Origin of the sequence: Franzmannia qiaohouensis (assembly GCF_031451695.1) — a bacterium.
In the GTDB taxonomy this organism is placed as follows: Bacteria; Pseudomonadota; Gammaproteobacteria; order Pseudomonadales; family Halomonadaceae; genus Franzmannia; species Franzmannia qiaohouensis.
In genome coordinates, this window is the sequence record NZ_JARWAM010000010.1 from 56,848 (window position 1) to 170,400 (window position 113,553).

The window sequence follows — 113,553 nt, forward strand, 5'->3', positions numbered from 1 at the left end:
CCATGCTCTTGTAGAGCTAGGGCGCAACGAAATGGTCACGAGCCGCAGCTTTTCGCTCTACTGGCCACGCATGGCGATCGTCATTGGTGGGGGATTGATCATGTTCCAGTCGGCGGTAGTCGTTATCAAGGAAGCGGCCCTATTGATGGGTATACACGTATCCTCCGGCAGTTCGCCACCAAGCGACCCTCCGGCTCCGCGCTAAACTCACTGAGGAGAAAACCCTATGTCAACTACATCAGCAATCGGTTTCGTCGGACTTGGCAAGATGGGTGCCGGCTTCACGGCTCGGCTCCTGGAGAGTGGCTATCACGTTATTGGCTACGATATCGATGCGGATAACTGTAAAGCGGCCCAAGAGAAGGGAGTAGAGATCGCCTCCTCACCGCTCGAGATCGCCGAAAAGGCCGATATCATCGAGGTCTGTGTCACCACCACCGGCGCAGTGGAGCAGGTCGTGCTTGGCGATGATGGCCTCGCGCAAGTCACACAGGGCAAAGGCAAGATCATTGTCGACCACTCCACCACTGAACTCGAGACGACGCGCCGCCTCGCCGCCGAGGTCGAACGCCGCAATGGTATGCAGTTCGTCGATGCGCCAATCTCCGGCGGCCCCGGTGCCGCAGCTGAGGGCCGACTGGCGATCATGGCCGGCGGCAACCCAGATGCACTTGCGGCCATCACTCCGCTGATGAAAACCCTGGGCCAGTTTACCGCCATGGGAGAAGTGGGCGCCGGACAAGCGACCAAGCTGATCAATCAGGCGCTGGTTCTCTCCAACTACTGCGTGATTGCCGAGTCATGCAACCTGGGCCAGCGTTTTGGCATCGATGTCAGCAAGATCCCCGAGGCGCTGTCTTCCGGCTATGCCGGCAGCAACCTGCTCAATGATCTCTTGCCTCGCATGGTGGACAGCGATTTCGAGCCCCGCGGCTATGCTCGTCAGATTCTCAAGGATCTGCATATGCTGCAGGATGCCGCCAATGCCCTGAATGTCTCCATGCCGATGGCGGGTACTGCCAACTCGCTTTACAGCATGCTGATCGCACAGGGCAAGGGTGAGCTCGACGGCGCAGCGATCGTGTCACTGATGCAAGGTGATACCGGGGAGGCATGAGCATGCAATCACTGCCGATCATCGATGCGCACCAGCACTTCTGGGATCTCGAGCGCAACTACCTCCCCTGGCTGTGCGATGAGCCGCCGATCCCCTTTCGCTATGGCGACTACTCGGCGATACGCCGTACCTATTTGCCGAAGGATTACCGTCATGACAGCCGTGACTACCGGATCGTCGGCACGGTGTACGTAGAGACCGAGTGGGATCCTCGTACACCGGTGGATGAAACCCGCTGGGTACATGCCCTCGCCGATCGCGAGGGGCTACCCACCGTGATGGTAGCCCAGGCACGTCTGAACCAGCCCGACGTCGAGGAGGTGCTGGCACAGCACAGTGCCTTCCCGCGTGTGCGGGGCATTCGCCATAAGCCCACTTCTGCCCCTTCACCTGCCGATATCGATCCTGGCATCCCGGGTTCCATGGGAGACCCCGCTTGGCGGCGAGGCTACGCACAGCTCGCCAAGTACGGCCTCTCCTTCGACCTTCAGACCCCTTGGTGGCACTTCGAGGAAGCGGCTGAACTCGCCGCTGACTTTCCCGAGACACAGATCATCATCAACCATACCGGCTTGCCAGCGGATCGTAGCAAGGAGGGGCTCAGCGGCTGGCGCCGGGCCATGCAGTACGTGGCAGCACAGCCTAATGTGGCCATAAAGATTTCAGGTATCGGTCTACCTGGACAAGCCTGGACAGCGGACGTCAATCGAGATGTGGTACTAGAGACAATCGATATATTTGGTATTGATCGCTGCATGTTCGCCAGTAACTTTCCCGTCGACAGCCTGGTCGCAGAGTTTGGCACGATCTTCGGTGGTTTCATGACTATCACCGCGGAACTCAGTGACAGTGACCAGCGCAAGTTGTTTCACGACAATGCCGTTGCTTTCTACCGTATGCCAACCGACACGGGCATGGCTGAATAAGAGACCTCGTTCATCAATGCAATGTGCCGCGTACCGAGACAATCGGTGCGCGGTATCTTCATGCATGCTACCCAAACAGCGGTTTCAATGGTCAATCATTCCGCCATTTCTTCAAGGGCCGAGAACTCCACCTTATTCTTGAGGTGTTGTCGTAATATGCTCGAGAGCGCGTTTCCATCACGAGCCCGCAATGCATCAATCATCGCTTCGTGTTCTGCAACGGCTATTGACCAGTAATCGTTAGTCAGTTCGGCAGTAAAGCGCACGCGGCGTACCCGATGATTGAGGTTCTTGTAAACATCAATCAATACGTCATTCTGAGAGGCAATCACGATGGCTTCGTGAATCTGCTGATTAGCCAGCAGGTATTCCTGCATATTGCCATTCTTGTAATGCGCCAACATCTGATAATGCAGCGCCTCTATGTTGGTCAGTTCCTGCTCTGTGATCCGCTCACCTGCCAGCTCGCCGGCCAGCGCCTCCAGGTTCTGCATCACCTCGAAGGTATTTTTCAGCGCGGCGCGCGTGAGCTTGGCAACCCGCGCACCACGGTTTGGTAGCAGCTCGACAAATCCCTCGTATGCCAGGACCTTGAGGGCCTCACGCAAGGGAGTACGCGAGACACCGAACTGTTCGCAAAGCTGCTTCTCCGGCACGCGGCTTCCGGGAGCCAGTGTACCTTGCGCGATCATGTCACGAATGCGCTCGGCCACCTCTCCGTGCAAGGTGTTCTGCTTGATCTTCTCCATCATTGACTCCCATACGCACCGATTCCGATGCGGGATAAGTTCGCCAGCACCTAATAACAAATTATGCATTCATTTTTAAGGTTGCACAACACACTCCCCTACTCCCACCCCTCCAGACGCATCGCCGAGCGCTCCAGCCGCTGGGTCTCGACCTCGATCTCGCGCAGCCGCTCGCCGATGCTGTTGAGATGCTCCAGCGCCACCCGCTTGGCCAGCGCCGGCCTGCCCTGTACCACCGCCTCGTGAAGCTTGGCGTGCTGGCGGTTGATCATCTCGCGTGGCTCTGCGCGGTGGTAGAGGTTCTTCACCGAGGCGAATACCGAGCTCAACAGCAGGTCGGTAAGGCTCTGCAGGGTGTGCACCAGCACCGGATTGTGCGAGGCCTGGCAGATCGCCAGGTGAAAGGCGTGATCGAGGCGCGCCAGTCGCTCGACGTCGATGCTCTCAGCCTCCGCCACATAACTGGCCATCTCCTGGTAGCGACGGGTGATCAGCACCCGGTCGGCAGGCGTGCCACGACTGGCGGCGAGAAACGCCGATTCGCCCTCCAGCAGCGCGCGCACTTCGAGCAGATCGAACAGCGTGCGCGGCTGGCTCTTGAACAGGTGCATCAGCGGGCTGTCGTCTCGCGGCGGCACCAGCTGCGCCACGCTGGAGCCGCGCCCGTGGCGGGTCTCGATCACGCCCTTGCTGCGCAGTGCGCGCAGCCCCTCACGCAGCGAGGAGCGCGATACGCCCAGCTTGTCGCACAGACGCCGTTCGGAAGGCAGCAGTTGGCCGGGGTGAAACACCCCGTCGAGAATCAGCTGTTCAAGCGTTGCTGCGACGCCGTCTGCGGTGCGCATACCGGCCAGGCGCTCATCGGGCATGAAAGGCATTGCGGGCTCCTCGCATCAGCTTGGCCAGGGAACTAGCCTCATGGTCAGTCAGGATGTAGATTGGAAAGCATTTCCACAATATAGACCAATGTCTGGTCAGACCACCACACCACAGACTGGACAAGGCGACGCTCAGGGCACAGATTGACCACTGACAGATGCGCAAGCTGGGGAGTCACCATGAACATTCTTTACGACGCGGCGCTGGACGGCGAGCTGCCGCACAACGACAAGGCCGACGTGCTGGCCCGCATCAGCGAGGCGGTGCCCGGCATGACCCTGCTGCACCGCGAGGAGGACCTGCGGCCCTTCGAATGTGACGGCCTCTCCGCCTATCGGGTGCTGCCGATGCTGGTCGCGCTGCCCGATAGCCTCGATCAGGTCGAAATGCTGCTCAAGACCTGCCACGCCGCCGGCGTGCCGGTGGTGACCCGCGGCGCCGGCACCGGCCTGTCCGGCGGTGCCCTGCCGCTGGAACAGGGCGTGCTGCTGGTGATGTCGCGCTTCAAGCAGATTCTCGAGATCGACCCCGATGCACGCGTCGCCCGCATCCAACCCGGGGTGCGCAACCTGGCGATTTCCGAGGCTGCGGCGCCCTACGGCCTCTATTATGCGCCAGACCCTTCGTCGCAGATCGCCTGCTCGATCGGCGGTAACGTCGCCGAGAACGCCGGCGGCGTGCACTGCCTGAAGTATGGGCTGACCGTACACAACGTGCTCAAGGTCGAGGTGATGACCATCGAGGGCGAGCGCATGACGCTGGGCAGCGAGGCCTTCGACGCCCCCGGCTTCGACCTGCTGGCACTGTTCACCGGCTCCGAGGGCATGCTCGGCGTGGTCACCGAGGTGACCGTCAAGCTGCTGCCCAAGCCGGAGAGCGCCAAGGTGCTGATGGCCAGCTTCGACGACGTCGAAAAGGCCGGCAAGGCGGTGGGTGACATCATCGCTGCGGGCATCATCCCCGGCGGGCTGGAGATGATGGACAAGCTGGCCATCCAGGCCGCCGAGGATTTCGTCAAGGCCGGCTACCCGGTGGAGGCCGAGGCGATCCTGCTGTGCGAGCTCGACGGCGTCGAGGCCGACGTCGACGACGACTGCGAGACGGTCAAGCAGGTACTGCGCCAGGCCGGCGCCACCGATATCAGCCTGGCCCGCGACGACGCCGAACGCGCCAAGTTCTGGGCGGGGCGCAAGAACGCCTTCCCCGCCGTGGGCCGCATGTCGCCGGACTACTACTGCATGGATGGCACCATCCCCCGCCGCGAACTGCCACGGGTACTCAAGGGCATCGCTGCCCTCTCCGAACAGTCCGGCCTACGGGTGGCCAACGTCTTCCACGCCGGCGACGGCAACATGCACCCGCTGATCCTGTTCGATGCCAACCAGCCCGGCGAGCTCGAGCTGGCCGAGGATGTGGGCGGCAAGATCCTCGAGCTGTGCGTCGAGGCCGGCGGCTCGATCACCGGCGAGCACGGCGTTGGCCGCGAGAAGATCAACCAGATGTGTGCCCAGTTCCAGCCCGACGAGATCACCACCTTCCATGCGGTCAAGGCGGCCTTCGACCCGACCCGCCTGCTCAATCCGGGCAAGAACATTCCCACGCTTGCGCGGTGTGCCGAATTCGGCGCCATGCACGTGCACAACAACGAACTGCCGCACCCCGAGCTGCCGCGTTTCTGAGGAGCCACCATGGCGGATACCGTCCCCCTGACAGACCATGACATCAGCGAGGCGCTGTGCGACCAGGTGCGCCAGGCCGACCGCGACAGGACGCCGCTGCGCATCGTCGGCGGTAACACCAAGGCCTTTTACGGCCGCGACATCGACGGCCAGGAGCTGTCGACCCGCGAGCACCGCGGCATCAGCCACTACGACCCGGTGGAGCTGATCGTCTCGGTGCGCAGCGGCACCCCGCTGGCCGAGCTGGAAGCGGCCCTCGACGCCGAGGGCCAGCGCCTGCCCTGTGAACCGCCCCACTTCGGCGCCAGCGCCACGGTCGGCGGCATGATCGCCTGCGGACTGTCCGGGCCGCGCCGGCCCTGGGCCGGCAGCGTGCGCGACCTGGTGCTCGGCACCCGGGTGATCACCCATGAGGGCAAGCAGCTGCGTTTCGGCGGTGAGGTAATGAAGAACGTCGCCGGCTACGACCTGTCGCGGCTGATGGTCGGCGCCCAGGGCACCCTGGGCCTGCTCACCGAAGTCTCGCTCAAGGTGCTGCCCAAGCCCGCCGCCAGCCACAGCCTGCGCCTCGAACTGCCCCTCGATGCGGCGCTGACCAAGCTCGCCGAATGGGGCCGCCAGCCGCTGCCGCTATCGGCGGCCAGCTACCACGACGGCGCCCTGCATCTGCGCCTCGAGGGCGGCGTAAGCTCGGTGGCGGCGACCCGCGAACGCCTCGGCGGTGACAGCCTCGACGCCGGCTACTGGGAAGCGCTGCGCGAGCAGCAGCTGGCCTTCTTCTGCAACGACCAGCGCCCGCTGTGGCGGCTATCGCTGCCCAATAACACCCCGCCGCTGGCACTGGACGGCGAGGTGCTCTACGACTGGGCCGGCGCCCAGCGCTGGCTGAAGAGTGACGCCGACGCCGCCGACATCCGCGAGGCCTGCGCCCGTGCCGGCGGCCATGCCACCTGCTATACGCCGGGGGCTGCCGAGCCGTTCACGCCGCTGGCAGCGGTGGTGGCCAAGTACCATCGCAACCTCAAGGCCGAGCTCGACCCCAACGGGATCTTCAACCCCGGCCGACTCTACGCGGAGGTCTGAATGCAGACGCACTTTACCCCTGAAGACCTCGAGAAACCGCATATCAAGGAAGCCGACCGCGTGCTGCGCAGCTGCGTGCACTGCGGCTTCTGCAACGCCACCTGCCCCACCTACCAGCTGCTGGGCGACGAGCGCGACGGCCCTCGCGGGCGCATCTACCTGATCAAGGAGCTGCTCGAGAGCCGCGACGATGACGACCAGGTCACCGCCGAGACCCGACTGCACCTCGACCGCTGCCTGACCTGTCGCAACTGCGAGACCACCTGTCCCTCCGGCGTCGAGTACCACAAGCTGCTCGACATCGGCCGCGCCGAGATCGAGCGCCGGGTGCCGCGCAGCACCGGCGAGCGCGCCCAGCGCTACGCCCTGCGCAAGATGCTGGTGGAGCCCAAGCGCTTCCAGGCGCTGCTCAAGCTCGGCCAGACCTTCAAGCCGCTGGTACCCGGCGCGCTGAGGAGCAAGATGCCGCCAGCGCCGGTGGACGCCGGCAAGCGCCCCGACCATCGCCACCAGCCGCGTCAGATGCTGATCCTCGAAGGCTGTGTCCAGCCAGGGCTGTCGCCCAATACCAATGCCGCCACCGCGCGAGTGCTGGATCGCCTCGGCATCGGCCTGACCCCGGCCAGCGAGGCCGGTTGCTGTGGCGCCATCGACTTTCACCTCAACGCCCAGGACGACGGCCGCACTCGGGCGCGCGCCAATATCGACGCCTGGTGGCCACACATCGAGGCCGGCTGCGAAGCCATCGTCCAGACCGCCAGCGGCTGCGGCGCCTTCGTCAAGGAGTACGCCGACATCCTCGCCGACGACCCGGCCTACGCCGAAAAGGCCAAGCGCATCAGTGCCCTGGCCAAGGACCTGGTAGAGGTGCTGCGCGACGAGAACCTCGACGAATTGCACATCCCCGAGACCCGCAGGCTGGCCTTCCACTGCCCCTGCACCCTGCAGCATGCGCAGAAGCTCGGCGGTGCGGTGGAGGGCGTGCTCACCCGGCTCGGCTTCGCGCTGACGCCGGTGGCCGACGCTCACCTGTGCTGCGGCTCGGCGGGCACCTACTCGATCACCCAGCCCGAGCTTGCTACCGAACTGCGCGACAACAAGCTCGACGCCCTGGAAGCCGGCAAGCCTGAGACTATCGTGACGGCCAATATCGGCTGCCAGACCCACCTCGCCGGCGCCGGACGCACCCCGGTCCGTCACTGGATCGAGATTGTCGATGAGGCGTTACAACCCGCCGAGGGAAGCGCTTAAATAGCATTTCCGAATACCCATGAGATGAGCGCCGAGGGCAAGGTGGAATGAGGGTCTTTTGCCATGGATGGCAAAAGTAGCACCCAGGGACGGGTTTACAGCGCCCTCGTGAAGGCTTGCCCTCGGTGAAGCTCATCGCCAGCATCAACCGCTCACCAAGGAGCCCAACATGAAAACCAAATCCGTACTCACCCTGTCAGACGTCAACGCCATCCTCGATGCCGCACAGAAAGAAGCCGAAGCTAATAGTTGGGCAGTGACCATTGCCGTGGCCGACGACGGCGGCCACCTGCTCGGCCTGCGCCGCCTCGACGGTGCCGCCCCAATGACCCCCGGGGTCGCCAGCGAAAAGGCGCGCAGCGCCGCTCTGGGCTGCAAGGAGACGCAAGTCTTCGAAGAGATGATCAACGGCGGCCGCAACGCCTTCCTGTCGGCGCCGATGCAGGGCCTGCTGTCCGGCGGCGTGCCGGTACTGGTCGACGGCCAGGTAGCTGGCACCGTGGGCGTGTCCGGGGTCAAGCCCGACCAGGACGTCCAGGTCGCCAAGGCCGGCATCGCAGCTGTTAGCTAAGTTTCACCGCTGCCCGCCTGGATGGCGGGCAGCGCCCCTTACTTCGTACTCTCCAGCAGCCAGTCGCGAAACAGCTGCCTTGCGCTGCCGCCACCGCCGCGTCCGTCGATCAGGCCATAGCCTCCCCCGGTACTCAGCGTCATGCCCTCGAGACCTACCAGGACGCCACTGGCGAGTTGATCATCGATCAACCCCCGCCAGCCCAGGCCAATACCCTGACCGGCAATCACCGCCTGGATCAGCAGCGTGTAGTTGTTGAAGGTCAGCTCCGCCGGCTGCACGTAGGTCATATCGGCCAAGGCCTTGAAGTACGCCGGCCAGTCGAGCCAGTGCTGGCCCGGCTCGCTCAGCAGCGCCATCAGCGGCAGTTCACTGAGCCTCGCCAAGCTGTCGATCGGGCCATGCTGGTCGAGGAACGCCGGGCTGCATACCGGCATCACCGTCTCACCGAACAGCCTGGGTACGCCGCTCAGGGTGCGCGCATCGCAGAACAGCAGCGCCACGTCGACCTCCTGGTCGTGCCAGTCGCGGCCGCCCTGATGGGTCATGATGCGCACGTCGATATCCGCATGCCGCTGGCGGAACTGCGGCAGTCGCGGCAGCAGCCAGTAGGCGGCGAACGAAAAGTCGGTGAGGATATTGACCTGCGGATGGCAATGCTGGCGCTGCAGGCGGTCGAGTGTCTGCTCGATGGTGGCAAAGCCCTCCTGCACGCTGACGAACAGCGCCTGGCCGGCCTCGGTGAGGCGCACCCCGCGATAGATGCGCTCGAACAGCGCCATGCCCAGCTGCTCCTCCAGCGCTCGCACCTGCTGGCTCACCGCCGACTGCGTCGAGTGCAGCTCGCCGGCGGCAGCCGTAAAGCTCAGATGCCGCGCCGCCGTCTCGAACACCCTCAGGCCATGGGGCGATACCCTCCTGCCAATCAATGACATTAGCCCACCTAATGATTGGGATTAATATTCAGTGAGTTTACAGCATCTGACATAAGCCATGAGACTAGCGGCAAGCCCATCCGCCCGCCACCGTCGACGCGAGGTAGCCGCCATGCCAGCCAAGCAACCGCACATCCTGTTCCTGATGGCCGATCAGATGACCGCCAGCAAGCTGCCGTTCTACGGCCACCCGCTGGTCAAGACACCGCACCTGTCGCGACTCGCCGCCGAGGGGGTGGTGTTCGACTCGGCCTACTGCAACAGCCCGCTGTGTGCGCCTTCGCGCTTCACGCTGATGGCCGGCCAGCTGCCGTCGCGGATCGGCGGTTACGACAACGCCGCCGAGTTCGCCGCCGATACCCCCACCTATGCCCACTACCTGCGCGACGCCGGCTACTTCACTGCACTCACCGGCAAGATGCACTTCTGCGGCCCCGACCAGCTGCACGGCTTCGAGGAGCGCCTGACCACCGACATCTACCCCGCCGACTTCGGCTGGTTCGTCGACTGGGAGAACTTCCACGAACGGCCCAGCTACTATCACAACATGGCGTCGGTCACCCAGGCCGGGCCCTGCGTTCGCTCCAACCAGATCGACTTCGACGACGAGGTGGCCTTCCGCGCCCAGCGTTTCCTCTACGACTATGCCCGCAACGGTGAGACGCGGCCGTTCTGCCTGACGGTGTCGCTGACTCACCCCCACGACCCCTACACCATTGCCCAGGAGTACTGGGACCGCTACCAGCATGACGCCATCGACATGCCCCGCGTGCCCTACAGCCGCACGCTGATGGATCCCCACTCCCAGCGCCTGCGCCACGTCTACCAGCTGGAGGAAGGCGGCGTCAGCGATGCGCAGATTCGCAATGCCCGCCACGCCTACTACGGGGCGCTGAGCTACGTCGACGACCAGATCGGTGCAGTGCTCAAGGCGCTGGAAGAGACCGGCCTGGCCGACGACACCATCATCGTGTTCTCCGGCGACCACGGCGACATGCTCGGCGAGCGTGGCCTGTGGTACAAGATGAGCTGGTTCGAGGATTCGGCGCGGGTGCCGATGCTGGTCCACGCCCCCGGCCGCTTTGCACCGGGCCGGGTCAGCCAGTCGGTCTCGACCATGGACCTGCTGCCAACCTTCGCCGAGCTGGCAAACCACGGCCAGGCTCCCGAGTATGCGGTGCCGGTGGACGGCCGCAGCCTGCTGCCGCACCTCACCGGCCAGGCCGGCCATGACGAGGCGATCGGCGAGTACCTTGGCGAGGGCGCGATCGCCCCGCTGCTGATGATTCGCCGCGGCCGCTACAAGTTCGTGCACAGCGCCCCCGATCCCGACCAGCTGTTCGACCTCGAGGCCGACCCGCTGGAGCTGACCAACCTGGCCGAGTCGCCGGAGCACCTCGATCGCTGCAAGCAATTCCGCAACGAAATCGACAGCCGCTGGGACTATGCCCGCCTGCATGACGAGGTGATCGCCAGCCAGCGGCGGCGCAAGCTGGTATCGCGGGCGTTAAAACAGGGCAGGGTCACCCCCTGGGATCACCAGCCGCTTTTCGATGCCAGCCAGCAGTACATGCGCAATACCATCGACCTCGACGACCTGGAGCGCCGCGCGCGTTTTCCGGAGGTCAGCCATTGAGATGCCCAGGCCCGCCATTATACGGCGGGCTAATAACTCTTAACTGCCAGCCCCTGTCACTCACGAGCAAAACCCCTCACCATCCATAAACCTAACAATATAAGGAGAGATGTCTCATGAGCTCCCCAAGCGACCCCTCGTCGCATGCCGAGTCCAGCGACATGCAGACGGATTACGTCGTTGGCCAGGACAACGTCGAAGGGAGCCTCGGCCCCATCGGCTTCGATATCCACAACCGCGTCTTCGCCGTATCGGCTCTCGCCTCGGTGGTCTTCATTCTCCTCACCCTGCTGTTCCCCGAGCGAGCAGGCGGCATCTTCCAGTCTATCGTCGCCTTTTCGACCGGCACGTTAGACTGGTATTTCATGCTGGTCGTGGATTTCTTCATCCTGTTCTGTATCGCGCTGGTGGTGCTGCCCTATGGGTCGATCCGGCTAGGCGGCCCGGACGCTCGGCCGGACTACAACTACCTGTCTTGGTTCTCGATGCTGTTCGCCGCCGGTATCGGTATCGGGCTGCTGTTCTTCGGGGTGCTGGAGCCGGTCTATCATGCCAACGTCTCCTTGCCGCTGGGTATTCCCTCGCCGTTTGGCGACGGCGGCGCACTCGACCCGGAGGCGATTCCCGGCGCCACCGCCATGGGCCTTGCCGGCACCTACCTGCACTGGGGCATCCACGGCTGGGCCGTCTACGTAGTGATGGCACTGGCCCTGGCCATCTTCACCTACAACAAGGGCCTGCCGTTCTCGATTCGCTCGGCTTTCTTTCCCATCCTCGGCGACCGCGTGTGGGGCTGGTGGGGACACGCCATCGATATTCTGGCGGTGTTTTCCACCCTGTTCGGCCTGGCGACGTCGCTGGGGCTGGGTGCCCAGCAGGCCAATGCGGGGATGAATTTCGTATTTGGCCTCGAGGTCACGACCACCACCCAGGTCATCATCATCCTGCTGGTGACCGCCGCAGCGCTGGTCTCGGTGTGGCGAGGGCTCGAAGGCGGCGTCAAGAAGCTCTCCGAAATCAACATGGTGCTGGCAGTGCTGTTCTTCTTCTTCGTACTGTTTGCCGGGCCCACGCTGGTCGCCCTGAGCGGCTTCTTTACCGGCCTCACCACCTACGTAAGGGAGTTCGCCCCGCTATCGGCCCCCTTCGGCCGTGACGACGACGCCTATCGCCAGGCCTGGACCATCTTCTACTGGGCCTGGTGGATCAGCTGGGCGCCGTTCGTCGGCATGTTCATCGCCCGGGTCTCGCGGGGACGCACGATTCGTGAATTCGTGACCTGCGTGCTGCTGATTCCCAGCCTGTTCATCTTTGTCTGGATGGGGGTGTTCGGGGCGACAGCGCTGGATCAGCTCTACGCCAGCCCCGACACCAGCCTGGTCAAGGAGTACGTGATCGACACCTACAGCCCCGAGCTGTCGCTGTTCGGCATGCTCAACGAGCTGCCGCTGACCGGCCTGATGTCGACCCTGGCCATCGTGCTGGCGCTGATCTTCTTCATCACCTCGTCGGACTCCGGCTCGCTGGTGATCGATACCATCACCGCCGGCGGCAAGATCGATGCGCCGCGTCCCCAGCGCATGTTCTGGGCCGCGGTGGAGGGCTTCATCGCCATCGTGCTGCTGATCGGCGGCGGGCTATCGGCGCTACAGGCCGGCGTGACGGCGACGGCGATTCCGTTCTCCGTGGTGATGCTGCTGATGTGCTATACCATTATCAAGGCGCTGAATGGCGAGCTTCGCCAACTGCGCCAAAAACCCTCTTGAGGGCTAGATAAGCCAACGAGCACGGAAGGAGGCGATCCATGGCAGGCGGCTGGTCACGCGATGGTGCCGAGCAGGAGCAGATCGAGAGTACGGTGGAAGATGCGCTGCAGCGGGTACGCAGCCAGCTTCCTACCGGCGAGAGCCTGCGCCACTGTGAGGAGTGCGGCGACGAGATTCCCCAGGCGCGCCGCGAGGCGATCAAGGGCGTGCGCCTGTGCATCGCCTGCCAGAGCGAACGCGACAAGCAGCAGACGTCCTACAGTGGCTACAACCGTCGCGGCAGCAAGGACAGTCAGCTGCGCTGACGCCGGTGTAGGTATCTGTTACGCAGTGGCTATCACAGATCCTCAGGGTGATCGCAGTTGCCTCTAAGCGAAGGAGGCCGGGGACAGGCCGAAGAGGAGGTTTGCGCCATGGGTGAGGAGCATTGCTCCGAACGGGCTGGCCATGGATGGCCAGCACTGGTCCTGCAAGCGAAGCAGGATGCGAGAGCGCAGCAGGGCGCAAGATAGCGCCCAGGGATGGGTTCACAGCGCCTCCTCGCAGGCCTGTCGACGGATCAGTCCCGAGCGGTGCGATAGCCCTACACCGATTCTGCCATGGCTTGCAGCCACCTCTCAGCACGATATGATGACACCCCTCAGAGCCCCGTTCCCAGCGGGGCTCTGCTTTGTCCAAGAGGTCGCCATGCCGCTGCTCTATTTTCTCGCCCCGCTGGGTGCCGTGCTGATCTGGTCGGGCAACATGACAATCAACCAGCTCACCGTGGGCGCCATTGCGCCGAGCAGCATCGCCTTTCTGCGCTGGGTGCTGGCGCTGGCGGTGTTGACGCCCTTTGTGCTGCCGGCGGTGTGGCGCCATCGCCAGGCCCTCAAGCGCGAATGGCCCAAGCTGGCCTTCCTCGGCCTGCTGGGCATGGCGATGTGGCAGGGGCTGGCCTACGTCGCCGCCGAAACCACCTCGGCCACCAACATGGGCATTCTGGCCGCCACCGTACCGCTGCTCACGGTCCTGCTCAGCGCGCTGATTCTGCGCGAGCCGCCGAGCCTCGGCGGCGTGGCAGGCGGGCTGGTGGCGCTATGCGGGGTCGCGGTGCTGCTCGGCCGCGGCGACCCACTGTCGCTGCTGGCCCTCGACGTCTCGCCGGGCGATGCGCTGATGGTGGTGGCCGCCAGCTGCTACGCCACCTACGGCGTGATGCTAAAGCGCTGGCCGATGAACCTGCCGCCCTGGGTGATGCTCTACGTGCAGGCGGTCTTCGCCACCCTGCTGCTACTGCCCGGCTACCTGCTCGGGCCGATGACACCGGTGGATGGCGGCAACGTCTGGCTGATCGCCTATGCCGGCATCCCCGCCTCGATCATCACCACCTTCCTGTGGATGCGTGCGGTACGCCAGATCGGCGCCAGCAAGGCCAGCATCTTCCTCAACCTGATGCCGCTGTTCAGCGCCATCATCGCCATGCTGTTCCTTGGCGAGCGCCTGGCCAGCTGGCACCTGCTCGGCGGCGGCCTGACCCTGATCGGCGTGATCATGGCCCAGACCCTCACCCAGCCGCTGCTGCGTGGCAACCAGCGCAACCATCCGAGCCAGCCATGAGCCTCGACACCACCCTGATCAACCGCCAGCGCATGCCCGTCGACGACGACGCCGAGCTATGGCTGTTCGGCTACGGCTCGCTGATCTGGAAGGCTGAATTTGCCTACCTCGAGCGCCGTCCCGCGCATATCGAGGGCTGGGCACGACGCTTCTGGCAGGGCTCCCACGACCATCGCGGCACGCCCGAGGCCCCTGGACGGGTAGCCACGCTGGTACGCCAGCCCGGCGCCCTCTGCCATGGCATGGCCTACCGGGTAAGCGGCGAGGTTCTGCACGGCTTGGATATCCGCGAGAAGAACGGCTACCTGCGCGAGACCACCCTGATGCACTTCGCCGACGGCAGCCACGCCGAAGGCCTGCTCTACCTCGCCACCGAGGACAACGCCGCCTTTCTCGGCGACGCACCACTCGAGTCCATGGCTCGCCAGATCGCCGCCGCCCACGGCCCCAGCGGCGCCAACCGCGACTACCTGCTCAACCTCGCCACCGCGTTGGAAGATCTCGGTGCCGACGATCCGCATGTATTTGCGCTCGCGGAGAGCGTGCGTTCGAATAAATCGTAAAGTTAACGCCGTGTAAGCCGATAGCCCCAGTAGAGCACAGTGCCTGAGAAACCGGTGCCATCTATATGAGGGGAAACCGCTATGCCACAGGCCTTGCTCCCCAAGGTCGAATCGGAGTTGATCAAGCCCTGGTATCGCCTGCGCTTCAGCCCAGCGGTGGAGTCACGCTTCGAGGAGGATACCTCTGCGCGACGTAGTCGACATCTTGTCCTGACGGGCATCGTGACGCTGAGCATCTACGATCTTTTCCTCATCAATGACAATATTTTTCGCCCTGAGACCCTGGCCATTTCCGCCTGGGTACGCTTAGGAGTGATGACGCCATTGGCCCTGGCGGCCCTCTACTGCGTGAGCCGCAACCTGACACCGGCCATGCGTGAAGCAACGATGGCCGCCACGGTCATTTTGGCGATGCTGCTCTCCAATGTGATCTTCTTCGCATCAAAGGCGCCCTATTCGTTTCTCGACACCTTTGCCTTCGGGCTGATTCCGCTGGTGAGTAACGTCATCTTTTCACTACGCTTCGCGTTTGCTGCTGCCACCTCGCTAATCTGCACCCTCATCATGGCGGTCTTCGTGGTGCTCTACCAACCCATGGCGTTCGAAATCAAGGTCTACACCCTGGTCCTCTTCACTGCCAATGTCGTCTTCACCCTGCTCGCCAATTTCCGCCTGGAGTCCAGCGAGCGAAAATCCTACTTGCTGCTGCTGCGCGAACGTCTGAGGAACCAGGTCGCTTTAGAGGACAACCAGACTCTGACCAAGATATCGGCCACCGATCCGCTAACCGGTGTCGCGAACCGCCGCCATTTCGACAGCGTGCTTGCACAGCGCTGGGAAGAAGCCATCGCCAGACAGACGATGCTCGGCATACTGGTCATCGATATTGACTACTTCAAGAACTATAACGACCGCTACGGACATCTTCAGGGGGACCACTGCCTTCGACATGTTGCGCTGGAAATACAGCAACATGTGCGACATGAAGACGATCTGGTGGTGCGCTTTGGCGGTGAAGAGTTCGTCGTGCTGTTGCCCCACGTTTCTGTTGCGTCGGCCTACCGGGCCGCCGAGCATATCCGCCAAGGCATCGAGGCGCTGGGTCTGCCCAACGAAGGTGCCCCGCACAAACCGATGGTGACAGTCAGCATCGGGGCGGCGGTAACACAACCGGCCGAAGGCATGGCGCCCTCCGCCCTGCTCCGGCATGCCGATGAAGCCCTGTACCAAGCCAAGGGCGCAGGTCGCAATCGCAGCGTACTGGCGCCGCTGGAGGGGGGGCCGGTGTGCGCCTAGCATTGCCAGCAAGAGCCATGCGGTTTCAGCGTATCCCCGCCCTGAGGAACGACTGCACGAACTGGCGCTGGAAGAGCAGGAAGGCGATCAGCAGCGGGGCGATGCTGAGCAGGGTGGCGGCGCTGACGGTGGCCCAGTTGACGCCGGTTTCCGGGGCCGAGAACACGCCCAGCCCGACGGTCAGCGGGCGGCTCTCCACCGAGTTGGTGACCACCAGCGGCCACAGGAAGTTGTTCCAGTGGTGGCTGATCGAGACCAGGCCGTAGGCCAGGTAGGTGGGCTTGGCCAGCGGCACATAGACCTTGAGCAGGATCGCCAGCCAGCCGCAGCCCTCAATGCGGGCGGCATCCTCCAGCTCGCGGGGAATGGTCTTGAAGGTCTGGCGCAGCAGGAAGATGCCGAAGGCGCTGGCCACGTAGGGCAGCCCGATGCCGGTGATGGTATCGACCAGCCCCAGTGAACTGGCGATGCGGTAGTTCTCGACGATCAGCACCTCGGGGAACACGAACAGCTGGATCAGCACCAGCATGAACAGCAGGTCCTTGCCGGGAATCGGGAAGCGCGCGAAGGCAAAGCCGGCCAGGGTGCAGACCACGAACTGTGCCAGCACCACCCCGCTGACCAGCAGGAAGGTGTTGAGGTAGTAGCGGGCGAACGGCGCCTGGGACCAGGCGTTGGCGAAGTTGTCCAGGGTCAGCGGCGCGAACAGGTCGAAGCGCACCATGAACGCCGGCGGATGAAAGGCCGCCCATACCGCGTAGAGCAGCGGAAAGATCCAGATGATCGCCAGCAGCCAGGCGGCGGTGGTCTCGAGGCTCGGCACGCGCAGCGCCAGTCCCCTGGCAACTGAGAGAGTGGCTTGGCTCATGATCTCGCCCCTTGCAGTGGTGATGCGCTCATTGGTAGTGCGTCCGACGGTCGAGAATGGCGAACTTGACGGTGGCCACCACCGCCAGCACCAGCAGGATCACCACCGTGATGGTGGCGGCGTAGGTGCGGTCGAAGAACGAGAAGGCGTTCTCGTAGACGTAGTAAAGCAGCAGGTTGGTGGCATTGTTGGGGCCGCCCTTGGTGAGGATGAACAGGTGGTCCACCACCCGCACCGCGTTGATCAGCGCATTGATCAGCACGAACAGCGTGGTCGGCATCAGCAGCGGGAAGGTCACCCGCCAGAAGAAGCTCCAGCGGCTGGTGCCCTCCAGGTCCGAGGCCTCCTTGAGCTCCGGCGGGATGCTCTGCAGCGCCGCCAGGTAGAAGATCATGAAGAACCCGGCCTCCTTCCAGACGGTCATCACGATCACCGAGGTCAGTGCCACACTGGGGTCGCCCAGCCAATTGACCCCGGACAACCCAAAGGCGCCGAGCAGCTTGTTGAACAGGCCGATCTGCGGCGCGTAGAAGAACATCCAGATATTGGCCGCGGCGATCATCGGCAGGATGGTCGGCGTGAAATAGGCCATGCGCACGAAGCCGCGCCCCGGCAGTCGGGCGTTGACGAACAGCGCCATGCCCAGGGCAATGGCAATCGAGGTGGGTATGGTGCCCAGCGCATAGATCAGGTTGTTGCGCGCCACCCGCCAGAAGGTGCTGTCCTCGATCAGCAGCTGGTAGTTCTCGAGGCCGACGAACTGCGTCGGCTCGCCGCGAAAGCCGGGCAGGAACAGGCTGTTGATCAGCGTGGCAATCGTCGGCAGGTAGGCGAAAGTCGCCAGCAGCACCGCGGCGGGCAACAGCAGCAGGGCGCCGTAGAGCTGCATGCGTCGGTGGGCATTTTGTATCACTCGGATAGGCCTCCTGCGCCATGGCGGCACCGGTGGCAAAGCCTGCGAGGAGGCGCCATGAATCCCTCCCTGGACGCTACATTCGACATTCCTGTCGAATGACCTCCTCTTCGGCCTTGCCCCCGGCACCTGTCTACGTCGGTTCGAAATCTCGACGTTATCTCTGCGAAGCCTCTGCGCTATCGCGCGTAGCGGCGCAGCGCCGTCTCGGCTTCGGCCTGGGCCTGGTTGAGCGCTTCCTCGGCGGACATCTGACCGGTCAGTGCCGCCTGCACGGCGTTGTCCAGCGCGCGGCGCACGCGCCCGCCCTGGTAGGTGGAGAGCTCGGCGGTGCCGTGCTCGAGCTGGTCGCGGGCCACCGCCGCCGGGGCAAAGGTCTCGACGTAGTCGCGCAGCAGCTCGGTCTCGTAGGCGTCCGGGCTGACGCCCATGTAGCCGGTCTCGATCGACCAGGCCGCGGCGCGCTCGGGGTCGGTCATCCAGCGGATGAAGGTCATCGCCGCGCGCTGCTCCTCCTCGGTGGTGTCGTTGAAGATGTAGAAGTTGCCGCCACCGGTGGGGCTGCCGCGCTGGGTCTTCATCGGCAGCATGGCCACGCCGAACTCGAAGTCGGCCTCGTTGCGCACCGCGGTGAGGTTGCCGGTGGTGTGCCACATCATCGCCGTGGACTGCTCGATGAAGTTCTGGCGCAGGGTGCCCCACTCGATGGTGCCGTCGGGCATCGCCTCGTGCTCCTGGGACAGCGATACCCAGTACTCCAGCGCCTCGACGGCAGCAGGATCGTCGAAATAGACCTCGGTGCCGTCATCGCTCATCAGCCGATGGCCGTTCTGGAAGGCGAAGGCCTGGAACATCCAGTAGGGGTAGCCGGTGGAGGGCACCATCACGCCCCACTGGTCGCCGCCAGAGGCCTCGCGCACTGCGGCGGCCATCTCGGCCATGTCGTCCCAGGTTTCCGGCGGCGTCTCGGGGTCGAGCCCCGCGGCCTCGAAGGCGTCCTTGTTCCAGTAGAGCACGATGGTCGAGCGCTGGAAGGGGATACCGTAGGTCTGGCCATCCACCTGGCCGTTCTCCATCAGGCCCGGGTAGAAGCTGTCGAGCCACTCGCGCTCCTCGTCGCTCTCGAGCAGGTCGTCGAAGGCGACGATGGCGTCCTGCTCGAGCAGCTCATAGAGGTCGATGGAGAACAGCACCGAGAGCTGCGGCGCATCGCCGGCCTCAATGGCCGACATGGCGCGCACCCGGGTGTCGTCGTAGTTGCCGGCGTAGATCGCCTCGACGCTGATCTCGGGATGCTCGGCCTGGAAATCGTCGACCAGCTCATCGATGACATCGGTCAGCGAGCCGCCTACCGCGATGGGATAGTACATGGTCAGCTCGACGGGATCGTCGGCCAGCACCGGGCTGGCGCCCAGCACGGCGGCGGCCAGCGCCGTCAAGGGGAAAGAGAGACGTGCACGCATGGGGTGGCTCCTGTAGTTCACGGATGAGACGCTCGCGAATGAGCGGTTATCGGGTCAGTCGTGCCGGGATTCGCGGCAAATGCCACGGCGGTGAGATCGTCGCGACGCAGCCCGTCGGCATCGAACAGATGGGCCGCACTCGGCGCCCAGGCCAGCCGGCAGCGGGTGCCGGGCGGCATCGGTCGCTTGCCGGGCAGCCGCGCACGCAGCCGCTGGCTACCTACGCCGAGCTGGAGGATGGTGTCGGCGCCAAGGTACTCCTCGTCGATCACCTCGGCGGGCACGCCGCTGGCGTCGCTGGGAAGCACCTCGATATCCTCGGGACGAATGCCCAGCTGGCCGCCCGCAGCGGCGGCAGGCGCCACCGCTACCGCGGACTCGCCGTCGATGGCCGCGGCGCCATCGTGGGCGGTCAACTGCACCAGGTTCATTGCCGGGCTGCCGATAAAGCTCGCCGCGAAGGCGCTGGCCGGGCGGTTGTAGAGCTCGGCGGGCGAGCCGTCCTGCACGATGCGGCCGTTCTGCATCAGGATCACCCGGTCGCCCATGCTCATCGCCTCGACCTGGTCATGGGTGACGTAGATCACCGTCATGCCGAGGCGCGCCTGGAGCGACTTGATCTCACGACGCATCTCGCCGCGCAGGCGGGCATCGAGGTTGGAGAGCGGCTCATCCATCAGGCAGATGGGATGTTCGGAGATGATCGAGCGCGCCAGCGCTACACGCTGGCGCTGGCCGCCGGAGAGCTGGGCAGGCTTGCGCTCGAGATAGGCCTCGAGATCGACAAGCTCGGCGACTCGGGCCAGGCGCTCGCGGCGCTCGGCCTTGGGCACCTTGCGACTGCGCAGGCCGAACACGATGTTGTCGGCCACGCTGAGGTGGGGGAACAGCGCGTAGGACTGGAACACCATGCTCAGCCCGCGGTCCCCCGGCGGCAGGAAGGTCACGTCGCGATCGCCGATGGCGATGCGCCCTTCGGTGGCCTGCTCGAGGCCGGCGATCATGCGCAGCGTGGTGGACTTGCCGCAGCCCGAAGGGCCGAGCAGGATGACGAACTGGCCCGGTGTGACGTCGAACGAGATGGCGTCCACGGCAGTGGTATCGTCCCAGCGCTTGGTCACCGCCTCCAGGCGGATGCGCTGGTGATTGTTATGGGTCATGGCGTGCCTGCTGTCGAATGGCGGCGAAAGGGCATTACAGCCCCCATGAAAATCAGCGTAGTCGCTGGCATCGACTTGTCATCCACGCATTGTCCGTACGCCGGGTTACCGTTGCCTGACAGTGCGATGACCGCTGGGTGACCGACGCTGACGCCAGTGCATGCTAGAATTCAGGCTCTTTTTTTCGTTCAGGAATTCGCTGCCCATGTCCCTCGACGATCTGCACCTCAACCTGCGCAACCTGACCGCAGACGACTACCCCCAGCTCAAGTCGCTGATGGACAAGGTCTACGACGATATCGGCGGTGCCTGGCCCAAGCTGACCATCGACAAGCTGGTCAGCGAGTTTCCCGACGGCCAGATCGTCATCGAGGACGACCAGACCATCGTCGGCGTGGCGCTTACCGCACTGGTGGACTACGACGAGTTCTCCAACCCGCACCAGTACGACGACCTGATCGGCCACCGCGAGGTCATCCTCAACCAGCCCGACGGCGACGCCATGTACGGTCTCGACGTGCTGATCGACCCGAACTACCGCGGCTATCGCCTCGGCCGGCGCCTGTATGAAGCGCGCAAGGAGCTGTGCCGCTCGATGAACCTGCGCGCCATCCTCGCCGGCGGTCGTATTCCCGAGTACCACCAGCACGCCGACGAGCTCTCACCGGCCGAGTACATCGAGAAGGTATCGCGCAAGGAGATCCACGACCCGATCCTCTCCTTCCAGCTGGCCAACGACTTCCTGGTCAAGCGCCTGCTGCGCAAGTACCTGCCGGAGGACGAGAAGTCCCAGGGCTTCGCCACCCTGCTGGAGTGGAACAACATCCTCTATGAACCCGCCGAGCGCGTGCTGGAGTCGCGCCGCACCCAGGTCCGGGTGGGCGCGGTGCAGTGGCAGATGCGCGAGTTCGACTCGGTGGAGACGGTACTCCAGCAGATCGAGTACTTCGTCGACGCGCTGTCCGGCTACCAGAGCGACTTCGCGGTCTTCCCCGAGCTGTTCAACGCGCCGCTGATGGGCCTGCAGGACCGCGCCGCCCAGCGCGACCAGCTGGCCGCGATCCGCTTCCTGTCGGGCTTTACCGAGCGCTTCAAGACCGAGCTGTCGCGCATGGCGGTGTCCTACAACATCAATATCGTGGCCGGCTCGATGATCGAGGAGGCCGATGACGGCAAGCTCTACAACATCGCCTACCTGTGCCACCGCGACGGCACCCTGGAGCGCCAGGCCAAGCTGCACATCACTCCCCAGGAGCGCCGCGACTGGGTGATCGAAGGCGGCGACGACCTGCGCGTGTTCGACACCGATGCCGGCCGCGTGGGCATCCAGATCTGCTACGACGTCGAGTTCCCCGAGCTTTCGCGCCTGCTCGCCGAGCAGGACATGGACATCCTGTTCGTACCGTTCTGGACCGACACCAAGAACGGCTACCTGCGGGTGCGCCACTGCGCCCAGGCCCGCGCCATCGAGAACGAGTGCTACGTGGTGCTGTGCGGCAGCGTCGGCAACGTGCCGTCGATCGAGAACCTCGACATCCAGTACGCCCAGTCGTCGGTGTTCTCGCCCTCGGACTTCGCCTTCCCCCACGACGCGGTGCTCGCCGAGACCACCCCCAACACCGAGATGATCATGTTCTCGGATCTCGACCTGACGCGTCTCACCGTGGTGCGCAGCGAAGGCTCGGTGACCAACCTCAAGGATCGCCGCAAGGATCTGTTCGACCTGCGCTGGCGCGACTGGTCGTGGAAGTCCGGCGCCAACCTCGAGGACAACTGAGGCCATGCTGGGGCGGCTCAAGCGCTGGCGCAGCAGGCAGTTCGAGCAGCGCCACCCGTTTCCCGACGACGCCTGGGCCGAGGCCCGGGCGCGTATCCCGCTGCTCGCTGCGCTCGACGCCGACGACGCCAGCCGCCTCGCTCAGCGCGCCTGGCGCTTCGCCCACGCCAAGCGCCTGACCCTGCACCCCGAGCTCGCCGCGACCACCGATTTCGACCTGCCGGCGCGGCTGGCGCTGGCCGCCCAGGCCTGCCTGCTGACCCTGGGCTGGAACGACGACGAGCACGCCGAGGCCTTCGCCAACGTCCACGAGGTGCTGGTGCTGCCCGAGGCCTTCCAGCGTCAGGTCGAGGAGATGGACGAGTTCGGTGTGATGCACGAGTACGTCGACGAGCGCGCCGGCGAGACCTCCTACCAGGGCCCGGTGGTCGTCGCCTTCCCCGACCTGATGGAGAGCGGCGAGTGGAGCGGTTTCAACGTGCTAATCCACGAGTTCGCCCACAAGCTCGACATGGGCAACGCCAGCGATATCGACGGCTTCCCGCCGCTGCCGCGGGACATGGACCCGCGCGAGTGGCACCGCCTGTTCAGCGCGGTGTGGGACGACCTGCAGGCGCGCCTCGAACGCGGCGAAGAGACGCCCATCGACGACTATGCGGCGAGTCACCCAGGCGAGTGCTATGCGGTATGCTGCGAATACTTCTTCAGCGCCCCGGACGTGCTCGACCAGGCCTACCCCTCGCTGTACGCACTGCTGGTACGCTATTTCCGCCAGGATCCGCTCGCCCGCCAGCCTGCCGACGCCCGCGGCGCTGCCCATGACAATGACCGATACCGCCACGAGGACACCGATGATCGATCTGCGCAGTGATACCGTGACCCGCCCTACCCCGGCGATGCTAGCCGCCATGGCCGAGGCCCCGGTGGGCGACGACGTATGGGGCGACGACCCCAGCGTGAAGCGCTTCGAGGAGGCCGTCGCCGAGCGCGCCGGCAAGGCCGCGGCGCTGTTCTTTCCCTCCGGCACCCAGAGCAACCTGGCCGCACTGCTGGCGCACTGCCAGCGCGGCGATGAGTACATCGCCGGCCAGCAGGCCCACACCTACAAGTACGAAGGCGGCGGTGCCGCGGTGTTCGGCAGCATCCAGCCCCAGCCGCTGGAGAATGCCGCCGACGGCTCGCTGCCGCTGGACAAGATCCGCGCCGCCATCAAGCCCCGCGACGTCCACTTCGCCCGCACCCGGCTGCTGGCGCTGGAGAACACCATCGGTGGCAAGGTGCTCGACCCCGACTACGTGCAGGCGGCCACCGACCTGGCCCGCGAGCACGGCCTGGCCACCCACCTCGACGGCGCGCGGCTGTTCAACGCCGCGGTGGCCAGCGACACACCGCTGGCCACGCTGTGCGCGCCCTTCGACAGCGTCTCGCTGTGCTTCTCCAAGGGGCTAGGCGCGCCGGTGGGCTCGGTGCTGGCAGGCCCGCAGCCGCTGATCGACGAGGCACTGCACTGGCGCAAGGTACTCGGCGGCGGCATGCGCCAGTCGGGCCTGCTGGCCGCCGCCTGCCACCACGCCCTGGAGCACCACGTCGCTGACCTGGCCCTCGACCACGCCAAGGCGGCACGGCTCGGCGAGGCGATCGCTGCGCTGCCTGGGGTCGAGGTGGCCTCGGTGGCCACCAATATGCTCTTTGCGCACTTCCCGGACGCCCATCGCCAGCCGCTGGTCGACCACCTCAAGGCGCGTGGCATCCTCGCCGAGCTGCTCTACGCGACCCGCTTCGTGGTCCATCGCGACATCAGCGACGCCGATATCGACGCGGTGATCGAAGCCTTCCGCGACTATTTCGCTAGTCACTGACATCGCGCTCAGCGGCCAGCCAGTGCCATAGCCGTGCGGCATCCTCGCCGACGTCACGGCGGCTGGATCGCACCAGCCAGAAGCTCTCCTCGGAGGCGATGTCGAGGGCAAAGGGGGCGACCAGGTCGTCGCGCTGCTGGATGAGACGCCGATGGGCCAGCGCCACTCCCGCTCCCTGGCTGGCCAGTGCCAGGGTCATCACCTGGTTGTCGCAGGTCAGCGCCGGACAGTCGCGCTCCAGCGCGGCAACCCCGGCCCGCTCCAGCCAGGTCGCCCAGCCCACCGCGAATCCCAGCGCATGCAGCAGGGTGTTGCCGCTCAGGTCCGCGGGTGACGCCAGGTTGGCGGCCACGCCGGGGGCACACACCGGCAGCAGCGTCTCGGCACCCAGTGACAGCGCCTCGACCCCCGACCACTCGCCGCGACCATAGCGAATCTCGATATCCGCGCCCTCGGGGCCGAAGTCGTCCTGCCAGATGGCACTCACCAGACGTATCGCAATGCCCGGGTGGTCGCGATGAAACCGCGCCAGTCTTGGCGCCAGCCAGTTCTGCTGGATCACCGGCGTGGTACGCACCGTTACCGGGTTGTCGGGCGAGGTACCAAACACCTCCGAGGTGCCTTCGCTGATCCGCGCAAAGGCGTCGTGGATGCTCGGCAACCACGCCTGCCCCGCGGGAGTCAGCGACAGGCTGCGCGGGTAGCGCACAAACAGCTTCTGGCCCAGGCGATCCTCGAGCAGCCGAATGCGCTGACTGATCGCCGCCTGGGTCACGCCCAGCTCGCGGCCTGCCGCGGTAAAGCTCAGCGTGCGGGCTGCCGCCTCGAAGGCCTGCAGCCACAGCAGGGGGGGTAAATCACTCATGAGAAAGTCAGCTATAAGCTCAGCTTGGCCAAAGGGGCCAGATTAATCGTTTGTCAGTCCATCGGCCAGCCTCCATTCTGGCGTTCGCCATCCACGCCAGGAACAGGAGAGCCATCATCACGATGCACAGCACCATCTCTCAAGCCGATACGCTGATCACGCCTACCACCGACCGCCCGGACCCTCAGGCCGCCCCGCCCATGGCTGAACTGAGGCCCTACCCCGCCACGCCACTGCTGCGTGGCGCGAGCGCTCGCGACGAGGAGATCGAGCTGGTCTGGGACGATGGCGAACGAGCTAGCATCCCACTGCTCTGGCTGCGCGATCACTGCCCCTGCGAGGCATGCCGCCACCACCAGACCCGCGAGCGACTGATCGCTCCCCTCAATGAGGCACCCGAGAGCGCCGAGGTGGGCCTCGAGGCCGGCCACCTGCGGCTGCGCTGGGCCGATGGCCATCTCAGTCAGTTCGCCGCAGGCTGGCTCTATCAGCGCCGCCCAGCGGCTGTGGACGCGAGCGCACTCCCTGCGCGTCAGGCCTGGTGCGAGGCGTTCACGCCGACTCGCGTCGCCCACGCCGATATTTTCACCCCGGGTGGCGAAGCCACTTGGCTCGAGGCCCTGCTGCGCGACGGCCTGGTACTGCTCGACGGCGGCCCGCTGGCCGACGAGGAGGTCAGCCGCATCGCCGAACGCATCGGCCCCCAGCGCCCCACCAACTTCGGTGCGCGCTTCGACGTGCGCTCCAAACCCAATCCCAACAACGCCGCCTATACGGCCATCGGCCTGGCGCTGCACACCGACCTGCCCAACTGGCGCCAGCCGCCGGACATTCAGCTGCTCTACTGCCTGCAGAACGAAGCGCAAGGTGGTGAATCGCTGTTCGCCGACGGCTTCCAGGTTGCCGAAGCGCTACGCGAACAGGCCCCCGAGCACTTCCGCCTGCTCAGCGAACTGGCCATCGATTTTCGTTTCCAGGACGAGACCCAGGACATCGCCACCCGCGCGCCGGTGATCGAATGCGACGCCAGCGGCCAGGTGGTGGAGATCCGTTTCAACAACTGGATTCGCGACACCCTGCGCCTGCCCGCCGCACAGATGACGGCCTGGTACCGCGCCTATCACCACTTCTGGACCCTGCTCCACTCGCCGCGCTACCAGCTCGACTTCGCACTGGCGCCGGGGCAGATGGTGGCCTTCGACAACCGCCGCGTGCTGCACGGTCGTCGCGCCTTCGACCCCAACACCGGCGCCCGCCACCTGCAGGGCACCTACCTCGACCGCGACATGCTCGAATCGCGGCTGCGCGTGCTGGCGCGCGATAGCTAACGCCGCTCACACGTGATCCCGCCGGCCACTACTACGCCATACCCCGGCGGCGTCACCCCACCATCACAACAGGAGAAACTCCATGACTGCACCCCTGACCTCGCCGCGCATGCTGCTTGCCGGCGGCCTGCTGGCCGGCCTGGCGCTGCCCGCTCACGCCGATGATGCAACCCTCGACTTCGGCGTTCCGGCCTGGCCCGGCATCACCGTCAAGACCGAGATCGCCGAGCAGCTGCTGGCGCCGCTGGGCTATGAGACCCGCACCCATGAGCTGGGTCTGCAGGTGGTCTACCAGGGTATGGACAGCACCGATATCGACGTCTTCCTGGGCGGCTGGATGCCCGCCCAGAACGCGATGTTCAGACCGCGCGAGGAGAACGGCAGCATCGTCTCCCTGGCCAATAACGTCGACGGTGCCCAGATGACGCTGGCAGTGCCCGAGTACCTCTACGAACAAGGCATCCAGAGCTTCGCCGACCTCGACGCCAACCGCGAGATGTTCGACAGCGAGATCTACGGCTTCGGTGCCGGCTCGGCGGCCAGCGAGATCCTCGAGGCGGCGATCGCCGACGACGTCTGGGGGCTCGGCGGCTGGCGCCTGATCGATACCAGCGAGGTCGCCATGCTCAGCGCCGCGCGCGATGCCATCTCCCGCGAGGAGCCCATCGTCTGGGTCGGCTGGACGCCGCACTGGATGAACCTGGAACTGCCGATGCGCTATCTCGACGACCCCCAGGACCTGTTCGGCGAGAACAACGGCGAGAGCGACGTGCTGACCCTGATGCGCAGCGACTACGCCGAGGCCAACCCCGAGCTGGTCAGCTTCTTCGAAGCCTTCACCTTCAGTGCCGAAGAGCAGAGCTGGATGATCCAGGAGTACGGCCAGCAGGAGCGTGACCTCAGCGAGGTGGCCGCCGAGTGGATTCGCGACAACGCCGAGCGCGTCGAGGCGATGTTCGCCGACGTCAACAACCGCGACGGCGAGCCGGCCTGGCCCCAGGTCGCGGCAGCCCTCGAGCTCTGATCAGAGCACGGTCACACTCACGCCACCGATGCCATCGAATTGGGCCGTGGCCTGCAGTGGATGACTTACCGGCAGCTTGCCGGTGCAGGAACCGCAGGTGATGACCTCGCCGGCTCTCAGCCACTGGCCTCGTATGGGCAAATTGTTGGCCAACCACACCAGCAGGGCCAGTGGGTCGCCGGCGGGGTTGCCGCCCACGGCGGTGATCCGTGACTCACCGTCCAGTGTTAGAGTCACTGCCACCTCATCGAGGGCCATCTCTCGCCAGCGCGTGGTGCCCTCGCCGACCACCAGGCAGCCAAAGTTCTGAAGGTCCGCCAGTTGGCTGAATGCGTCGACCCCATCGGGCCAGTCGCGGTAGCGTGAATCGACGATCTCGATGACAGCATGCAGTGACGCCACCGCCGCCACCACCTCGCGGCTCGTGTAAGGGGCATCCTTGGGCGGCAGGTCGTCGGCCAGCGTGAACGCCAACTCCGCCTCCAGCACTACCCTGGAGAAGTCCGATAGCCGGCATCTACTCGCCTGGCGGTGCAGAGCACTCGCTGGCAAGGGCGCATAGTGCGGCGCTGCATGGGGCGCCGGCGCGCCGACCTTCCACCCACCGGAGGGCCCTAGCCGCTCAGCCAGCGCCTGCTGGATGCGATACGCCTGGGCCCGATCCTTGGGCCGACAGGTGTCCGGCAGCGCAGCCAGCCGCTCGCCACTCAGCCAAGCCCTCTCGAGCAGGTTCGCCGCCTGCTCAATCGCATCGTTATGCAGTGCCATGCGTCAGCGCGTCCCGTTAGTCGATAGCGGCTTGCTCTGCCAATCAGAAGCCTGCTGTGCGGGGCCACCGCCGCGGCCGAACTGCAGGCTTCGCTGCAACTGCACCGCGGCCACGGTGGCATCGATCACCGGCAGCGGCAGCGAAGGCGCCAGGCGCAACGCCAACCCCGCCAGCGGTCCGCCGCCAAGGATAATGCTGCGGCACTCGTTCCGTGCCGCCACCTCCCTGCAGCGTTCCCGTAGCGGCCCCTCCAGTGCCGACTGGATCTCACCGGGGTCCTCGGGCAGCGGCAAATCGACCACATGGATACCGCTGAGCCACGCCTGCATGCCATAGCTCTCCACCAACTGCTGCATGGCGGGCACCACCGCGGTGGCAAAGGAGACCACAGCGAAGGGGCCACCCAGAGCGCTGGCGGTGAGCAAGGAGGCGTGGCCAATGCCCACCACCGGACAGTCGACGACCCGTCGCAGTGCCGCTGCCCCGGTGTCACCAAAGGAGGCCACGATAATGCCGTCGAACCCGTCTCCCATCGCCAGCACCGTATCCACCACGGCCTGCTCGGCCAGCCGTGCATCGCCGTCATCGACAATCAGCGGCGGCGCGCCATCGGCTTGAGTGACGACGATCTCATCCCCCGGCAGCGCAGCAAGCCTGGCGGCCGCACCGATATGACGGGTCACGCCGGACGAGGAGTTGGGGTTGATGACCAGTAGTCGCATAGACGTATCCGTGTCTGGTTAAAGAATGATCGACGGCAGCCACAGCGACAGCGCCGGGAACACGTTGATCAGCGCTAGTACCACCAGCATGGCGAGCAGAAACCAGGCCAGCGACGGGATGATTGCGCCGATGCTGATGCGCGCAATCGAGCAGGTGACAAGCACCACCGAGGCCACCGGCGGCGTCTGCTGGCCAATGCCCAGATTGATGGTCACGATCAGCCCGAAGTGCACCCGGTCGATGCCCAGCTGGTCGGCGAGCGGCAGGAAAATCGGCACCAGCATCAGAATCGCCGGCGTACCGTGGACGATGGTGCCCGCCAGCAGGAAGAAGATATTGATCGCCAGCAGCACGACCCAGTAGTTGTCGGAGATACCCAGAATCCCCTGGGCAATGTCCTGGGGAATGCCCTTGTTGGTCAGGTACCAGCCCAGCAGCGTCGAGGTGGCAACGATGAACATCAGCATGGCGCTACGTTTGCCGGCGATACGCAGGGTATCGAGGAGCGCGCGGAAGGTCAGTGACCGATAGTAGAGGGTCGCCAGGATGATCGCCCACAGGGCCGCCACCGCCCCAGCCTCGGTGGGCGTGAAGATGCCGCCCAGAATACCGCCCAGGATCAGGATCGGCAGGGTGATGGGGATGATGGCCTCGCGCCCGGTATCGATCATGTTCTTGAACACGAACTTACCCTCGATGGGATAGCCCTGACGCACCGAGATCACGTAGGCAGTGAACATCAGTGCAAAGCAGACCACGAAGCCAGGCACGATACCCGCCGCGAAGAGCTGGGCAATGGAGGTGTCGGAGACATAGGCGTAGAGGATCAGATTGAGGCTCGGCGGCACGATGATCGCCATGGTCGCCGAGGTCGCGGTGACTGCCGCTGCGAAGGCCACGGAGTAGCCGCGCTTTTTCATCTGCGGGATCATCACCGAGCCAATCGCCGCAGCGTCCGATGTCGCGGTGCCGGAAATCTCGGAGAAGAACAGCGAAGTAAGAATATTGACGTGGGCCAGCCCGCCGCGAATATGCCCAACCAGGGAGCTCGCGAAGTTGATCAGGCGCTCGGCGATGCGCCCCTGATTCATCACCTCGCCGGCGACCATGAACAGCAGCGCCGCCACCAGCAGATAGTTGTTGGCCCCACCGAAGGGCACCATACCCATAATCTGGGGCATCACGTTGGGGTCGAGCAGGATCATGACCATCGCGGTCACGCCCAGCACGAAGGCGATGGGCATGCCGGTGAGCAGGAAGATCACCAGCATCGTCAGAATCAGGTAGCCAGGGTCCAGAGGCATCAGTCGGTCTCCGGGTAGAGTTCATTGGGGGCAATCTTGCCGGTGGCCAGTCCGAACAACCGGGTCGCGCAGATGATGGCGATCAGGCCGCAGCCGAGCGGCATCGCCCAGCGGAACAATGCCATGGGTAGGTCGATGGAGATCAGCGAGCGTCCGTGGAAGCCCAGACTGGCGTGCATGCCGTAGTAAGCGACCACCAGGGCAAAGACCAGCATCAAGGCCTGATTGATGCACAATAGTACCCGCTGCACGGCCAGCGGCATGAGGCGCAGCACGCTGTCGAAGCCGAGATGTTCGTTGATCTTGGTCAGGTAGGCAGCACCGATGAAGGTGAGAACTGCCAGCAGGTTGGCCGGCAGTTCCTCCCCCCATGACACCGAGGCGTTCAGTACGAAACGCGAGAACACCGCGTAGTTGAGCAGTACCAGCAGCAGGCCGGCCAACGCGACCACCATGCTGTCGAGAAGGCGCACGGTAGCGCGCTCAATTCCCTGAAACACGTTCGGTGTCATAAGACTTCTCCTAGCGCTGGCTCATGACATCGAGCGTGACATCGATCATGTCCTGGCCGATGGCTTCGACGAAGATGGGGTCCTCGTAGAGGCCGGCAGCGGCTTCTTGAAACGCGGCGAAATCGATCTGGCTGATCTCGATGCTGTCTTCCAGCTCGGACAGCACCGCCGCATCGGTCTCTTCGCCCCAGGTAAAGGTCCAGGACGCCATGTCCTGGGCTACCTGCTCGAGTATCTCGACATCCTGATCATCCAGGCGGTTGAGGAAGGGCTCGCCGAACAGCAGAAAAGTGGGCAGGTAGACGTGGTTGGAAACCGAGAGATAGTCCTGTACCTCGTCGAGGCGCGCCGTCTGCACCACGTGGGCAGGATTTTCCTGGCCATCGATCACGCCCTGATCCAGGGCCGAGTAGACCTCGCCGAAGGCCAGCGGCGTGGCGTTGGCACCCAGATGGTTGAACATGGTCACCCGCTGGCGATTGTTAGGGGTGCGGATACGCAGGCCGTCGAGGTCCTCAGGCACCACGACTGGCCTGACGTTGTTGGTGATATTGCGAAAGCCGTTGTCCCACATCGCCAGCAGACGCATGCCGGTGCCCTCGAAGCCCTCGCGCAGCATGTCACCCGCTTCGCTGTCGACGAAATAGGCCACGTCGTCGCGATCCTCGAACAGGTAGGGCAGATCGAAGATGCCGGTTCTGGCATTGAACTGCGACGTCGCCGAGGCCGCCAGGGAAGCATGGTGAGTGCCCATCCCCAGCCCTTGCAGTACATCATCCTCGCCACCCAGCGTACCGCCCATGAACAGACGCACGTCGAAGCGTCCCGGTGCCTCTTCCTCCAGCCGCTCGCTGAACTCCTCCAGGAAGGTGTGGGCAAAGGAACCCGACGAGTGTGTGCTGTTGATCTGGATCTCGATGGGACTGGCAAAGGCCGTTGGCACGGCGGCAAGCGCTGCCAGAGAGGTAGCAGCCGCCAGGTGTGTCGGACTGAAACGCGGGAAATGCAGACGAGTGATCATGGTAGAACCTCTGGTGTTGTCGTTAGGGATACCAGCAACGGACACCAAAGGAAATCCAATTTTCATACCAAGACTTGCAGAAAATTTATTTTCATGTTGCTCGGCAATTAGTTATGCCGGAAAAGCGCCTGAACAGGGTAGATGAAAATGCCGCCACGGGTGGCAAAAATGCACAACAGGCGTGCATTTTTGCCACAGTGTGCACCGGCCTGGCTCACTGCAACTCGTCGAGCGCCTCGTGAATGGCCTCGATCTCACTCATTCGCTGGCGTCCTGCGGCGCCAGAGAGCTCGAGAACCCGAGTGGCCAGGTAGTGGCTGAGGGCCAGCACTGACACGTGGTTGAACAGCGGACCTGGTGCGGCCGTGCGGCAGCGGAAATGCCAGGTGAAATGAGGCTCTCGAGAGGCGCTCTCGTCGGTGATGTAGAGCACGCGAGCTCCGCTGCGCACCAGCTGCTCGGCCACGCCGCTCAACTGAGCCGCACGCCGTTTCATGCCATACAGCACGACGCAGTCCTCGGCGGTAATGCTGACAAGACTCTCGGCCAGGGTCTCCGCAGCCTTGGGCAGCAGTGCCGTGTGCTCGAGCACCTGAAGGATCTGCCAGTTGAGGTATTCGGCGAAGGCGTGGCTGCTGCGAAAGCCGATGATCCACACCCGCCGCGACGCGAGCATGGCCTGTGCCACCTCATCCACCTCTCGCTGGCAGACACTCGTCCCGACCTGCTGCAGGTTGGCAATGGCCTGGCCGACGTGCTGCAGAAACCGGCTGTTCTCGGAGTCGACCTGCTTGCCTTCCACCAGCAGCAGCGCTGCGCCCTCTTCACGATTAGCCCGCACGTGCTGACGTGCCTCTTCATACGACCGGTAGCCCAGCTTCTTGATGAAGCGGGTCACGGTGGCATTAGAGACCTTGGCGAGTCCCGCCAGCTCCGAGGCATTGTAGCTGGCCAACTCGCCGGGAAAGTCGAGGATGAACTCGGCCAGGCGGCGCTCCGTCGGGTGCAAGGTGGGCAGGGCCGACCGGATCAGAGTGACGAAGGAAGGTTTCTTGGTGGTCATGCAGGAGGCATCCTCGCATTAGCCTCGGCGGGCGAAAACGTCACTTACCATAGCAGAAATGCTACTCATCGGGCGGCGCCGGCACCCTGCCGGCCATCTCGCCTTCGAGATGCTCGATAAAGGCGCGAATCCGCGCCGGCACCTGCCGGCGCTGCTCGTACACCGCATAGAAGTCCGCGCGCACGCCTCGCCACCCGGGCAGCAGCGCCACCAGCGCGCCGCTGGCCAGGTGGTCGTGGACGTCCCACCATGAGCGCAGCATCACCCCGTGACCGTCCAGCGCCAGCCGGGTGATTACCTCGCCATCATTGCTCGCCAGCCGCCCGCTGACCTTTACCGACTGTACGACCTGGGGGTCGTCATCGCGCTCGAAGCGCCATAGCGGAAAGTCGCTGTCGTTCTCGCGAATCACCAGGCAGGGGTGGCCCACCAGGTCGGCGGGAGAGTCGAGTGCCGGCATACTGGCCACATAGTCGGGGGCGGCACACAGCACGCGGCGGTTGGCGAGGATACGCCGTGCCACCAGCCGCGAATCGGGGGGCTCGCCAACGCGAATGCCGACATCGAAACCGTGGTCGCCAAGATTGAGCGGAAAGTTGGTCAGCTCCAGCCAGCCGTCGAGCCGCGGGTGGCTGGCGCAGAAATTCGATAGCAGCGGCGCCACATGGCGGCGCCCGAAGCCGAAGGTGGCATTGACCCGCAGCCGGCCCGAGAGCTGGCCCTGGCTGTTTCCGCTGCGTGTCTCGAGCAGCGCACCCTCGAGGGCCTCCAGTTCGTCGAGGATCAGCGCGCCGCGAGCCAGGTAGAGCTCCCCCTCAGCGGTCAGCGTCAGGCGTCGGGTAGTGCGGTGGGCAAGCGGTACACCGAGGCGCGCCTCGAGCAGCTTGAGCCGTTTGCTCACCGCCGACAGCGACAGCCCTGTGGCACGCGATGTGGCGGTCAGGCTGCCGGCCCGGGCCAGCTGCTGGAAGAAGGCTAGATCGTCGAGCTGGGCCACGACACTCTCTACTTTAATTCAACAATGGTTTTCCATTTAGCCCGATTATCTCCATGAAGCCAAGGACTAGACTGGGGGTATTCAAGATCGGGAGGCAGTAGCCATGTTCGAGGGATTCCGCTCATTCGACATCGCCCATGGCGACGTCGACATCCATGGCCGCATCGGCGGCTCAGGCCCACCCCTGCTGCTGCTCCACGGCCATCCCCAGACGCATGTGATCTGGCATCGTCTAGCAGCGACGCTGGCCAACCACTTCACCGTCGTGGTCACCGACCTGCGCGGCTACGGCGACTCGTCGAAGCCGCCCGGCGAACCCGACCATGCCAACTACAGCAAGCGCGCCATGGCCGACGATCAGCTCGCGGTGATGCGCGAGCTTGGCTTCGAACGCTTCTTCCTTTGCGGCCACGACCGCGGCGGCCGCGTCGCCCACCGCCTGGTCATGGATCACCCAGAAGCAGTGGAAAAGCTGATGCTACTGGATATCGCCCCGACCCTGGCCATGTACGAACAGACCGACCGCACCTTCGCCACGGCCTACTTCCACTGGTTCTTCCTGATCCAGCCGGCGCCGCTGCCGGAAACCCTGATCGAGGCCTCGCCTGCCGACTACATCACCCGCACCATGGGCGGGCGGCATGCCAGTCTGGAGGCCTTCGACCCCGCGGCCATCGCCGAGTACCAGCGCTGCCTGGCCCAGCCCGGTGCGGCCCACGCCCTGTGCGAAGACTACCGCGCCAGCAACGGCATCGACCTGGAGCACGATCGTGCCGACCGCGAGGCCGGGCGGCGCATCACTTGCCCTGTCAGCGTACTGTGGGGCAAGCACGGCATCATCGAGCGCTGTTTCGAGCCGCTGGCGGAGTGGCGCGCCGTGGCAGAGAGGGTCGAGGGCGAGGCCCTGCCCTGCGGCCACTACATCCCCGAGGAGGCGCCGCAAGCACTGCTCGAGCGCCTGCTGCGCTTCATGACGCCCAACCACTGACCCGAGGACCCGACCATGACCCATCGTATCGCCGTGATCGCCGGTGACGGCATCGGCACCGAAGTGATTCCCGAGGGCCTGCGCGCCCTCGAAGCCGCCGCCAAGCGTTTCAATATCGACCTCGACTGCCAGACCTTCGAGTTCGGCAGCTGCGATTACTATCTCGAGCACGGCAAGATGCTGCCCGACGACTGGTTCGAGCAGCTCAAGGACTTCGATGCGCTGTTCTACGGCGCGGTGGGCTGGCCGGAGAAGGTGCCCGACCATATCTCGCTGTGGGGCTCGCTGCTGCAGTTCCGCCGCCAGTTCGACCAGTACATCAACCTGCGCCCGTGCAAGCTAATGCCCGGCATCAAGAGTCCGCTGGCCGGCCGCCAGCCCGGCGATATCGACTTCTACGTGGTGCGCGAAAACACCGAGGGCGAGTACTCCAGCGTCGGCGGCAAGATGTTCGAAGGCACCGACCGCGAAGTGGTGATCCAGGACACCGTGATGACCCGCACCGGCATCGACCGGGTGCTCAAGTACGCCTTCGACCTGGCCCAGACCCGGCCGCGGAAGAAACTCACCTCGGCCACCAAGTCCAACGGCATCTCGATCACCATGCCCTACTGGGACGAGCGCGTGGAGGCCATGGCCAAGGGCTATCCGGAAATCGCCGTGGACAAGTTCCACATTGATATCCTCACCGCCAACTTCGTGCTGCACCCGGACTGGTTCGATGTGGTGGTGGGCAGCAACCTGTTCGGCGACATCCTCTCCGACCTCGGCCCGGCCTGCACCGGCACCATCGGTATCGCCCCCTCGGCCAACATCAACCCCGAGGGCAAGTTCCCCAGCCTGTTCGAGCCGGTTCACGGCAGCGCCCCGGATATCGCCGGCAAGGGCATCGCCAACCCCATCGGCCAGATCTGGTCAGGCGCCATGATGCTCGAGCACCTCGGCCATCAGGAGGCCGCCGACGCCATGCTCAAGGCCATCGAAGCGGTGCTCGCCAGCGGTGACCAGGGTGTGCTGACGCCGGACGTCGGCGGCCAGGGCACCACCGAGAGCCTGGGTCGCGCCATCGCCGAGAAGATCGCCGGCTAAGGCAGCACGCCAACGCCAAGCCCAGCACCAGACAGCCCCCACCGGCTCACGCCGGTGGGGGCTGTACGTCTGCAACTTCCAGATTCGCTGCGTGGGTCTGGATCAGCCCTTGAGCTTGGCGGCGATGCCGGCCACGTGCTCGCCCTGGAAACGAGCGATCTTCAGCTCGCGCTCGTCGGGCTGGCGCGAGCCATCGCCGCCGGCGATGGTGGCGGCGCCGTAGGGGGTGCCACCGCTGACCTTGGAAATATCGAACTGTTCTTCGATACCGTAGCCGATCGGCACGATGACCATGCCGTGGTGGGCCAGGGTGGTCCAGGTCGAGGTAATGGTCATCTCGTCGCCGCCGCCGGTACCGGTAGAGGTGAACACACTAGCCACCTTGCCGCGCAGCGCGCCCTTGGCCCACAGGCCGCCGGTCTGGTCGAGGAAGGTACGCAGCTGGCCGGCCATGTTGCCGAAGCGCGTCGGCGTGCCGAAGATCACCGCATCATAGTCGGCAAGCTCGGCGGGAGACGCTTCCGGGGTGTCGTAGCCCTGCTTGCCACCGGCGTTGGCCAGCGCTTCGGCGCTCATGGTTTCCGGTACGCGCTTGACGGTCACCTCGACGCCCGCGACCTTGGCTGCGCCTTCAGCAACGGCCTTGGCCATGGTGTCAATGTGGCCATACATGGAGTAGTAAAGTACCAGTACCTTGGTCATCGCGGTAAACCTCGCATCGTCGGTTGATGTATGGCCATACAATAGCGCAGCCGTGAATGAGAAAAAGCGAATGATTTCGACAGCTCGGTGCGATTTTATCGACACGTCCACCCCGGGAACCCCGCCTGGCCGGCGCTGTCCCTGAAAGTGGCACAACGACAATCAGCCACGAGAAGGAATTCATCAGCAGCTATCGGCGCTGCTGCACGTTTCGACCTACGCAAGGAGCTCGACTGTGACAATCTTCGAAGCGCTACGCCACGACCACGACACCCAACGCGATCTGCTCGAGCAGCTGGTGGCCACCCACGGCGATACCCAGGCGCGCCGTGACCTCTACCGCCAGGTACGCGCCGAGCTGACGCATCACGCTGCCGCCGAGGAGCGTGCGCTGTACATCCCGATGATGGCCATCGATCTGACCCAGGAGAAGGCGCGCCACAGTGTGGCCGAGCACCATGAGATCGACGAGCTGATCGAGACCCTGGACGCCACCGAGTTCGACTCTCCCGCCTGGCTGACCCATGCCAAGTCGCTGCAGCACCTGGTGACCCACCACCTCGACGAGGAGGAGCAGGAGGTGTTCCAGCTGGCAGGCCGCGGCCTGGAAGCGCAGCAGAAGACCGACCTGGCCGACGACTACCGCCAGGAAATGGCGCGGCTGCGCCAGGCATGAGGCAGCCGAGTTCTCGCAGCCGCATTCGTGACGGGGTGCCTCGCCGGCACACCATTGCTCTGCCCGTCGCCATGGCACTGCTCTTGGCGGGCTGTACCGGCATCCCTAGCGGCACCCAGCCTGTGACCGGCTTCGAGCTCGAGCGCTATCTCGGCCAATGGTACGAGATTGCCCGTCTCGACCACTCCTTCGAGCGCGGCCTGGACTGCGTGACCGCCGACTACTCGCTGCGCGACGATGACGGCGTACGCGTCATCAACCGCGGCTACAACCTCGAGGATCAGGCGTGGGACGAGGCCGAGGGTCGCGCCTACTTCATCGGCGAGGAGGACGTCGGGCGCCTCAAGGTAAGCTTCTTCGGCCCCTTCTTCGGCGGCTACAACATCCTCGAGCTAGACGATGACTACCAGTATGCCCTTGTCACCGGCCCCAACCGCGACTACCTGTGGATCCTGGCCCGCGACCCCGAGCTCGACGACGCCACCTACCGGCAGCTGCGCGACACCGCTGAAGACCTCGACTTCGCCGTCGACGAGCTGATCGAGGTGGAGCAGGGCGAGGCCTGCCCCGCTCGCTGAGGCAGCGCCGGGGTTTTCATTCTGGCACCCGGCTTTTTCATCAGCTCGACGTGGACGCTTGCCGCCGCGGGCGGCGACTCGGATGGTGGGGCACACTCTGACCATCCACACGAGATCACCGCATGCTGAGCGACTGGCTCGACCTGACCCTGGACGGCAACGCAGGCGCCATCCGCACCGGGCGTCTCACGACCGGCAGCTTCGATTGCCACGGCCCCGGCATCCTCGAGCTGACCCCCGAGACGCCGGCCAGCGGCGCCCACGCCTGCGTGATCTCCGCCGGTATTCACGGTAATGAGACAGCCCCCATCGAGCTGGTCGGTGAACTCCTGGCGCGCCTCGAGGCCGGTCAACTGCGACTCGGCGCCCCACTGCTGGTGCTGCTTGGCAATATCCCGGCAATTCGCCACTCGAAGCGCTTTATCACCACCAACCTCAACCGGCTGTTTCGCCGTGATCTCAGCCTCGAAGGCGACGAGCCGGAGCGCGCACGCGAGCTGATGGCCAGCGTCGATGACTTTTACCAGCGCCACGCCGAGCTGCCACGGCTGCATTACGATATGCACACCGCGATCCGCGACAGCCGCTATCCGCGCTTCGCCGTCGAACCCTATGCCGATTCGCCTACCGCCCCCTTGCAGTGGCAGTGGCTGGCCGCCGCCGAGATGCAGGCGGTACTCCACCAGCACCAGCACAGTTGGACCTTCTCGCACTACTCGAAGCACTACCACGGCGCCCAGGCCTTCACTCTCGAGCTGGGCCGGGTCGCCCCCTTCGGGCACAATGACATGGCCGCCCTGCGCCCGCTGCGCCACCTCCTCGAAGCCCTATTGGAGGGTCGCGAGCCCCAGCGGGGCGACCCGACACGCATGGCCTTCTTCCGCGTCGAGCAGGAGCTGATGCGCCACGCTGAAGATTTCCGCTTATGCTTCGCCGACAACGTGGCCAACTTCACAGAATTCTCGCCCGGCAGCTGCCTGGCCCGTGACGCCGTGGCCGGCGACTGCGTGGTCGGAGAGCAGCCGTTGGCGGTGGTCTTCCCCAACGCCGAGGTCGAACTCGGTGCCCGCGCGGCACTGCTGGTCAGAGCCAGCGAGACACCGTCAGGAGAGCCCCGCCGCTAGCGGATTCACGCACCAATCCACCCATTGGCAAGACGATTTTCCACATTACAACAACAGCTTGGAGATTTATGATGATTCCACCCTCTTACGACCTAGACCAAAGTCGAACGGCGTTCCTTGCGATCGGTCCTGCCCAGGCTTAGCTGGCCTGATAGAATCGCCCCCTTTTCGCGCCAGCCACGCTGACTCAGGGGCCGCCTCACGAGCGGCATCCCATGTACTGGAGCTTACTATAATGGCCGCAACGCCAATGCCCCTCGAAGCGCGCAATATCAAGAAGCGCTTCGGCGACACCGAGGTACTCAAAGGCCTCTCTCTGCAAGCCCACAAGGGTGATGTCATCACGCTGATCGGCGCCTCCGGCTCCGGCAAGAGTACCTTCCTGCGCTGCATGAACCTGCTCGAGCAGCCCGACGAAGGCGACCTGCTGATGCATGGCGAAGAGATCCGCTTCAAGCAGACCCGGCGCGGCCGCGAGCCGGCCGACTGGAAGCAGGTGGTGCGCATGCGTGCCAAGCTGTCGATGGTCTTCCAGAGCTTCAACCTGTGGGCGCACATGACGCTGCTCGAGAACATCATCGAGGCGCCGATTCACGTGCTAGGCAAGCCCAAGAAGGAAGCCCTTGAACACGCCCATGCGCTGCTCGAGCGGGTCGGCCTGACGGCCCGCGCCAACGCCTATCCGGCACAGATGTCGGGGGGCCAGCAGCAGCGCGGCGCGATCGCCCGGGCGCTGGCCATGGACCCGGAAGTGATGCTGTTCGACGAGCCCACCTCGGCGCTCGACCCGGAACTGGTCGGCGACGTGCTCAAGGTGATGCGCGACCTGGCCAATGAAGGCCGCACCATGATCGTGGTAACCCACGAAATGGGCTTCGCCCGGGATGTCTCCAGCCAGGTGATCTACCTGCACCAAGGCGTGATCGAGGAAGCCGGCCCGCCTCAGGAGATCCTGGCCAATCCAAGTTCACCGCGCCTCCAGCAGTTCCTGGCGCCCAAGTACTGACCGCGGGAGACTCCCATGCTTGACCTGCAAGGCTACGGCCCGCGGCTGATCGAAGGCGCCGGGGTGACCATCCAGCTGGCGCTGCTGTCGCTGGTCCTGGCCATCGTGCTGGGGCTGCTCACCGCCAGCGCCAAGATGTCGCGCAACTGGCTGCTGCACAAGATCGCCACCCTCTACACCACGGTGATTCGCGGCGTGCCCGACCTGGTGCTGATGATGCTGCTGTTCTTCGGCGGCCAGATGGCGCTCAACGTGGCGACCGACGCGCTCTACGACCGCTTCGGAGTGGACTGGTACGTCAACCTCAACGCCTTTGCCGCCGGGGTGCTGACCATCGGCTTCATCTTCGGCGCCTACATGGGCGAAACCTTCCGCGGCGCCTTCCTGGCCGTCGACGAGGGCCAGATCGAGGCGGGGCGTGCCTACGGCATGAGCAACTGGCTGGTGTTTCGCCGCATCCGCTTCCCGCTGATGATGCGCCACGCCCTGCCCGGCCTCTCCAACAACTGGATGGTGCTGCTCAAGACCACCGCACTGGTCTCGGTAATCGGCCTGTCGGACATGGTACGGGTAGCCGCCGAGGCATCCCGCGCCACCCACGAGCCGTTCGTGTTCCTGATTCCCGTGGCGCTGGTCTACCTGGCCATCGCAAGCGTCTCGGAGTTGATCTTCGTGCGCCTGCAGAAGCGCTATAACGTCGGCTTCGGAGGGCACTGACATGGAACTCACGACCTGGTTCACCGACCTGCTCGACGGCAACCTGATCTTCACTCCCCAGACCCTGGGCTACTACTGGGACGGCCTGGTGACCACCAGCCAGCTGGTGTTCCTGTCGCTGCTCGCCGGCCTGGTGCTGGCGGTACCGCTGGCCATCGGCCGCAGCTCGCGACACCGCTGGATCAGCCTGCCGATCTACTTGTATACCTACGTCTTCCGCGGCACGCCGCTACTGATCCAGCTCTACATCATCTACTACGGGGTGGTGTTCGTGGACGGTATTCAGGAGTCGATTTTCTGGCCGCTGCTGCGCGAGGCCTTCTACCCGGCACTGATCGCCTTCACCCTCAACACCGCGGCCTACACCACCGAGATCTTTCGCGGTGCGATCAAGGCCACCTCCCGCGGCGAGATCGAGGCGGCGCGCGCCTACGGCATGTCCAATGCCCTGACCATGCGGCGAATCGTGCTGCCCAGCGCCTTTCGTCGCGCGCTGCCGGCCTACGGTAACGAGGTGATCTTCATGCTGCATGCCAGTGCCATCGCCAGCGTGGTCACGCTGATGGACCTGACCGGCGCGGCACGCTTCGTCTACGCGCGCTTCTACGCCCCCTTCGAGGCCTTCCTGTTCGTGGCGGCGATCTATCTGTGCCTGACCTTCGCCATCCTCTACTTCTTCCGCTTCCTCGAGAAGCGGCTGCTGGCGCATCTCAAGCCGGCATGACGACAGCCGTCAAACGAGCGTTGGGAATTTGGCCCCACAAGGCCAAATTCCCTCTTCCGGCCAACCGCGAGCTGCGCTAATGTGGCCGAGTTCTCACCTTCGAGTGACCCCGACAACAACACGGAAATGCATCATGAAAAAACTGCTGACTGTCTCGATTCTCGGCGCCGCGCTGGTCGCCGGCAGCGCCCAGGCCCGCGACTACGACCACGTGCGTTTCGGCGTCGACGTACCCTACGAGCCGATGGAATATCGCACCCCTGACGGTGAACTGACCGGCTTCGATATCGACCTCGGCAACGCCCTGTGCGAAGAGATCGGCATTACCTGCGAGTGGATCGTCCAGGAGTGGGACGGCATCATCCCCGGCCTGATGTCGCGCAACTACGACGCCATCATGTCGTCGATGACCATCAACGACGAGCGCCGCCAGACGGTGCTGTTCTCCGACCCCTACTTCACCCCGCCGTCGGCCTGGTTCGCCCCTGCCGACAGCGAGCTCGACGACGCCACCGAGGAGAGCCTCGACGGCAAGACCATCGGCGTGCAGCGCGGCACCCTGCAGGACAACTTCGCCACCGACATGTTCGGCAGCGTAGCAAACGTCAGCCGCTACTCCACCGCCGACGACATGGTGCTGGACATGCAGGCCGGCCGCCTGGATATCGTGTTCCTCGACTACCCGGTGGGCAAGTCGACCCTGCTCGACAGCGAGAGCCGCGACTACAAGGTGGTCGGCGAGATGATCACCGAGCCCAAGGAGTACTTCGGCGACGGCTTCGGCATCGCCTTCCGCCAGCGTGACGAGGCACTCGCCGAGCGCTTCAACGAGGCCCTGGCCACCCTCCAGGACGACGGCACCTACGACGAGATCTACGAGCGCTACTTCGGCGACGACGAGTAATCTCGATCTGCGCTCCCGGCTGCGCCGGGAGCGTTTTCCAGCCTACCCATTGCCGAACTTGCCCCCGCAAGCTCGGCAGTATTTTGCTTTTTTCACAACAATAAGGACGTTCTCATGTACCGCTATCTTGGCATCACCCTGCTCGGCGCCGCCCTGGTGGCCGGCAGTGCCCAGGCCCGCGACAGCTATGACCACGTGCGCTTCGGCGTCGACGTGCCCTACGAGCCGATGGAGTACCGCACCCCGGACGGCGAGCTGACCGGCTTCGATATCGATCTCGGCAACGCCCTGTGCGAGCAGATGGGCATCACCTGCGAGTGGATCGAGCAGCAGTGGGACGGCATCATTCCCGGCCTGATGGCGCGCAACTACGACGCCATCATGTCGTCGATGACCATCAACGAGGAGCGCCGCGAGCAAGTGCTGTTCTCGGATGCCTACCTGACGGTGCCCTCGGCGTGGTTCGCCCCGGCGCAGAGCGAGATCGAAACACCGGACGAGCAGACCCTCGACGGCCTGACCCTGGGCGTACAGCGCGGCACGCTGCAGGACAGCTACGCCACCGACTTCTACGGTGACGTGGCCAATGTGCGCCGCTATGCCACCGCCGACGACATGCTGCTCGACATGGAGTCGGGGCGTCTCGACCTGGTGTTCGTCAACTACCCGGTGGGCAAGACTACCCTGCTCGACAGCGAGCGCGGCGACTACCGCGTGGTCGGCGAGATGATTCGCGAGCCCTACGAGTATTTCGGTGACGGCATTGCCATCGCCTTCCGGCCCCGCGACGAGGCACTCGCCGAGCGCTTCAACACGGCCCTCGCCGAGCTCCAGGAGAGCGGCGTCTACGACGAGATCCACGACCGCTACTTCAGCGAATAAGGCAGCTTACTGCGCCTGTGTTTCAGGCCCCTCCCACCGGCGGGGCCGCTTGACACATCCCGTGCAATCGCGCATGTTTTCCAGGTGGCATCGACACCCCAAGAGGTCCACTTCCATGACTTTCCACCCCAGGATCGTCCAGGCGAGTTTCGTTGAGAGCTTCTATCTCAGCGAATGGTTCGACGAATAGCCCTCCCCCGGCCAGCCCTGGCCACTCGGCACTTGCGTGCCCGATATCACCGCTGACACCGCGATGAACCCTGCCCGGCCCAATGCCCAGGTGTGACCCATCGGCTGCCTCAGCGGCAACGTCCTACGTACCAACAATCACAAGCTGCCACCGCGCGGCGACCTAGGCTCTATCTGAAAAGACTAGACCCATGGAGATTCCCATGCATTATTCCACGCTACTGCTGAGCGCTGCGCTCGGCGCCACCTTGATCACCGGCACCGCCCAGGCCCGCGACTACGACGAAATCCGCCTCGGCGTCGACATTCCCTACGAGCCCTTCATGTATCGCCAGGCCGACGGCGAACTGACCGGCTTCGAGATCGAACTGGGCGAAGCGGTCTGCGACTATCTCGAGATCAGCTGCACCTGGGTCGAGCAGGACTGGGACGGCATCATCCCCGGCCTGATGGCGCGCAACTACGACGCCATCATGTCGTCGATGGCGATCACCGAGGAGCGCGCCCAGCGAGTGCTGTTCTCCGAGCCCTACTACACCACCCCCAGCGCCTGGATCACCACCCACGAGCACGACATCGACATTGACGACCGCGACAGCCTTGCCGGCCTGACGGTGGGCGTGCAGCGCGCCACCCTGCAGGACAACTACGTCACCGAGCTGTACGGCGACGTGCTCGACATTCGCCGCTACACCGGCGTCGACGACGTGGTCACCGACCTGCGCGCCGGGCGCCTCGACCTGAGCTTCATGGACTACCCGATCGCCGAAGCGGCCATCGAGATCGATACCGAAGGCAGCGACTTCCAGCGCATCAGCGACTTCATCAAGGAGCCCGAGCACATCTTCGGCCAGGGCGTCGGCGTCGCCTTCCGCCCCCGCGACGAAGCACTCGCCGAGCGCTTCAACGAGGCCCTGGCGGCGCTCAAGGAGGACGGCACCTATGATGAGATCATGCAGCGTTACTTCAGCTACGACGTAAAACTGTAACGTCACTTGAGCCCCACGACGCCGGCCGCAGGGCCGCGTCGTGGGTTACCCGCCCCCCAGAGAACGACCATGCTGACACTGCTCAAGAATGCACGCCTCTACGCCCCAGAGCCGCTGGGGCTCTGCCACCTGCTGATCGCCGATCGCCGCATCGCCGCGATCACTGCTGCACAGGATACGCCCCCCGTTGAGGGGAGCGCCGTCGAGGTAATCGACCTCGGTGGACGCCGGGTGATCCCCGGCCTGGTCGACCCGCTGGTGCATATCACCGGCGGCGGCGGCGAAGGCGGTTTCGGCACCCGCACCGCGGAGCTGACCAGCGCCGATGCCCTCGCCTCCGGCGTTACCACCCTGGTGGCGGCGCTGGGTACCGATGCCCTGACCCGCACCCCGTCCAACCTGATCGGCAAGGCGCGGGAGCTCACCGCCGCCGGCCTGAGCGTCTACGCCTACACCGGCTCCTACCAGCTGCCGCCGGTGACCCTGACCGGTTCGGTGGCCAGCGATATTCTCTATATTCCCGAGTTCATCGGCGTCGGTGAAGTCGCCATCAGCGACCACCGCGGCTCGCAGCCCAGCGCCCAGGAGCTGACCCGGCTGGCTTCGGAGGCGCGCACCGCCGGGCTGCTGGCCGGCAAGGCGGGGATCGTCTTCATCCATACCGGCGATGCCGAGAGCCACCTCGAGCCGCTGCGCGAGGTAGCCCGCAGCAGCGCCATCCCGCTGTCGCAGTTCTACCCCACGCATATCAACCGCACCGCGACGCTGTTCGAGGACGGCCTGCGCTTCGCCCGCGAGGGCGGTCGCATCGACTTCACCACCAGCACCACCGACGCCCTGCTGGCCGGCGGCGAGGTGGCCGCCTCGGAGGCCGTGGCCCGTGCCCGCCACGCCCGCGTCGACATGGCCCGGGTCAGCCTCTCCTCGGACGCCAACGCCTCGCTGCCGCAGTTCGACGCCGAGCGCCGCTTCGTGGGCCTCGAGCCCGGCCGCCTGGCCAGCCTGTTCGAGGTGCTCGGCGAGTGCGTCACCCACCACGATATTCCGCTGGAGCAGGCGCTGCCGTGCGCCGCCGGCAATGCCGCCGAGGCGCTCAAGCTGCCGCACAAGGGGCGTTTGACGGTGGGCGCCGACGCCGACCTGCTGGTGCTGTCGGACACCGGCTGGGCCATCGACGAGGTGTGGGCACTGGGCCGGCGGGTACACTGATGCAGCGGGCGGGCTGAATCAGCGCAGCACGCGGCGTATCAAAAACGGACCGATCACTTCGAAGACCACGGTGGAGGCCACCACCGCTGAGAGCAGCAGCGAGCGGTGCTCGGGAAAGCGCTCCACCACCAGCAGCGCCATGCCCATGGCGATACCGGCCTGGGGCGTCAGCGCCAGGCCGATGTCCCGCGGCAGATCGCCGCCCCGCCCAACCAGCTGCACGCCTAGCGCCCCGCCCATGAAACGCCCCGTCAGGCGCAGCGCGATGTAGGCCAGTGTCAGCCACAGCGCCGCGCCCATATAGCTGAGATCGATGTGGGCCCCGGAGAGCACGAAGAAGAACACCAGGAATGGCCACTCGATATGCTCGACCTGGCGGAACGAGCGGGTGTGGTGGGAAGAGAGATTGGCCACCAGGGCGCCGGCAAACATCGCCGCCAGCAGCCCCGACACCTCGAGCCAGGTGGAGAAGCCGGTCAGCAGCAGGATCAGCGCAAACGCCTCGACCTGGGTCGGCTCCCCGGGCCGCAGGCGGCCGGTGAGCCAGGCCGCCGGCAGGCCGATGGCCGCGCCCAGCGCCAGCGCGCCGCCCAGCTCCCAGCCGGCGTAGGCCAGCGCCAGGCTGCCGTCGCCGGTCAGCTGCCAGCCGAGCAGCGCCATGGCCAACCCGAACAGCAGGATCCCCCAGGCATCGTCGATGGCCACCATGCCCATCAGCAGTCGTGAGCGCAGGCGGGCATCGCCGCGGGCGTAGACCTCGTCGCTGATCTCGGCCGGCTCGGTGGCCACCGAGATCGCCGCCAGGGCGACCACCACCACCAGCGGAAAGCCCAGCAGCCACAGCCCCACGCCGACGAACAGCGCACCGCTGAGCACGATTGACAGCGAGATCACTACCAGCAGCCAGCCGTTGCGGCGCAGCCGCGAGAGAGTCAGCTCGCCGCCGAGCAGGAACGACACCAGCACCAGCGCCATGTGGATCAGCGGCTCGCTCATGCCCCCCAGCGGCGCGCTGCCGTCGCGCCCCAGCAGCAACTGCTGGACCAGCGCCAAGGCCACGCCAACCAGCACCAGCAGCGAGATGCGCGGCAGGCGCCAGCGCCTGGCCAGCGCGTCCACCCCGATGCTGACGCTCAGGATTATCCCCAGCAGGATCAGGTTGGCCGACCCCACGCTGAGTTCGGCCATCGGCCACTGCCAGGTTTCGCTCGCGGTCATGCCTCGACTCTAGCGAGCCTGCTGCATGAAGTTCAATATCCAGCGCACCGTCAGCTCGGCATTCAGCGGAGCGTCCAGCGAATCGAGTCCCTCGACGACCCGCGTCTCGCCGATCAGCTCACGGCGCAGTTGCATCAGGTCATGCGAATAGGGCTTGGCAAATTCCGGATGCCCCTGCACGCCGAGGAAGTGCTCGCCGACCTGCATCAGGTAGTAGGGGCAGAAGTCGCTGCCGGCCAGCACCCGCGCCTCCGGCGGCAGGCGTTCGACCTGGTCCTGGTGGCTGACCAGCAGATCGAGATGGGGCTGCCACGGCTGCATCCACTCGGTGCGCGCGTTGACGCAGTTGAACGACATGCCCACCCCCCAGCCCCGCGGGCTCTTGACCACCTCGCCGCCCAGCGCCTTGGCAATCAGCTGGTGGCCGAAGCACACCCCTACCAGCGGCTTGCCGGCGTCCCACAGCTGGCGCACGAACTCGCACAGCGCATCGACCCACGCCAGGCCGTCGTTGACGCCGAACTTGGAGCCGGTAGTCAGCCAGGCGTCGGCGGCCTCGACGTCGTCGGGGATCTCGCCGTCGAGGCAGCGCCAGACGCGAAATTCGAGGCTCGGGTCAACGCGCTTGAACAGCGCCTCGAACATCGCCGGGTAGTTGCCGTGAGTCGCGATCAACTCCGGCGCCACATCGTCGCACTGCAGCAGCCCTATGCGCATCGCCCGGCCTCCTCTTTGCAAGTCTTGCTCGACATTGTGTGCCACGCTTGGCAGCTATCGCTCAAAGACGCCCCTCCACCGCCGCGACGAAGATGTCGCGATACTGATTGGCGTCGAAGGCGATCGGGTTGGTACCCGACGAGGGGTCGGCCACCGCCATCTGCCCGACCTTGTCGGCCTGCTGGGCATCGATCTTTAGCGCTGCCAGGGTATGCGGGATCGCCAGCCGCTCGCGCAGCTCCAGCACCCAGTCGATCACCGCCGCGGTACCCGGCTGGCGCAGGTCGAGATAGCGCCCCAGGCGCACCATCGGCTCGCCGATCGCCTGCTGATTGGCGCGCAGTACATAGGGCATCAGGATCGCATTGAGGGTGCCGTGGTGGGCGTCATACAGCGCCCCCAGCGGATGCGCCAGAGCATGCATCGCGCCCAGGCCGCGCTGGAAAGCGGTGGCGCCCATGCTCGAGGCCACTAGCATGTTCATGCGCGCCTCGAGGTCGCTGCCGTCGGCGTAGGCCCGCGGCAGGTACTGGCAGACCCGGCGCATGCCCTCCACGGCGATGCCCTCGGCCATGGGATGGTAGAGCGGCGAGCACCACGCCTCGAGGCAGTGCGACAGCGCATCCATGCCGGTGGCGGCGGTCAGCGTGGGCGGCAGGCCGGCGCTCAGCTCGGGGTCGAGGATCACCGTGGCCGGCACCATGCCGGGATGGAAGATGATGCGCTTGACGTGCTCGACCTCGTCGGTGATCACCGAGGCGCGGCCCACCTCCGAGCCGGTACCGGCGGTGGTCGGCACCGCCACGATGGGGGCGATGGCGTCAGCGTCGGCGTTCTTCCAGTTGTCGCCGACGTCCTCCAGCGACCACAGCGACAGCCCGTCGCGCTGGTTGGCCATCAGCGCCACCGCCTTGGCGGCGTCGAGCCCCGAGCCGCCGCCGAAGGCGATCACCCCGTCGTGGCCGCCGTCGCGGAAGGCGGCCATGCCGTCGAGGACGTTCTTGCCGGTGGGGTTGCCCTTGATCTCGCTGAACACGGCGATGCCCAGGCCGCTGTCGTGGCAGGCCAGCACGATGTCGCGCACCATCGGCAGGTTGGCGAGCCCCGGGTCGGTGATCAGCAGCGGGGCCTGCATGCCCAGCGCCTGGCATACCGCAGGCAGCTCGCGGATGCGCCCGACGCCGGTAAGGATATTGGCGGGGTAGTTCCAGCCCATGCTGAACTGGCTCATGTCCTGGCTCATTGGCGACTCCTAGGCGTGCTTGAGATGGAAAGATTTGGGCCGGGTCAGGGTCTCGTAGCCTAGCCGCGACAGCGAGCAGCCGCGCCCCGACTGCTTGACACCGGTCCAGGCCAGCTCGGGGTCGAGGTAGTCGCAGCGGTTGGTGAACACCGTCCCCGCCTCGAGGCGCTGGGCCAGCCGCTCGCCGGCCGCCATGTCGCGGGTGAAGACCGCGGCGGTGAGGCCAAAGGCGCTGTCGTTCATCAGCGCCACCGCCTCATCGTCGGACGCCACCGGCATGATACCCACCACCGGGCCGAAACTCTCCTCGTGCATGACCCGCATCGAGTGATCGACCCCGGTGAGAAGCTGCGGCGCCAGGTAGGCGCTGCCCGGCACCGACAGTGGATAGTCGCCGGGATCGATCCACGCCTTGGCCCCGCCGCTCACCGCCTCCTCGATCTGGCCGCGCACGAAGTCCGCCGCCGCCGGCCGCACCAGCGGGCCGAGGGTGGTGGCCGGGTCACTGGGGTTGCCCAGCCGCAGCTGCTTGACCCAGGCCACCGCGCGCTCGACGAAGGCGTCGAAGATCGCCTGGTCGACGTAGATACGCTCGATGCCGCAGCAGCTCTGGCCGGAGTTGAAGAAGGCGCCGTCCATCACGCCTTCCACCGCGGCGTCGAGGTCCACGTCGCCACGAATATAGGCCGGATCCTTGCCGCCCAGTTCCAGGCCGCTGGCGATGAAGCGCCCCGCCGCGTTGCGCTCGACCATCTCGCCGCCGGCCACCGAGCCGGTGAAGGAGACGTGGTCGATGCGCCGGTCGCGGATCAGCTGCTCGGTGGCGTCATGCGACAGGTGCAGGTGCTGGAACACGCCCTCGGGCAGGCCCGCGGCATCGAAGGCCTGCTGGATGCGCTCGGCGCACAGCGGGGTCTGGGCAGAGTGCTTGAGGATCACCGTGTTGCCGGCCATGATCGCCGGCACGATGGCGTTCACCGCGGTCATGAAGGGGAAATTCCACGGCGCGACGATAAATGACACGCCCAGCGGTTCGCGGGTGATATAGCGGGTGAAGCCCGGCTTGTCGGCGAGCTGGATCGGCGCCAGCGCCGCCTCGGCGAGGCCGATCATGCCCCTGGCGCGCTCCTCGAAGCCGCCGATCTCGCCACCCGCGGCGGCGATCGGGCGGCCCATCTGCCAGGTCAGCTCATTGGCGAGCTCATCGCGCCGGGCGACGAAGGCATCGACCATCGCCGAGCAGTAGCGTGCGCGCTCGGCGATCGGCACCTCGCGCCAGCTGCGCTGGGCGCTGGCCGCCCGCGACAGCGTGGCGTCGATCTGCGCCGGATCGGCCTGTTCCCGTTCGACATAGACCGTGCCGTCGACGGGGGAAATTGTCTTCTGTATGGCCATACGCTTCCCTTTCCTTCCAGTAACAAGTGACACGGCTCAGTTCGCTTCTATCCGGCACTCGGCTCGCGGCTACCCCGGCGACAGGCCGCCGCGGGGGCGCTGTGAATCCCTCCCTGGACGCTACTTCTTCCTTCCCTGGAAGAAGACCCCCGCTTTGCCCTGTCCCAGGTGCCGCTTGGCGCTTGGCGCTTAAATGATTTCAAAGTAGCGATCCAGCTCCCAATCGGTGATATGCCGACGGAACTCCCGCTCCTCCCACTCCCGGGTCGCCGCGAAGTGCTCGACGAAGTCGTCGCCGAACAGCGCTCGGGCCGGCTGCGACGCCTTGAGCCGCTGGGCGGCCTCCCATAGCGTGCGCGGCAGCGCCTGATGCTCGGGGTGATCGAGTTCGTAGGCGTTGCCGCGCACCTGCTCGTCGGGTTCGAGGCGCTGCTGGATGCCGTACAGGCCCGCGCCGATGGCGGCCGCGAGGGCGAGATAGGGGTTGGCATCGGCACTGCCGAGCCGGTACTCGACGCGCTGCGACTTGGCGCTGCCAGGAATCACGCGCAGCGCGGTGGTGCGATTCTCGACGCCCCAGGTGGCGTCGGTGGGCGCCCAGAAACCGGGAATCAACCGCGTGTAGCTGTTGATGGTGGGCGCGAACATGGCCAGGAACTCGGGCATCAGCTGCTGCTGGCCGGCCACGAAGTGACGCTGGATATCGCTCATGCAGTAGGGCTTGTCGGCATCGAAGAAGGCCGACTCGCCGCTGTCGGCATGGCACAGCGAGAGGTGGATATGGCCGCTCTGGCCCGGGTAGTCCGGCGACCACTTGGCCATGAAGGTGGCCATCAGGCCGCGACGCTGCGCCCACACCTTGGTGAAGGTCTTGAACAGCGCGCCCTTGTCGCCGGCAGCCAATGCGCCGTCGACGCCGATCGCCGCCTCGAGCACCCCGGGGCCGGTCTCGGTATGCAGCCCCTCGATGGGAAAGTCCATGGCTTCGGAGAGCGCCAGCAGCTCATGGTAGAGCTCGGCGTGCACCGAGCTTCTGAGCATCGAGTAGCCCATCATGTCCGGGGTCAGCGGGGTCAGGTTGCGGTAGCCTTTCTCGCGGATCGACTCCGGCGTCTCGCGGAACATGAAGAATTCGTACTCCAGCGAGCCGTGGGCGCTGAAGCCCATCCCAGCGGCCTGGTCGAGCACTCGCCGCAGCAGCCCGCGCGGGCAGATCGCTTCGGCGCGGCCACTGAACTCGGCGAGAAACAGCAGCATGTCGCCCTCCGCCGGCACCTCGCGGCAGCTCTCGGGGACGATGCGCAGCTGGGCATCTGGGTAGCCGGTGTGCCAGCCGGTGTATTTGACGTTGTCGTAGAGCACGTCCTTGCTGTCCCAGCCCAGCACCACATCGCAGAACGCGAAGCCCTCGTCCAGGGCGTGGAAGAACTTGTCGCGACGCATGTACTTGCCGAGCATCACGCCGTCCATGTCGAACATGCCGACCTTGACGTGGGTCAGGCCGCGCTCCTCGACCAGGCGTCGGGCATCGTCGGCGTTGGTGATGTGGCGGGGTAATAGTTGACTCATGGCAGCTTCCTAGATTGGCCAAAGGTCATTGGAGGGCATACGGGAGGCGGGCCAATAGCCCGCCTCCTGAGGTTCCTCAACTGTAGCGGTAAGGAGGACCCGCCTGCTGCATGGTCTCGCGGTAGTCCTTGAGGATCTGCACGACCTTGGCACTACGCTCGCTCTGCTCGGCAATCTCGTCCCAGAATTCCAGCGCCGCGTCCTCCAGGGTCTGCCACTCCTCCTCGGGGATCGAGGTCAGCTCGAGCTTGCCGCCGGTGGTGCGGTAGTGGGCCTCGCCCCACCAGTACCAGTGCTGCCGGTAGTAGTGCGAGTTGTCCATGCACAGCTTGAACAGCGTCTGCAGGTGCTCGGGCACCTCGTTCCAGCGGTCGGAGTTGGCGAAGTAGGAGCCGGCCCAGGCCCCGGAAATGTTGTTGGTAAGGTAGTAGCTGGCGACATCGGCCCAGCCCACGGTATAGGCCTCGGTAATACCCGCCCAGGCGATCCCGTCGAGCTCGCGGGTCTGCATGGCGACTTCGATGTCTTCCCACGGCAGGGTCACCGGCACCACGCCGAAGCGGCTCAGGAAGCGCCCGGCGGTGGGGAAGGTGAAGACGCGCTTGCCGCGCAGGTCCTCGAGGCTGCGGATCGGCTCGCGGGTCACGAAGTTGCAGGGGTCCCAGGCGCCGGCACCCAGCCAGGTCACGCCGTCGACCTCGGCGTAGGCCTCCTCCCAGATCTCCTTGAGGCCGTAGTGGTTGAACAGCGTCGGCACGTCGAGGCTGTAGCGCGAGGCGAAGGGAAAGTAGCCGCCGAACACGGAGACATCCACCGGCGCGGCGATGGAGTCATCGTCGCTCTGCACCGCATCGATGGTGCCGCGCTGCATGGCACGGAACAGCTCGCCGGTGGGCACCAGCTGGTCGGCGTAGTAGAGCTCGATCTCCATCTCGCCGTTGGCGGCCTTGTTGAAGGCGTCGATGGAGGGCTTGATGACGTGGGCCGCCAGCGCCGGGCCGGCGTAGGTCTGCATGCGCCAGCGGATCGGGCTGCGCGACTGGGCATGTACGTAGGGCGCGCCGACGCTGGCTGCGCCTACCGTGGCGGCGGTGGCCACCCCGGCCTTCTTGAGGAAATTACGCCTGTTGTGATCGGTCATGATACTTCTCCATGGATTGTTGTTGTTACCACTCGTCACGCCGCATGCTCGCGGCTCTTGTGCCTGCCCGTCGCCGGGCATGCTCGCGCCTTATCCGTAGTAGAGTTCCGGCAGCCACAGCGCCAGCTGCGGAAAGGCGGTTATCAAACCCAGCCCCAGCAGCATGATCATCACGAACGGCCAGACGCTGCGGTAGATGTCGCCAAGCGTCACCTCGGGGGGCGCCATGGCGCGCATCAGGAACAGGTTGTAGCCGAACGGCGGGGTCATGTAGGCGATCTGCACGGTGATGGTGTAGAGCACCCCGTACCACACCGGGTCGAAGCCCAGGCTGACCACCAGCGGCACGTAGAGCGGGGCGACGATCACCAGCATCGCGGTGTCGTCGAGGAACATGCCCATCAGGATGTAGGAGAGCTGCATCATCAGCAGGATCTCCCAGGGGCCGAGGCCCATGCGGTCGAGGAAGACGTTCTCGATGGCGCGCACCGCGCCCAGGCCGTCGAACACCGCGCCGAAGCACAGTGCGGCGAGAATGATCCACATGAACATGCAGCTGATGCCCAGGGTGCGGCGCACCGTGACCTCGATCACCGCGCGGGTAAGGCGGCCCTTGACCAGCGCCGCCAGGGTCGCCGCGAAGGCGCCATAGGCGGCGCTCTCGACCAGGCTGGTGACGCCCATCAGGAACAGCCCGGTCATCGAGAAGAAGATCAGCAGCGGCAGGATGCCGGCACTGAGCAGCTTGAGCTTGGCGCCCAGCTGCATGGTGCGCTCCTCGACGGGCAGCGCCGGCCCCAGGCTCGGCTGCAGCCGGCAGCGCACCACGATGTAGATCACGAACATCGCCGCCAGGATCAGCCCCGGGAACACCCCGGCCAGCCACAGCTTGCCCACCGGCTGACGCGCGATCATGCCGTAGAGCACCAGCACCACGCTGGGCGGCACCAGGATGCCCAGCGAACTGCCGGCCTGGATCACCCCAGTGACCATGATCTTGTCGTAGCCGCGACGCAGCAGCTCGGGCAGGGCGATGCTGGCGCCGATCGCCATGCCCGCCACGCTCAGGCCGTTCATCGCCGAGACCACCACCATCAGGCCGATGGTGCCCACCGCCAGGCCGCCCTTCAGCGAGCCCATCCATACGTGAAACATCTCGTAGAGGTCGCCGGCGATGCCCGACTCGGAGAGCATGTAGCCCATGAACACGAACAGCGGCAGGGTCAACAGCGGGTACCAGTTCATCAGCACGAAGCTGGCGTTGAACGGCATCTCCACCCCGCCGTCGCCCCACAGCAGCAGCGCCGCGGCGGCGCCGACGAAGCCGATCACCCCGAACACCCGCTGGCCGGTCAACAGCAGCAGCATCATGGTCGAGAACATCAGCAGCGCGATCATCTCATAGCTCATGCCTCGCCCTCCTCGTCGATGGGGCGACCCAGCGCCGCGCCCAGATCACGGAAGAAGGTGGCGAAGGCCTGCAGCAGCATCAGCACGATGCCAAGGCACATGATCAGCTTGATCGGCGCCAGCGGCGGCGCCCAGGAGGAGTGGTTGCGCTGGCCGTACTCCAGCGCGTACTGGGTGCTGGAGATACCGCCCAGCAGCAGGGTGACCAGAAAGGTGATCAGAAACAGGATGGTGACGGCATCCACCGCCGCCTGGGTGCGCGGCGACCAGCGGCTGTAGAACAGGTCCATGCGCACATGGGCGCCCATCTGCATGGCGTAGGCGCCGCCCAGCAGGTAGTAGCTGGCGAGCATGAACTGTGACATCTCCACGCCCCACAGCAGCGGCGCATTGAGCACTGAGCGCGAGAAGGAGGCGTACAGCAGCAGCCCCATCATCAGGAAGATCATGTACATCACCAGCCGCCCCACCCCGCGGTTGAGGCGCTCTACCCAGCGTACATAGGCGCTTATTGTTGTTGGCATTGGGTTGCAGTTCCCGCGTCGCACATCGAATGTCTTTCAGTCTTGGACGCGGATTCGGCATCTGGCAAAGAGCATCGGTCGCACCGACGCCGCTGCTATAGGAAAAATCGATAGTGCACGCCGAAGGCGCATTCGTGACGCTGAAATGCCCACACTCAGGGCTGGGTGGAGACCTCGGAGGAGAGCCACGGCAGGCCGCGGTCGAGCTCCTGGCGAAAGCGTATCTCCAGCAGGCGGCGGGCATCGCGGGCCAGCTGGGCGGGCAGGTCGCCGAGTTCGTCACGCCGCGAAACCAGCGTCAACTCGCGCTGCAGCGGTGCCACCGGCAGCGCTGCGACGCGCACCTGGAGGGTCTCCAGGCCGGCCTGGTAGAGGCACAGCGGGGTGGTGATGGTCCAGCCGGCGCCGGCACTGACCAGACGCAGCACGGCGAAGGTGTTGTCGAGGTGCAGGCGCGCCGGCAACTCGAGCCGGTTGAGGCGCAGGTGGCGCTCGATGGCCTGGCCGATCAGCGACTGCGGCGTGTAGCGTACGAAGTCGAGCTGGCGGGCCAGCCAGCGCAGGTTGTCGAGGGGCCCCGACCAGCTGGCCGGCGCCACCAGCACGAAGGGCTCGCGCAGCACCGCGTGGCGCTCGAGGCCGTCATAGTTCTCGAGGCGGTCGTCGGAGACGATGATGTCGACATGGCGGGTCAGCAGGGCATGGCTGTGCATGTGCGACAGCCCGGTGGTCAGGGTGTAGTCGCGGGTATGGCGCTTGATCAGCTCGATCAGCGGCTGGCCCACCGCCGTGGCCAGCGAGTCGACCAGCGCCAGGCGCACCTGATGCAGTTGGCCGAAGGCGCCAGAGACCAGCTCGCGGCGGGTGCTGCGCGCCTCGTCGAGCAGGCGCCGGGCGCGGTCGTAGAAGAAGCGTCCGGCACTGGTTGGCTCCAGCGGCCGGGCGTTGCGCTTGAACAGGCTGACGCCAAGCCCCTCCTCGAGGGTGGCCAGGCTCTGGGATACCGACGACTGCTTGAGCCCCAGGCGCCGTGCGGCGGCGCTCTGGCTGCCCTGCTCCAGGGTCTCGACGAAGATTTCCATGCTGCGTAGATCGAACCCGAAACCGCTGCGCATCCCAGTGTCCTTGAGTGGCCCACACTTGACCCTGTATCTCTAGCATCAGACTATCCTGTCAGGACGACCAGGCCCAGCCTGACCGGGAGGATCCCATGCCCCATCTGCTGTTCGTGTACGGCACCCTCAAGCGCGGCTTCGCCAACCACGCAGGCTACCTCGGTGAGGCCGAATTCCTCGACCTGGCGGTGACCTGCGAGCCCTTTCCGCTGGTGCTCAACGGTCCGCGTTACTCGCCGGTGCTGGTCGACGCCCAGGGCCAGGGACTCAAGGTCCAGGGCGAGCTGTTCCGGGTCGACGCCCCGACCCTGGATGAACTCGACCGCCTCGAGCGGGTCAATGACCGCGACGGTTATCGCCGCCGACGACTGGCCATCGCCGATCCGCACGGCCAGGTGCAGGCCGCCTGGAGCTATCTCAAGCCACCGAGTTGGGTGGAAGATGTCAGGAGCGAGCCCATGGCGGTCTATGATGATCGCCGCTACCGTCCCAGGCCCGACGCCTGAGCCGACGTTTCATTCATGGCCGACCCCATCGCTACAATCCGGAGGTAACGATGAGCGCTACGGCAAGCGCCGCACCCGATGCATTTCGCCCCGCCTCGACCTGGACCGCCTGGGGCCAGTGGCTGGCCCTGGCCACCATGACCATCGATCACCTGACCCGCTACGTGCTGCCCGAAAGCTGGCAGCTCGACTGGGCCGGCTCCTCGATCGGGCGCATCGCCTTCCCGCTGTTTGCCGCCATGGTCGCCTGGCACGGGTTGTTCAACACTCGCAACCCGCAGCGCTACGCGCGGCGCATCCTGATCATCGGCCTCGTCGCGCAGCTGCCCTACATGATGATGCCGCGGGCCTCGGACGCCTTTATCCTGAATGTCTGCTTCACGCTGGCGGCGGGGCTTTGCGGCGGCGCCTGGCTGCGTGAACTGGCGGCCCGTCAGGGGCGCGGCGAGCTGGCCGCGCACTGGGCAGCACTCGGCGCCGCGGCAACGCTGGTCGCCTGGTACCTGCTCGGCAACTGGGTCGAATACGGCCACAACGGCCTGCTGCTGATCCCGCTGCTGATGTTCGCCATGCACCACCTGAGCCAGGCCGGAACCCACTTTTCGGCACGCCTGCTGGCCGCCGCCGCGGCATTCCCGGCGCTGTGGGTGGCGGGCCAGATGAACGCCTCGGACATGGCCAAGTCGTTCACCGTGGCCACCTGCCTGGCGGTGCTGCTGCTCGCTGCCGGCGCCGCCCAGCGCGTGCCCCAGGTCGGCATGGCGATGCCGCGGCGGCTGTGGCTGGCCTGGTACCCCGGCCACTTCGCGCTGATCGCCGCATGGCTGTGGGTTATCGGCGCCGCGAACTGGCCACTGGGCTAGGCTCTATACGAAAACTGCCTGCGCTCGCCGATTTTTCGTACCAGCCTAACGCGCCCTCACGGCCAGCTGTAGACACCGCGGTTGAGGCCGTCGCGCATCGCCGAGATCACCTTGGCGCCGCGCAGGGTGGCGCCGCTGAAGCCGTCTACCTCGTCGACCACGCGCGCCGGCTCGTAGAGCGCGAATATAGCAGTCAACGGCTCGCCCTCCAGCCACTCGGTGATCCGGCGGTGCTGGACCATCACCGGGTAGAGGTCATCACCCTCCTCAAGGGTCAGGTAGTCGACGCCGCGATAGGCGAGATGGCGGAAGTTGACGTCGGTCAGGTGGCCATCGCGCAGGTCGAAGGTGATATTGACCTGTATCTCTCCACGATCAGTGAACACGCCCCGGTAGTGGCCATCCATGGGCTGGCCCAGCATGGCCTGGTGCAGGCGCTGGTCCTCGGCGGGCGATACCGACGCCGCTGGCCTGGCATCCTGCCGCTCAGCGTCTGCGCTGGTTTCCTCGACGTCGCCGCTGAGCGGCTCGCCCTGATCATCGACCAGGCGCCCGATACGGTAGTTCTCGAGCTGGCGCTCGGCACCCGGGCTATGCGGTCTCCCGGGGCTCTTGTTGTCCCACGCTTCGCTGGATTCGCGACCGCACCACTCGAGGATGACCTCTTCCTCGGTGGGGTGGTCAGGCACATAGTCGGTGATGTCGTAGACGCCGCCGTGAATGGCCTTCCAGCAGCTCTCGGCACTGGCGTGCTCGGCCAGCTCGTCGAGCGTAATGTCGCGCGTCTCGGACGCCCCGTCGGTCTCATCGTCCGAAGACAGCGCATGCACCGACACCAGGGTACCGATACTGGCCAGGAAGGCAATGAAGGCACTATAGGCAAACTTGTTCATAGGAAATCGAAGACCTCGCAGTGGATGCGCGCGGCCGGCACGCCTTGGGCGTCAAGCAGGTCACGCAGGTGGCCAATCATCCCGGGCGGGCCGCACAGGTAGATCTCTCGGTCGGCGTAGTCCGGGCAGTGGTGTCGCAGGAAGGATTCGGTCAGCGGGCCCAGCTCGCGATAGAAGTGGGCCGTCACCGTGAAGCACTCGTTCTCCCCGGCGCAGCGGGTAAGCTCATCGAGGTAGTAGGCGCGGTCAGGGCCATTGGCCAGGTAGAACAGCTGCACGCCGCGCCCCTCGTCCAGGTCGGCCATGCCCCGCGCCGCGCTGACGAACGGCGTGATACCGATGCCACCGCCCAGCCATAGCGCATCGCGATCAGGATGGTGCGCGGCGAAGAAGTCGCCGTAGGGGCCCTCCAACATTACCCGGCTACCCACACTGACCGTCTGCAGCGCATGACTGGCGTCGCCGAGATCCTTGATGCCGACCCGCAGCAGCGGGTCATGCGGTGCCGAGGCGATGGTGTAGGGATGCTCTTCACCCCGCCCCGCCGTCAACGACTCGTCGAGCGGCGTGAGATAGACGAACTGGCCGGGGCGATAGCCAAGCCCGCGGGCCTCTGGGCGCAGCGCAATTTCCACCACCCCGCGGGCCAGCGGCGCGACGCACTCCACCCGGTAGGGGTGGCGAGCAAGCGATGGCGACAGCAGCTTGCGCCACACCATGGCACCAGCGCCAAGGGCGCCGAGCAGCCACCACGGCCAGGTCTCCCCCGCCAGCGGTAACGCGTGGCCCAGCGCCAGCAGCAGCGCCGCTGCCGAGAGCATGTGTAGCCCCTTCCAGCGCTGGTAGTCGAGCCGCCCGAAGAACTGGAAGGTCGGCGCCAGGAAGATCACCATCGCCAGCCAGGCCAGCCAGCCGCTCCACAGTGCCAGCTGCGACGGCGGCGGAAACAGCGTCAGCACCGCCACGTCAAGACCCGCCGGCACCCGCGCCAGGCCCAGGGCCAGCACGTGCAGCATGATCAGGATAAAGGCGCTGAAACCGAGCAGCCGGTGCAGCTGCCAGAGCCGGTCGAGCCCACCGAACCAGCGGTCGAATCCCGGCAGCCGGATACTCAAGGCCGCGGTCACCAGCAGCATGGCAAGCCCCACAATGCCGCTGACGCGCCCCACCCAGCCGAGCAGCGCCGCCGCCTCCCCCGGCGGCCAGCCCAGCCTCGGCGCGGCCACCACCAGCGGCACCAGCAGCGCGACGATCAGCAGCAAGTCGCCGCGGTAGAGACGCAATGCCATACGCCCTCCTCATCAGTTAGCTCTACAGTGTCGACGAGGCGCGAGCTGGCGCAAGGCAAGACACGGCGTTACTTGATCCATATCAACTCATGTCACCCAAACGACGCCATTAGGTCATGCTAATGTCATCTAGGCTGCCAACAATGGCGTCTCGTTCCACATGAGGAGACATGGCCATGAAACACCCGCAGCGACCCGGCGCGGTCGATCCGATTCTCGCCGACGGCGACGAGCCGCTCAGCAATACGTCCGGTAACCCCTATTTCGGCGATATCCTGGAGACGCGTCTCAGTCGGCGCAGCGTGCTGCGCGGCAGCCTGGCCACTTTCGTCGCCGGCGCCATGGCCACGCACCTGCCGTTCTCCTCTGCTTTCGCCGCCGAGGGAAGCGCTGCGGCGGCACCCAGCCTCGGCTTCTCGGCCATTCCCACCAGCGCCGCCGACGCCGTGATCGTGCCCGACGGTTACCGGGTACAAGCCATGCTGCCCATGGGCACCCCGATCAGCGGCGCGATGCCCGCCTACTCGCTCGCCGCCAGCGGTGAGGACCAGGCCCACCAGGTCGGCAGCCACCACGACGGCATGCACTTCTTCCCGCTGCAGGGCAGTTCCCGCGACGGCCTGCTGGTGATGAATCATGAGTACATCGAGCCGCGCTTCCTGCACGCCGCGGCGGCAGGGCTAGCCCTCGACCGCAGCGGCTTCCCGCAGAACGAGGACGGCAGCCGCGACGACGACCAGGTGCTCAAGGAGCTCAACGCCCACGGCGTGACCGTGGTGCGCGTGCGAGCGGACAACCAGGGCCAGTGGCAGGTGGTCGAGGACGCTCACAACCGCCGCATCACCGGCCTGACGCCGATGCGTCTGGCCGGGCCGGTAGCCGGCACCGAGCACGTGGTGACCAAGTACAGCCCGGACGGCAGCATGACCCGCGGCACCCTCAACAACTGCGCCCACGGCGTCACCCCGTGGAACACCTACCTGGCCGCCGAGGAGAACTGGGCCGGCTACTTCGCCAACAGCGACACCGAGATCGACCGTCGCCAGGCGCGCTACGGCATCGAGACCCGCGACAGCGGTCGCTACCAATGGCACCGTGCGACCAGTGGCGCCGACGAGTATCTGCGCTTCGACGCCAGCGCCCGCGGCGCCTCCGCCAGCGAGGACTACCGCAACGAGCCCCACGCCTTCGGCTGGATGGTCGAGATCGACCCCATGGACCCGGCCTCCACGCCGATCAAGCGCACCCACCTGGGCCGCTTCGCCCACGAAGGGGTGATCTTCGCCCCGGCGGTGGAGGGCCAGCCGGTGGTCGCCTACTCCGGCGACGACGCGCGCTTCGAATACATCTACAAGTTCGTCTCGGCGCGCCCCTTCGAGGCCGCCACGGCCGACGGTTCCCTGCTCGACGAAGGCACGCTGTATGTGGCGAAATTCAACGATGACGGCAGCGGCGAGTGGCTAGCGCTGGCCCCGGGTGAGAACGGCCTGACCCCGGAAAACGGCTTCGCCGACCTGGCCGATATCCTGGTCAACACCCGCAGCGCCGCCGACCACGCCGGGGCCACCAAGATGGACCGCCCCGAGTGGGGCGCGGTGGATCCGGCCACCGGCCAGGTCTACTTCACCCTGACCAACAATACCCAGCGCCAGGAGAGCCAGACCGATGCCGTCAACCCTCGCGCCGACAACAGCTTTGGCCAGATCGTGCGCTGGCAGGAAGAGGGCAGCCATGCCGGCACCCGCTTCGCCTGGGACCTGTTCGTACTGGCCGGCGACCAGGACGACAGCCGCGACCTGGCCGGCGAGCCGCTGGACCAGGAGGCTATCTTCGCCAACCCCGACGGCCTGTGGATCGACCCGGATCGCCGCGTCTGGATTCAGACCGATATCAGCGAATCGGTGATGAACAGCGGTATTTATGAGGTGTTCGGCAACAACCAGATGCTCGCCGCCAATCCCGAGACCGGTGAGATCAAGCGCTTCCTCACCGGCCCGGTGGGCCAGGAGATCACCGGCGTGATCACCACCCCGGACCAGCGCACCATGTTCGTCAACGTCCAGCACCCGGGCGCCACCACCGAGGCCGAGGCCTTCGCGGCGGGCGACCTGGTCAGCCACTGGCCGGACGGCGGCAGCGCCATCCCGCGCTCGGCCACTCTGGTGATCACCCGCGAGGACGGCGGCATCATCGGCGCCTGAGCGGGAGCGGTCTCCTCGATCGCAAGCGCCCCCGTCATCTGACGGGGCCGCTTACATTGGGTGGCGGGCGGTTATTCGAAGCTGAAATGCGGCGCCGGTGCATCCGGCAGCAGTGCGGCGCAGGCGCGCACCTTGTCGAGCAGCTCGGCGTGGCTCGGCGCCAGCAGGTTGACGTGGGCCAGCTTGCGCCCGGGGCGCTCGCGCTTGTCGTAGCGGTGCAGGTGGGCGTCGGCGATCGCCAGGATCTCGGAGGGCACGCCCTCGCGGCCGATCACGTTGACCATGCAGGTCGGCATGCGCGCCGCGGTGTCGCCCAGCGGCAGTCCCTGGATCGCCCGCAGGTGGTTCTCGAACTGGCTGGTCACCGCACCGTCCATGCTCCAGTGGCCGGAGTTGTGCACGCGCGGCGCCATCTCGTTGGCCAGCAGGCTGCCGTCGCGAGCCTGGAACAGCTCCAGGGTCAGCACCCCGACATAGTCGAGCTCGTCGAGCAGCGCACGGATATAGCCGTCGGCGGTCTGCTGCACGCTGGCATCGAGGTCGGGTAGCGGTGCAACCGAGTAGCGCAGGATACCGTCGACGTGCTGGTTCTCGGCCATCGGATAGAACACCACCTGGCCGTCTCGGCCGCGCACGGCGATGATCGACACTTCGCGTACGAAGTCGACGAAAGCCTCGACGATCAGCCGCGGGTGGTTGATGGCACGCCAGGCAGCCTCGGCCTCGGCGGGATCCTTGAGCACCGCCTGACCCTTGCCGTCGTAGCCCTCGGTCACCGACTTGGCGACCACCGGAGTGCCCAGTTCACGGGCCGCGGCTTCGAGCTCGGCGGCGCTCTCCACCAGCCGATAGGCTGGGGTGGGGATGCCCAGGCGGTCGAGCAGCGCTTTCTCCTCAGCGCGGTTCTGGCACACGCGGATCGCTTCGCTGGACGGATAGACCGGCTTGACCTCCTCGATGGCCTGCACCAGCGACACTGGCAGGTGCTCGAATTCGTAGGTCACCAGATCGACCTTCTCCAGGAAGGTGTCGAGGTGCCTGCGATCGGTATCTATCATCACGTCGCCGATACCGGCGCTGGGGTGGCCGGTGGTATCGAGGAAGGTGAAGCGGTTGGCCAGGGGGTAGCCGGCCAGGGCCAGCATGCGGCCCAGCTGGCCGGCACCGAGTACACCGATGTTCATCTGGGTCACCTCACTGCGCTTGCGGTCGGGGATCGGGGTTGTCGAGCACCGCCTGGGTCTGCTCGGCGCGGAAGGCCTCCACCGCCTCGCGCACCCTGGCATCCTGCAGACCGACGATCTGTGCCGCCAGCAGGCCTGCATTGGTGGCGCCGGCCTTGCCGATGGCCAGCGTCCCCACGGCAATGCCACCGGGCATCTGGGCGATCGACAGCAGCGAGTCGAGCCCCTTGAGCGACTTGGACTCCACCGGCACGCCGAGCACCGGCAGCGGCGTCTGGGACGCCACCATCCCCGGCAAGTGCGCCGCACCACCGGCGCCAGCGACGATCACCTGCAGCCCGCGTTCAGCGGCACCCTTGGCATAGTCGAACAGCAGGTCCGGGGTGCGGTGGGCAGAGACCACCTTGGTCTCGCAGGCCACGCCGAGGCGCTCCAGCATCGCTACCGCATGCTCCATCACCGGCCAGTCGGACTTCGACCCCATGATCACGCCGACGCGTGGCTGCTCGTTGGATGGCATCTATGGCTCCCGAAAATGACGCTGGAATGCGAAGGGCAAACATTCTAACGGCGCCCGCAGGCGCCGTCATCTTGACCAGGCGGGCAAGCCTGCCACGTTGGTAGGCCGCACCGCTCAGGACTGATCCGGGGGCAGGCCTGCGCTACGCGCGACTCTGATCACCTTGAGCAGTCAATGCCGCCTCGCGGCGGCTCGCCAGCCAGTTGCCGCCAATTGCCAGCGCCATCACCACCACGCCGACGATCTCGGCCAGCAGGTTGGGGTAGAACACCGCCACGATGGACGGCACGATGGCCAGCCGCGGCAACCACGACATGCGCGTGAACAGGTAGCCCTCCAGCGCCGCGGCGAAGGCACAGAGCGCGAAGATCGCGATCACCCCGTTCCATATCACCACCGGTACCGGGCCGCCGACGATGATCTCCGGATTGAAGACCATGAACATTGGGATCAGGTAGAGACCCTTGGCAAACTTCCAGGCCTGGAAGCCGGTCTCCATCGGCTTGGAGCCGGCAATCGCCGCCCCGGCAAAGCCGGCCAAGGCTATCGGTGGCGTAACGTTGGAGTCCTGGGAGTACCAGAACACCACCAGGTGGGCGATCAGCAGCGGCACGCCGAACTCGGCGGTCAGTGCCGGGCCGACCAGCACGATCAGCACGATATAGCTGGCGGTGACCGGCAGGCCCATGCCCAGGATCAGGCTGGCCAGCAGTACCATGACCAGTGCCAGCACCAGGTTGCCGCCGGAGAAGGCCATCATCATCGACGAGAACTTCAGGCCCAGGCCGGTGAGACCGACCACGCCGACGATGATACCGGCCACGGCACAGGCCATGGACACCGCCACGGCATTGCGCGCGCCCAGCTCGAGGCCCTCGACCAGCTTGACAAAGCCGGCGATCACCACCCGCTTGATGCTCTCGAAGGTCACCTTCTGGCCCTGGCGCGGTGCCACGAACAGGAACCAGATCGTATAGCGCAGCACCGCTACGGCGACCATGGTGACCACCGCGTAGAAGCCCACCCGCATCGGCGAGAGGTTCATCACCAGCAGCCATACCAGTACCCCCAGCGGCAGCAGGAAGTGCCAGCCGTCGCGCATCACGTCGCGCATCTTGGGCAGCTCGCTGCGCGCCATGCCCTGCATGCCCTGCTTGAGGGCGATGATATGCACGAACAGGTAGACGGTGGCGAAGTACATGATCGCCGGCAGGATGCTGACCTTGACGACGTCGAGGTACGGGGTGTTGGTGTACTCGGCGATAAGGAAGGCACCGGCGCCCATCAACGGCGGCATGATCTGCCCGCCGGTGGAGGCCGCGGCCTCGATGCCGCCGGCCTGATGGGGCTTGTAGCCGAGGCGCTTCATCAGCGGAATGGTGAAGGCACCGGTAGTCACCACGTTGGCGATGGCGCTGCCGGAGATCGAGCCCATGCCCGCCGAGGCGATGACCGCTGCCTTGGCCGGACCGCCACGCTGGCGGCCGGTGGCCGCATAGGCCATGTCGATGAAGAACTTGCCGGCGCCGGTGCTTTCGAGAAAGGCGCCAAACAGCACGAAGATGAAGATATAGGTCGCCGCCACGCCCAGCGGCAAGCCGAAGATGCCCTCCTGGCCGAGATACAGCTGGCCGGCGACGCGATCCAGGTTGTAGCCACGGTGCTCGAGGATCCCGGGCAACCATTGGCCGAGCCACGGCAGCTCACCGCGCGGCCCGGCGAAGGCGTAGACGATGGCCAGCACGCCGATCAGCGTCATGCCGAAGCCCACCGCACGACGGCTGGCCTCGAGGACGGTGACGGTGGCGATGCAGGCGATCAGGATATCCGTCTCGCTCCAGAACCCGGCCCGCGAGATGATCTCGTCAAGGAAGAACAAAATATAGCCACCGGTAATCAGCGCACCGGTGAAGAACACCAAATCGATCAGCCCGCCGAGGACGCCGCGCTTGCGGTGGGGGCCGAACACCGGAAAGATCAGGAAGGCCAGCATCATGATCAGCGCCAGGTGGATCCCGCGCTGGTAGAACAGCCCCAGCGGCTGGATACCCGCCGAGTAGAGCTGGAACAGGGACAGCCCTACCGCCACGATGGTGATCAACCACAGTATCGCGCGCGGCTGGATGGCGTTGCCGCCCGGCATCTGCACCGGTGGGCTCGTCGAGTCGCTCATGGATTCCTCGTCAGACGTCGTCTGGATCGCTCAATGCTCGAGCGTGATAAGTTGAAAAATGACCCGTTCACCGCTGGCCTGTTCGCTGAGACTCAACGTGTGCGTTTCACCACCCTCCTCCCAGATCAGGCGGTGGTCGACCTCGCGAGACCCCACTCTCAACGCATAGCGGTTATCGGCGACGGGCTCATGAATATCATTGATCCAATAGCCGCCCTGGCCATCGGAGACCTGCTCGCCGCGCCCCGGGGAATGCCCAAGGCCAGCGGCAAAATCGGGCTGGTGACTGCGTTCCAGCTGCATCTCACCGGCCACGTTGCGGTAGCAGTCGAGCACCCTGAAATGGCGTACCGAGTGATTCCACGCCAGGCACCAGCCCTCGCCGGGCGCCCGCGCCAGCTCGGCGTAAATCTCGCCGTGCGTGCCCAGCGCCTGCAGGGTATCAGGCTGCGAGACATCATCTGCTACCGCTAATATGGGGATGGCACCACACGACAGCAGGGCGGACACCAGTGTCCGCCCTGCCAGGTTACCGAATCGCACGATGTCCATCTCAGGTCACATCAGTGGATGTCGTGGCGCCGTGATTACGGGCGCAGACGATCCGGGATATCGGCCTCGACTTCCTCGAAGTAGCGAATCGCGCCCGGGTGCAGCGGCACCGGGGTGGATTCCATGGTGAACTCGATGGTGGTGTCGTTGGCCGCCGGGTGCACGGCGATCAGCTCGTCGGTATGTTCGAACAGCAGCTTGGTCAACTCGTAGGCCAGCTCTTCGTCCATGTCGGAATTGACCACCAGGACGTTGGGGATACCGATGGTCTGCACCGCCTCGTCCATGCCGTCGTACATGCCGGCTGCCAGCTCATAGGGGGCGAACACCGGCTCGTCCTCCTGAGCGTTGGCGATCTCCTCGTCGGAGAAGCCGATCAGGCGAATGTCACGGGTTGCCGCCAGGTTGAGGATCGAGCTGGTGGGCGGACCCACGCTCCAGAAACCGGCGTCGATATCGCCGTCGCGGATGGCGTCGGCGGTCTCGTTGAAGTTGAGACGCTGGGGGTTGAAGTCGTCGTAGCTCATGCCGTTGGACTCGAGCAGGGCGCGAGCGTTGAGCTCGGTACCGCTACCCGGAGCACCCACGGACACCCGCTTGCCTTCGAGATCGGCCAGCGACTCGATACCGGAGTCGGCCAGGGTCACCAGCTGCACGGCATTGGGATACACCGATGCCAGGGCGCGAATGTTCTCGATCTGGCGCTGTTCGAAATCGCCGGTGCCGTTATAGGCCTGATAGACGGTGTCGGCCAGGGCCAGGGCCAGGTCGGCATCGCCGCGCATGATCAGGCCCATGTTCTCCACCGAGGCGCCGGTCACTTCGGCAGTGGCGTCGGCGCCTTCGATATGGTCGTTGATCATCTCGGCGAAACCGCCGCCGATCGGGTAGTAGACCCCGCCGGTGCCACCGGTGGCGATGGACAGCTGCTGCGCCGCAGCTAGCGGGGCGGTAGCCAGCAGTGAAGCGGCAACCGCGTATTTGATAGTGCGCATGGACTTCCTCCGGTCGTGAAACCTGACGTTCGTTATGATTATTGGCGATCACGCGAATAGTAGCGGTCGCACTCCTGAAAAACCTAGCACGTCAGTAGCCTGAGTGACTACAACGACAATTTCACCATTGCCGTGCGAGGTTGAATATGCCATGCATTCAACGCTCGCCGCTGAGCCAGGTCGGGGTCAGCTCGTGCTGCCCTTGAGCGTCGGTCACGTAGAGCGTGCCCTCGCTGATCATTACCGCCCAGTCGATGCTGCGCGGCAGGTCCTCGGCCAGCGCCGCTAGCGCCGCCTCGGGCAGGCTGGCAACGTGCACATTGGCCAGCGCCTCGGCCGACCCCAGCACCCTTGAGGCCCAGGCGTCGACCTTGCCGTAGGCCAGCAACGAGACCCGCTCGGCGCGGCGTGAGCACCAGGTCAGGCGGTCGGCGTCGGGCAGGCCGACCTCGATCCAGTGCAGCACCCGGCCGTCGAGGCTCTTCTGCCACAGCGCCGGTTCATCGACGTCCGACAGCCCGCGGCCGAAGGCCAGCGCCTCGTCGTACCACAGCGCATGCGCCAGCAGCCTCACCGTCATGCGCGTCTCGGTCTCCGAGGGGTGACGGGCCACGGTAAAGCGCTCGGTGGCATAGACGCCGCGGTCCAGATCGGTGAGTGACAGGGTCACTTTATAGGGAGTTGCGCTAAGCGCCATTGCAAGATCCTGATGTCCAAGGCAATAAAACAGGCAATTGAGCGCAGTCTACGCGCTCTCGGCGAGCAGGTCTGCGCGGGGCAAAAAAATCTCCGTGAAGCGCTGGAAGATTGCCGCAAAACCTTGCATCCTGAGCGGGTCGCAAGCCAAGCCAACGGAGCCACATGAGCACGGCACGATTAACGACCGGTTGGGACCTGCGCGAGCCTTCGCCAGCGACACCCGACCTGGACGTCCGGGAACTCGAGAAACGTTCCCGCCTGATGCGCGTCGTCACTCGCCGCATCGCCCTATCCGACCTGCCCAACCGCGAGATCGCTCAGCGCGCCGGCATACCCACGCAGCGCCTCAGCGACCTGCTGGCCGGCAAGATCGAGCATTTTTCCGTCGAAGAACTGGAAACCCTGCGCCATAGCGTCGAAGACGAGGGCTAGATGGCCCGTGAGCTGCTGCTCGTCGGTGGCGGTCACAGTCACGTCGAGGTCCTGCGTCGCTTTGCGCTGGACCCCGTCCCCGACGTACGCCTTACGCTGATCAGCCGCGACCGCTTCACGCCCTACGCCGGCATGCTGCCCGGCTATCTCGCCGGGCACTACGACTTCGACGATGCGCATATCGACCTGGCACCGCTGGCCGAGGCAGCCGGCGCGCGCTTCCTGCGCGACACTATCGACGGCCTCGACCTCGCCGCCCAGCGGGTGATTCCCCACGATCACTCGCCGCTCACCTATGACCGCCTGTCGCTGAATATCGGTGCCGCACCGCGCCTGGCGGCAGTACCCGGTGCCGCCGACCACGCCACGCCACTCAAGCCCATCGACGGGCTCAATGCACGCTGGCTGGCGCTGCTCGAGCGGCTGCAGCACGACCCGGTCAGCAAGACCATCATGGTGGTGGGTGGCGGCGCCGGCGGCGTCGAGATGCTGCTGGCCATACAGCAGCGTCTGCAGCGCCTGTGCCGTGAGCGCGGCCTGGACGCGTCGCTGTTGCGCTTCTGCCTGGTGACCCGCGGCCCGCGGCTGCTGGCCAGCCACAATGCGCGGGTGAGGCGACGCTTTACCCGCCTGCTGACAAGCCGCGGCGTGGCGCTGCACAGCGATGCCGACGTCGTCAGCGTCGGCGCCGGGCATATACACATCGCCGACGGCCGCCGGCTGGCCTTCGATGAGCTGCTGTGGGCGACCCAGGCCGGTGCCGCGCCGTGGCTGACTGCCACTGGCCTCGACCTGGATGCTGATGGTTTCATCCGCATCGACGACCACCTGGCCAGCGTCAGCCATCCCCACGTATTCGCCGCTGGCGACACCGCCTCGATGGTCAACTACCGGCGCGACAAGGCCGGGGTTCACGCCGTGCGCCAGGGCCCGCCCCTGGCCGCCAACCTGCGCGCCAGCCTTCACGACCGCCCCCTGACCCGCTACCGCCCCCAGCGCCGCCACCTGGCGCTGATCAGTACCGGCGACCGCTACGCCGTGGCCTCTCGCGGCCCCTGGAGCTGGTCAGGCGCCTGGGTGTGGCGCTGGAAGGATCGTATCGACCGTCGCTTCATGGCCCGCTACCGCCCGCCGCTGGCGACACCATGAAAGACGTCCGGCCATAGGCGAGCTAGTCGTTGGACAGATAGTGCACGCTGAACAGGCCCTCGGCGTCGCTCCAGACCGCGCTCGGACAATACCCGGCTCGCCGGGCCAACGCCTGGAAGCCCGCCACGCTGTATTTACAGGAGTTCTCGGTGTGCAGCGTCTCACCCGGTTCGAACTCGAAGCGGTACTCGTCGATGACGAGCGTCTGCCGGCCCTCGCTGACCAGGTGCATCTCGATGCGCGAGGCCGCCTCGTTGAAGAAGGCCCGATGGCGGAAGCCGCCAGGCTCCACCGTGGCCCCCAGTTCCCGGCGCATGCGCTCCAGCAGGTTGAGGTTGAAGGCCGCCGTCACACCGGCGGCATCGTTGTAGGCCGCCTCGAGGATGTCGATATCCTTGACCAGGTCGACGCCGATCAGCACCCCGCTGCCGGGGGGCAGGGCCCGGCGCAGCCCGGCGAGAAAGGCCTCGGCCTCGGCCGGCGCGAAGTTGCCGATGCTCGACCCGGGAAAGAAGGCCACCACCCGTCGCCCCTCGACACCCGACGGCAAGCGCAGGCGCTCGGAAAAGTCCGCCCAGGCGGCATGCACCTCCAGCCAGGGGTAGTCGGCCGCCAGGCGGCGGGTGCTCTGCAGCAGGAAATCCCGGGAGATATCCACCCCCAGGTAGCGAGTCGGGCGCATCGCCTCGAGCAGGAGGCGCACCTTGCGGCTGGCGCCGCTGCCCAGTTCGACCAGCAGCGACTCCGGCCCGACCAGCGCCGCGATCTCCTCGGCGGCCTCGGCGAGGATACCCTCCTCGGTGCGGGTCAGGTAGTACTCGGGCTGGCGGCAGATCGATTCGAACAGCAGGGAACCCTGCTCATCGTAGAAATACTTGGGCGACAAGGCCTTGGGAGAGCGGCCCAGCCCGGCGATCACGTCGTCGCGAAACGACGGCCCCGTCTCGTCGACATGCTGGTCGTGAAAACGCACTGCAGTGGACATCGCTTGGCCTCGCTGGCGAACGGTTCTGGCAGGGTTCGACAATACGTCGATCTGCGGGATGGCGTCGTACCATCGATTTGCCTTTAGACTGTTGCGGCAACGTCGACGTCTCATCAATCTAGAGCGAGCCTGACCATGCAGCAACCGCAGCAGCCCCTGGGGTTACAAGCGTTACGGGATATCGTCCTCGTTGGAGGCGGACACACCCACGTGGGGGTGTTGAAGCGCTTCGCCATGAAGCCCGAACCCGGCGTCAGGCTCACCGTGATCTGCCGCGACACCCATACCCCCTACTCGGGCATGCTGCCGGGCTATGTGGCCGGGCACTACACCTACGACGACGTGCATATCGACCTGCGCCGCCTGGCGGAGTACGCTGGGGCACGCTTCTTCCGCGACGAGGCCATCGGCATCGACCACGATGCGCAGACCGTCCTCTGCCGCTCGCGCCCGCCGGTTCCCTATGACTGGATGTCGATCAACATCGGCTCGACCCCCAGCGTGAATTCGGTCAACGGTGCCGGCGAGCATGCGGTGCCGGTCAAGCCGATCCATCAGTTCAACGACCGCTGGCAGAGGCTGCTCGAGCGTCTCTCGCACCCACACACCGGGCACCACCCCGGCCAGACCCGCGTCGCGGTAGTCGGCGGCGGCGCCGGCGGCGTCGAGCTGCTGCTGGCCATGCAGTACCGGCTGAGCAACGAACTCAGCGCCCAGGCCCGCGACCCGAGTGAGCTGCGCTTCTCCCTCTTCACCCGTGGCGCGCAGATCCTGCCGACCCACAACCCGCGGGTGCGCGCCCACTTCCAGGCCACCCTCAAGCAGCGCGGCGTCGAGGTGCACACCGCCACCGACGTGGTCGGTGTCGAGGCGGGCCGGCTGCAGGCCGCCAACGGCAGCTGGCACGCCGCCGACGAGATCGTCTGGGTCACCAATGCCGGTGGGGCCGCCTGGCTGCGCGACACCCGCCTGGCACTCGACGACGACGGCTTTATCCAGGTCGGCGACACCCTGCAGTCGCTCTCCGACCCGCGCATCTTCGCCGCCGGCGATATCGCCAGCCAGGTCGACCATCCCCGCGAGAAGGCCGGGGTCTTCGCCGTGCGGCAGGGGCGCCCGCTGGCCGACAACCTGCGCGCCGCCGTGACCGGCCGCACCCTGTCGCCCTACCGCCCCCAGGCGCAATGGCTGGCGCTGATCAGCACCGGCGACCGTCACGCCGTGGCCTCCCGCGGCGGCCTCTTTCTCGCCGGCGACTGGGTGTGGCGCTGGAAGGACGGCATCGATCGGCGTTTCATGTCCAAGTTCAACGACTTGCCGCCGATGGAAGAAGGCGCCATGCGGGCGCCCCGGGCCAGCCGCGTGGCGCTGAACGAGGAGGAGAACGCCCAGGCGATCTCGGCCATCGCCATGCGCTGCGGCGGCTGTGGCGCCAAGGTCGGCGCCTCGGTGCTCTCCCGGGCCCTCTCGACCCTGCAGCCGGTGGAGCGGGACGAGGTGCTGGTGGGCCTTCACGCCCCGGACGATGCCGCCGTGGTACGGGTACCGCCGGGCAAGGACGTGGTGCATACCGTCGACTTCTTCCGCGCCTTCATCGACGACCCCTATGTGTTCGGCAAGGTCGCCGCCAATCACGCCCTGGGCGATATCTTCGCCATGGGCGCCGAGGCCCAGACCGCCACCGCCGTGGCCACGGTGCCCCAGGGGCTCGAGGCCAAGGTCGAGGACACCGTCTACCAGATGATGCGAGGTGCCGTTGAGGTGCTCAACGAGGCCGGCTGCGCCCTGGTCGGCGGGCACACCGGCGAGGGCAGCGAGCTGGCCCTGGGGTTTGCCGTCAACGGCCTGATCGACGCCGGTGGAGCGAGCGACAGCCCCAAGGGAAAAGCGATCCTGACGAAAGGCGGCCTGCGCCCGGACCAGGTGCTGATCCTGACCAAGCCCATCGGCACCGGCACCCTGTTTGCCGCCCATGCCCGGCTCGGCGCCCGGGGGCGCTGGATCGACGCCGCCCTGGAGAGCATGTGCCAGTCCAACCGGCAGGGGGCGAGCTGCCTGCGCGAACACGGCGCCACCGCCTGTACCGACCTCACCGGTTTCGGCCTGCTGGGGCACCTGGTGGAGATGACGCGCCCTTCCGGGGTGGATGCCGAACTCGACCTGACGGCGCTGCCGCTGCTCGAAGGCGCCGAGGAGACCGTCGCCGCCGGTATCCTGAGCTCGCTGCAGCCCGCCAACGTGCGCCTGCGCCGTGCCATCCACGACCAGGCGGCCTGGGTCGACCACCCCCGCTATCCGCTGCTGTTCGACCCCCAGACCGCCGGCGGCCTGCTGGCCAGCGTGCCCGCCGAGCGCGCCGAGGCCTGCCTCGCGGCCCTGCACGCCCTGGGCTACGCCCGGGCCGCCATCATCGGCCGCGTCCTCGAGGCTGGCGAAGCGCTGGAGCCCATCCACCTGAAGGGTTGAGGGCGAGATTAAACCGTCAGCCCACAGGCGGCGATAACTCGCACCAGCGCCTCCCGCTCGGCCGCGGGGCTGAACAGCGGCGCCCGCGCCAGCACCTGCCGGCGGAGACGGTCGACGAAGGCCGGTTCGGCCTCTGCTCGGCACAACAGGGCCCTCAGGGCCGCGGTGTCGGCCACCGGGAAGTAGCCGGCGTAGTCCTCGCCCAGCAGCCCGCGGTTTCCGGGGATATCGGAGGCCACCACCGGCAGGCCGGCCACGCAGGCCTCGCTGACCACATTGGCGCCCCCTTCCATGCGCGAGCTGATCACCATCAGCCGTGCCCGGGCCATCCACTGACGCACCCGCCAACGGGGCAGGTCGCCGAGCCAGCGGTAACGCGCGTTGCCGGCCATCTCCTCGCGGGCGGCCTCGGCCCACTCCGGGCGGTGGGCGCCGCCGAGTTGCACCACGCACAACCGCGACGTCGATGGCAGATCGCGCACGGCCAGGGCCGCACGCAGCGAGTCCTTCTCCTCGCGCAGGTGGCCGGCGACCAGCACCTCGAAACTGCGACGGATGGGTCCCGGGGCACGGGGCGGCAGTGGCAGGGCCGACTGGTGGACGACATGCAGGCGCGACAGGCAGCGCGGCGGCAGATCCTCGGCCAAGCAGTCATGCAGGCCGATCAAGGCATCGCTGGCGGCGAGGCTGTCGAGAAACGCCTCCGGGTCGCTGTGCTGGAAGCGGTAGACATCGGTTCCGGTCAGCACCACCACCAGCGGGCATGCCGGAAAGGCGGCGCGACAGGCGCGAATGGCGGCGTGGCTGCGCACCGCATGCAGCGCCAGCACCAGGTCGGGAGGCTGGCCGTCCAGGCGGCAGCCATCGGCGTCCCCGTCGGATTGTGCAACGCGCACGCGACAGCCCAGGTCGTGCAGCAGCCCCGCCCAGCGGGTGGCCGTGGTCCGGTTGCCGGCATGAGAGCCTCGACGCGCCGGCGTGATCAGCGCTACCTTCAACACTATCTCGACTCCCTATCTCGACTACTTAGCTCGACTCCTATCATTGCTCCCTGAGCGCTCCACTGCGACGAGGTCGGCATGCTCTCCACACCACTCAGCACACCGCCTACGCCACCCCGGCCCGCCGTCGAGCTGGCGGCAATGCTCACCGATGCGCGGACGCGCAGCCTGGCGCTGATGCAGGACACCCTGGAGGCCCGCGAACTCGGCCCGCGGCTGGCCATCGTCAATCCACCGCTGTGGGAGCTGGGCCACCTGGGCTACTTCCACGACCATTTCGCCCTGCGCGGCCTGTTTGGCCTGCCCGACTACCAGATCGCCGAGGCCGAGCGGCTGTTCGATTCCAGCAGCATCGCCCATGACGACCGTTGGTCGCTACCGCTTCCGTCACGGGAGCAGACCCTGGCGTACCTGTCACGGGTCCAGCAGGCCATGCTCGAGCGCCTGCCCGACGGCGAGGCCAGCTCGGCCCAGAGCTATGTCTACCAGCTCACCACCCTGCACGAGGACATGCATGGCGAGGCCTTCCTCTACACCCGCCAGACCCTTGGCGACCCGCCCCCCGACCTGGGCACGCCACCGCCGGGGTTCGCCCCTGGCGAGCCCGCTGCCGGTGCGCTGCCCGGCGACGTCGCCATCCCCGGCGGCCGCCATCTGCTGGGCTCCGACGCAAGCGTTCCCTTCCGGTTCGACAATGAGAAGGCGCCCATGGAAGTCCATGTGGCGCCCTTCTCGATCGCCAAGGCGCCGGTGACCAACGCCGAGTTCGCCGCCTTCGTCGACGACGGCGGCTATACACGACGCCAACTGTGGAGCGAGGCCGGCTGGCGCTGGTGCGAGAAACAGGGCCTGCGGGCACCCGTTTACTGGCGCAAGGGCGCCAACGGCCGCTGGGAGGAGCGACGCTTCGACCGCTGGTTGCCGCTGGCCCCCCATCAGCCGGTGGTGCATGTGAGCTGGTTCGAGGCCGAGGCCTGGTGTCGCTGGGCCGGTCGTCGCCTGCCCAGCGAAGCCGAATGGGAGGTCGCCGCCAGCCGCGAGCCAACACCCGACGGGGCGTCACTCGCCCCCGGCAAGCGTCGCTTCCCCTGGGGCGACACGCCGCCGGTTGCCCGCCTGGCCAACCTGGACGGCTGGCGCCTGGCAGCGCTGGACGTGGCGGCACTGCCCGACGGCGACAGCGCCTTCGGCTGCCGACAGATGCTCGGCAACGTCTGGGAGTGGACGGCCTCGCCCTTCGGCCCCTTCCCGGGCTTCGAGCCCGAGCTCTATCGCGACTACTCGGCGCCCTGGTTCAAGGAGGGCCGCTACGTGCTGCGCGGCGGGGCCTGGGCCACCCGGGGGCGGCTGATCCACAACGGCTACCGTAATTTCTTCACCCCGGAGCGCCGCGACATCCTGGCGGGGTTTCGTACCTGCGCGCTCTCGGGGGGATAGACCTGGGATGAGAGGGGATAGAGCGCACATTTTCGGTATCATGCTCTCTCCGGTTCCCCAGACGCTATTCTGAGTCGACCGTTTCATCCTCAATTGGCCACGTTCGCTTGCCACTTCGTTGAAAGGACTTCGCACCCATGTTCCAACGCCTGTTGCCTGCTCTTGCGCTTGTCACGCTCATCACGCCGTCCCTGGCCGCCGCCCAGACCCTGGTGTTCACCGCCATCCCCGACGAGGATGAGACACGCCTGCAGCAGCGCTTCCAGGCCGTCGCCGACTACTTCGCCGAGACGCTGGAGGTGGAGGTCCGCTTCATTCCGGTCACCTCCTACGCCGCCTCGGTCACCGCCTTTCGCAACAACCAGGTGCAGCTGGCCTGGTTCGGCGGCTTCACCGGCGTGCAGGCACGCCAGCTGGTGCCGGGCTCCCGCGCCATCGCCCAGGGCGTGGAGGACCCCGAGTACAAGAGCTACGTCATTGCCAATCACTCCACCGGCCTTTCACCCGATGACGGCGACACCGCCCCCGAGGGGCTGCGTGACCTGACCTTCAGCTTCGGCTCCCAGAGCTCGACCTCCGGGCGGCTGATGCCGGAGTACTTCCTGCGCGAGCACCTCGGCGCCTCGCCCGACGAGCTGTTTACCCGGGTCGGCTTCAGCGGCAACCACAGCCGCACCATCTCGGTGGTGCAGTCCGGCGCCTACCAGGCCGGCGTGGTCAGCTACAAGGCGTGGGAGAACGAGCTCGAAGCGGGCAACATCGACCTCGACCGGGTTCAGGTGATCTGGGAGACGCCGCCCTACCCCGACTACCAGTGGACGGTGCGTGGCGACGTCGATGAGCGCTTCGGCGAGGGCTTCACCGAGCGCCTCCAGCAGGCGCTGCTCGACATGGATGACCCCGACCTGCTGGCCAGCTTTCCCCGCGCAGGCTTCATCCCCGCCGTGAACGACGACTACCAGGAAATCCTCGAGGTCGCGCAGTCCCTGGGGCTGCTCGACTGATGAGCGTGCTGGCGCTGCAGGATGCCGTCGCCACCTATGGCGAGTTGCGCGTGCTCGGCCCGCTGAGCCTGACGCTGGCCCCCGGCGAACGCGTGGCGCTGGTGGGTCGCAGCGGTGCCGGCAAGTCGACGCTGCTGTCGGTGATGTATGACCGTTGGCGCGACCAGGGGGCCGCCCTGATGCCCCAGGACCTGGGGCTGGTGACGACACTCTCGGTATTCCACAACGTCTACATGGGCCGGCTCGACCGCCACCCCTGGTGGCGCAACCTGCTGACCCTGGTGCGCCCGCGGCCAGCCGACGTGACCGAGATCGACACCCTGCTCGGCCGGCTCGGCCTGGACGACAAGCGCTGGACACCCTGCGGCGAACTCTCCGGCGGGCAGAGGCAGCGCGTTGCCGCGGCTCGGGTGATCCATCAGGGCGGCGGCATGCTGCTCGCCGATGAGCCCGTCTCGGCACTCGACGGCCCCCTCTCCGAGGTGACCCTGACCGCGCTGACCGACGCCTACCCCACGGCGGTGCTGGCCATGCACGACGTGGACCTGGCGCTGCGCTACTGCACCCGGGTGATCGGCATCCAGGATGGCGCCATCGCCATCGACCAGCCCAGCCAGCGCCTCTCCGCCACCGACCTGCTGCCGCTCTACTGATGCCGTTGACCGCCACGCGTCGCGTTACCCTGGGGCTTGTCCTGCTGGCGGCGGTGTGCCTGCTGTTCGGCGACTTCGAGATCAGCACCCACGACCCCTGGCACGCGCTGGGCCGCCTGTTCATGGGGCTGATCCAGCCCGACCTCTCCCGCGTCGACTTCCTCGGCGAGGCCCTGCTGCGAACCGTGGCCTTCGCCTTCGTCGGCGTGGGGCTCGGCTCGGCGGCGGGCATGCTGCTGGCCCTGCTCTTCCGGCATGTCTGGGTGCGCACCTTCTGCGCCTTCATCCGCGCCATCCACGAACTGTTCTGGGCGCTGATCTTCCTGCAGAGCTTCGGCCTGCACCCGATCACCGGGGTGCTGGCCATCGCCATTCCCTACGCCGGCACCTTCGCCAAGGTCTATGCCGAGATCCTCGACGAGTGCGACCCGCAGCCGGAACGCAGCCTGCCACAGCGCGCCGGGCGGCTATCGGCGCTGGTCTATACCCGCATCAGCCAGGCCTGGCCGCACCTGGTCAGCTATACCGCCTACCGCCTCGAGTGCGGCCTGCGCTCCAGCGCGGTGATCGGCTTCGTCGGCATGCCGACCCTGGGGTTTCACCTGGCAGGCCCCTTCGCCCAGGGCCACTACGGCACCGTGGGCGCACTGCTGCTGCTCTTCTACGCCCTGATCGCCAGCCTGCGGCTATGGGCGCGGCCACGGCTGCTGCCCTTCTACCTGGTGGCCTCCCCCTTCCTGCTGGGTACCGGGCTGCCGATCATGTGGAGCAATGTCTCGCGCTTCTTCACCGAGGACATCGTGCCCGCCCCGCTGCGCAACGGCGAGGGCCTGGAGGGCCTCTGGCCCTGGTTCGGCGACCTCCTGCTCGGCCAGGCCCTGCCCGGCATATGGCACACCCTGCTGCTGACCCAGATCGCCCTGGTGCTCACCGGGGTGCTGGCGATGACGCTGTTCCCGCTGATCTCCCATCATTTCACGGGGCGCCACCTCACCGGCCGGGTGCGCGGCGCCCTGGGACATGGCGTACTGGTGGTGATGCGCTCCACCCCCGAGTACCTGCTGGCCTTCATCCTGCTGCAGCTGTGGGGGCCCTCGATGCTGCCGGCGGTGGTCGCCCTGGCGCTGCACAACGGCGGCATCATCGGCCACCTGGTCGGGCGCCGCAGCAACGAGATCCAGCTGCGCCAGGACGCACCGGGCGGCATCAACCGCTACGCCTACGAGGTGGCGCCGCGGGTCTACGGCCCCTTCCTGGCGCTGCTCTTCTACCGCTGGGAGATCATCATGCGCGAGACGGCGATCCTGGGGATTCTCGGCATCGCCACCCTGGGCTTCTACGTCGACAGCGCCATCCAGGAGCTGCGCTTCGACCGCGCCATGCTGCTGATCGTGATCACCGCGCTGCTCAACATCGCGGTGGACATCCTCGCCCGCCGACTGCGCGCCCACTTGCGTCTGAGCCACACCGCTCGCAGCGAGCCGTAATGGGCCTGCCGCCCCGAAGGACAAGCGCCCCCGCCGGAAGACCGGCGGGGGCGCTGTCGGATGATACCTTCCAGCAGGCGCGCGTTCACTCCGCCAGGTCGGTCACCGCACCGCGCGAGGCCGAGCTCACCGTTTTGGCATACTTGGCCAGCACGCCGCGGGTGTAGCGCGGGGCCGGCTGCTGCCAGGCACTGCGGCGCCGCGCCAGCTCCTCATCGGCGAGGTCGATCTCGATGGTATCGGCCTCGGCGTCGATGGTGATGGTGTCGCCGTCCTCGACCAGTGCCAGCGGACCGCCCTCAAAGGCCTCCGGCGAGACATGGCCGACCACGAAGCCGTGACTGCCGCCGGAGAAGCGACCGTCGGTGATCAGTGCCACCTGGCTGCCCAGGCCGCGGCCCATGATCGCCGAGGTAGGGGTAAGCATCTCGCGCATGCCGGGGCCGCCGCGGGGGCCCTCGTAGCGGATCACCACCACGTCACCGGCCACCACGGTGCCGTCGTTGATGCGCGCCTGGGCCTCCTCCTCTGAGCCGAACACCCGAGCACTGCCCGAGAAGCGCGTGCCCTCCTTGCCGGTGATCTTGGCCACCGCGCCCTGGGGCGCCAGGTTGCCGTAGAGAATCCGCAGGTGGCTCTCGGGCTTCTGCGGCGCGTCCAGCGGCGCGATGATCCGCTGATCGGCGGGATAAGGCGCCACCTCGGCGAGGTTCTCGGCCAGCGTCTTGCCGGTCACCGTCAGGCAGTCGCCGTGCAGCAGGCCGGCATCGAGCAGCATCTTCATCAGCGGCTGGATACCGCCGATCGCCACCAGCTCGCTCATCATGTAGTGGCCGCTGGGGCGCAGGTCGGCCAGCACCGGCACGCGGCGGCCCAGTTCGGTGAAGTCCTCCAGCGACAGCTCGACGCCGATGGTGCTGGCCATGGCGATCAGGTGCAGTACCGCATTGGTGGAGCCGCCCAGCGCGATTACCACCGTGATGGCGTTCTCGAAGGCCTCGCGGGTCATGATGTCGGAGGGCTTGATGTCGCGGGCCAGTAGCTCCAGCACCGCGGCACCCGCGGCCTCACAGTCGGCGCGCTTGGCCTCGGAGACGGCGTTTTGCGCCGAACTGCCCGGCAGGCTCATGCCCAGCGCCTCGATGGCCGAGGCCATGGTGTTGGCGGTGTACATGCCGCCGCAGGAGCCCGGCCCGGGGATCGCCGTCTCCTCGATCTGCTTGAGCTCGATGAGGTCCAGATCGCCCCGCGAGTGGGCGCCCATGGCCTCGAATACCGAGACGATGTCGGTGTGGCCCTCGCCGGGCATGATGGTACCGCCGTAGACGAACACGCTGGGCCGGTCGAGCCGCGCCAGCCCCATCATGCAGCCCGGCATGTTCTTGTCGCAGCCGCCGATGGCCACCAGGCCGTCGAAGCCTTCGCAGCCGGCCACGGTCTCGATGGAGTCGGCGATCACCTCCCGCGACACCAGCGAGTACTTCATGCCCTCGGTGCCGTTGGCGATGCCGTCGGAGATGGTGATGGTATTGAAGATCACCCCCTTGCCGCCGGCCGCATCGGCACCGTCGCTGGCGCGCCAGGCCAGTTCGTCGATATGGCTGTTGCACGGTGTGAGGTTGCTCCAGGTCGAGGCGATGCCCACCTGGGGCTTGGTGAAGTCGCTGTCGGTGAAGCCCACCGCGCGTAGCATGGCGCGGCTGGCCGCCTTGCCTGGGCCGTCCACCACCGAGGCGGAGTGGCGGCGGCGGGAATCCTTCGGCGTATCGCTCATGGGGCGCTCCTGACGGGTTCGATGCATCCTTTAGAGCATAGAGAGTGCCCCCCATGAGCGCATCTGGCAACCGGCCAGGCCGACGTCACTCGAATCGCGCCCAGACCGCATCGTGGAACGCGCGCTCCTTGGCCACCGTGTCGCGGAAGCACTCGGCCATGGCGGCGAAAGCGGCCGCGTCGAGCTGCGCCGCTTGTTCATCGAGGCGCTGGCGCAGCCAAGCAACGAATTCCTGAAAGGCCGGATTGTCGTGCAGATCGATCCACTCCCCCATCAAGGGGTGCAGCCCGTCGACGCGAGTCACCCGCAGCGCCCACTCGAGATAGACCCACTCGGTCACCACCAGCGCCGCCAGCAGCTCGGCGTAGCCGCCGCTCTGGCCCGTATCGCGCAGCAGCCGCTGGAAGGCCTGGGTCTCGGGCAGGTAGTCGGGGGCCTGGCCGGCCACACCGAAGGTCTCGAAGGTGCGCTGGAAGGTGCTGTTCTCGTCACTGGTCAGCATGCCCATGAACTGGCCCAGCACTACCCGGTCCGCCATGCTCGGAGCATGGCCGATGGCGTGGCCGATCAGGGCGGTAAAGGGGTCGACGAAGCCGTAGTCCTGCACCATGTAAGCGGCGAAGTCGTCTCCCGCCAGCCGCCCCTCGGCCAGGGCATCGAACAGCGGGTGGTTCACCGTGGCCGACCAGTCGGGCTCGCTGATCTCGCGCAGCCAGTCGCTGATGCGCGGGGCGCTGCGCGAGGCGGCCCAGTCGCGGTACTGCTCGAGCGTGCTCATGATGCACTCCTTGTCATGGAGGATGAGTGAGAGGGGCGCCGCCAGGCGATCAGCAGGCTAACCAGGGTCGACGCCAGCAGTGCGCCGAGGAACGGCGCCAGGGTGGGAATGCTGTCGGGGAAGCTCGCCGCCAGCAGGCCGGCGGCCAGGCTGCCGGAGGTGATCCAGCCCGGCACCACGGCACCGAGCATGCCGGCGACGCCGCCGGCCACCGCGGCCAGCGGGCTCATGCGCCGCCATAGCCCCAGCAGTACCGGCACCACGATGGCGGCGCACAGCAGGTCGGCGATCAGGAACAGGCGTAGCACCGAGTAGCCCTGCAGCGCCACCGCTACCACCGGCACCATCAGCGCCACCGTGGCCAGTCTTGCCCCACCGATCGACAGCCCCGGCTTGCCGGCATCCGCCACCACCAGCGAGGCGATGCCGTTCTGCAGGGTATCGACGCTGGAGGCCACCAGGGTCACCGCCAGCACCAGCGCCGGCAGCGCCAACCAGGCCGGCGCCTCGGCCAGCAGGGCGAAGAACGGGATCGGCGGCTCCCCCAGGGCGATGCCGCTCATCGCCGCCAGCATGCCCAGGCCGCCGATCAGCATCACCACCACCACGCAGATGCCGGCGCCCAGCCAGGCGCCCTGCCCCAGGGCACGGTCGTCGCGGGCCGACCACACCCGCTGCCAGTAGCCCTGATGGAAGAGGTTGGCGGCGGTAACTGCGATTACCAGGGTCAGTGCCACCGACAGCGAATTGCCCAGCGGCGCCGACGGCAGGGCCACACCGGCCGGCATCTCCGGCAGGCGCCACAGCGCCACGCCGCCCACCAGCAGCAATAGCACCAGCAGCAGCCAGGCCTGCCAGCGATCGGTGGCGAGGCTGGCGCGTAGCCCGCCAAGCGCGGTATAGAGCAAGGTAACCAGGGCTACGCCGATCACCACCAGCGCCGGCGGCACGTCCGAGAGCAGCGCGGCAATCGCACCGATGGCGGTGAGCTCGGCGGCCAGGAAACAGGCCATGTAGGCCACCGAGACCAGCGACACCCAGCGCCGCACACCGACCCCGTAGCACGCCTCGGCGAACTCGCCGATGCTGCGCCCGCGCGGCAGGCGGCGGCGAATCGCCGGGCCATACAGCCCCAGCACGATGAACGGCAGCGACGAGCCGATGGCGTAGCCGGCCAGCGCCAGCGGGCCGACGAAGGCGCCGATTTCCGGCGGTGCGAAGAGAATCCAGGCGCCCATGCTCGAGGCCAGGAACGATAGCCCCAGGGTCTGGGCGCCCTGGGAGTTGCGCGCGGTCACGTAGTCGTCGAGGGGGCCGTCGGCGCGACGCGCACGCAGGCCAAGGTAGGCAAAGCACAACAGCGCCGCGCCGAGCACGGCAGACGTCAGATAGGGCATGTCGCACTTCCTCCGCCGGTATTAACCGGATCAGGTTCCAGGGTCGGCGCATGGCCCTCTCAGCCCCCGCGATGGCGGCGGGACTCCCCTGGCGACAGTGAATCATTGGGTTGTGTGCCCGGCGCTAGGCCGGGACGCTCATCATCGGCCGCGCCCCCTTGGAAGTCAAAGTGCCGCCAGCCGATTCAAGTCGACGCCTCCAGCGGCCGATACTAATGTGATGGACTACCGATGCTGCCGCACCCGCTTGTGCGCCGCCGACAACAAGACCCACGCCACCGAGATCGCACCATGCCCTACACCGAAGCTAAGGAACACATCCCAGGTCGCTTGCATGCGCTTTTCGCCGAGCCCTACAGCGCCTTCGACAATCAAGCCATGGAGCGGCAACTGCATCTGGTCGTGGCGCTCAAGGTGTTGCTCGAGGCACCGCTGCGCCAGGAGCGGTTGATGCTGCGGGTAATTCACGGCTGGGAGAACGGCAGTGCCGAGCCGGCGGCACTCGCGCACAGCGAGCATCGCGTGGGGAGCATGGCAGACGTAGCGGCAGTGGCCGACCGCTACCGCCAGGCAACCGAGCAGGGTGACGAATTTCCCGGTTCGGCCGGATCACTGCTGGCCGCGCCGCTGGCAGAGGCGATCGCCGCCGCCGAACGCCAGGGGCAAAGCATCGACGACGAGACGCGCAACAACCCCGTTCACTGGCCGGCGTTCCCTCACGGCCTATCGCTGTACACCTTCTTCAAGGTCTACCATCGGCTGACCTACGGTGAGGACGACCCCTATCGCGTCAGCCGCTGTAATACGCCACAGGGCATGCGCGAGATCCACGAATTCCATCTCGAAGAGGGCGAATTCGTGGTCGCTACCCCACCGCTCGACGCCGAGGAGGGCGACACCCTGGTGATCCTCCATGAGAGCCAGCTGGCACCGGTGCTGGCGCTGATGGAGGAGTGCCTGGTCGCGGCACGCAGGTGGGGGCTGGTGGGCTAGGTGCCGCAGAAGGTGCGAAAGACCCGCGCGGAAGGCGGCGCCGGCTGGGCATAGTCGGCGTCCGCGACGCGCTCCTCGAAGGGCCTTGCCAGCACCTGCATCAGTCGCTCGAAGGGAGCGAAGTCGTCCTCGTCGATGGCCGCGGCCAGCGCCTCCTCGACGCGATGGTTGCGCGGGATATAGGCCGGATTGGCCAGCCGCATGCGCCGCGCGATCTCGCTCCCCTCGACATCTTCCTGCGCCAGGCGTCGACGCCACTCGGCAAGCCAGGCCTGAATCGGCTCGGCGCGTTCGAACAGCGCCACCAGCTCCTGCTCCTCCCCCTCGGCGGCGTCGCATAGCCGCCGAAACGCCAGGGTAAAGTCGGCACGCCCCGCCTGCAGCGCCTCGAGCAGCGCATCGACCAGTTCGCGATCGGCCTGATCGCTGCTTGCCAGCGCTTCGCCAAGCCCCAGCTTGGCACGCATGACCGCGAGCCATTCGGCCTCGTAGCGCCCCGGGTAAGCCTCGAGTATCTCGCTGGCGCGGGCGATGGCCCGCTGCTGGTCGTCATCTATCAGCGGCAGCAGGGTCTCTGCAAAACGCGCCAGGTTCCACTGCACGATCCGCGGCTGATTGGCGTAGGCGTAACGGCCGCCCTCATCGATGGAGCTGAATAGCGTGGCCGGGTCATAGCGCTCCATGAAGGCGCAGGGGCCGTAGTCGATGGTTTCGCCGGAGATGGATGTGTTATCGGTGTTCATCACCCCGTGAATGAAGCCAAGTCCCATCCACCTGGCCACCAGCGCCGCCTGGCGCGCCTGCACCGCCTCGAACAGCGCCAGATAGCGCGCCCCCGGCGGCTCGATGTCGGCAAGCTCGGGATAGTGACGCTCGATGGCGTGATCGGCGAGCTGCAGGACCGCCTCGCTGTCGCCGCGAGCAGCGAAATACTGGAAGGTGCCGATGCGCAGGTGGCTCGATGCCACACGGGTCAGCACAGCGCCGGGCTCCGGTACGCCACGGACGACCCGCTCACCGGTGGTCACCGCCGCCAGCGCCCGGGCAGTGGGCACGCCCAGCACCTGCATGGCCTCACTGATCAGGTACTCGCGCAGCACCGGTCCCAGCGGCGCGCGACCGTCGCCGCCGCGCGAGAACGGCGTACAGCCGGCCCCCTTGAGCTGGATATCGCGCAGCCGCCCGTCGCGGTCGGTGACCTCGCCGAGCAGCACCGCCCGGCCATCGCCAAGGCGCGGATTGAAGTGGCCGAACTGGTGCCCGGCATAGGCCTGGGCCAGCGGTGCCGCCCCATCCGGCACGCGATTACCGGAGAACCACTCGGCTGCCGCTGTCTCGTCGTAGGCGTCAAGATCCAGGCCCAGCGCCTCGGCCAGCGGCCGGTTGAAGGCCACCAGTCGCGGCGCCTTGACCGGCACCGGGTCGAAGCGGGCATAGAAGCGCTCGGGAAAGTTCGCGTAGCGCAGGGTGAACTCGGGAAACATGGCGACTCCGGTCGATCACGTGAGGCATTGACGCCCAAAGCCTGAGTGTAACGCTCAGGATTGTGACTTTCGAGCCATTGTCCCGCAGCCACCCCCTCGCCGGCCATCTCAGCCCGCCTCGCTGGGCGATAGCTCCTCGCGGATCAGCTCGGCCAGGCGCCGGGCGGGCTCGGTTGGGCGGCGGGCGGCGCGATGCAGTGCCAGCTCGATGGTGGGTAGCGGCGGCAAGCCACTCGCCTCGTCCAGGGCACGCAGCTGGGGGCCGAGCATGCTGCGGGTCACCACCACGATTGCCAGCCCCGCCTGCACCACCGGCCCCAGCCCGGCCATCGACTGGCTGGTGTAGGCCACCCGCCAGTCGCGCCCCGCCTCGGCCAGCGCCTGCTCGGCCACCTCGCGGAAAAGGTCGGCCCCCGGCGAGTAGAGGGCCAGCGGCAGCGGGTCGGAGAGCGGCGGCTGGCGCTCCAGCCCCACCGCCCAGGCCAGCGGCTCGCGGCGGATCACTTCGCCGCCAGGCGAGCGGCGCTGGCGAGTCACCAGCGCCAGGTCCAGCTCACCGTCGCGAACCCGTTCAACCAGGTCGACGCTGGTGCCGCAGATCACCTGCAGGCTCACGTCGGGATAGAGCTGGTAGAACCACGAGAACACCGACGTCAGCAGGCTGGCGTAGTCCTCGGGAATTCCCAGGTTCAGCTCGCCGGTGACGCGCTTCGAGCGCATGTCGGTCAGGGCCTCATCGTTAAGCGCCAGCAGCCGCCGGGCGTGCCCCAGCAGCCGCTCTCCTTCCGCTGAAAAGCGGATCCGCCGCCCCTCCTTCTCGTGCAGCACCACGCCCAGCGAGGCCTCGAGCCGGCTCAGCTGCATGCTGACGGTTGACTGGGTATAGGCCAGGCGCCGTGCCGCCGCGGTGACGCTGCCGGTATCGGCGATCGCTACCAGGGTGCGCAGCAGGCTCAGGTCGAGGGTCTGGGCACGCATCGATTCATCACGCTCCTTGATGGGTTCGTTCAAGAAAGATCGTTATTGTGATGATTGTGCAGCGGATAGCATAGCGGCGTCACCCCTTGATAATCCTCGACGCCTGACCCGGAGACCACGACCATGCTGCTGAACACCTCTCGCCTCCTTCACTTGCCCTGGCTTGGCGGCGGTGCCGCGGCGCTCGCGGTGGTGCTGTGGGCGCTGGTGCCACTGCTGGTCACCCAGGCCGGGGCCCTGCCGCCGCTGCGCCTATCGGCCCTGGCCCTGCTCGCCGGGGCCCTGGGCACCCTGCCCATGGCTCGACGGCGGCGCAACCCCAGCGCCGCGGGCCGCAGCGCCAAGGAGGCACTGGTCTATCTGGGCGTGGCGCTGCTTATCGCCGGCGCGGTGGGCGCCAGCTTTACCGCCTTCACCCTGGCGCCGGCGGCGGAGGCGTCGTTGATCCTCTACGCCTGGCCGGTGCTGTTCCTGCTGGCCAGCCGGCGGCTGGCGCTGGGACGGTTGCCGGCCACCACCCTGGCCGGGGCGCTGCTGGCGTTCAGCGGCGCCGCTCTGCTGGTGGCCCCCCAGGCGCTGTCCGGCGGCATGTCGGGTGCCTGGAGCGGCTACCTGCTGGCGGCGGTAGCGGCGCTATGCTGGGCGCTCTATTCGCTGGCCTGCCAGGTGCCCGCCTGGCGCCTGGGCAAGCGGATGCCCCACCTGCTGCTGATCGCCAGCGTGCTGACCGGCATCGCCAGCCTGGCCCTGGAGGGCACCGCCTCCTTGCCCTCGCAGGAGACCCTGCTGGTGACCGCCGCACTGGGGCTTGGCCCCTACGGGCTCGCCATGCTGGCCTGGGACCGCGCCATGCGCGACTCACTGGCACATCAGGTCGGCCAGCTGGCCCATGCGGTGCCCGTGCTGGCCACGCTGATACTGGTGGTAGCGGGGGTCGCCGCCCCCGACTGGCGGCTGCCGGTGGCAGCGCTGCTGGTGGTGGCGGGCAGCGTCACCGCCGCCCGCCGGCCGACCGACCACCCCACCCTCAGAGGGGGCATGGCCGACTGAAGGACATCCTCGCCGCTCGTTGCCAGCAGCACCCGGCAACCGGCTGGCCAAGAAGCCATTGCGTGCGCCAAAGTACAGTTCGGCGCATCTGGAGGCATTTAGCCCCTAGATCAGGACAGATTGGACTTTCACGCTTCGTGTGCGTAGGGTAATGCTCGCTCGGATCGATCCATAATAACGCCAACAACCGATCCCCGACTGGCCTGGCCTCCGGCCTTGGCCACCCTGGTCTCGCCTCCCTGCAGACTGGACCACCGGTGCTAGCGACGCTTCGTCGTCCGCACCATCAATAGAGAAGACATCCATGTCGCGCCACTATGCCGATGAAGGCCGGTGCATGCCGCGCCGCCCGCCGCCCGACCGCCCCTCCGTGGGGTAATGCCTGACTGACGGCAGCGTCTTGCCGTGCCCAATCGATAGCATCTGATGCTGCGCCACGCCTGGCGCCCGCACGTCTGTGCCTGCGCGACAGTCAGCCACAGGCCGCCTTCCGGCCTGGCCACCCTGCACCACCACCGCCACTGCGTCCGGTATGTCGACCCGATCGTCATGCCCTGGGCGTATCCGTTCCACCCGCAGAGAGACTGCCCTTGAACAGCGAATCGCTCTATCAGTTTTCGACCCTGACCGTCATCTTGCTGCTGCTCGCCTTCTACGGCGGCACCTACCTGATGACACTCGGCATCCGCAAGAAGAACGAAGACGCCGACGCCTTCATGGTTTCCAACCACCGCGTGGGCTTCGGCATGGGCGCTGCCAGCATGACCGCCACCTGGATCTGGGCCGCATCTTTCTACGCCGCCGCCACCTCCGGCTATACCTACGGCGTCTCCGGACCTATCCACTACGGCCTGTGGGGGGCACTGATGATCCTGTTCATCTACCCCTTCGGCCGGCGCTTTCGCAAGCTCGCCCCCAATGCCCACACCCTGGGTGAGCTGATCCACGCCCGCCACGGCTCCTCCAGCCAGCTGATCCTGGCCCTCTCCAACGTGCTGGGCAGCGTGATCAGCCTGATGGTCAACTTCACCGCCGCCGGCGCCCTGGTCTCGGTGCTCTCGCCGCTGTCGTTCCAGGCCGGGGTGATCATTGCCGGCTTCGGCGTACTGCTCTATACGCTGTGGTCAGGCTTCCGCGCCTCGGTGATGACCGACTTCGCTCAACTGGTGGCGCTGATGGCGATTGCCATCGTGATCATTCCCGCGGTGTTCTTCGCCATGGGCGGCCCCAGCGAGCTGGTGGCAGGCCTGGACAACCTGACGGTCGAGCAGGCCAACCTGTTCTCGATGGATGCCATCCTCTACCAGGGCGCCCCCTTCTTCGTCGCCGTGCTGGCCTATGCCATCGGTAACCAGACGATTTCCCAGCGCCTGTTCGCGGTCAACGAAAGCCATATCAAGCCAACCTTCATCACCGCGACCATCGGCTACGGTGCCATCGTCATCGGGCTGGGCATGATCGGCCTGATGGCGCTGACGCTGGGCGTCGAGCCCATGGGCGGCGACATGAACAACCTGATCCCGCAGATGGTCTCCGGCTACCTGCCGCCGCTGTTCATTGCGCTGTTCTTCATCCTGGTAATCGGCTCGCTCTCGTCTACCGCCGACTCCGATCTCTCGGCGCTGTCGGCGATCATGATGGCCGACGTCTATGGCAAGAACATCGCCCGCGGCAAGGCCGACCCCAAGCGCATGCTGCTGGTCGGGCGCCTGACCATGATCATCGCCACCGCGGTGGGCATCGTGTTTGCCAGCTTCTCGCTGGATATCCTGGTGATGCTGGTATTCGTCGGCGCGCTGTGGGGGGCCATCGTCTTCCCGGTCATCGCCAGCTGTTTCTGGAATCGGGTCACCAACCAGGCCTTCACCACCTCGGTACTGGTGGCCATGGTGCTGTTCTGCCTGGCGCGCTTCGAGCTGCTGCCCATGACCGGCGTCAGCGGCCTGTTCTTCGAGGTACTGGCCAGCATCGGCGGTGGCGTGATCGTCGGCCTGATGGTGTTCGGCTTCCTCGGCCGCATCGCCGGGTTCATCGCCGCCGCCCTGGCGCTGGCCGCGATGCTGGTGTTCGCCACCGACTTCCTGCGCGACTACACCGTACTGCTGGCCTCGCTGACCGCCTATGGCGCCAGCACCGTGGTCTGCGTGGTGATGAGCCTGATGAGCCGCCAGGAAGACTTCGACTTCGCCACCATCGGCGAGCGGGTCGGCGACTACGACTCTCAAAAGCCCAGCGTGCAGCCGGGCGGTGCCGCGCCGGCCGGTCCGGCCGTCCAGCACTGATCATCCCCTTGAGCTTAACGCGATGCCGCCGGCCGGCATCGCTATAATGGAGAACACGACATGACTGCACTCTATGGTTTCTACGTGCTGATCTGGCCCGCCATCACCCTGGGGGTGCTGGTGGTGATCTGCCGCGCGGTGCTCCGCGACCGCCGCAAGGCGAAGGAGGAGCAGCGCGAGCTGGTATGAACCGCACTGCATGACCACAACGGGCCCTGATATCAGGGCCCGTTGTGTTTCTGGGGACGACTATGCCGGGATGCAGTTCAGCGCCCGATCAGCCCGGTGGTCAGCCACGGCTGCCAGGCCAGCAGCACCAAGGTCGCCAGGGTCGCGAGCAGGAACGGGATCAGCGCGCGGAAGATGCGCAGCGTCGAGGCCCCGGTCATCGATGACGCGATGAATAGCCCCGCCCCCACCGGTGGCGTCAGCAGGCCGAGCACCAGGGTCAAGCACACCACCACGCCAAACTGGTAGGGGCTGATGCCGAACTGCTGGGTGGCAATCGGCAGCAGGATCGGCACCACCAGGATCAGCGCGGCGATGCCGTCGATGACCATGCCCACCAGCAGCAGCGAGCCGATCACCAGCAGCAGGAACAGGAAGGGGTCGGTGGTCAGTGCCGAGATCGCCGCGGCGGCCATTTGCGGCAGGCGCTCGTAGGTCACCACCCAGCCGAATACCCCGGCGGCGGCGATCAGCATGATCACCAGCCCGGCGTTGACCGCGGTGCGGGTCAGCACCCGCGGCAGCTGGCCGAGGGTCAGCTCGCCATACAGCAAGCGCCCCAGCAGCAGTGCCGCCAGCGAGGCCAGCGCCGCCGACTCGGTGGGCGTCGCCACCCCGAGCAGAATGCCACCGATGATGATCAGCGGGATCGACAGCGCTGGCACGCCCATGATCAGCGCCCGGCGCGCCTCGTCGCGGGTCGGCCAGTTGCCCTTGGGGTACTGCTGGCGCAGCCCGACCACGGCAATCGCCAGGAAGAAGCTGAAGCCCAACAGCAGGCCGGGAAGGATACCGGCGATGAACATCTCGGCGATCGGTACCTGGGCGATCACCCCGAACAGCACGAACAGCATCGACGGCGGAATGATCGGCGACAGCAGGCCGCCGGCGGCGGTGATCGCCGCGCTGTAGGGCTTGTCGTAGCCCTCGCGCTCCATGGCCGGCACCATGGCCCGCGACATGATCGCGATCTGCGACGCCGCCGAGCCGATGATCGCCGCCATCATCATGTTGGCGACCAGGTTGATATAGGCCAGGCCGCCGCGGAAGCCGCCCACCAGCAGCCGCGCCAGGTCGATCAGGCGGCGGGTCACGCCGCCCTCGTTCATCAGTTCGCCAGCCAGCATGAACAGCGGGATCGCCAGCAGCCCATAGCTCTCGATGGCACCAAACAGCTGCTGCGGGTAGGACTCGAACAGCACCGTATTGCCCGAATCGGCGATATACCACGCCGCGGTGAGCGCCAGCACCAGGGCGATGGGCACCGCGGCGATCAGCAAGATGGCAAACACCACCACGGTCATGGGCTGGGCTCCTCGGCCGGCGCTCTCAGGTCGCGCAGCGCCTGGCACAGATTGCTGACGCCGTGCAGCGTCAGCGACACGGCGAACAGCGGCATGATCAGCCACACCCAGAACTTCCTGATGCCCAGGGTCGAGGTGTTCTCGGCGTAGATGAAGTTGAAGGTCTGGCCCTGGAAGGCCTGGACATCGAAGCCGGCGCGCCATAGCGCCAGCGGCTGATACCAGCGCCAGCACAGCCACAGCATGAGCAGCGCGAAGGTCAGCACGGTGAGGTCGACGAACAGCGACAGCCAGCGCCGCGGGCGACCCGGCAGCGCATCGCTGAGCAGCGTCACGGCGATGCCCTGGCGGCGCTTGAGCACCGCCGAGGCGATCAGGAAGGTCATCCAGATCATCGCGTAGATGGCCAGCTCGCTGATCCAGTACAGCGGGCTACCGGCGGCGCGAAAGGCGATATTGATCAGGATCAGCAAGGTCACCGAGGCGGCCAGCGCCGCCGCGGCGATCTCTTCGAGCCTGGCCAACCCCAGCGAAAGGCGTGACAGCATGGCGCGTTCGTTCACTCCTCGCGCAGGCGGTCGGCTTCCTCGCGCAGCGCCTCGAGGGACGGTGCCTTGTCGGCCCAGATACCCTCCCACTCGGCGATGGCGTCGCTGAAGAACTCGGCGTCGGCCTCGACGATATTGAGGTCAAGCTCGCGGATCTCCTGCTCCTGCTCGGCGTCCTGCTGCTGGAAGCCGGTGATCACGTTGTCGAGGTGCTCGGCCATGGCGGTGCGGATCAGCTCCTGATCGCCCTCGTCCAGCTCGTTCCATACCCGGCCCGAGACCACGCCCACCATGGGGAACATCATATGGTTGGAGATCAGCAGGTTATCGGCCTGCTCGTGGAATTTGAGAATCAGGATCGAGTCGAAATCCATGTCGATGGCATCGACCTGGCCGTTGGCCAGGGCATCGTAGACCTCGAGCAGCGGCAGCGGCGCCGGCGCCGCACCGGTGGCGGTATAGAAGTCGCGGATCGGGTCGAACGGGGTGATGCGCAGGCGCTGGCCGCGCATGTCGTCGACGCTCTCGATGGGCGAGCGCGACAGCACCTGGCGCATGCCCACCATGCCATAGCCCATGCCGACCAGACCCACCCCGCCGGGCAGCTGGTCGAGCAGCGCATTGGCGGCGTCGGACTGCAGCAAGCGCGCGGCGTGGTCGACGCCATCCACCAGGTAGGGCGCGTAGAGCGCACCGAAGTCCGGCACCCGATTGGAGATCTCGGCGATGGTCAGAAAGGCCATGTCCAGCGCGCCGGTCTGCAGCTGCTGCACCATCTGCGCTTCGTTGCCGAGCTGCTGGGCCGGGTAGACGCTGACGCTGTGCTCGCCGCCGGAACGCTCGGCGAGGGTCTCGGCGAAGGCCTCGGCCTCCTGGGACCACATGTGCTGGGGCGGGGTGATCAATCCCAGGCGAAACTCCCTCGCCTGGGCGGAGAGCGAAGCAGCAGCGAAGGTGGCGGCCGCAACGGCCAGTGTCAGCGTCTTGAGGGGGCGCATGTAAGCCTCGTCGTTATCGGAATAGTAAGAGCACGACAAGGTTACCTCAGCGCCTGCGTTGATGGCACCCACCCGCTGCGCCAGGCGCTGGCTGGCCGATGGGTGCCGCTCGGCGTCAGAACAGCAGCGAGGGGGGCAAGGTGATACCGATCATCTGGATGAACAGCACCCATACCGCCGCCGCCACCAGCACCGGTACCAGCAGGATGCTCTTGAGCCGCGCCCCGGGGGCTAGCACGGCGATCAGCACGGCATTGTAGAGGTAGGTCGAGACGATCAAGCCGAGATTGAGCACCATCCAGAAATAGACCACGGCACCGCCCAGCATCAGCCCCGAAGCCAGGCCAATCGCTAGCAGGTCCTGTGCCGGGCCCTCATCGGCCCCCTGCCCCTGACGGCGCCGCCTGGCCTCCAGGCCCAGCATGGCCAGCACCCAGACCCCGGAGGCGATCAGGAAGTAGTAGGCGGTCTGCGGCATGATGTAGGACGGCACCAGCGGCGCAACCCGCCAGTTGCCATACTGGATATGCAGCAGGCCGGCCACCCCGAGCGATAGCATCAGGGCCACCGACAGCAACTCTCTCACCATGGTGCGGTTCATTTCTTGGCCCTCAGCGCAAAGGTGAATAGCAGGATCAGCACCACCGCCGCCACATAGAAGCCGATGGCAATCGGGCTGCTGACCAGCACCCACCAGTCACCGCCGCCCATGATCATCGACTGCCGCAGGGCACGCTCGGCCCCCGGGCCGATGATGAAGCCCAGCACCAGCGGCGCCAGCGGGAACTTGAGCAGGCGCAGCGTGACCCCCAGCACCCCGGCGAACAGCAGCACCCAGACGTCCACCACCGAGTTGTTGGCGGCGTAGGTGCCGACGATGGCCAGGATGAACACGGCGGGTATCAGGTAGCCCGGCTGGATCATGGCGATCCGCGAATAGTAGGGCAGCAGCACCTTGCCCAGCACCAGGTTCACCAGGTTGGCGAAGATCAGCGTGAAGAACAGCGCGTAGATGATCTCGGTATTGTCGTTGAGCAGGCTCGGCCCAGGGGTCATGCCCATCAGGATGAAGGCCGCGCCAAACAGCGCCGCGGTGGCACTGCCGGGGATGCCGAAGGCGAACAGCGGAATGAAGGTCGAACCGGCGGTGGCGCTGTTGCCCGACTCGGCGCTGGCGATACCCTCCAGCGAGCCCTTGCCGAACTCCTCCGGCTTGCGTGAGAAGCGCTGCGCCAGGCCGTAGCTCATGAAGGCCGCCAGCGACTGCCCAGCGCCGGGCAGCGCCCCGATGAAGGTGCCTACCGCCGCGCCGATGTAGGTGGCCTTGAGGGTCGACTTGAACTCCACCCACGACAGCTGATCCTTGCGGATATCGTAGCCCTGCAGCAGGCTGGCCTGCTCGGCCACGTCGTCCATCAGCTTGTCGACCTTGCGCCGCCACAGCTTGGCGCCCTGCACCACCACTTCGGAGATCGCAAAGATCCCGATCAGCACCGGGATCAGGCTCAAGCCTCCCGACAGGCCCGGCATGCCGAAGGTCAGCCGCGCCGAGCCGGTGATCGGATCGCGCCCGATCATCGCCAGCAGGATGCCGATGGCCGCCACGGCGAGCCCCTTGGCCACCATGCCCTGGCTGAGGGCGGCGATCAGCATCAGCGAGAAGGCGTAGAGGGCGAAGAATTCGATGGGCCCGAAGCTCAGCGCCACCGCCGCCAGCGGCACGGCAATGAAGATCAGCACCAGGTCACTGGTGGTGTCGCCGATCACCGAGGAGTAGAGCGCGGTATGCAGCGCCTTGCTCGGCTTGCCCTTGAGCTTGGCCTGGTAGCCATCGATGCTGGTGGCCGCCGCCCCCGGCGTACCCGGCACGCCGAACGATATGGCAGCAATCGAGCCACCGAACAGCCCGCCCTTGTAGATCCCCACCAGCAGGCCCATGGCCATGGCCGGCTCCAGGAAAAACACGAACGGCAGCAGCAGGGCGATGGCCATATCCCCCGACAGGCCAGGAATGGCGCCGAGGGTGATGCCCAGCAGCACTCCCAGCATCACATACATCAACACATAAGGATGAAAGGCCAGCGCACTGGCCTCAATGACAAGATCAAGCATCGGTGCTCTCCGAGGAGCCAGAAAGGATCACGCACACAGAGGAAGCCGGCAGGACCGGCTTCCTCGGCGCCCGGCGTCAGTCTTGCTCGATGGCGGCAAGCACTTCCTGTACCCGCTCGGTGGTCTCGCGGTAGATCTGCTGTGCGCTCTCGCGGCCCTGAACGTTGTTCAGCCCGGCGGAGGCCTGGTTGGACATGGTTTGCGCGGTCTCGGTCTCGAGGCCCTGCATGATGCAGTCGGCGAGTGCCTGCTGAATCTCGTCGGAGACCGAGGAGAAGGTGTAGACCAGCAGCGGCGCCTCGAAGGAGACGTCATAGCCGGCTTCCTGGAAGGTCGGCACGTCGGGCAGCACGTCGGAGCGCTCGTCGGCAAATACGCCGATGGCGGTGACTTCGCCCTCTTCCACGTTGGAGACGATCGACGGCGGCAGCGTCATGCCCAGGTGGGCGTGGCCGCCAAGGATCATGGTGCGGGTCTCGCCGCCACCGGTGGTCGGCAGGTGCACGTTCTGGATACCGGTTTCCATCTCCAGCAGCACCAGCGGTAGGTGCACCAGGCTCAGCGGATCGGCGTGGCCGAAGATCAGGGTATTGGGCTCAGCTTCTGCCAGTTCGATCCAGTCTTCGATGCTCTGGATGGGGTGGTCGGCCTTGACGTAGACGGTGGGCTTCCAATCGGTGAGGTGAACGATCGGCGCCCAGTCCTCCACCTCCCAGTCGGTGTCTTCGGTAAGGGTCTGGGTAATGGTCGCGGAGTAGTCCGCCATCAGGATGGTATGGCCGTTAGGTTCAGCATCGGCAACGAACTGCAGCCCCTCCATGCCGCCGGCCCCCGGCATGCTGACCACATCGATACGCGTGCCGCAATATTCCGCGGCGTTGGCGGCAATAATTCGCGCGGTAATGTCGGTACTCCCCCCTGCACCATAGGGCATCACAATACGGATCGGATCGCTTCCCAGCAGTGACTCTGCGTCTGATGCGGCAGCAGAGGTAGACAGCATGGCGGTGGAGATCATGGCGGCACTGATCGCCACGCTGATTTTCGACATTTTAGGCGTCATCATTAATTCCTCGATACTCTTCATGTTTTTGTCAAGAAAGGGGAAAAACAACCGTCCGACGCGACAGTCACCCTACTTCCCAGGAGCCCTTGGCGGATATTTGGCGAACTGATTCACGGGCATTTCTGTGATTATCTTTGCCTGCTAAAGGTATGCCGTTTAATCGTATCGCCATGGCTTTCGGCTCCTGTTAAGAGCCTAGTGAGCTGACACGAAAGACACTTGCCGATTTCCCGGAAATCTTTGTCAATTACCCGGTGATGCCCCCTAAACACAGGATTGTTACTAATAAAGAAGAGATGAACATCTTCAAATTGCGCAGGCATCTCGGGCTACACTGGCGCAAACGATTCACTCCACTGGTGCCCCTGATGATGAATGACGCTCGCGGCTACGCCGGCGAACCTGCTGTATCGCAGCGTATTGAGCTCGCCTACCGCCCGCCCTATGCCTGGCAGACGCTGCGCGACTTCCATGCCAAGCGCGCCATTCATGGCCTGGAGTGGGTCGAGGAAGACCGCTATGGCCGGACCATTCAGTGGGGCCAGGCCCGCGGCCGCTTCAGCGCTGTTCACCGCCCAGATCGACACGCCTTCGAGGTTCATCTGCAGCTCGACGCCCCCGCGGTGCTCGACCCGGTAATAGGTAATATCCGCCGCGTGCTCGACCTTGACGCCGATACGGCACTGATAGAGTCGCACCTGGCCAAGGCGCTGCCTGGGCTGGCCCTGGTGGAGGGGCTGCGCCTGCCTGGCACCTGGACGGCATTCGAAGCCGGGGTGCGAGCGATCCTCGGCCAGCAGGTCTCGGTGGCGGCGGCCCGGCGCCTGGTCACCATCCTGGTCAGCGAGCTGGGCGACGCCGAGGCCGACGGCCAGCGCCACTTCCCCAGCGCCGAGCAGATCGCCGCGAGTGAGCTGGCCTTTCTCGGCATGCCCGATGCCCGGCGCCAGACGCTGCGCCGCTTCGCTGCCTGGCATGCCGGCGGAGAGGCCAGCGAGGATCCGCGTGCCTGGACCACTCTCAAGGGCATCGGCCCGTGGAGCGCCGACTACGCCACCCTGCGCGGCACCTCGCACCCGGATATCTGGCTAGGCGGCGACCTGGGTATTCGCAAGGCGTTGCCAGCCCTTCAAGACGCCGACCCGCAGCACGCCGCGCCGTGGCGCAGCTATCTCACCCTGCAGCTCTGGAGCCGCTGACGCCGCGTGCTCGTCTGCCTGGGCACATCACGGCAGCCTTGATCAGGAGCGCCCTCCCCCCAGCGCAGCTACACTCATCCCACCTTGCGCTGACTCAGCGCATCCACTCCAGGGACATCACCATGCCCAAGCACATCACCTACTACTTCAGCCAGGTATCCCCCTGGTCCTACCTTGGCCACGCCAAGATTGGCGAGATCGCCTCTCGATACGGCGCGACCATCGACTACGTGCCGATTACCCTGAGTGCCGTCTTCCCGCGAACCGGCGGCGTCCCCCTGCCCAAGCGGGCTCCGGAGCGCCAGGCCTATCGCATGGCGGAGCTGAAACGCTGGCCACAGCTGCGCGGCGTGCCGCTCAACGTGGCGCCCAAGCACTTCCCCACCGATGATCGCCCGGCGGCACGCATGGTATTGACGGCCAAGGCGCAGGGGCACGATGTCGCCCAGCTGTCGCTGGCCATCCTGCGTGCCTGCTGGCACGAAGAGCGCGACGTCGCCGATCTCGCCACCCTGAGCGAGCTCGCCGCGGCCTTCGGCCTGGATGGCAAGGCCCTGCTGGAGGCATCAGAAGCGGAAAAGGGTCAGCGGCGCCTCGATGACGCCTGCGAGCAGGCCATCGCCGCCGGCTGCTTCGGCGCCCCCTGGTACGACGTGGATGGCGAACCCTTCTGGGGCCAGGACCGCCTCGAGCTGGTGAAAAAGAAACTGGCCGGCGAGCTGTGAGCCGAGCTAGGCCACGAACGGATCTACCGGTGTGCAGGGACCAAACGCAGACTCGATGACCCCGGCAGCCTCCAGCACCAGGTCGTCGCGAAAGCGATCGGCGTAGAGCTGGACGGTCATCGGTGCGCTGTCGATCGGCCGTGTCGGCACGACGACCGCCGGAATGCCGAGCAGATTGCCGGGGGTCACGAACCACTGCATGCCCAGCATCAGGTCAGCGCCGGCGGTCGATGCCACGTCGGCATCGTGCTCGAAGGGTGCCGACGGCCAGACGGGCCCCAGCACGAGCGGATAGTCCGCAAAGAACCCCAGCCAGGCGCGGCCGATGCGCGAACGCTCCTGATGGAGCGCGGCATGCGTTACCGCCGGATCGATCTTGGCAATCAGGGCATCCATCAGCATGGCGGCCTCCGCACTGAGCATCGGGCGTATTGACGCGGCGGTGAGGTTCAGGTCGGACATCTGGAACTGTGTCCAGAGGTGATTGATCAGCTCGATTTCCGGCGGTATCGCCTCCTCTACCTGATAGCCGGCAGCGGCAAGCGCCTCGCCTGCCGCCCGCACGCTGGCGACAATGCTCTGGTCAACGACACTGCCGGGCAGCGATGTCACCATGGCCACGCGGCGTGGCACTCGCGGCCCCTCCAGCGCTACCGTCACCGAGCGAGGATCACGCATGTGCTGGCCGTGAATCTGCTCCAGTGCAAGCCTGAGATCGCTGACGCTGCGGGCGATGGGGCCATCGGTCAGCATTACCTGGGCACTCAGGAAGCCATCGCCGGCACTCCCAAAAGGAACGCGCCCCTGGGTCGGCTTCAATGCCGCCACACCGCAGCAGAACGCAGGGTTTCTCAGCGATCCACCGATGTCGTTGCCGATGCCGAGTGGCGACATGCCGGACGCCACCGCCGAGCCTTCGCCGCCGCTGCTGCCTCCGGCGGTCAGCTGCGCGTTCCACGGATTGCGCGTCAGCCCCCTGAACGGGTTGCTGGTCGATATACGCAGGCCCATTTCAGGCATGTTGGTGCGCCCAATGGGAATCGCGCCGGCGGCGCGCATCCGCTCAATCACCGGCGCATCCCGCTCAGGCAGCGCATCGGCGTTCGCCGCCAGGCCGAAGGTGGTCGGGGTACCGACGCAGTCGATGTTCTCTTTCACGGTAATTGGCACCCCGTGCAGCGCCGGCAGATGGCGTTTCCCATGTTTCTTGCGAAACGCATCTGCCGCGTCTGCCGCCTCACGAGATTGGGTTTGCAACATCACGGTGACGGCATTGAGCAGCGGGTTGACCGCCTCGATCCTCACCAGATGCGCATCGATCACCTCACGGCTCGATACATCCCCGGCTCTGATGAGCGCTGCCAATGTCGTGGCGGACTGGCGCCACAGTTCCTGAGCACGGCCCGGGGCCGCGGAAGCACGCTTTATCATGGTGTCAGTTCCTTTGTGGCCGTGCTGCTCGCTAACCGGGGCGGCACGGAGATGCGATCCTGCATCAGATGGCCTCACTGCGGCGTGAGGCCTACCCAGTAGGATAGTCGCTCATGGCGAAATAACCTCGGGCGGCGAAAGGGCATGCCGGACCGATCCGCCGATTGCCAGAGGCGGCTGTGCCAGCGCTGGCGATTGGCGCTGGTTATCGGCATCCATAGAGCAAAGCAATCATGATCATCCGTAAAATCTATCTCTCATGGAAATATATCCCGACAAATAGCGAAAAAATGCGAAGTTGACAGTATCGAGCAATTCTTAGCGACAAATACGCCTACTGACCATCGCCGCCCACCGCTACTATTTCTCTCACGGTCACAGCGACCGATATGCCGCCCCCCGGGGCATCCCTCGCGACACATTGCGCTTACGCGACGCGAGCGGGAAACGCCTCGGTAGCGCGGATATCACTCAATGAGAGGAGTAGATGCCATGAAATACGCCACTATCATCATGCAAGCCGTCACCGCTGGCGTCCTGGTCATGGGCCTGGCCGCCCAAGCCACCGCCGCCGACGCTACCCAGACTCGCTTCGAGGTCGGCAGCCCGGCACTCGGCGGCACGCGGGAAGGCGTCCATGAGTATCGTGTAGAGGCAGCGGGCGACCAAGCCAGCGAAAGCCAGGGCGCTCAGTCCTACCGCACCACCTTCGAAGTCGGCAGCCCGGCCCTGGGCGGTACACGTGAAGGCGTCTATCGTGAGCGCGTTGAGGCCGATGGCAACCAGCGTGCTGATCAGCAGATTGACCAGCACGAGTATGCCGGCCCCGCGGTTGGCAACCCGACCCAAGGCACAAGCGGCTGAGTTCAGCGCCAGCATAGCGTACCGCCAACACGGCCAGCGCAGTGCCCACACCTCGGGCCACCCCATGCGGGTGGCCCGTTTGCGTGTTGCGGTGCCAGCGCCTTGCAGCCCTATCGCCCCCTCAATGCGGCTGCGCCAGGCCCATCGCCTGAGCAGGCGGCAGAAGTGCCAGGCTCGCCCTCATCTCACGTACTTCCTCGCCGGGTGGGCGACCGAAGAAGCGCTTGAACTCACGGCTGAACTGCGACGCGCTCTCGTATCCCACCCTAGCCGCGGCCCCCGCCGCCGTCAGGCCATCGCGGATCATCATCAAGCGGGCCTGATGCAGCCGCGTCGACTTGATGTACTGCAGAGGGGTGGTTTGCGTCACCGCCTTGAAGTGCACATGAAAGGCCGGGGTGCTCATACCCACGTCACTGGCCAGGCGGCCGACCTCGAGGGCGTCAGCATAATCCGCGTGGATACGCTGCAGCGCCTTGGCAATCCGGCCGAACTGGCCCTGCTGGACCAGCGCCGCGCGCACGCTGCCGCCCTGCTCACCGACCAGCACCCGGTAGTAGATCTCCCGTACGATCCCCGGCGCCAGCACCTGCGCCTCGGTAGGTGAAGAGAGTGCCTCGAGCAGCCTGAGCGTAGCATCCGCCATGGACTCCCCAAGCGGCGTCGAGAGCATGCCCCGTGGTGTCGACTCTGAACGTGCGTGCGCCTGATCCAGCATGAAGGCCAACTCTGCTACCACCGCCATGTCCAGCCGAATCGACATGGCCAGCAGCGGCTCCTCGGGGTTGGCCTCGGTATCCGAGGCAAAGGGCAGCGGCACCGACAGCACGAGATAGTGCAAGGCATCGTAGAGATAGACGTCATCGCCCAGGTAACCCCACTTGCGCCCTTGGCAGACGATCACGATGCTCGGCTCGTACAACACCGGGGTGAGTTTCAGCGGGCGGTCCGAGCGCATGAAGCGCACCTCGTTCAACAGCGACTGGGTATACCCCTCCTGCGGCGCTAGCCGATACAGCAGTTCGATCATTCGCTCTTGGGCATCCAAGGCAGGTCGTGTCGCCAAGCGGTGATCCTCTTTTTCGCTTCACCTAGCATTTTAGGCAAACCTATCCCGCGAATGACACCTTAAAAGCCCACTATCAATAGGATCAGGCAACACCGCGATAGGAATGGCTCTGTCGGCGTGCAATGCACCGCCGTAGGCTTATCACAACGACGCTCTTGCTCGTTATCCGAGCCCCGCAAGAGGGTCGTCCCAAGCCACCCATACGGAGTCATTCTCATGAGTAAAGTCATTCTTCTCACCGGCGCCAGCAGCGGCATTGGCGAAGCCACCGCACAACTGCTGGCCAAACAAGGCCATCGGCTGGTCATCGGCGCACGCCGTACCGAGCGCCTGGAAGCGTTGGCTCAGGCCCTTCGTTCCGAAGGCGGCAACGTAGAGTATCGCGCGTTGGACGTGACCCGGCGCGAGGACGTCCAGGCCTTTGCCGATGCCGCACTGAAGCTCCATGGACGTATCGACGTGATCATCAACAATGCCGGCGTCATGCCGCTCTCGCCCTTGGCCTCGCTCAAGGTCGAGGAGTGGGACCGCATGATCGACGTCAACATCCGCGGTGTGATGTACGGCATCGCCGCCGTACTGCCCACTATGCAGGCCCAAGGCAGCGGGCAAGTGATCAACATCTCCTCTATCGGCGGCCTCTTTGTGGTGCCCACCGGCGCCATCTACTGCGCCACCAAGTATGCCGTGCGGGCCATTTCCGACGGGTTGCGCCAGGAGCATGACAATCTGCGCGTCACTTGCGTCTATCCCGGCGTCGTGGAATCGGAACTGGCCGACACCATCACCGATGCCAGCGCTGCCGAAGCGATGAAGAGCTTCCGCCAGATCGCCCTCAAGCCCGACGCCATCGCCGCGGCCATCGCTCACGTCATCGCCCAGCCCGACGACGTCGACACCAGCGATATTGTGGTTCGCCCTACCGCAAGCGCATAACGCCATTGAGGACAATCCCATGCTGTCATTACCCAGGCTACGCCCCTCTCTGCTCACCAAGCTTACCCTTGTCGCCGCGCTAGTCATGCCCTGCATGGCACAGGCGGCAACGACCGAAGAACGCAGCGCGCGGGGTGCCGAGATGATTCGTCATCTCAATAACGGCGAGGCCCAAGCGAATCTCGAGGCCATGCGTGAGGAATTCCCCTTCCTCGCCGAAGCGACTGAAGCCTATGCGCTGGGGGATGTCTGGGGACGGGATGTACTCGACGATCGCACGCGACAGCTCGCAGCTGTCGCCGCCATGGCAGCCATGGGCGAAACCGGCATCATGCGAGTCCATGCCGGCTATGCGCTCAATGTCGGGGTCTCGGAAGAGGAGTTGAAGGAGGTCATTTACATGATCACCGTCCCCGCCGGGTTCACTCGAGCAATTACCGCCTCCCAAGCGCTTTCAGAAGTATTCGCTGAGCACCGATCCACCTCCCGGATGGAAAGCTCGCAGTGACCACCAGACATCGCTTATCTCACCTCAGGGTGCTGCTTCACGCGGCACTCATCACGCTCTCAACGAGCAGCAGCAGCGTGCTTGCTGAGAATGCATCCGGAGACGTCAGCATGGCAGACCACCCCTATGTCGGCATGTGGGTCACCGACGACGGTTATATTCGCCACGAGCTACTGCCCACCAATCGCTACGACGAAGCCCGCGGCGAGCGCGAGAGCGCCTATGAAGGGCGCTATCGCGTGACCGGCAATTACATCGAGTACTGGGATGACACCGGCTTCACTGCCGACGGCGAATTCATCGACGGCGTGCTCTATCACGCGGGGATGGTACTAAGACGCCGGGAGTGACGCCCCAACGTTACAGCATCGCACCGCCTTCGACGGCGTAGACCGCATCCGTGGTATAAATCGTTCGACCCAATGCCCTATCTAAAGCCATTATCAAGCACCTGACCTTCCATACGGCAGGACGGTAATGCGATCCCGAATCGGCAAGATAGCAGACGCTGTCATAGCCCGATCCAACACAGATCGCACGCGCAAGGATAGAGAGTAGGACGATGAAAACGATACAAGCGGCTTGCGCGGTCATTCAGCGCGAGGATGGCGCCATCCTGATGGTGAAGCGCCTTAACCCGCCCGAAGCAGGCTTATGGTCCGTACCCGGCGGCAAAGTCGAGCCTGGGGAAAGCTTGCCCGCCGCCGCCGCCCGCGAGGCGTTCGAGGAGACGGGCCTGCAGGTCGAGGTTGGCCAGCGGCTCTGGACGACACAGCTGGCCTGGGACGATGACATCGTCTACGAACTGCACGATTTTGCCGCCACTCCCATCGGCGGTGACCTGCAAGCCGGCGACGACGCCGCCGAGGTACGCTGGGTACCTGCCAGCCAATTAGGCAGCCTGCCGCTGGTCGCAGAACTGCTCGATCACCTGCGCGCTGCAGGGCTGGCTCCCTGCCTCTAGCCCACTCATTCAATCGATACGGCGCATAAAGAGACAACCTCAGATAGAGAAGCTCAACCAGATGCGGGAAGCCTCGGTGCGCTATCGTAAAAGGAACGCCACTATTCATGGCACCATGAGAGCGTGCCCGTGTTTTGAAAAGGATGCCTATGTCACTTGCCGATATGTCCGTGACGCTTGGTTCAACGGTGGATTACTACCGCCCTCCCTGTGCCGATGCCCTAGGCCTGATCCGCCTCCGCGCCAATCACGATGGGCTCACCGAGGTCGCGTTCGTCGCCAGCGAGGACGATGCGCCCCGACCGGGCGAGCTGACCGCACAGGCCAAGGCGCAGCTCGAGGAGTACTTCGCCGGTACCCGCCGGGCCTTCGACCTGCCGCTGGCGCCGCGGGGCACCGACTTCCAGCGTCGGGTCTGGGAGGCGCTGGCCGGCATCCCCTTCGGCGAAACCCGTTGCTACGCCGAGATTGCCGAACAGCTGCGCTGCAAGGGCGGCCAGCGCGCCGTGGGCGCGGCCAACGGCAAGAACCCGATTGCCATCGTGGTGCCCTGCCACCGAGTGATCGGCAGCGATGGGCGGCTGACCGGCTACGCCGGTGGGCTGGGGCGCAAGCAGTGGCTGCTGGCCCACGAGGCGGGCGAGGTGCCTCTCGGTCTGCTCTGACCCATCAACGGGTCACGATCAACAGCCCCACCAGCAGCGCCACACCCCCCACCACGAAGTTGATTGTCAACGGTTCGCCGAGCAGCAGGGCACCGAATAGCACGCCGAATACCGGCGACAGCAGCGAAAAGACGCCGAGTTGCGAAGCTAAGTAACGCCGTAGCAGGGCGAACCAGAGCAGCAGTGCGGCAAACGATATGGCCAGGGTCTGGAAAGCCAGGCTGGCGACCGCCTCCCCACTCAGCTGGATGCGGCCCAGGTCGCCCAGCATCGCACTCAGCGGCAACAGCAGTAGCGCGGCAATGGCGAGCTGGTAGTACAGCGTTTGCACCGGCGGCGCTTCGGAAAGGGAGGAGCGACGTATCACCAGCGTGGTGGCGGCCCAGGAAAGGCCGGCCAGCAAGCCGAGGAGATCGCCGCGCAGGATATCGGCGGCATGCTCGATCTCGGTGTCGGGTGCCATGGCGAACGCCATCCCCCCGAAGGCCAGCCCAACGCCCCACCATTGGCGCCGTTTGAGCTGCTCTCCCGGCACCAGCAGGTGCAGCCCCAGGGCTGCGAACACCGGTGCCGTATAGAGAAACACCGACATATGCGATGCCAGGGTGTAGGTCAGCCCCCATGCCACGAACACGAACTCTGCGCTAAACCCCAGCCCTACCAGGATGCCAGGCCCCAGGTGGGCGCGCATATCGGCAACTCGGATCCCTTGCCAATGCACCAGGGCCGCCACCAGCAATGCCGCAAAAGCAGAACGCAGGGCAACCTGCGCCAGCGGCGAGATATCCGTGGCGACTATCTTGATCGCCACCTGCTGAAATCCCAGCGCCAGACAGAACAGCACCATCAGCATACTGGCCTGCAGATCCAAGTGGCAACGCATCGGCGCGAAGCCCTCAATAGCCGCAGTATTACTCAACCGTTTGGTATCTCGCATGGCACCCCCTCGACGACAGTTAATGCTCAGTTGAGCATTTGCCATAGGAGGCACCAACCGATTAACGTGACGGCCTAGGATCAGGAAAACTCACCCTATGAAAATCGAACGCCTACCCCTGAACGCCTTGCGAGCCTTCGCCGAGGCGGCGCGAACGGAGAGTTTCAAGAGCGCCGCCAGCCGCTTGAACGTGACCCCAGGCGCGGTCAGCCGTCAGATCAAGCAGCTCGAAGAGCGCCTCGGCATCAGCCTCTTCGCGCGCCACGCCAATGGTGTGCAACTGAATGAGGCCGGGCGGCAACTGGCGAAGGATATCGACAGCGGCCTGGAAAGGATTGCCGCGGGAGTGATGGCCGCACGCCAGCATGCCCACCAAGCGCCGCTACTGACGCTAAGCGCACCGCCATCCTTTATGCAGCTGTGGCTACTTCCTCGTTTGGCGGAGTTCGACGCCACGCTGGGTGGCCTCGATATCTCCCTGGATGCCAGCCAGTCGCTCACCACCCCCGCGTGGCAAGGCGATGGCGCTCGCTTGGCGATTCGCTACGGCCGCGGCCCCTGGCCGGAGGTGCAAAGCCACCGGATGTTTGACGATGAGCTGTTTCCGGTCTGCGCTCCGTCTCTGCTGGCGCAATACGAGCGCCCCATGCAACCGGCGGATATGGCCAACCACCGGTTGCTCGAAGTCGCCTGGGAGTCGCAGCAGGGAATCAGCTTCCCCGGCTGGCGGGCATGGATCGATGCCGCTGGCGTCGGCGACAAGGTAGCGCCACCGCAACACCGCCACTCACTGTTCAGCATGGCCCTGGACCAGACCATCGCCGGGCTGGGCATCATGCTGGCCAACCATCCTATCGCGATGGATCGGCTCGATAGCGGCGTTCTCGTGCGCCCCTTCGGCGAGCGCCATGTGCTCGCCTCACCGCTGACCTACGACCTGCTGACGCCCCCTACCGGCGAGGCGCCGCCTGCGGTGGCACGCTTTATCGACTGGCTGCTGGCCGAGGCAACCACGTTCGACCGAGATACGCATGGCCAAGCACGCCCACCATGAATGCCCCCTCACCAGCACTCCTGCTATCAGGCAGGTTCTGACGCTCAATAAAAAACACAGGAAAGTGCATCTACGCCTCTCTACGGGCCGTACATGGTAGTGACAAGCGGTTTTAACGGCCGACATGTCGCAGGTTTTGGATCAAGCGACATGGCAATACCACGTAACGTAGAGAGGTAAGCGTCATGAAATACACCACGATCATCGCACAAAGCATTGCTGCCAGCGTTCTTGCTCTGGGCCTGGCTGCTCAAGCCTCTGCTGTTGAAGAGACCCACACTCGCGTCGAGGTTGGCAGCCCTGCGCATGGTGGTACTATGGAAGGCTACCGGATTGTTCAGGTAGAAAAGGAGCCGGGCACGAGCTATCAAGGCGCCTCGAATGACCAGCTCCCATCCAAGGTGGGCAACCCGATGCTTGGCGGCAACAGTGAAGGGCTGCATCGCCACAACATTGAGTTCGTTGGTGCGGTAGACAATACCGATCACTCTGCAAGCAGCGATCAGAACAGCCTCAAGATGGACCTCGAACTTAGAAGCGGTACACGTGGCTGATTACGGCATGGCGTAGCGTCGACGCCACAAGAAATCATCATGCAACGGGCCTCACTCTGGAGGCCCGTTTTTTATGCATCATCGTATCTTGTCGGCAACGCTTGAAATTCAACCGAACTCTTCTTCGACTCGGCGAACGCCTGCCGACGGCAGCGCGGTGGGGCGCCATGGTGCAGCCTCTCTGGCGGCACCGGCCAGGGTGAAGGTTCCCACCGCCTCGGCCAAACGCAGCGACTGCTCTTCGAGCCGCTCGGCGGCGGCGCTCGACTGTTCGACCAGCGCGGCATTTTCCTGGGTCATGCGGTCCAGATCGGCGACCGCCACATTGACCTGGCCAATGCCGTCGCTCTGCTCGCCGGTGGCCGCCGTGATCTGCTGGAGCACGCTACTAACCCGGGACACGCTGGCCACGATCTCATCCATGGTGGCGCCGGCCTGGCCCACCAGTTCGGTTCCGTCCGTCACCTTGCCCGACGATGCCTCGATCAGCGCCTTAATCTCATGCGCGGCCGCTGCCGAACGACTGGCAAGCTCGCGCACTTCGCCGGCTACCACGGCGAAGCCGCGTCCCTGCTCACCGGCACGGGCCGCCTCCACCGAGGCGTTCAACGCCAGCAGGTTGGTCTGGAAGGCGATACCATCGATCACCGTGACGATATCGGCGATCTTGCGCGAGGCCGCGGCTATCTCATCCATGGTCACCACCACCCGGGACACCACCTCGCCACCACGCGCAGCAACATCGGAGGCCTGCTGCGACAGGTCATTGGCCTCACGCGCGGATTCGGCGGTGTGCTCCACGGTGCTGGTGATCTCCTCCATCGACGCCGAGGTTTGCTGCAGACTGGCGGCGGCAGTATCGGTGCGCCGCGACAGGTCCTGTCCTCCGCTAGCGATCTCGGTGGCGGCGACACGTACGGCCTCGCTACTCATGCGCACCTCGAGCAGCACGTCGTGGATCTTGTCGGCAAAGGCATTGAACTGGATGGCCAGCTCGGCGCTCTCGTCACGCCCATCGACCGGCAGGCGCTGGGTCAGATCGCCGTCGCCGGAAGCGATCTCGCGCATGCGCCCGGCCAGCTCCCGCAGCGGCCTGGCGATGCCGCCACCCACCAGCCAGATCGCTATCAGCCCCAGGCCGGCGACAATCAGCCCGACCAGCACCATGCCCAGCAGATGCTGGTGTCGCTGGTCGTCCAAAGTGCGCTGCAGGGCGCCCAGCTCAGCCAGCACCACCTCCCGCGGCAAGCGAGTGAGCAGCACCCAGGGCGCCTGGTCGTCGTTGATGCTGAAGGGCAAGTAGAGTTCGAGCATGCCGTCGGCATCCTCTATGCGCTGCATTTCACCGCTGCGCTGGGCCTCGTGAATGCGCTGCTGTACCTCATCGCCCATCACCTGCCCGGCCGCGTCGCCCAGGGAGCCGTCATCGGCGGTATAGGCCGCCACGCTGCCCAGCGAGGCGATCAGCGCCATCTCGCCGGCTCCGTCATAGAGCCCCTGGTTGGCCTCTGTCAGAATCTCCTGGGTGAAATCCACCGACAGGTCGACGCCGGCGATCCCGCGAAACTCGCTCTCCACGATGATCGGCACGTTGAAGGATGTGACCATGCGCATGACCCCCGCATAGTCGTAGGCCGCTGGGTCAATGATGCAGGGCGCCAGCGTATCCCGCGGGCAGAGATAGTATTCGCCGCGGCGCATGCCGTTGCCCAGCGGCGCCTCGCTCTCCATGTTCTCCTCGTTGAGAACGCCCAGCCGCATGCTGCCGTCCGCCTCACGGACCCACCAGGGCCGAAAGCGTCCGCTGCCCTCGGCAAAGCCAGTGTCGCGTCCGGCATATCGAGAATCCGCACCGAAAGCGTCCGGCTCCCAGCCGATATAGGCATCCAGCAGCTCGGGGTTCTCGACCACCATATGACGCACCAGACGGGAAAGCTCCTCACGGCTTAGGCGCAGCTGGGGGCGGCCGTCGTCGCCCGGCGTTCCCATCAGGGCATTGGTCTGGGCCAGCTGGCTGGCAAGTGTCAGGGCACGGTCCAGCTCGTTGCGGATGCGCTCGCTCTGGGCATGAGCCAGCGAAGAGAGTCGCTCTTCGATACCACTCTCGAGCAGTGACTAGGTATGCTCGGCCACCACGTCCTGGGTGCGCGCAGCGGACACCAGCGAATAGCCCACCAGGGCGGACGTTACGGCCAGGAGACACGCACCTGCCAGGGTGACGACGAGCAGTCGAAGAGAGCGGAATCGTAAGCGCATGAGAGAGACTCGTTGTAGTTTTAAAGGCTGACGAATCGACGGAATCTACTACTTCTATACGAGTAGCCGCGTCATCAAACCGACCTAGTACCCCGTATTTGCGACACGCCTGGCGATCACACCTCGACAGCCTGAACGGGTCGGTTGCCGAGCGGCCACGGCGGCCATCGCTGATGCTCAAGGCAGGGTTGCCAGGGGGGGTGCTCCGGTAAAACTGCAAGCCGGTATTTATGGCAATATGGCCAGGTTCACGTATGCCGCAAGGACCCACCATGCCGTTCGCCACCACCGCCCTACCGCCCGGCTTCATGGTCGTTCACGGCAATCGCCTGGAAGATCTGCGCGGCCTGGCGGTGGAGTGGATGAAGCGCCATCCGCTCAGCCCCCTCGAGTACGAGACGATCCTGGTGCAGAGCAACGGCATCGGCCAGTGGATGAAGCTGGCGCTGGCCGCCGACGAGGCCGACGGCGGCAGCGGCATCGCCGCCGCGCTGGACGTCACCCTGCCGGCGCGCTTCCTGTGGCAGGCCTACCGCGCGGTGCTCAACCATGTGGAAGGCGACCCCAACGCGGTGCCGGCCACCTCGCCCTTCGACAAGTCGCACCTGATCTGGCGGCTGCTGCGCCTGCTGCCGGAGCTGATGCCGCGCGAGGAATTCGCCCCGCTGCGCCGCTTCCTCGAAGGCGACAACGACCTGCGCAAGCACCACCAGCTCGCCGAGCGCCTGGCCGACCTGTTCGACCAGTACCAGGTCTACCGCGCCGACTGGCTCGACGCCTGGGGCCGCGGCGAGGACGTGCTGATCTCCGCCCGCGGCCAGGCCCAGGCGCTTCCCGACACCCAGCGTTGGCAGCCCGCCCTGTGGCGCGCGCTGATCGAAGACGTAGGCGACGACGGCGTGGCCTCCAGCCGCGCCATGGTGCACCGGCGATTCCTCGAGGCGGCGCGCCAGCTCGACGGCGACAATCGCCCCGCCGGCTTGCCACGGCGGGTGATGGTGTTCGGCATCTCGTCACTGCCCCAGCAGTCGCTGGAAGCCCTGGCCGCCATCGCCCGCTGCAGCCAGGTGGTACTGTGCGTGCACAACCCCTGCCAGCACTACTGGGCCGACATCATCGAGCACAAGGACCTGCTCCGTGCCCAGCGCTACCGGCAGCAGCGCAAGGCCGGCATGCCGGCACGGCTCGACGTGCTCGGCCTTGGCGCCGCTGACGCTAATGGCGACGGCGAGGAGAGCCTGCACCTGCACGCCCAGCCGCTGCTGGCCGCCTGGGGCAAGCAGGGCCGCGACTACCTGCGCCTGCTCGACGAGCACGACGACGCCCAGCAGTACGAGGCACTGTTCAAGGCCGACTCGCTGCGCATCGACCTGTTCGAGCCCTTCGTGGGCGAAGGGGACGGCCGGCTGCTGCAGCAGTTGCAGGACGACATCCGCGAGCTGCGCCCGCTGCACGAAACCCGCGAGACCTGGCCGGCGGTGGACCCCAGCCGCGACGACTCCATCGTCTTCCACGCCGCCCACAGCCCCCAGCGCGAGGTGGAGATCCTCCACGACCAGCTGCTCGCCGCCTTCAGCGCCGACCCCAGCCTCAAGCCCCGCGACGTGATCGTGATGGTGCCGGACATCGACCACTACGCCCCCCATGTGCAGGCGGTCTTTGGTCAGATCGAGCGCGACGACCCGCGCTACATCCCCTTCACGCTCTCCGACCAGGGCAGCCGCCACCGCCTGCCGCTGCTGATCGCGCTGGAGAAGCTGCTGCGCCTGCCGGAGCTGCGCCTCTCGGTGAGCGACCTGCTCGACATGATCGACGTGCCCGCCCTGCGCGCACGCTTCGGCATCGAGGAAGACGACGTACCCACCCTGCGCCGCTGGATTGAGGGCGCCGGCATCCGCTGGGGGCTCAACGCCGGCCAGCGCGGCAGCCTCGACCTGCCACAGGGCATGGAGCAGAACACCTGGGCCTTCGGCCTGCGCCGGCTGCTGCTGGGCTACGCCGTGGGTGAAGCCGCCAGCGGCCCGTGGCAGGGTATCGAGCCCTTCGACGACATCGGCGGGCTGGAGGCGGCGCTGGCCGGCCCCCTCGCCGCGCTGCTGGAAACCCTGGAACAACAGTGGCGCAGCCTGCGTGAGCCCACCGACGTGGCCGGCTGGGTGCAGCGCCTGCGCGCCCTGCTGGAGGCGAGCTTTCTTGCCGACACACCCGACGACAGCCTGATGCTGGCCCAGCTCGAACAGACGCTGCAGGAGTGGCAGGAGAGCGCCGAAGAGGCCGGGCTGACCCGCGACCTTCCGCTCTCCGTGGTGCGCGAGCACTGGCTGGGCCAGATCGACGAGTCGAGCCTGTCGCAGCGCTTCATGGCCGGCGCGGTGAACTTCGCCACCCTGATGCCGATGCGCGCCATCCCCTTCAAGCGCGTCTGCCTGCTGGGCATGAACGACGGCGACTACCCGCGCAGCCAGCCGCCGATGGACTTCGACCTGATGAACGGCGACTACCGCCCCGGCGACCGCTCGCGCCGCGAAGACGACCGCTACCTGTTCCTGGAAGCGCTGCTCTCCGCCCGCGAGCAGCTCTACGTGAGCTGGGTGGGCCGCAGCATCGTCGACAACAACGAAAAACCGCCCTCGGTGCTGGTCGGCCAGCTGCGCGACCACCTCCAGGCCGGCTGGAACACGACGGACGGCGTTGATCTGCTCGATTCGCTCACCACCGCACACCCGCTGCAACCGTTCAGCCGCAGCTACTTCCCCAGCGAAGCGCAGCAGGCCGAGCGCAACGTCTCGACCCGGCGGCTGTTTACCTATGCCCACGAGTGGCGCGACATTCACGGACAAGCGCACGGAGAAGCGACGTCGGAAGCCGCGCCCCTCGACCTGGGTGAATTCAAGCATGAGAACCCGCTGACACTGCACCAACTGGGTAATTTTTTGCGCGACCCGGCGAAGGCCTTCTTTACCACCCGGCTCAAGGTCTCCCTGGAGCGCGAAGACATCGTCAGCCTCGACCACGAGCCCTTCGCCCTGGACGGCCTCGGCAACTGGCAGCTCCAGGACCTGCTGATCCGCGAGCAGCGCCGCGCCGTGGACGAGCACCAACCCCGCGAGCCGGCCATGCTGGCCACCCTCGACCGCCTGCAGGGCCAAGGCGTGCTGGCCATGGGCGCCTTCGGCGAGCGCATGCGCGGGCAGCTCACCGAACCGATGCAGGAACTGTTCGACGCCTATGAAGCCGCGCTGGACGCATGGCCCCACGCCATCGAGGAACCCGAGCCGGTGCAGCTCAACGTGCCCGGTGCCCCGCCTCTAGAGGATTGGCTCGACGAACTGCGCAGCGACGCAAGCGGCAACCGCTGCCGCCTGGTGCTGGTCAGCAGCAGCCTGATCAAGAAGGGCAAGTACCACTGGCAACACATCCTGCGCCACTGGGTGGCGCACTTGGCCGGTCATCTGGAAGGCCAAGCCATGACGACGAGACTGCTCTCCAAGGCCGGCCACGTGACACTGCCGCCGCTCGACCCGGAACTCGCCCGCGACCACCTGCGCGAGATCGTCAAAGCCTGGCAGGCCGGCATGCGCGAGCCGCTGCCGCTGGCCTGCGATACCGCCTTCGTCTGGCTGAGCAAACTGGGCACGCCGGAGAGTGAGCGCGACAGCGACGCCTGGCACGCTGCCCGCAAGACCTACGAGGGAGACGACTACAACGCCGGCGAAGTGGGCCGCAACGCCTACCTCGCCCACCGCTGGGCAACCTTCACCCGGCTCTACGAAGCCCGCCAGGACGCCCTCGGTTTTGCCGAACTCACCGACCGGCTGCTCGCCCCGGTGCACCTGGCCGTCAAGGGGGACAAGAAGAAGGAAGAGCGGAGAGGAAAGGGTGAAGAAGGAAGAGGGAAGACGACATGAGCGACGTGACGCAGTTAAATCCGCTCGACTTTCCCCTGCACGGCAGTCGCCTCATCGAAGCCAGCGCGGGCACCGGCAAGACCTTCACCATCGCCCTGCTCTACGTGCGCCTGGTGCTCGGCGCCCGCTCGGAGGCCGACGAGGCTGCCTTCGAACGCCCGCTCACGCCACCCGAGATTCTGGTGGTCACCTTCACCAACGCCGCCACCCAGGAGCTGCGCGAGCGGATTCGTGCACGGCTGGTGGAAGCCGCGGGAGTCTTTCTTGAAGGGCATGAATCGAACCTGAACCTCACCGAGACTTCGGGAGCAGGTCGTAGCGAGGGTCTTGATCCACTCCTCCTAGCCCTCCGCGACCAATACGATCCCGCCACCTGGCCCGCCTGCGCCCGGCGCCTGCAGCTCGCCGCCGAATGGATGGACGAGGCCGCCGTCTCCACCATCCACAGCTGGTGCTACCGCATGCTGCGCGAGCACGCCTTCGACAGCGGCAGCCTCTTCTCCCTCGATCTGGAAAACGACCAGACCGAGCTCGAGCTCGAGGTGGTGCGCGACTACTGGCGCAGCTTCTACTACCCGCTCAACACCGACGAACTGGCCAGCGTCGTGCGCCACTGGAGCACGCCCGAGCAGCTGCACCAGGCGGTGCGCGGCCTGATGCCCGAATGCGATGCGCTCGACAAGGGCGCCCCGCCCCCGGCCGACACCGTGGCCAATGCTCAGCGCGAGACCGCCGAGCGCCTGGCAGAGCTCAAGGCGCCGTGGGCCAAGTGGGTCGAGCAATTGCGCAATGTGTTCGAAGAGGCCGCCCAGCAGAAGGCCTTCAAGGGCCAGAGCTTCAATGCCCGAAGCCGCGTCAACTGGCTCGGCGCGCTACACGACTGGTCCCAGGGCGATGCCACCTGGCCCAGCCTGACCGATGCCGCCTGGAAGCGCCTCACGCCCCAGGGCATGGCAGAGATCTGGCTCAAGGGCGAGCCGCCGGACCACCCCGCCCTGGCCGCGCTGGAAGCGTTGCAGGATGAGCTCAACGCCCTGCCCGATCCCTACGCCGACCTGCTCACCCACGCCGTGCACTGGTGCCGCGCGCGGCTCGACCGCGAGCAGGAGCGCCGTGCCGAGATGGGCCCCAACGAGCTGCTCGTCCATCTCGACAGGGCGCTGGCCGGCCCCAATTGCGAGGCGCTGGGCGCGCAGA

Annotated in this window: 106 protein-coding genes and 1 riboswitch (2 of these 107 cut by a window edge); of the genes, 56 read left to right on the forward strand and 50 right to left on the reverse strand. The window is 66.0% G+C overall.

Annotation, left to right across the window (positions count from 1 at the left end; all coding sequences use genetic code 11):
- The 3 genes in view from QC821_RS14560 to QC821_RS14570 are tightly spaced (at most 21 nt apart) and all read left to right on the forward strand, a layout consistent with a single transcriptional unit that may run on beyond the window.
- Positions 1-205: the final stretch of a TRAP transporter small permease gene (locus tag QC821_RS14560; protein ID WP_309722933.1), read on the forward strand. 362 nt of this gene lie to the left of the window's left edge; 205 of the gene's 567 nt are visible here — the last part of the coding sequence; its start codon lies off the left edge, out of view; its stop codon occupies positions 203-205.
- A gap of 21 nt (positions 206-226) precedes the next feature.
- Positions 227-1,117, forward strand: a complete 891-nt coding sequence (locus tag QC821_RS14565; RefSeq protein WP_309722936.1) for an NAD(P)-dependent oxidoreductase — start codon at positions 227-229, stop codon at positions 1,115-1,117.
- A 2-nt stretch (positions 1,118-1,119) separates the two neighbouring features.
- The gene (locus tag QC821_RS14570) at positions 1,120-2,043 is read left to right on the forward strand and encodes an amidohydrolase family protein (RefSeq protein ID WP_309722938.1); all 924 of its coding nucleotides are present in this window, start codon (positions 1,120-1,122) and stop codon (positions 2,041-2,043) included.
- A 95-nt stretch (positions 2,044-2,138) separates the two neighbouring features.
- Here QC821_RS14570 and QC821_RS14575 read toward each other — a convergent pair whose 3' ends face one another.
- Positions 2,139-2,792: a GntR family transcriptional regulator gene (locus QC821_RS14575; RefSeq protein WP_309722941.1), complete on the reverse strand. Its 654-nt coding sequence runs from the start codon at positions 2,790-2,792 to the stop codon at positions 2,139-2,141.
- 98 nt (positions 2,793-2,890) lie between these two features.
- Positions 2,891-3,661: a transcriptional regulator GlcC gene (gene glcC / locus QC821_RS14580; RefSeq protein WP_309723211.1), complete on the reverse strand. Its 771-nt coding sequence runs from the start codon at positions 3,659-3,661 to the stop codon at positions 2,891-2,893.
- Between the two features lie 189 nt (positions 3,662-3,850).
- Between glcC and glcD the strand changes: the two genes are divergently transcribed.
- The 4 genes from glcD (at position 3,851) to QC821_RS14600 (ending at position 8,255) form a co-directional block, all read left to right on the forward strand.
- The gene (gene glcD, locus QC821_RS14585) at positions 3,851-5,350 is read left to right on the forward strand and encodes a glycolate oxidase subunit GlcD (protein ID WP_309722944.1); all 1,500 of its coding nucleotides are present in this window, start codon (positions 3,851-3,853) and stop codon (positions 5,348-5,350) included.
- Positions 5,351-5,359: 9 nt separating this feature from the next.
- A complete protein-coding gene (gene glcE, locus QC821_RS14590; protein WP_309722947.1) occupies positions 5,360-6,433 on the forward strand; it encodes a glycolate oxidase subunit GlcE in 1,074 nt (357 codons plus the stop codon).
- Entirely contained in the window at positions 6,434-7,684 is a 1,251-nt protein-coding gene (gene glcF, locus QC821_RS14595; protein WP_309722950.1) for a glycolate oxidase subunit GlcF, read from the forward strand.
- Positions 7,685-7,853: 169 nt separating this feature from the next.
- The gene (locus QC821_RS14600; protein WP_309722953.1) at positions 7,854-8,255 is read left to right on the forward strand and encodes a GlcG/HbpS family heme-binding protein; all 402 of its coding nucleotides are present in this window, start codon (positions 7,854-7,856) and stop codon (positions 8,253-8,255) included.
- Between the two features lie 38 nt (positions 8,256-8,293).
- On the opposite strand, the gene QC821_RS14605 is transcribed toward QC821_RS14600, so the two are convergent.
- Positions 8,294-9,190, reverse strand: a complete 897-nt coding sequence (locus tag QC821_RS14605; RefSeq protein WP_309722956.1) for a LysR family transcriptional regulator — start codon at positions 9,188-9,190, stop codon at positions 8,294-8,296.
- A 112-nt stretch (positions 9,191-9,302) separates the two neighbouring features.
- On the opposite strand from QC821_RS14605, the gene betC reads away from it, so the two are divergent.
- The 6 genes from betC to QC821_RS14635 all read left to right on the forward strand — a co-directional run bounded on the left by betC (position 9,303) and on the right by QC821_RS14635 (position 16,050).
- Entirely contained in the window at positions 9,303-10,826 is a 1,524-nt protein-coding gene (gene betC, locus QC821_RS14610; RefSeq protein ID WP_309722959.1) for a choline-sulfatase, read from the forward strand.
- A 116-nt stretch (positions 10,827-10,942) separates the two neighbouring features.
- On the forward strand, positions 10,943-12,592 hold the full coding sequence (locus QC821_RS14615) for a BCCT family transporter (protein WP_309722962.1): 1,650 nt from the start codon (positions 10,943-10,945) through the stop codon (positions 12,590-12,592).
- A gap of 38 nt (positions 12,593-12,630) precedes the next feature.
- Positions 12,631-12,897 (forward strand): DksA/TraR family C4-type zinc finger protein, encoded by a 267-nt coding sequence (locus tag QC821_RS14620; protein ID WP_309722965.1) that lies wholly within the window; start codon positions 12,631-12,633, stop codon positions 12,895-12,897.
- A gap of 382 nt (positions 12,898-13,279) precedes the next feature.
- Positions 13,280-14,191 carry a DMT family transporter gene (locus QC821_RS14625; protein WP_309722968.1) on the forward strand — a complete coding sequence of 304 codons (912 nt, stop codon included), beginning with the start codon at positions 13,280-13,282 and terminating at the stop codon, positions 14,189-14,191.
- Positions 14,188-14,754, forward strand: a complete 567-nt coding sequence (locus tag QC821_RS14630) for a gamma-glutamylcyclotransferase (protein WP_309722971.1) — start codon at positions 14,188-14,190, stop codon at positions 14,752-14,754. The genes QC821_RS14625 and QC821_RS14630 overlap by 4 nt, the downstream gene beginning before the upstream one ends.
- Before the next feature lie 81 nt (positions 14,755-14,835).
- Positions 14,836-16,050 (forward strand): GGDEF domain-containing protein, encoded by a 1,215-nt coding sequence (locus QC821_RS14635; RefSeq protein WP_309722974.1) that lies wholly within the window; start codon positions 14,836-14,838, stop codon positions 16,048-16,050.
- A gap of 25 nt (positions 16,051-16,075) precedes the next feature.
- Here QC821_RS14635 and QC821_RS14640 read toward each other — a convergent pair whose 3' ends face one another.
- The 4 genes from QC821_RS14640 to QC821_RS14655 form a co-directional block, all read right to left on the reverse strand.
- Positions 16,076-16,918 (reverse strand): carbohydrate ABC transporter permease, encoded by an 843-nt coding sequence (locus QC821_RS14640; RefSeq protein ID WP_309722977.1) that lies wholly within the window; start codon positions 16,916-16,918, stop codon positions 16,076-16,078.
- A gap of 28 nt (positions 16,919-16,946) precedes the next feature.
- Positions 16,947-17,807 (reverse strand): carbohydrate ABC transporter permease, encoded by an 861-nt coding sequence (locus QC821_RS14645; RefSeq protein WP_309723214.1) that lies wholly within the window; start codon positions 17,805-17,807, stop codon positions 16,947-16,949.
- Positions 17,808-18,010: 203 nt separating this feature from the next.
- A complete protein-coding gene (locus QC821_RS14650; RefSeq protein WP_309722980.1) occupies positions 18,011-19,294 on the reverse strand; it encodes an ABC transporter substrate-binding protein in 1,284 nt (427 codons plus the stop codon).
- A gap of 17 nt (positions 19,295-19,311) precedes the next feature.
- Positions 19,312-20,454: an ABC transporter ATP-binding protein gene (locus QC821_RS14655; protein WP_309722982.1), complete on the reverse strand. Its 1,143-nt coding sequence runs from the start codon at positions 20,452-20,454 to the stop codon at positions 19,312-19,314.
- Between the two features lie 205 nt (positions 20,455-20,659).
- On the opposite strand from QC821_RS14655, the gene QC821_RS14660 reads away from it, so the two are divergent.
- The 3 genes from QC821_RS14660 to ltaE are packed head-to-tail and all read left to right on the forward strand — an operon-like array spanning position 20,660 to position 24,090.
- Positions 20,660-22,231 carry a GNAT family N-acetyltransferase gene (locus tag QC821_RS14660; RefSeq protein ID WP_309722984.1) on the forward strand — a complete coding sequence of 524 codons (1,572 nt, stop codon included), beginning with the start codon at positions 20,660-20,662 and terminating at the stop codon, positions 22,229-22,231.
- Positions 22,232-22,235: 4 nt separating this feature from the next.
- A complete protein-coding gene (locus tag QC821_RS14665) occupies positions 22,236-23,102 on the forward strand; it encodes a M90 family metallopeptidase (RefSeq protein WP_309722987.1) in 867 nt (288 codons plus the stop codon).
- On the forward strand, positions 23,083-24,090 hold the full coding sequence (gene ltaE, locus QC821_RS14670; RefSeq protein ID WP_309723217.1) for a low-specificity L-threonine aldolase: 1,008 nt from the start codon (positions 23,083-23,085) through the stop codon (positions 24,088-24,090). The genes QC821_RS14665 and ltaE overlap by 20 nt, the downstream gene beginning before the upstream one ends.
- On the opposite strand, the gene QC821_RS14675 is transcribed toward ltaE, so the two are convergent.
- Positions 24,080-24,955 (reverse strand): LysR substrate-binding domain-containing protein, encoded by an 876-nt coding sequence (locus QC821_RS14675; protein ID WP_309722989.1) that lies wholly within the window; start codon positions 24,953-24,955, stop codon positions 24,080-24,082. The two genes, ltaE and QC821_RS14675, sit on opposite strands and share 11 nt — an antisense overlap.
- A gap of 122 nt (positions 24,956-25,077) precedes the next feature.
- Between QC821_RS14675 and QC821_RS14680 the strand changes: the two genes are divergently transcribed.
- Both QC821_RS14680 and QC821_RS14685 read left to right on the forward strand, forming a co-directional pair.
- Complete coding sequence (locus QC821_RS14680) at positions 25,078-26,283, forward strand: TauD/TfdA family dioxygenase (RefSeq protein ID WP_309722992.1); 1,206 nt, start codon at positions 25,078-25,080, stop codon at positions 26,281-26,283.
- An 82-nt stretch (positions 26,284-26,365) separates the two neighbouring features.
- Positions 26,366-27,307, forward strand: a complete 942-nt coding sequence (locus QC821_RS14685; protein ID WP_309722995.1) for an ABC transporter substrate-binding protein — start codon at positions 26,366-26,368, stop codon at positions 27,305-27,307.
- Here the strand turns inward: QC821_RS14685 and QC821_RS14690 are convergent, their stop codons facing one another.
- The 7 genes from QC821_RS14690 to QC821_RS14720 all read right to left on the reverse strand — a co-directional run bounded on the left by QC821_RS14690 (position 27,308) and on the right by QC821_RS14720 (position 33,696).
- Complete coding sequence (locus QC821_RS14690) at positions 27,308-28,075, reverse strand: 2-keto-4-pentenoate hydratase (protein ID WP_309722997.1); 768 nt, start codon at positions 28,073-28,075, stop codon at positions 27,308-27,310. It abuts the gene before it with no gap.
- A gap of 3 nt (positions 28,076-28,078) precedes the next feature.
- On the reverse strand, positions 28,079-28,798 hold the full coding sequence (locus tag QC821_RS14695; RefSeq protein ID WP_309722999.1) for an aspartate/glutamate racemase family protein: 720 nt from the start codon (positions 28,796-28,798) through the stop codon (positions 28,079-28,081).
- 18 nt (positions 28,799-28,816) lie between these two features.
- On the reverse strand, positions 28,817-30,103 hold the full coding sequence (locus QC821_RS14700; RefSeq protein ID WP_309723002.1) for a TRAP transporter large permease: 1,287 nt from the start codon (positions 30,101-30,103) through the stop codon (positions 28,817-28,819).
- A complete protein-coding gene (locus QC821_RS14705) occupies positions 30,103-30,615 on the reverse strand; it encodes a TRAP transporter small permease (RefSeq protein ID WP_309723005.1) in 513 nt (170 codons plus the stop codon). The genes QC821_RS14700 and QC821_RS14705 overlap by 1 nt, the downstream gene beginning before the upstream one ends.
- Positions 30,616-30,625: 10 nt before the next feature.
- Positions 30,626-31,636: a TRAP transporter substrate-binding protein gene (locus QC821_RS14710; RefSeq protein ID WP_309723008.1), complete on the reverse strand. Its 1,011-nt coding sequence runs from the start codon at positions 31,634-31,636 to the stop codon at positions 30,626-30,628.
- Between the two features lie 214 nt (positions 31,637-31,850).
- Entirely contained in the window at positions 31,851-32,699 is an 849-nt protein-coding gene (locus QC821_RS14715; RefSeq protein WP_309723011.1) for a MurR/RpiR family transcriptional regulator, read from the reverse strand.
- A gap of 61 nt (positions 32,700-32,760) precedes the next feature.
- Positions 32,761-33,696, reverse strand: a complete 936-nt coding sequence (locus QC821_RS14720; RefSeq protein WP_309723015.1) for a LysR family transcriptional regulator — start codon at positions 33,694-33,696, stop codon at positions 32,761-32,763.
- Between the two features lie 103 nt (positions 33,697-33,799).
- Here QC821_RS14720 and QC821_RS14725 point away from each other — a divergent pair, with 103 nt between their 5' ends.
- Positions 33,800-34,684 carry an alpha/beta fold hydrolase gene (locus QC821_RS14725; RefSeq protein ID WP_309723018.1) on the forward strand — a complete coding sequence of 295 codons (885 nt, stop codon included), beginning with the start codon at positions 33,800-33,802 and terminating at the stop codon, positions 34,682-34,684.
- A gap of 15 nt (positions 34,685-34,699) precedes the next feature.
- The gene (locus QC821_RS14730; RefSeq protein ID WP_309723021.1) at positions 34,700-35,773 is read left to right on the forward strand and encodes a tartrate dehydrogenase; all 1,074 of its coding nucleotides are present in this window, start codon (positions 34,700-34,702) and stop codon (positions 35,771-35,773) included.
- Positions 35,774-35,875: 102 nt separating this feature from the next.
- On the opposite strand, the gene wrbA is transcribed toward QC821_RS14730, so the two are convergent.
- Positions 35,876-36,475 (reverse strand): NAD(P)H:quinone oxidoreductase, encoded by a 600-nt coding sequence (gene wrbA, locus QC821_RS14735; protein WP_309723024.1) that lies wholly within the window; start codon positions 36,473-36,475, stop codon positions 35,876-35,878.
- 235 nt (positions 36,476-36,710) lie between these two features.
- Here wrbA and QC821_RS14740 point away from each other — a divergent pair, with 235 nt between their 5' ends.
- The 10 genes from QC821_RS14740 to iadA all read left to right on the forward strand — a co-directional run bounded on the left by QC821_RS14740 (position 36,711) and on the right by iadA (position 45,473).
- The gene (locus tag QC821_RS14740) at positions 36,711-37,151 is read left to right on the forward strand and encodes a hemerythrin domain-containing protein (protein ID WP_309723025.1); all 441 of its coding nucleotides are present in this window, start codon (positions 36,711-36,713) and stop codon (positions 37,149-37,151) included.
- Between the two features lie 71 nt (positions 37,152-37,222).
- Entirely contained in the window at positions 37,223-37,729 is a 507-nt protein-coding gene (locus QC821_RS14745) for a lipocalin family protein (RefSeq protein WP_309723028.1), read from the forward strand.
- 122 nt (positions 37,730-37,851) lie between these two features.
- Complete coding sequence (locus QC821_RS14750; protein ID WP_309723031.1) at positions 37,852-38,853, forward strand: succinylglutamate desuccinylase; 1,002 nt, start codon at positions 37,852-37,854, stop codon at positions 38,851-38,853.
- A 235-nt stretch (positions 38,854-39,088) separates the two neighbouring features.
- On the forward strand, positions 39,089-39,859 hold the full coding sequence (locus QC821_RS14755; RefSeq protein ID WP_309723034.1) for an ABC transporter ATP-binding protein: 771 nt from the start codon (positions 39,089-39,091) through the stop codon (positions 39,857-39,859).
- Between the two features lie 15 nt (positions 39,860-39,874).
- Entirely contained in the window at positions 39,875-40,576 is a 702-nt protein-coding gene (locus tag QC821_RS14760; RefSeq protein ID WP_309723036.1) for an ABC transporter permease, read from the forward strand.
- A gap of 1 nt (position 40,577) precedes the next feature.
- A complete protein-coding gene (locus QC821_RS14765; protein ID WP_309723039.1) occupies positions 40,578-41,300 on the forward strand; it encodes an ABC transporter permease in 723 nt (240 codons plus the stop codon).
- Positions 41,301-41,433: 133 nt separating this feature from the next.
- Entirely contained in the window at positions 41,434-42,204 is a 771-nt protein-coding gene (locus QC821_RS14770) for a transporter substrate-binding domain-containing protein (RefSeq protein WP_309723041.1), read from the forward strand.
- Between the two features lie 114 nt (positions 42,205-42,318).
- The gene (locus tag QC821_RS14775) at positions 42,319-43,086 is read left to right on the forward strand and encodes a transporter substrate-binding domain-containing protein (RefSeq protein ID WP_309723044.1); all 768 of its coding nucleotides are present in this window, start codon (positions 42,319-42,321) and stop codon (positions 43,084-43,086) included.
- A gap of 392 nt (positions 43,087-43,478) precedes the next feature.
- On the forward strand, positions 43,479-44,264 hold the full coding sequence (locus tag QC821_RS14780) for a transporter substrate-binding domain-containing protein (RefSeq protein ID WP_309723047.1): 786 nt from the start codon (positions 43,479-43,481) through the stop codon (positions 44,262-44,264).
- 69 nt (positions 44,265-44,333) lie between these two features.
- Complete coding sequence (iadA, locus tag QC821_RS14785; protein ID WP_309723049.1) at positions 44,334-45,473, forward strand: beta-aspartyl-peptidase; 1,140 nt, start codon at positions 44,334-44,336, stop codon at positions 45,471-45,473.
- A gap of 18 nt (positions 45,474-45,491) precedes the next feature.
- On the opposite strand, the gene QC821_RS14790 is transcribed toward iadA, so the two are convergent.
- The 9 genes from QC821_RS14790 to QC821_RS14830 all read right to left on the reverse strand — a co-directional run bounded on the left by QC821_RS14790 (position 45,492) and on the right by QC821_RS14830 (position 55,805).
- Entirely contained in the window at positions 45,492-46,691 is a 1,200-nt protein-coding gene (locus QC821_RS14790) for a cation:proton antiporter (protein ID WP_309723052.1), read from the reverse strand.
- Between the two features lie 9 nt (positions 46,692-46,700).
- Complete coding sequence (locus tag QC821_RS14795) at positions 46,701-47,408, reverse strand: glutamine amidotransferase-related protein (RefSeq protein ID WP_309723056.1); 708 nt, start codon at positions 47,406-47,408, stop codon at positions 46,701-46,703.
- 61 nt (positions 47,409-47,469) lie between these two features.
- Positions 47,470-48,651 carry an iron-containing alcohol dehydrogenase gene (locus QC821_RS14800; RefSeq protein ID WP_309723059.1) on the reverse strand — a complete coding sequence of 394 codons (1,182 nt, stop codon included), beginning with the start codon at positions 48,649-48,651 and terminating at the stop codon, positions 47,470-47,472.
- A gap of 9 nt (positions 48,652-48,660) precedes the next feature.
- The gene (locus tag QC821_RS14805) at positions 48,661-50,046 is read right to left on the reverse strand and encodes an aldehyde dehydrogenase family protein (protein ID WP_309723062.1); all 1,386 of its coding nucleotides are present in this window, start codon (positions 50,044-50,046) and stop codon (positions 48,661-48,663) included.
- A gap of 189 nt (positions 50,047-50,235) precedes the next feature.
- Positions 50,236-51,615 (reverse strand): glutamine synthetase family protein, encoded by a 1,380-nt coding sequence (locus QC821_RS14810; RefSeq protein ID WP_309723064.1) that lies wholly within the window; start codon positions 51,613-51,615, stop codon positions 50,236-50,238.
- Positions 51,616-51,691: 76 nt separating this feature from the next.
- Positions 51,692-52,756 (reverse strand): TRAP transporter substrate-binding protein, encoded by a 1,065-nt coding sequence (locus QC821_RS14815; protein ID WP_309723066.1) that lies wholly within the window; start codon positions 52,754-52,756, stop codon positions 51,692-51,694.
- Positions 52,757-52,846: 90 nt separating this feature from the next.
- Complete coding sequence (locus QC821_RS14820) at positions 52,847-54,166, reverse strand: TRAP transporter large permease (RefSeq protein ID WP_309723069.1); 1,320 nt, start codon at positions 54,164-54,166, stop codon at positions 52,847-52,849.
- Complete coding sequence (locus tag QC821_RS14825) at positions 54,163-54,690, reverse strand: TRAP transporter small permease subunit (RefSeq protein WP_095619980.1); 528 nt, start codon at positions 54,688-54,690, stop codon at positions 54,163-54,165. Before QC821_RS14825 ends, QC821_RS14820 begins: the two co-directional genes overlap by 4 nt.
- Before the next feature lie 155 nt (positions 54,691-54,845).
- Positions 54,846-55,805 carry a LysR family transcriptional regulator gene (locus QC821_RS14830; RefSeq protein WP_309723072.1) on the reverse strand — a complete coding sequence of 320 codons (960 nt, stop codon included), beginning with the start codon at positions 55,803-55,805 and terminating at the stop codon, positions 54,846-54,848.
- Between the two features lie 95 nt (positions 55,806-55,900).
- Here QC821_RS14830 and QC821_RS14835 point away from each other — a divergent pair, with 95 nt between their 5' ends.
- The gene (locus tag QC821_RS14835; protein WP_309723074.1) at positions 55,901-56,311 is read left to right on the forward strand and encodes a gamma-glutamylcyclotransferase family protein; all 411 of its coding nucleotides are present in this window, start codon (positions 55,901-55,903) and stop codon (positions 56,309-56,311) included.
- A 50-nt stretch (positions 56,312-56,361) separates the two neighbouring features.
- Positions 56,362-57,174 carry a TraX family protein gene (locus QC821_RS14840; protein WP_309723076.1) on the forward strand — a complete coding sequence of 271 codons (813 nt, stop codon included), beginning with the start codon at positions 56,362-56,364 and terminating at the stop codon, positions 57,172-57,174.
- Between the two features lie 56 nt (positions 57,175-57,230).
- On the opposite strand, the gene QC821_RS14845 is transcribed toward QC821_RS14840, so the two are convergent.
- Complete coding sequence (locus tag QC821_RS14845; RefSeq protein WP_309723077.1) at positions 57,231-58,067, reverse strand: cytochrome b5-like heme/steroid binding domain-containing protein; 837 nt, start codon at positions 58,065-58,067, stop codon at positions 57,231-57,233.
- Positions 58,064-59,356, reverse strand: a complete 1,293-nt coding sequence (locus QC821_RS14850; RefSeq protein ID WP_309723079.1) for a ferredoxin reductase family protein — start codon at positions 59,354-59,356, stop codon at positions 58,064-58,066. Before QC821_RS14850 ends, QC821_RS14845 begins: the two co-directional genes overlap by 4 nt.
- 176 nt (positions 59,357-59,532) lie before the next feature.
- Between QC821_RS14850 and QC821_RS14855 the strand changes: the two genes are divergently transcribed.
- Entirely contained in the window at positions 59,533-61,557 is a 2,025-nt protein-coding gene (locus tag QC821_RS14855; protein ID WP_309723081.1) for a PhoX family protein, read from the forward strand.
- A gap of 71 nt (positions 61,558-61,628) precedes the next feature.
- On the opposite strand, the gene QC821_RS14860 is transcribed toward QC821_RS14855, so the two are convergent.
- The 6 genes from QC821_RS14860 to QC821_RS14885 all read right to left on the reverse strand — a co-directional run bounded on the left by QC821_RS14860 (position 61,629) and on the right by QC821_RS14885 (position 67,678).
- A complete protein-coding gene (locus QC821_RS14860) occupies positions 61,629-62,741 on the reverse strand; it encodes a 5-(carboxyamino)imidazole ribonucleotide synthase (RefSeq protein WP_309723082.1) in 1,113 nt (370 codons plus the stop codon).
- Between the two features lie 10 nt (positions 62,742-62,751).
- Positions 62,752-63,261 carry a 5-(carboxyamino)imidazole ribonucleotide mutase gene (purE, locus tag QC821_RS14865; RefSeq protein ID WP_309723083.1) on the reverse strand — a complete coding sequence of 170 codons (510 nt, stop codon included), beginning with the start codon at positions 63,259-63,261 and terminating at the stop codon, positions 62,752-62,754.
- Between the two features lie 142 nt (positions 63,262-63,403).
- On the reverse strand, positions 63,404-65,434 hold the full coding sequence (locus QC821_RS14870) for a TRAP transporter permease (protein WP_309723086.1): 2,031 nt from the start codon (positions 65,432-65,434) through the stop codon (positions 63,404-63,406).
- A 30-nt stretch (positions 65,435-65,464) separates the two neighbouring features.
- Positions 65,465-65,986 carry a DUF1850 domain-containing protein gene (locus tag QC821_RS14875; RefSeq protein ID WP_309723089.1) on the reverse strand — a complete coding sequence of 174 codons (522 nt, stop codon included), beginning with the start codon at positions 65,984-65,986 and terminating at the stop codon, positions 65,465-65,467.
- A 35-nt stretch (positions 65,987-66,021) separates the two neighbouring features.
- Positions 66,022-66,981 carry a TAXI family TRAP transporter solute-binding subunit gene (locus QC821_RS14880; protein ID WP_309723091.1) on the reverse strand — a complete coding sequence of 320 codons (960 nt, stop codon included), beginning with the start codon at positions 66,979-66,981 and terminating at the stop codon, positions 66,022-66,024.
- 157 nt (positions 66,982-67,138) lie between these two features.
- A complete protein-coding gene (locus QC821_RS14885) occupies positions 67,139-67,678 on the reverse strand; it encodes a YaeQ family protein (RefSeq protein WP_309723094.1) in 540 nt (179 codons plus the stop codon).
- A gap of 164 nt (positions 67,679-67,842) precedes the next feature.
- Here QC821_RS14885 and QC821_RS14890 point away from each other — a divergent pair, with 164 nt between their 5' ends.
- Together QC821_RS14890 and QC821_RS14895 are read left to right on the forward strand one after the other, a co-directional pair.
- Positions 67,843-68,112: an XRE family transcriptional regulator gene (locus QC821_RS14890; protein ID WP_095619993.1), complete on the forward strand. Its 270-nt coding sequence runs from the start codon at positions 67,843-67,845 to the stop codon at positions 68,110-68,112.
- Positions 68,113-69,261, forward strand: coding sequence for an FAD-dependent oxidoreductase (locus tag QC821_RS14895; RefSeq protein WP_309723096.1), 1,149 nt, complete (start codon positions 68,113-68,115; stop codon positions 69,259-69,261).
- A gap of 22 nt (positions 69,262-69,283) precedes the next feature.
- Here QC821_RS14895 and egtD read toward each other — a convergent pair whose 3' ends face one another.
- Entirely contained in the window at positions 69,284-70,246 is a 963-nt protein-coding gene (gene egtD / locus QC821_RS14900; protein ID WP_309723099.1) for an L-histidine N(alpha)-methyltransferase, read from the reverse strand.
- Between the two features lie 135 nt (positions 70,247-70,381).
- Between egtD and selD the strand changes: the two genes are divergently transcribed.
- The gene (gene selD / locus QC821_RS14905; protein WP_309723102.1) at positions 70,382-72,712 is read left to right on the forward strand and encodes a selenide, water dikinase SelD; all 2,331 of its coding nucleotides are present in this window, start codon (positions 70,382-70,384) and stop codon (positions 72,710-72,712) included.
- Between the two features lie 8 nt (positions 72,713-72,720).
- Here selD and senB read toward each other — a convergent pair whose 3' ends face one another.
- The gene (gene senB, locus QC821_RS14910; RefSeq protein ID WP_309723105.1) at positions 72,721-73,713 is read right to left on the reverse strand and encodes a selenoneine biosynthesis selenosugar synthase SenB; all 993 of its coding nucleotides are present in this window, start codon (positions 73,711-73,713) and stop codon (positions 72,721-72,723) included.
- 78 nt (positions 73,714-73,791) lie between these two features.
- On the opposite strand from senB, the gene senA reads away from it, so the two are divergent.
- The 4 genes from senA (at position 73,792) to QC821_RS14930 (ending at position 78,294) form a co-directional block, all read left to right on the forward strand.
- Positions 73,792-75,150, forward strand: a complete 1,359-nt coding sequence (gene senA, locus QC821_RS14915; RefSeq protein WP_309723107.1) for a selenoneine synthase SenA — start codon at positions 73,792-73,794, stop codon at positions 75,148-75,150.
- A 137-nt stretch (positions 75,151-75,287) separates the two neighbouring features.
- Positions 75,288-76,154: a putative selenate ABC transporter substrate-binding protein gene (locus QC821_RS14920; protein WP_309723110.1), complete on the forward strand. Its 867-nt coding sequence runs from the start codon at positions 75,288-75,290 to the stop codon at positions 76,152-76,154.
- Positions 76,154-76,807 carry an ATP-binding cassette domain-containing protein gene (locus tag QC821_RS14925; protein ID WP_309723112.1) on the forward strand — a complete coding sequence of 218 codons (654 nt, stop codon included), beginning with the start codon at positions 76,154-76,156 and terminating at the stop codon, positions 76,805-76,807. Before QC821_RS14920 ends, QC821_RS14925 begins: the two co-directional genes overlap by 1 nt.
- On the forward strand, positions 76,807-78,294 hold the full coding sequence (locus tag QC821_RS14930) for a PhnE/PtxC family ABC transporter permease (protein WP_309723115.1): 1,488 nt from the start codon (positions 76,807-76,809) through the stop codon (positions 78,292-78,294). Before QC821_RS14925 ends, QC821_RS14930 begins: the two co-directional genes overlap by 1 nt.
- 85 nt (positions 78,295-78,379) lie before the next feature.
- Here QC821_RS14930 and ilvD read toward each other — a convergent pair whose 3' ends face one another.
- The 3 genes from ilvD to QC821_RS14945 form a co-directional block, all read right to left on the reverse strand.
- Complete coding sequence (gene ilvD / locus QC821_RS14935) at positions 78,380-80,068, reverse strand: dihydroxy-acid dehydratase (RefSeq protein WP_309723118.1); 1,689 nt, start codon at positions 80,066-80,068, stop codon at positions 78,380-78,382.
- Positions 80,069-80,153: 85 nt separating this feature from the next.
- Entirely contained in the window at positions 80,154-80,846 is a 693-nt protein-coding gene (locus tag QC821_RS14940; protein WP_309723120.1) for a TenA family protein, read from the reverse strand.
- Positions 80,843-82,243, reverse strand: coding sequence for an SLC5/6 family protein (locus QC821_RS14945; protein ID WP_309723121.1), 1,401 nt, complete (start codon positions 82,241-82,243; stop codon positions 80,843-80,845). Before QC821_RS14945 ends, QC821_RS14940 begins: the two co-directional genes overlap by 4 nt.
- A riboswitch (TPP riboswitch) is annotated at positions 82,233-82,343 on the reverse strand. (Overlaps the previous gene by 11 nt.)
- Before the next feature lie 191 nt (positions 82,344-82,534).
- On the opposite strand from QC821_RS14945, the gene QC821_RS14950 reads away from it, so the two are divergent.
- Complete coding sequence (locus QC821_RS14950) at positions 82,535-83,236, forward strand: hypothetical protein (RefSeq protein WP_309723123.1); 702 nt, start codon at positions 82,535-82,537, stop codon at positions 83,234-83,236.
- Here QC821_RS14950 and QC821_RS14955 read toward each other — a convergent pair.
- Positions 83,233-84,720, reverse strand: coding sequence for a protein adenylyltransferase SelO (locus tag QC821_RS14955; RefSeq protein WP_309723126.1), 1,488 nt, complete (start codon positions 84,718-84,720; stop codon positions 83,233-83,235). The genes QC821_RS14950 and QC821_RS14955 overlap by 4 nt on opposite strands.
- A 108-nt stretch (positions 84,721-84,828) precedes the next feature.
- Entirely contained in the window at positions 84,829-85,698 is an 870-nt protein-coding gene (locus QC821_RS14960; RefSeq protein WP_309723219.1) for a LysR substrate-binding domain-containing protein, read from the reverse strand.
- 123 nt (positions 85,699-85,821) lie between these two features.
- Between QC821_RS14960 and QC821_RS14965 the strand changes: the two genes are divergently transcribed.
- The 3 genes from QC821_RS14965 to QC821_RS14975 all read left to right on the forward strand — a co-directional run bounded on the left by QC821_RS14965 (position 85,822) and on the right by QC821_RS14975 (position 89,219).
- Positions 85,822-86,748 (forward strand): DMT family transporter, encoded by a 927-nt coding sequence (locus tag QC821_RS14965; protein WP_309723129.1) that lies wholly within the window; start codon positions 85,822-85,824, stop codon positions 86,746-86,748.
- A gap of 590 nt (positions 86,749-87,338) precedes the next feature.
- Complete coding sequence (locus QC821_RS14970) at positions 87,339-89,030, forward strand: sodium:solute symporter family protein (RefSeq protein WP_309723132.1); 1,692 nt, start codon at positions 87,339-87,341, stop codon at positions 89,028-89,030.
- A 60-nt stretch (positions 89,031-89,090) separates the two neighbouring features.
- Positions 89,091-89,219 (forward strand): putative transporter small subunit, encoded by a 129-nt coding sequence (locus QC821_RS14975; RefSeq protein WP_232230296.1) that lies wholly within the window; start codon positions 89,091-89,093, stop codon positions 89,217-89,219.
- Positions 89,220-89,296: 77 nt separating this feature from the next.
- Here QC821_RS14975 and QC821_RS14980 read toward each other — a convergent pair whose 3' ends face one another.
- The 6 genes from QC821_RS14980 to QC821_RS15005 form a co-directional block, all read right to left on the reverse strand.
- Positions 89,297-90,562, reverse strand: a complete 1,266-nt coding sequence (locus QC821_RS14980; RefSeq protein WP_309723134.1) for a TRAP transporter large permease — start codon at positions 90,560-90,562, stop codon at positions 89,297-89,299.
- A complete protein-coding gene (locus QC821_RS14985; protein ID WP_309723137.1) occupies positions 90,559-91,110 on the reverse strand; it encodes a TRAP transporter small permease in 552 nt (183 codons plus the stop codon). The genes QC821_RS14980 and QC821_RS14985 overlap by 4 nt, the downstream gene beginning before the upstream one ends.
- Positions 91,111-91,121: 11 nt before the next feature.
- Positions 91,122-92,108, reverse strand: coding sequence for a TRAP transporter substrate-binding protein (locus tag QC821_RS14990; RefSeq protein ID WP_309723139.1), 987 nt, complete (start codon positions 92,106-92,108; stop codon positions 91,122-91,124).
- A 115-nt stretch (positions 92,109-92,223) separates the two neighbouring features.
- Positions 92,224-92,709, reverse strand: coding sequence for a tripartite tricarboxylate transporter TctB family protein (locus tag QC821_RS14995; RefSeq protein WP_309723142.1), 486 nt, complete (start codon positions 92,707-92,709; stop codon positions 92,224-92,226).
- The gene (locus QC821_RS15000; RefSeq protein WP_076749050.1) at positions 92,706-94,220 is read right to left on the reverse strand and encodes a tripartite tricarboxylate transporter permease; all 1,515 of its coding nucleotides are present in this window, start codon (positions 94,218-94,220) and stop codon (positions 92,706-92,708) included. The genes QC821_RS14995 and QC821_RS15000 overlap by 4 nt, the downstream gene beginning before the upstream one ends.
- A gap of 76 nt (positions 94,221-94,296) precedes the next feature.
- Positions 94,297-95,283, reverse strand: coding sequence for a tripartite tricarboxylate transporter substrate binding protein (locus tag QC821_RS15005; protein ID WP_309723145.1), 987 nt, complete (start codon positions 95,281-95,283; stop codon positions 94,297-94,299).
- A 371-nt stretch (positions 95,284-95,654) separates the two neighbouring features.
- Here QC821_RS15005 and QC821_RS15010 point away from each other — a divergent pair, with 371 nt between their 5' ends.
- Positions 95,655-96,485: an AlkA N-terminal domain-containing protein gene (locus QC821_RS15010; protein ID WP_309723148.1), complete on the forward strand. Its 831-nt coding sequence runs from the start codon at positions 95,655-95,657 to the stop codon at positions 96,483-96,485.
- Positions 96,486-96,607: 122 nt separating this feature from the next.
- Complete coding sequence (locus QC821_RS15015) at positions 96,608-97,210, forward strand: 2-hydroxychromene-2-carboxylate isomerase (protein ID WP_309723151.1); 603 nt, start codon at positions 96,608-96,610, stop codon at positions 97,208-97,210.
- Between the two features lie 6 nt (positions 97,211-97,216).
- Here the strand turns inward: QC821_RS15015 and QC821_RS15020 are convergent, their stop codons facing one another.
- Entirely contained in the window at positions 97,217-98,641 is a 1,425-nt protein-coding gene (locus QC821_RS15020) for an amidase (RefSeq protein ID WP_309723154.1), read from the reverse strand.
- A 492-nt stretch (positions 98,642-99,133) separates the two neighbouring features.
- Here QC821_RS15020 and QC821_RS15025 point away from each other — a divergent pair, with 492 nt between their 5' ends.
- Positions 99,134-99,505, forward strand: coding sequence for a hypothetical protein (locus tag QC821_RS15025; protein WP_309723156.1), 372 nt, complete (start codon positions 99,134-99,136; stop codon positions 99,503-99,505).
- A 121-nt stretch (positions 99,506-99,626) separates the two neighbouring features.
- On the opposite strand, the gene QC821_RS15030 is transcribed toward QC821_RS15025, so the two are convergent.
- Entirely contained in the window at positions 99,627-100,571 is a 945-nt protein-coding gene (locus QC821_RS15030) for an AraC family transcriptional regulator (protein ID WP_309723159.1), read from the reverse strand.
- A 219-nt stretch (positions 100,572-100,790) separates the two neighbouring features.
- On the opposite strand from QC821_RS15030, the gene QC821_RS15035 reads away from it, so the two are divergent.
- The 5 genes from QC821_RS15035 (at position 100,791) to QC821_RS15055 (ending at position 103,647) form a co-directional block, all read left to right on the forward strand.
- Complete coding sequence (locus tag QC821_RS15035; RefSeq protein ID WP_309723162.1) at positions 100,791-101,510, forward strand: SDR family oxidoreductase; 720 nt, start codon at positions 100,791-100,793, stop codon at positions 101,508-101,510.
- Positions 101,511-101,529: 19 nt separating this feature from the next.
- A complete protein-coding gene (locus QC821_RS15040) occupies positions 101,530-102,018 on the forward strand; it encodes a carboxymuconolactone decarboxylase family protein (protein WP_309723165.1) in 489 nt (162 codons plus the stop codon).
- Positions 102,019-102,128: 110 nt separating this feature from the next.
- The gene (locus QC821_RS15045; protein ID WP_309723168.1) at positions 102,129-102,368 is read left to right on the forward strand and encodes an Atu4866 domain-containing protein; all 240 of its coding nucleotides are present in this window, start codon (positions 102,129-102,131) and stop codon (positions 102,366-102,368) included.
- A 212-nt stretch (positions 102,369-102,580) separates the two neighbouring features.
- Complete coding sequence (locus tag QC821_RS15050; protein ID WP_309723170.1) at positions 102,581-102,982, forward strand: NUDIX domain-containing protein; 402 nt, start codon at positions 102,581-102,583, stop codon at positions 102,980-102,982.
- 149 nt (positions 102,983-103,131) lie between these two features.
- On the forward strand, positions 103,132-103,647 hold the full coding sequence (locus QC821_RS15055) for a methylated-DNA--[protein]-cysteine S-methyltransferase (protein ID WP_309723173.1): 516 nt from the start codon (positions 103,132-103,134) through the stop codon (positions 103,645-103,647).
- Between the two features lie 4 nt (positions 103,648-103,651).
- Here the strand turns inward: QC821_RS15055 and QC821_RS15060 are convergent, their stop codons facing one another.
- Entirely contained in the window at positions 103,652-104,584 is a 933-nt protein-coding gene (locus QC821_RS15060; protein ID WP_309723175.1) for a DMT family transporter, read from the reverse strand.
- A gap of 97 nt (positions 104,585-104,681) precedes the next feature.
- Here QC821_RS15060 and QC821_RS15065 point away from each other — a divergent pair, with 97 nt between their 5' ends.
- A complete protein-coding gene (locus QC821_RS15065; RefSeq protein ID WP_309723178.1) occupies positions 104,682-105,638 on the forward strand; it encodes a LysR substrate-binding domain-containing protein in 957 nt (318 codons plus the stop codon).
- Positions 105,639-105,823: 185 nt separating this feature from the next.
- Complete coding sequence (locus QC821_RS15070) at positions 105,824-106,192, forward strand: hypothetical protein (RefSeq protein ID WP_309723180.1); 369 nt, start codon at positions 105,824-105,826, stop codon at positions 106,190-106,192.
- 108 nt (positions 106,193-106,300) lie between these two features.
- On the opposite strand, the gene QC821_RS15075 is transcribed toward QC821_RS15070, so the two are convergent.
- Entirely contained in the window at positions 106,301-108,181 is a 1,881-nt protein-coding gene (locus QC821_RS15075; protein WP_309723183.1) for a methyl-accepting chemotaxis protein, read from the reverse strand.
- Positions 108,182-108,720: 539 nt separating this feature from the next.
- Here QC821_RS15075 and recC point away from each other — a divergent pair.
- A complete protein-coding gene (gene recC, locus QC821_RS15080) occupies positions 108,721-112,356 on the forward strand; it encodes an exodeoxyribonuclease V subunit gamma (RefSeq protein WP_309723186.1) in 3,636 nt (1,211 codons plus the stop codon).
- Positions 112,353-113,553 carry the 5' end (the start) of an exodeoxyribonuclease V subunit beta gene (gene recB / locus QC821_RS15085; protein ID WP_309723189.1) on the forward strand. 2,621 nt of this gene lie beyond the right edge of the window, so only the first 1,201 of its 3,822 coding nucleotides appear in the window; the start codon lies at positions 112,353-112,355; its stop codon lies beyond the right edge, outside the window. Before recC ends, recB begins: the two co-directional genes overlap by 4 nt.

Excerpts from the sequence above, each read along its gene's own strand:
- ltaE (WP_309723217.1), top strand. The coding sequence starts at position 23,083 with ATGATCGATCTGCGCAGTGATACCGTGACCCGCCCTACCCCGGCGATG.
- QC821_RS14765 (WP_309723039.1), top strand. The coding sequence starts at position 40,578 with ATGGAACTCACGACCTGGTTCACCGACCTGCTCGACGGCAACCTGATC.
- QC821_RS14660 (WP_309722984.1), top strand. The coding sequence starts at position 20,660 with ATGTCCCTCGACGATCTGCACCTCAACCTGCGCAACCTGACCGCAGAC.
- QC821_RS14655 (WP_309722982.1), bottom strand. The coding sequence starts at position 20,454 with ATGACCCATAACAATCACCAGCGCATCCGCCTGGAGGCGGTGACCAAG.
- QC821_RS14650 (WP_309722980.1), bottom strand. The coding sequence starts at position 19,294 with ATGCGTGCACGTCTCTCTTTCCCCTTGACGGCGCTGGCCGCCGCCGTG.
- QC821_RS14950 (WP_309723123.1), top strand. The coding sequence starts at position 82,535 with ATGCCCTACACCGAAGCTAAGGAACACATCCCAGGTCGCTTGCATGCG.
- QC821_RS15045 (WP_309723168.1), top strand. The coding sequence starts at position 102,129 with ATGGCAGACCACCCCTATGTCGGCATGTGGGTCACCGACGACGGTTAT.
- QC821_RS14875 (WP_309723089.1), bottom strand. The coding sequence starts at position 65,986 with ATGGACATCGTGCGATTCGGTAACCTGGCAGGGCGGACACTGGTGTCC.
- QC821_RS15050 (WP_309723170.1), top strand. The coding sequence starts at position 102,581 with ATGAAAACGATACAAGCGGCTTGCGCGGTCATTCAGCGCGAGGATGGC.
- QC821_RS14975 (WP_232230296.1), top strand. The coding sequence starts at position 89,091 with ATGACTGCACTCTATGGTTTCTACGTGCTGATCTGGCCCGCCATCACC.
- QC821_RS14870 (WP_309723086.1), bottom strand. The coding sequence starts at position 65,434 with ATGAGCGACTCGACGAGCCCACCGGTGCAGATGCCGGGCGGCAACGCC.
- QC821_RS14860 (WP_309723082.1), bottom strand. The coding sequence starts at position 62,741 with ATGAACATCGGTGTACTCGGTGCCGGCCAGCTGGGCCGCATGCTGGCC.
- QC821_RS15000 (WP_076749050.1), bottom strand. The coding sequence starts at position 94,220 with ATGCTTGATCTTGTCATTGAGGCCAGTGCGCTGGCCTTTCATCCTTAT.
- QC821_RS14755 (WP_309723034.1), top strand. The coding sequence starts at position 39,089 with ATGGCCGCAACGCCAATGCCCCTCGAAGCGCGCAATATCAAGAAGCGC.
- QC821_RS14825 (WP_095619980.1), bottom strand. The coding sequence starts at position 54,690 with ATGCCAACAACAATAAGCGCCTATGTACGCTGGGTAGAGCGCCTCAAC.
- QC821_RS14600 (WP_309722953.1), top strand. The coding sequence starts at position 7,854 with ATGAAAACCAAATCCGTACTCACCCTGTCAGACGTCAACGCCATCCTC.
- QC821_RS14675 (WP_309722989.1), bottom strand. The coding sequence starts at position 24,955 with ATGAGTGATTTACCCCCCCTGCTGTGGCTGCAGGCCTTCGAGGCGGCA.
- QC821_RS14710 (WP_309723008.1), bottom strand. The coding sequence starts at position 31,636 with ATGATCACTCGTCTGCATTTCCCGCGTTTCAGTCCGACACACCTGGCG.
- QC821_RS14605 (WP_309722956.1), bottom strand. The coding sequence starts at position 9,190 with ATGTCATTGATTGGCAGGAGGGTATCGCCCCATGGCCTGAGGGTGTTC.
- QC821_RS14705 (WP_309723005.1), bottom strand. The coding sequence starts at position 30,615 with ATGACACCGAACGTGTTTCAGGGAATTGAGCGCGCTACCGTGCGCCTT.
- glcE (WP_309722947.1), top strand. The coding sequence starts at position 5,360 with ATGGCGGATACCGTCCCCCTGACAGACCATGACATCAGCGAGGCGCTG.
- QC821_RS14995 (WP_309723142.1), bottom strand. The coding sequence starts at position 92,709 with ATGAACCGCACCATGGTGAGAGAGTTGCTGTCGGTGGCCCTGATGCTA.
- QC821_RS14895 (WP_309723096.1), top strand. The coding sequence starts at position 68,113 with ATGGCCCGTGAGCTGCTGCTCGTCGGTGGCGGTCACAGTCACGTCGAG.
- QC821_RS14940 (WP_309723120.1), bottom strand. The coding sequence starts at position 80,846 with ATGAGCACGCTCGAGCAGTACCGCGACTGGGCCGCCTCGCGCAGCGCC.
- QC821_RS14945 (WP_309723121.1), bottom strand. The coding sequence starts at position 82,243 with ATGCCCTATCTGACGTCTGCCGTGCTCGGCGCGGCGCTGTTGTGCTTT.
- recC (WP_309723186.1), top strand. The coding sequence starts at position 108,721 with ATGCCGTTCGCCACCACCGCCCTACCGCCCGGCTTCATGGTCGTTCAC.
- QC821_RS14830 (WP_309723072.1), bottom strand. The coding sequence starts at position 55,805 with ATGCGCAGCGGTTTCGGGTTCGATCTACGCAGCATGGAAATCTTCGTC.
- QC821_RS14850 (WP_309723079.1), bottom strand. The coding sequence starts at position 59,356 with ATGGCATTGCGTCTCTACCGCGGCGACTTGCTGCTGATCGTCGCGCTG.
- QC821_RS14730 (WP_309723021.1), top strand. The coding sequence starts at position 34,700 with ATGACCCATCGTATCGCCGTGATCGCCGGTGACGGCATCGGCACCGAA.
- QC821_RS14855 (WP_309723081.1), top strand. The coding sequence starts at position 59,533 with ATGAAACACCCGCAGCGACCCGGCGCGGTCGATCCGATTCTCGCCGAC.
- QC821_RS14760 (WP_309723036.1), top strand. The coding sequence starts at position 39,875 with ATGCTTGACCTGCAAGGCTACGGCCCGCGGCTGATCGAAGGCGCCGGG.
- QC821_RS14770 (WP_309723041.1), top strand. The coding sequence starts at position 41,434 with ATGAAAAAACTGCTGACTGTCTCGATTCTCGGCGCCGCGCTGGTCGCC.
- QC821_RS15025 (WP_309723156.1), top strand. The coding sequence starts at position 99,134 with ATGAAATACGCCACTATCATCATGCAAGCCGTCACCGCTGGCGTCCTG.
- QC821_RS14810 (WP_309723064.1), bottom strand. The coding sequence starts at position 51,615 with ATGAGTCAACTATTACCCCGCCACATCACCAACGCCGACGATGCCCGA.
- QC821_RS15055 (WP_309723173.1), top strand. The coding sequence starts at position 103,132 with ATGTCACTTGCCGATATGTCCGTGACGCTTGGTTCAACGGTGGATTAC.
- QC821_RS15005 (WP_309723145.1), bottom strand. The coding sequence starts at position 95,283 with ATGACGCCTAAAATGTCGAAAATCAGCGTGGCGATCAGTGCCGCCATG.
- QC821_RS14775 (WP_309723044.1), top strand. The coding sequence starts at position 42,319 with ATGTACCGCTATCTTGGCATCACCCTGCTCGGCGCCGCCCTGGTGGCC.
- QC821_RS14780 (WP_309723047.1), top strand. The coding sequence starts at position 43,479 with ATGCATTATTCCACGCTACTGCTGAGCGCTGCGCTCGGCGCCACCTTG.
- QC821_RS14885 (WP_309723094.1), bottom strand. The coding sequence starts at position 67,678 with ATGGCGCTTAGCGCAACTCCCTATAAAGTGACCCTGTCACTCACCGAT.
- QC821_RS14640 (WP_309722977.1), bottom strand. The coding sequence starts at position 16,918 with ATGAGCCAAGCCACTCTCTCAGTTGCCAGGGGACTGGCGCTGCGCGTG.
- QC821_RS14630 (WP_309722971.1), top strand. The coding sequence starts at position 14,188 with ATGAGCCTCGACACCACCCTGATCAACCGCCAGCGCATGCCCGTCGAC.
- QC821_RS14930 (WP_309723115.1), top strand. The coding sequence starts at position 76,807 with ATGCCGTTGACCGCCACGCGTCGCGTTACCCTGGGGCTTGTCCTGCTG.
- QC821_RS14880 (WP_309723091.1), bottom strand. The coding sequence starts at position 66,981 with ATGCGCACTATCAAATACGCGGTTGCCGCTTCACTGCTGGCTACCGCC.
- QC821_RS14790 (WP_309723052.1), bottom strand. The coding sequence starts at position 46,691 with ATGACCGCGAGCGAAACCTGGCAGTGGCCGATGGCCGAACTCAGCGTG.
- QC821_RS14985 (WP_309723137.1), bottom strand. The coding sequence starts at position 91,110 with ATGCTGTCACGCCTTTCGCTGGGGTTGGCCAGGCTCGAAGAGATCGCC.
- QC821_RS15010 (WP_309723148.1), top strand. The coding sequence starts at position 95,655 with ATGATGAATGACGCTCGCGGCTACGCCGGCGAACCTGCTGTATCGCAG.
- QC821_RS14965 (WP_309723129.1), top strand. The coding sequence starts at position 85,822 with ATGCTGCTGAACACCTCTCGCCTCCTTCACTTGCCCTGGCTTGGCGGC.
- QC821_RS14645 (WP_309723214.1), bottom strand. The coding sequence starts at position 17,807 with ATGCAGCTCTACGGCGCCCTGCTGCTGTTGCCCGCCGCGGTGCTGCTG.
- QC821_RS14625 (WP_309722968.1), top strand. The coding sequence starts at position 13,280 with ATGCCGCTGCTCTATTTTCTCGCCCCGCTGGGTGCCGTGCTGATCTGG.
- QC821_RS14845 (WP_309723077.1), bottom strand. The coding sequence starts at position 58,067 with ATGAACAAGTTTGCCTATAGTGCCTTCATTGCCTTCCTGGCCAGTATC.
- QC821_RS14840 (WP_309723076.1), top strand. The coding sequence starts at position 56,362 with ATGAGCGCTACGGCAAGCGCCGCACCCGATGCATTTCGCCCCGCCTCG.
- QC821_RS14990 (WP_309723139.1), bottom strand. The coding sequence starts at position 92,108 with ATGCGCCCCCTCAAGACGCTGACACTGGCCGTTGCGGCCGCCACCTTC.
- QC821_RS14690 (WP_309722997.1), bottom strand. The coding sequence starts at position 28,075 with ATGGCACTGCATAACGATGCGATTGAGCAGGCGGCGAACCTGCTCGAG.
- QC821_RS14795 (WP_309723056.1), bottom strand. The coding sequence starts at position 47,408 with ATGCGCATAGGGCTGCTGCAGTGCGACGATGTGGCGCCGGAGTTGATC.
- QC821_RS14715 (WP_309723011.1), bottom strand. The coding sequence starts at position 32,699 with ATGACCACCAAGAAACCTTCCTTCGTCACTCTGATCCGGTCGGCCCTG.
- betC (WP_309722959.1), top strand. The coding sequence starts at position 9,303 with ATGCCAGCCAAGCAACCGCACATCCTGTTCCTGATGGCCGATCAGATG.
- QC821_RS15060 (WP_309723175.1), bottom strand. The coding sequence starts at position 104,584 with ATGCGAGATACCAAACGGTTGAGTAATACTGCGGCTATTGAGGGCTTC.
- QC821_RS14960 (WP_309723219.1), bottom strand. The coding sequence starts at position 85,698 with ATGCGTGCCCAGACCCTCGACCTGAGCCTGCTGCGCACCCTGGTAGCG.
- wrbA (WP_309723024.1), bottom strand. The coding sequence starts at position 36,475 with ATGACCAAGGTACTGGTACTTTACTACTCCATGTATGGCCACATTGAC.
- glcC (WP_309723211.1), bottom strand. The coding sequence starts at position 3,661 with ATGCCCGATGAGCGCCTGGCCGGTATGCGCACCGCAGACGGCGTCGCA.
- QC821_RS14615 (WP_309722962.1), top strand. The coding sequence starts at position 10,943 with ATGAGCTCCCCAAGCGACCCCTCGTCGCATGCCGAGTCCAGCGACATG.
- ilvD (WP_309723118.1), bottom strand. The coding sequence starts at position 80,068 with ATGAGCGATACGCCGAAGGATTCCCGCCGCCGCCACTCCGCCTCGGTG.
- QC821_RS14920 (WP_309723110.1), top strand. The coding sequence starts at position 75,288 with ATGTTCCAACGCCTGTTGCCTGCTCTTGCGCTTGTCACGCTCATCACG.
- QC821_RS14620 (WP_309722965.1), top strand. The coding sequence starts at position 12,631 with ATGGCAGGCGGCTGGTCACGCGATGGTGCCGAGCAGGAGCAGATCGAG.
- QC821_RS14820 (WP_309723069.1), bottom strand. The coding sequence starts at position 54,166 with ATGAGCTATGAGATGATCGCGCTGCTGATGTTCTCGACCATGATGCTG.
- QC821_RS14890 (WP_095619993.1), top strand. The coding sequence starts at position 67,843 with ATGAGCACGGCACGATTAACGACCGGTTGGGACCTGCGCGAGCCTTCG.
- QC821_RS14680 (WP_309722992.1), top strand. The coding sequence starts at position 25,078 with ATGCACAGCACCATCTCTCAAGCCGATACGCTGATCACGCCTACCACC.
- QC821_RS15070 (WP_309723180.1), top strand. The coding sequence starts at position 105,824 with ATGAAATACACCACGATCATCGCACAAAGCATTGCTGCCAGCGTTCTT.
- QC821_RS14955 (WP_309723126.1), bottom strand. The coding sequence starts at position 84,720 with ATGTTTCCCGAGTTCACCCTGCGCTACGCGAACTTTCCCGAGCGCTTC.
- QC821_RS14570 (WP_309722938.1), top strand. The coding sequence starts at position 1,120 with ATGCAATCACTGCCGATCATCGATGCGCACCAGCACTTCTGGGATCTC.
- QC821_RS14835 (WP_309723074.1), top strand. The coding sequence starts at position 55,901 with ATGCCCCATCTGCTGTTCGTGTACGGCACCCTCAAGCGCGGCTTCGCC.
- QC821_RS15075 (WP_309723183.1), bottom strand. The coding sequence starts at position 108,181 with ATGGGAACGCCGGGCGACGACGGCCGCCCCCAGCTGCGCCTAAGCCGT.
- iadA (WP_309723049.1), top strand. The coding sequence starts at position 44,334 with ATGCTGACACTGCTCAAGAATGCACGCCTCTACGCCCCAGAGCCGCTG.
- QC821_RS14695 (WP_309722999.1), bottom strand. The coding sequence starts at position 28,798 with ATGCGACTACTGGTCATCAACCCCAACTCCTCGTCCGGCGTGACCCGT.
- QC821_RS14565 (WP_309722936.1), top strand. The coding sequence starts at position 227 with ATGTCAACTACATCAGCAATCGGTTTCGTCGGACTTGGCAAGATGGGT.
- QC821_RS14980 (WP_309723134.1), bottom strand. The coding sequence starts at position 90,562 with ATGACCGTGGTGGTGTTTGCCATCTTGCTGATCGCCGCGGTGCCCATC.
- selD (WP_309723102.1), top strand. The coding sequence starts at position 70,382 with ATGCAGCAACCGCAGCAGCCCCTGGGGTTACAAGCGTTACGGGATATC.
- senA (WP_309723107.1), top strand. The coding sequence starts at position 73,792 with ATGCTCTCCACACCACTCAGCACACCGCCTACGCCACCCCGGCCCGCC.
- glcD (WP_309722944.1), top strand. The coding sequence starts at position 3,851 with ATGAACATTCTTTACGACGCGGCGCTGGACGGCGAGCTGCCGCACAAC.
- glcF (WP_309722950.1), top strand. The coding sequence starts at position 6,434 with ATGCAGACGCACTTTACCCCTGAAGACCTCGAGAAACCGCATATCAAG.
- QC821_RS15035 (WP_309723162.1), top strand. The coding sequence starts at position 100,791 with ATGAGTAAAGTCATTCTTCTCACCGGCGCCAGCAGCGGCATTGGCGAA.
- QC821_RS15020 (WP_309723154.1), bottom strand. The coding sequence starts at position 98,641 with ATGATAAAGCGTGCTTCCGCGGCCCCGGGCCGTGCTCAGGAACTGTGG.
- QC821_RS14750 (WP_309723031.1), top strand. The coding sequence starts at position 37,852 with ATGCTGAGCGACTGGCTCGACCTGACCCTGGACGGCAACGCAGGCGCC.
- purE (WP_309723083.1), bottom strand. The coding sequence starts at position 63,261 with ATGCCATCCAACGAGCAGCCACGCGTCGGCGTGATCATGGGGTCGAAG.
- QC821_RS14815 (WP_309723066.1), bottom strand. The coding sequence starts at position 52,756 with ATGACCGATCACAACAGGCGTAATTTCCTCAAGAAGGCCGGGGTGGCC.
- QC821_RS14805 (WP_309723062.1), bottom strand. The coding sequence starts at position 50,046 with ATGGCCATACAGAAGACAATTTCCCCCGTCGACGGCACGGTCTATGTC.
- QC821_RS15015 (WP_309723151.1), top strand. The coding sequence starts at position 96,608 with ATGCCCAAGCACATCACCTACTACTTCAGCCAGGTATCCCCCTGGTCC.
- QC821_RS14575 (WP_309722941.1), bottom strand. The coding sequence starts at position 2,792 with ATGGAGAAGATCAAGCAGAACACCTTGCACGGAGAGGTGGCCGAGCGC.
- QC821_RS14700 (WP_309723002.1), bottom strand. The coding sequence starts at position 30,103 with ATGCCTCTGGACCCTGGCTACCTGATTCTGACGATGCTGGTGATCTTC.
- QC821_RS14685 (WP_309722995.1), top strand. The coding sequence starts at position 26,366 with ATGACTGCACCCCTGACCTCGCCGCGCATGCTGCTTGCCGGCGGCCTG.
- QC821_RS15040 (WP_309723165.1), top strand. The coding sequence starts at position 101,530 with ATGCTGTCATTACCCAGGCTACGCCCCTCTCTGCTCACCAAGCTTACC.
- QC821_RS14635 (WP_309722974.1), top strand. The coding sequence starts at position 14,836 with ATGCCACAGGCCTTGCTCCCCAAGGTCGAATCGGAGTTGATCAAGCCC.
- QC821_RS15065 (WP_309723178.1), top strand. The coding sequence starts at position 104,682 with ATGAAAATCGAACGCCTACCCCTGAACGCCTTGCGAGCCTTCGCCGAG.
- QC821_RS14800 (WP_309723059.1), bottom strand. The coding sequence starts at position 48,651 with ATGAGCCAGGACATGAGCCAGTTCAGCATGGGCTGGAACTACCCCGCC.
- QC821_RS14925 (WP_309723112.1), top strand. The coding sequence starts at position 76,154 with ATGAGCGTGCTGGCGCTGCAGGATGCCGTCGCCACCTATGGCGAGTTG.
- QC821_RS14665 (WP_309722987.1), top strand. The coding sequence starts at position 22,236 with ATGCTGGGGCGGCTCAAGCGCTGGCGCAGCAGGCAGTTCGAGCAGCGC.
- QC821_RS14725 (WP_309723018.1), top strand. The coding sequence starts at position 33,800 with ATGTTCGAGGGATTCCGCTCATTCGACATCGCCCATGGCGACGTCGAC.
- egtD (WP_309723099.1), bottom strand. The coding sequence starts at position 70,246 with ATGTCCACTGCAGTGCGTTTTCACGACCAGCATGTCGACGAGACGGGG.
- QC821_RS14745 (WP_309723028.1), top strand. The coding sequence starts at position 37,223 with ATGGCACTGCTCTTGGCGGGCTGTACCGGCATCCCTAGCGGCACCCAG.